Origin of the sequence: Formosa algae (genome assembly GCF_001439665.1) — a bacterium.
Lineage (GTDB): Bacteria > Bacteroidota > Bacteroidia > Flavobacteriales > Flavobacteriaceae > Formosa > Formosa algae.
The window spans coordinates 57672-173014 of the sequence record NZ_LMAK01000011.1 but is presented as its reverse complement, the minus strand read 5'-3'; the positions used below and the strand labels follow the sequence as shown (position 1 = coordinate 173014).

General features: G+C 32.5%; 105 protein-coding genes and 2 pseudogenes (2 of these 107 cut by a window edge). 56 read left to right on the top strand and 51 right to left on the bottom strand.

Annotated elements, in window-relative coordinates:
* Positions 1 to 113, top strand: partial view of an OmpA family protein gene (locus AST99_RS04340; protein WP_057779535.1) — the end only. 1099 nt of this gene lie to the left of the window's left edge; only the last 113 of its 1212 coding nucleotides appear in the window; its start codon lies off the left edge, out of view; its stop codon occupies positions 111 to 113.
* A 71-nt stretch (positions 114 to 184) separates the two neighbouring features.
* On the opposite strand, the gene AST99_RS04335 is transcribed toward AST99_RS04340, so the two are convergent.
* Positions 185 to 1357, bottom strand: a complete 1173-nt coding sequence (locus AST99_RS04335) for an MFS transporter (RefSeq protein WP_057779533.1) — start codon at positions 1355 to 1357, stop codon at positions 185 to 187.
* 382 nt (positions 1358 to 1739) lie between these two features.
* Here AST99_RS04335 and AST99_RS04330 point away from each other — a divergent pair, with 382 nt between their 5' ends.
* The 3 genes from AST99_RS04330 (at position 1740) to ettA (ending at position 5398) form a co-directional block, all read left to right on the top strand.
* Positions 1740 to 3188, top strand: coding sequence for an MFS transporter (locus AST99_RS04330; RefSeq protein ID WP_057779531.1), 1449 nt, complete (start codon positions 1740 to 1742; stop codon positions 3186 to 3188).
* Positions 3189 to 3521: 333 nt separating this feature from the next.
* The gene (locus tag AST99_RS04325) at positions 3522 to 3704 is read left to right on the top strand and encodes a CAL67264 family membrane protein (protein ID WP_057779529.1); all 183 of its coding nucleotides are present in this window, start codon (positions 3522 to 3524) and stop codon (positions 3702 to 3704) included.
* A 2-nt stretch (positions 3705 to 3706) separates the two neighbouring features.
* Complete coding sequence (ettA, locus tag AST99_RS04320; RefSeq protein ID WP_057779526.1) at positions 3707 to 5398, top strand: energy-dependent translational throttle protein EttA; 1692 nt, start codon at positions 3707 to 3709, stop codon at positions 5396 to 5398.
* An 82-nt stretch (positions 5399 to 5480) separates the two neighbouring features.
* On the opposite strand, the gene AST99_RS04315 is transcribed toward ettA, so the two are convergent.
* The 3 genes from AST99_RS04315 to AST99_RS04305 all read right to left on the bottom strand — a co-directional run bounded on the left by AST99_RS04315 (position 5481) and on the right by AST99_RS04305 (position 7635).
* On the bottom strand, positions 5481 to 5729 hold the full coding sequence (locus AST99_RS04315) for a hypothetical protein (protein ID WP_057779525.1): 249 nt from the start codon (positions 5727 to 5729) through the stop codon (positions 5481 to 5483).
* Between the two features lie 73 nt (positions 5730 to 5802).
* Positions 5803 to 6579, bottom strand: coding sequence for an MBL fold metallo-hydrolase (locus AST99_RS04310; RefSeq protein WP_057779523.1), 777 nt, complete (start codon positions 6577 to 6579; stop codon positions 5803 to 5805).
* Between the two features lie 36 nt (positions 6580 to 6615).
* The gene (locus AST99_RS04305) at positions 6616 to 7635 is read right to left on the bottom strand and encodes an arginase family protein (protein WP_057779522.1); all 1020 of its coding nucleotides are present in this window, start codon (positions 7633 to 7635) and stop codon (positions 6616 to 6618) included.
* A gap of 127 nt (positions 7636 to 7762) precedes the next feature.
* On the opposite strand from AST99_RS04305, the gene AST99_RS04300 reads away from it, so the two are divergent.
* Positions 7763 to 8647, top strand: coding sequence for a hypothetical protein (locus AST99_RS04300; protein WP_057779519.1), 885 nt, complete (start codon positions 7763 to 7765; stop codon positions 8645 to 8647).
* A gap of 73 nt (positions 8648 to 8720) precedes the next feature.
* On the opposite strand, the gene hutI is transcribed toward AST99_RS04300, so the two are convergent.
* Complete coding sequence (gene hutI, locus AST99_RS04295; protein ID WP_057779517.1) at positions 8721 to 9959, bottom strand: imidazolonepropionase; 1239 nt, start codon at positions 9957 to 9959, stop codon at positions 8721 to 8723.
* Positions 9960 to 10284: 325 nt separating this feature from the next.
* On the opposite strand from hutI, the gene AST99_RS04290 reads away from it, so the two are divergent.
* Positions 10285 to 10857: a Crp/Fnr family transcriptional regulator gene (locus tag AST99_RS04290; protein ID WP_057779515.1), complete on the top strand. Its 573-nt coding sequence runs from the start codon at positions 10285 to 10287 to the stop codon at positions 10855 to 10857.
* Between the two features lie 60 nt (positions 10858 to 10917).
* On the top strand, positions 10918 to 11676 hold the full coding sequence (locus AST99_RS04285) for an acyl-CoA desaturase (protein WP_057779513.1): 759 nt from the start codon (positions 10918 to 10920) through the stop codon (positions 11674 to 11676).
* Here AST99_RS04285 and AST99_RS04280 read toward each other — a convergent pair.
* Positions 11673 to 12314, bottom strand: a complete 642-nt coding sequence (locus tag AST99_RS04280; RefSeq protein WP_057779511.1) for a hypothetical protein — start codon at positions 12312 to 12314, stop codon at positions 11673 to 11675. The genes AST99_RS04285 and AST99_RS04280 overlap by 4 nt on opposite strands.
* Before the next feature lie 138 nt (positions 12315 to 12452).
* On the opposite strand from AST99_RS04280, the gene AST99_RS04275 reads away from it, so the two are divergent.
* On the top strand, positions 12453 to 13085 hold the full coding sequence (locus AST99_RS04275) for a MarC family NAAT transporter (RefSeq protein ID WP_057779509.1): 633 nt from the start codon (positions 12453 to 12455) through the stop codon (positions 13083 to 13085).
* Positions 13086 to 13172: 87 nt separating this feature from the next.
* On the opposite strand, the gene AST99_RS04270 is transcribed toward AST99_RS04275, so the two are convergent.
* Entirely contained in the window at positions 13173 to 14396 is a 1224-nt protein-coding gene (locus AST99_RS04270) for a multidrug effflux MFS transporter (RefSeq protein WP_057779507.1), read from the bottom strand.
* A 195-nt stretch (positions 14397 to 14591) separates the two neighbouring features.
* A complete protein-coding gene (locus tag AST99_RS04265; protein WP_057779506.1) occupies positions 14592 to 15587 on the bottom strand; it encodes an aldo/keto reductase in 996 nt (331 codons plus the stop codon).
* A gap of 142 nt (positions 15588 to 15729) precedes the next feature.
* Here AST99_RS04265 and AST99_RS04260 point away from each other — a divergent pair, with 142 nt between their 5' ends.
* The 3 genes from AST99_RS04260 to AST99_RS04250 all read left to right on the top strand — a co-directional run bounded on the left by AST99_RS04260 (position 15730) and on the right by AST99_RS04250 (position 21823).
* Positions 15730 to 17502 carry an ABC transporter ATP-binding protein gene (locus AST99_RS04260; RefSeq protein WP_057779503.1) on the top strand — a complete coding sequence of 591 codons (1773 nt, stop codon included), beginning with the start codon at positions 15730 to 15732 and terminating at the stop codon, positions 17500 to 17502.
* Between the two features lie 166 nt (positions 17503 to 17668).
* Complete coding sequence (locus tag AST99_RS04255) at positions 17669 to 20563, top strand: PEP/pyruvate-binding domain-containing protein (RefSeq protein ID WP_057779501.1); 2895 nt, start codon at positions 17669 to 17671, stop codon at positions 20561 to 20563.
* Positions 20564 to 21823, top strand: coding sequence for a serine hydrolase (locus tag AST99_RS04250; RefSeq protein WP_057779499.1), 1260 nt, complete (start codon positions 20564 to 20566; stop codon positions 21821 to 21823).
* Here the strand turns inward: AST99_RS04250 and AST99_RS04245 are convergent.
* Together AST99_RS04245 and AST99_RS04240 are read right to left on the bottom strand one after the other, a co-directional pair.
* The gene (locus AST99_RS04245) at positions 21813 to 24647 is read right to left on the bottom strand and encodes an Npt1/Npt2 family nucleotide transporter (RefSeq protein WP_057779498.1); all 2835 of its coding nucleotides are present in this window, start codon (positions 24645 to 24647) and stop codon (positions 21813 to 21815) included. The two genes, AST99_RS04250 and AST99_RS04245, sit on opposite strands and share 11 nt — an antisense overlap.
* A gap of 117 nt (positions 24648 to 24764) precedes the next feature.
* On the bottom strand, positions 24765 to 25685 hold the full coding sequence (locus tag AST99_RS04240) for a serine hydrolase (RefSeq protein WP_057779496.1): 921 nt from the start codon (positions 25683 to 25685) through the stop codon (positions 24765 to 24767).
* Between the two features lie 148 nt (positions 25686 to 25833).
* On the opposite strand from AST99_RS04240, the pseudogene AST99_RS04235 reads away from it, so the two are divergent.
* The 3 genes and pseudogenes from AST99_RS04235 to AST99_RS04225 form a co-directional block, all read left to right on the top strand.
* Positions 25834 to 26055, top strand: a pseudogene (locus tag AST99_RS04235) (hypothetical protein); the annotation flags it as partial.
* Between the two features lie 96 nt (positions 26056 to 26151).
* Positions 26152 to 26772: an ankyrin repeat domain-containing protein gene (locus AST99_RS04230; RefSeq protein WP_057779492.1), complete on the top strand. Its 621-nt coding sequence runs from the start codon at positions 26152 to 26154 to the stop codon at positions 26770 to 26772.
* Between the two features lie 51 nt (positions 26773 to 26823).
* Positions 26824 to 29025: an acylase gene (locus tag AST99_RS04225; RefSeq protein WP_057779490.1), complete on the top strand. Its 2202-nt coding sequence runs from the start codon at positions 26824 to 26826 to the stop codon at positions 29023 to 29025.
* Positions 29026 to 29127: 102 nt separating this feature from the next.
* Here AST99_RS04225 and AST99_RS04220 read toward each other — a convergent pair whose 3' ends face one another.
* The 7 genes and pseudogenes from AST99_RS04220 to AST99_RS04190 form a co-directional block, all read right to left on the bottom strand.
* Positions 29128 to 30669 carry an acyl-CoA carboxylase subunit beta gene (locus AST99_RS04220; RefSeq protein WP_057779488.1) on the bottom strand — a complete coding sequence of 514 codons (1542 nt, stop codon included), beginning with the start codon at positions 30667 to 30669 and terminating at the stop codon, positions 29128 to 29130.
* 11 nt (positions 30670 to 30680) lie between these two features.
* Positions 30681 to 32121 (bottom strand): annotated as a pseudogene (locus AST99_RS04215) (acetyl-CoA carboxylase biotin carboxylase subunit).
* 17 nt (positions 32122 to 32138) lie between these two features.
* Positions 32139 to 32624, bottom strand: coding sequence for an acyl-CoA carboxylase biotin carboxyl carrier protein subunit (locus AST99_RS04210; protein ID WP_057779485.1), 486 nt, complete (start codon positions 32622 to 32624; stop codon positions 32139 to 32141).
* Between the two features lie 64 nt (positions 32625 to 32688).
* A complete protein-coding gene (locus AST99_RS04205) occupies positions 32689 to 33354 on the bottom strand; it encodes a 3'-5' exonuclease (protein WP_057779483.1) in 666 nt (221 codons plus the stop codon).
* Positions 33354 to 35273, bottom strand: a complete 1920-nt coding sequence (locus tag AST99_RS04200; protein ID WP_307414973.1) for a DUF294 nucleotidyltransferase-like domain-containing protein — start codon at positions 35271 to 35273, stop codon at positions 33354 to 33356. The genes AST99_RS04205 and AST99_RS04200 overlap by 1 nt, the downstream gene beginning before the upstream one ends.
* 40 nt (positions 35274 to 35313) lie before the next feature.
* On the bottom strand, positions 35314 to 35982 hold the full coding sequence (locus AST99_RS04195) for a PrsW family intramembrane metalloprotease (protein WP_057779673.1): 669 nt from the start codon (positions 35980 to 35982) through the stop codon (positions 35314 to 35316).
* A gap of 13 nt (positions 35983 to 35995) precedes the next feature.
* A complete protein-coding gene (locus AST99_RS04190; RefSeq protein WP_057779479.1) occupies positions 35996 to 37249 on the bottom strand; it encodes an oligosaccharide flippase family protein in 1254 nt (417 codons plus the stop codon).
* Between the two features lie 90 nt (positions 37250 to 37339).
* Between AST99_RS04190 and AST99_RS04185 the strand changes: the two genes are divergently transcribed.
* Positions 37340 to 38323 (top strand): helix-turn-helix transcriptional regulator, encoded by a 984-nt coding sequence (locus AST99_RS04185; protein WP_057779477.1) that lies wholly within the window; start codon positions 37340 to 37342, stop codon positions 38321 to 38323.
* Between the two features lie 87 nt (positions 38324 to 38410).
* On the top strand, positions 38411 to 39091 hold the full coding sequence (locus AST99_RS04180; protein ID WP_057779476.1) for a hypothetical protein: 681 nt from the start codon (positions 38411 to 38413) through the stop codon (positions 39089 to 39091).
* Here the strand turns inward: AST99_RS04180 and AST99_RS04175 are convergent.
* Together AST99_RS04175 and AST99_RS04170 are read right to left on the bottom strand one after the other, a co-directional pair.
* Positions 39072 to 39620, bottom strand: coding sequence for an NUDIX hydrolase (locus tag AST99_RS04175; RefSeq protein WP_057779474.1), 549 nt, complete (start codon positions 39618 to 39620; stop codon positions 39072 to 39074). The two genes, AST99_RS04180 and AST99_RS04175, sit on opposite strands and share 20 nt — an antisense overlap.
* Before the next feature lie 48 nt (positions 39621 to 39668).
* Positions 39669 to 40757 (bottom strand): M42 family metallopeptidase, encoded by a 1089-nt coding sequence (locus tag AST99_RS04170; protein WP_057779471.1) that lies wholly within the window; start codon positions 40755 to 40757, stop codon positions 39669 to 39671.
* A gap of 101 nt (positions 40758 to 40858) precedes the next feature.
* On the opposite strand from AST99_RS04170, the gene AST99_RS04165 reads away from it, so the two are divergent.
* Both AST99_RS04165 and trhA read left to right on the top strand, forming a co-directional pair.
* A complete protein-coding gene (locus AST99_RS04165; RefSeq protein WP_057779470.1) occupies positions 40859 to 41542 on the top strand; it encodes a DUF4294 domain-containing protein in 684 nt (227 codons plus the stop codon).
* Complete coding sequence (gene trhA / locus AST99_RS04160; RefSeq protein WP_057779469.1) at positions 41539 to 42165, top strand: PAQR family membrane homeostasis protein TrhA; 627 nt, start codon at positions 41539 to 41541, stop codon at positions 42163 to 42165. The genes AST99_RS04165 and trhA overlap by 4 nt, the downstream gene beginning before the upstream one ends.
* Here the strand turns inward: trhA and AST99_RS04155 are convergent.
* The 3 genes from AST99_RS04155 to AST99_RS04145 are packed head-to-tail and all read right to left on the bottom strand — an operon-like array spanning position 42162 to position 43999.
* Entirely contained in the window at positions 42162 to 42590 is a 429-nt protein-coding gene (locus tag AST99_RS04155) for a DUF4268 domain-containing protein (protein WP_057779467.1), read from the bottom strand. The genes trhA and AST99_RS04155 overlap by 4 nt on opposite strands.
* A gap of 3 nt (positions 42591 to 42593) precedes the next feature.
* Positions 42594 to 43268, bottom strand: a complete 675-nt coding sequence (locus AST99_RS04150; protein WP_057779465.1) for a ZIP family metal transporter — start codon at positions 43266 to 43268, stop codon at positions 42594 to 42596.
* On the bottom strand, positions 43268 to 43999 hold the full coding sequence (locus AST99_RS04145) for a class I SAM-dependent methyltransferase (protein WP_057779463.1): 732 nt from the start codon (positions 43997 to 43999) through the stop codon (positions 43268 to 43270). Before AST99_RS04145 ends, AST99_RS04150 begins: the two co-directional genes overlap by 1 nt.
* 58 nt (positions 44000 to 44057) lie before the next feature.
* Between AST99_RS04145 and AST99_RS04140 the strand changes: the two genes are divergently transcribed.
* Positions 44058 to 45215 (top strand): THUMP domain-containing class I SAM-dependent RNA methyltransferase, encoded by a 1158-nt coding sequence (locus tag AST99_RS04140; protein ID WP_057779462.1) that lies wholly within the window; start codon positions 44058 to 44060, stop codon positions 45213 to 45215.
* Between the two features lie 41 nt (positions 45216 to 45256).
* On the opposite strand, the gene AST99_RS04135 is transcribed toward AST99_RS04140, so the two are convergent.
* From AST99_RS04135 to rlmD, 4 genes are all read right to left on the bottom strand, one after another.
* Positions 45257 to 45793: a lipid-binding SYLF domain-containing protein gene (locus AST99_RS04135; protein WP_057779458.1), complete on the bottom strand. Its 537-nt coding sequence runs from the start codon at positions 45791 to 45793 to the stop codon at positions 45257 to 45259.
* A gap of 137 nt (positions 45794 to 45930) precedes the next feature.
* Positions 45931 to 46662 carry a DUF6048 family protein gene (locus AST99_RS04130; protein ID WP_057779455.1) on the bottom strand — a complete coding sequence of 244 codons (732 nt, stop codon included), beginning with the start codon at positions 46660 to 46662 and terminating at the stop codon, positions 45931 to 45933.
* Positions 46628 to 47167, bottom strand: a complete 540-nt coding sequence (locus AST99_RS04125; RefSeq protein WP_057779453.1) for a DUF6452 family protein — start codon at positions 47165 to 47167, stop codon at positions 46628 to 46630. Before AST99_RS04125 ends, AST99_RS04130 begins: the two co-directional genes overlap by 35 nt.
* A gap of 7 nt (positions 47168 to 47174) precedes the next feature.
* Positions 47175 to 48584 carry a 23S rRNA (uracil(1939)-C(5))-methyltransferase RlmD gene (gene rlmD / locus AST99_RS04120; protein WP_057779451.1) on the bottom strand — a complete coding sequence of 470 codons (1410 nt, stop codon included), beginning with the start codon at positions 48582 to 48584 and terminating at the stop codon, positions 47175 to 47177.
* Between the two features lie 246 nt (positions 48585 to 48830).
* Between rlmD and rocD the strand changes: the two genes are divergently transcribed.
* The gene (rocD, locus tag AST99_RS04115) at positions 48831 to 50075 is read left to right on the top strand and encodes an ornithine--oxo-acid transaminase (protein WP_057779449.1); all 1245 of its coding nucleotides are present in this window, start codon (positions 48831 to 48833) and stop codon (positions 50073 to 50075) included.
* Between the two features lie 82 nt (positions 50076 to 50157).
* Here rocD and AST99_RS04110 read toward each other — a convergent pair whose 3' ends face one another.
* Both AST99_RS04110 and AST99_RS04105 read right to left on the bottom strand, forming a co-directional pair.
* A complete protein-coding gene (locus AST99_RS04110; RefSeq protein WP_057779447.1) occupies positions 50158 to 50481 on the bottom strand; it encodes a CCC motif membrane protein in 324 nt (107 codons plus the stop codon).
* Between the two features lie 7 nt (positions 50482 to 50488).
* Positions 50489 to 50782 (bottom strand): DUF2752 domain-containing protein, encoded by a 294-nt coding sequence (locus tag AST99_RS04105; protein WP_069727798.1) that lies wholly within the window; start codon positions 50780 to 50782, stop codon positions 50489 to 50491.
* Positions 50783 to 50898: 116 nt separating this feature from the next.
* Between AST99_RS04105 and AST99_RS04100 the strand changes: the two genes are divergently transcribed.
* Both AST99_RS04100 and AST99_RS04095 read left to right on the top strand, forming a co-directional pair.
* A complete protein-coding gene (locus AST99_RS04100) occupies positions 50899 to 51096 on the top strand; it encodes a hypothetical protein (RefSeq protein WP_057779444.1) in 198 nt (65 codons plus the stop codon).
* A 1-nt stretch (position 51097) separates the two neighbouring features.
* The gene (locus AST99_RS04095; protein WP_057779442.1) at positions 51098 to 51655 is read left to right on the top strand and encodes a Smr/MutS family protein; all 558 of its coding nucleotides are present in this window, start codon (positions 51098 to 51100) and stop codon (positions 51653 to 51655) included.
* A gap of 176 nt (positions 51656 to 51831) precedes the next feature.
* On the opposite strand, the gene AST99_RS04090 is transcribed toward AST99_RS04095, so the two are convergent.
* Positions 51832 to 53280: a hypothetical protein gene (locus AST99_RS04090; RefSeq protein WP_057779440.1), complete on the bottom strand. Its 1449-nt coding sequence runs from the start codon at positions 53278 to 53280 to the stop codon at positions 51832 to 51834.
* A gap of 101 nt (positions 53281 to 53381) precedes the next feature.
* Here AST99_RS04090 and AST99_RS04085 point away from each other — a divergent pair, with 101 nt between their 5' ends.
* Together AST99_RS04085 and AST99_RS04080 are read left to right on the top strand one after the other, a co-directional pair.
* Positions 53382 to 54143, top strand: coding sequence for an MBL fold metallo-hydrolase (locus AST99_RS04085; RefSeq protein WP_057779439.1), 762 nt, complete (start codon positions 53382 to 53384; stop codon positions 54141 to 54143).
* Entirely contained in the window at positions 54143 to 54640 is a 498-nt protein-coding gene (locus tag AST99_RS04080) for a hypothetical protein (RefSeq protein WP_057779436.1), read from the top strand. Before AST99_RS04085 ends, AST99_RS04080 begins: the two co-directional genes overlap by 1 nt.
* Before the next feature lie 91 nt (positions 54641 to 54731).
* On the opposite strand, the gene AST99_RS04075 is transcribed toward AST99_RS04080, so the two are convergent.
* The 4 genes from AST99_RS04075 to AST99_RS04060 are packed head-to-tail and all read right to left on the bottom strand — an operon-like array spanning position 54732 to position 58890.
* Complete coding sequence (locus tag AST99_RS04075; RefSeq protein WP_057779434.1) at positions 54732 to 55382, bottom strand: alpha/beta hydrolase; 651 nt, start codon at positions 55380 to 55382, stop codon at positions 54732 to 54734.
* Positions 55383 to 55706, bottom strand: a complete 324-nt coding sequence (locus AST99_RS04070; RefSeq protein WP_057779432.1) for a hypothetical protein — start codon at positions 55704 to 55706, stop codon at positions 55383 to 55385.
* 2 nt (positions 55707 to 55708) lie between these two features.
* Positions 55709 to 56968 carry a dihydroorotase gene (locus tag AST99_RS04065; protein WP_057779429.1) on the bottom strand — a complete coding sequence of 420 codons (1260 nt, stop codon included), beginning with the start codon at positions 56966 to 56968 and terminating at the stop codon, positions 55709 to 55711.
* Entirely contained in the window at positions 56965 to 58890 is a 1926-nt protein-coding gene (locus AST99_RS04060) for a BatA domain-containing protein (protein ID WP_057779427.1), read from the bottom strand. The genes AST99_RS04065 and AST99_RS04060 overlap by 4 nt, the downstream gene beginning before the upstream one ends.
* A 181-nt stretch (positions 58891 to 59071) precedes the next feature.
* Here AST99_RS04060 and AST99_RS04055 point away from each other — a divergent pair, with 181 nt between their 5' ends.
* The gene (locus AST99_RS04055; protein WP_057779425.1) at positions 59072 to 60967 is read left to right on the top strand and encodes a M61 family metallopeptidase; all 1896 of its coding nucleotides are present in this window, start codon (positions 59072 to 59074) and stop codon (positions 60965 to 60967) included.
* Between the two features lie 52 nt (positions 60968 to 61019).
* On the opposite strand, the gene AST99_RS04050 is transcribed toward AST99_RS04055, so the two are convergent.
* Complete coding sequence (locus AST99_RS04050) at positions 61020 to 62327, bottom strand: DUF2254 domain-containing protein (protein WP_057779423.1); 1308 nt, start codon at positions 62325 to 62327, stop codon at positions 61020 to 61022.
* A gap of 151 nt (positions 62328 to 62478) precedes the next feature.
* Complete coding sequence (gene xerD / locus AST99_RS04045) at positions 62479 to 63375, bottom strand: site-specific tyrosine recombinase XerD (protein ID WP_057779421.1); 897 nt, start codon at positions 63373 to 63375, stop codon at positions 62479 to 62481.
* 118 nt (positions 63376 to 63493) lie between these two features.
* Between xerD and AST99_RS04040 the strand changes: the two genes are divergently transcribed.
* From AST99_RS04040 to aroQ, 4 genes are all read left to right on the top strand, one after another.
* Entirely contained in the window at positions 63494 to 64084 is a 591-nt protein-coding gene (locus tag AST99_RS04040; protein WP_057779419.1) for a hypothetical protein, read from the top strand.
* 110 nt (positions 64085 to 64194) lie between these two features.
* Positions 64195 to 64770, top strand: coding sequence for a hypothetical protein (locus tag AST99_RS04035; protein WP_057779417.1), 576 nt, complete (start codon positions 64195 to 64197; stop codon positions 64768 to 64770).
* A 194-nt stretch (positions 64771 to 64964) separates the two neighbouring features.
* Positions 64965 to 66176, top strand: a complete 1212-nt coding sequence (locus AST99_RS04030) for a PorT family protein (protein WP_057779415.1) — start codon at positions 64965 to 64967, stop codon at positions 66174 to 66176.
* Positions 66177 to 66270: 94 nt separating this feature from the next.
* Positions 66271 to 66687 (top strand): type II 3-dehydroquinate dehydratase, encoded by a 417-nt coding sequence (gene aroQ, locus AST99_RS04025; protein WP_057779413.1) that lies wholly within the window; start codon positions 66271 to 66273, stop codon positions 66685 to 66687.
* A gap of 82 nt (positions 66688 to 66769) precedes the next feature.
* Here aroQ and AST99_RS04020 read toward each other — a convergent pair whose 3' ends face one another.
* Positions 66770 to 67324, bottom strand: coding sequence for a nitroreductase family protein (locus tag AST99_RS04020; RefSeq protein ID WP_057779411.1), 555 nt, complete (start codon positions 67322 to 67324; stop codon positions 66770 to 66772).
* Between the two features lie 360 nt (positions 67325 to 67684).
* On the opposite strand from AST99_RS04020, the gene AST99_RS04015 reads away from it, so the two are divergent.
* A complete protein-coding gene (locus AST99_RS04015) occupies positions 67685 to 68323 on the top strand; it encodes a porin family protein (RefSeq protein ID WP_057779408.1) in 639 nt (212 codons plus the stop codon).
* Positions 68324 to 68480: 157 nt separating this feature from the next.
* Here AST99_RS04015 and lpdA read toward each other — a convergent pair whose 3' ends face one another.
* Positions 68481 to 69857 carry a dihydrolipoyl dehydrogenase gene (gene lpdA / locus AST99_RS04010; protein WP_057779406.1) on the bottom strand — a complete coding sequence of 459 codons (1377 nt, stop codon included), beginning with the start codon at positions 69855 to 69857 and terminating at the stop codon, positions 68481 to 68483.
* Positions 69858 to 69972: 115 nt separating this feature from the next.
* Between lpdA and AST99_RS04005 the strand changes: the two genes are divergently transcribed.
* A complete protein-coding gene (locus AST99_RS04005; RefSeq protein ID WP_057779404.1) occupies positions 69973 to 71262 on the top strand; it encodes an NAD(P)/FAD-dependent oxidoreductase in 1290 nt (429 codons plus the stop codon).
* On the opposite strand, the gene msrB is transcribed toward AST99_RS04005, so the two are convergent.
* Positions 71263 to 71739, bottom strand: coding sequence for a peptide-methionine (R)-S-oxide reductase MsrB (gene msrB, locus AST99_RS04000; protein ID WP_057779403.1), 477 nt, complete (start codon positions 71737 to 71739; stop codon positions 71263 to 71265). It lies immediately after the preceding gene.
* A gap of 113 nt (positions 71740 to 71852) precedes the next feature.
* On the opposite strand from msrB, the gene AST99_RS03995 reads away from it, so the two are divergent.
* Positions 71853 to 72659 carry a M48 family metallopeptidase gene (locus AST99_RS03995; RefSeq protein ID WP_057779669.1) on the top strand — a complete coding sequence of 269 codons (807 nt, stop codon included), beginning with the start codon at positions 71853 to 71855 and terminating at the stop codon, positions 72657 to 72659.
* A gap of 56 nt (positions 72660 to 72715) precedes the next feature.
* Entirely contained in the window at positions 72716 to 74035 is a 1320-nt protein-coding gene (locus AST99_RS03990) for an MFS transporter (RefSeq protein WP_057779400.1), read from the top strand.
* Here the strand turns inward: AST99_RS03990 and AST99_RS03985 are convergent.
* From AST99_RS03985 to AST99_RS03950, 8 genes are all read right to left on the bottom strand, one after another.
* Positions 74032 to 74883 (bottom strand): SDR family oxidoreductase, encoded by an 852-nt coding sequence (locus tag AST99_RS03985; protein WP_057779398.1) that lies wholly within the window; start codon positions 74881 to 74883, stop codon positions 74032 to 74034. The two genes, AST99_RS03990 and AST99_RS03985, sit on opposite strands and share 4 nt — an antisense overlap.
* Positions 74884 to 75160: 277 nt before the next feature.
* Positions 75161 to 75358, bottom strand: coding sequence for a hypothetical protein (locus AST99_RS03980; RefSeq protein ID WP_057779396.1), 198 nt, complete (start codon positions 75356 to 75358; stop codon positions 75161 to 75163).
* A 2-nt stretch (positions 75359 to 75360) separates the two neighbouring features.
* Complete coding sequence (locus AST99_RS03975; protein WP_057779394.1) at positions 75361 to 75804, bottom strand: MoaF-related domain-containing protein; 444 nt, start codon at positions 75802 to 75804, stop codon at positions 75361 to 75363.
* A 171-nt stretch (positions 75805 to 75975) separates the two neighbouring features.
* Complete coding sequence (locus tag AST99_RS03970) at positions 75976 to 76845, bottom strand: AraC family transcriptional regulator (RefSeq protein ID WP_057779392.1); 870 nt, start codon at positions 76843 to 76845, stop codon at positions 75976 to 75978.
* Positions 76846 to 77080: 235 nt separating this feature from the next.
* Positions 77081 to 77815, bottom strand: a complete 735-nt coding sequence (locus AST99_RS03965; RefSeq protein WP_057779390.1) for a head GIN domain-containing protein — start codon at positions 77813 to 77815, stop codon at positions 77081 to 77083.
* Positions 77816 to 77834: 19 nt separating this feature from the next.
* On the bottom strand, positions 77835 to 78920 hold the full coding sequence (locus tag AST99_RS03960) for a hypothetical protein (RefSeq protein WP_057779389.1): 1086 nt from the start codon (positions 78918 to 78920) through the stop codon (positions 77835 to 77837).
* The gene (locus AST99_RS03955) at positions 78898 to 79467 is read right to left on the bottom strand and encodes a hypothetical protein (RefSeq protein ID WP_057779387.1); all 570 of its coding nucleotides are present in this window, start codon (positions 79465 to 79467) and stop codon (positions 78898 to 78900) included. The genes AST99_RS03960 and AST99_RS03955 overlap by 23 nt, the downstream gene beginning before the upstream one ends.
* Before the next feature lie 12 nt (positions 79468 to 79479).
* The gene (locus AST99_RS03950) at positions 79480 to 80034 is read right to left on the bottom strand and encodes an RNA polymerase sigma factor (RefSeq protein ID WP_057779385.1); all 555 of its coding nucleotides are present in this window, start codon (positions 80032 to 80034) and stop codon (positions 79480 to 79482) included.
* 247 nt (positions 80035 to 80281) lie between these two features.
* Here AST99_RS03950 and lon point away from each other — a divergent pair, with 247 nt between their 5' ends.
* From lon to cmk, 3 genes are all read left to right on the top strand, one after another.
* Positions 80282 to 82732, top strand: a complete 2451-nt coding sequence (lon, locus tag AST99_RS03945) for an endopeptidase La (RefSeq protein ID WP_057779384.1) — start codon at positions 80282 to 80284, stop codon at positions 82730 to 82732.
* Positions 82733 to 82923: 191 nt separating this feature from the next.
* Positions 82924 to 83943 carry a type IX secretion system protein PorQ gene (porQ, locus tag AST99_RS03940; protein ID WP_057779382.1) on the top strand — a complete coding sequence of 340 codons (1020 nt, stop codon included), beginning with the start codon at positions 82924 to 82926 and terminating at the stop codon, positions 83941 to 83943.
* Entirely contained in the window at positions 83943 to 84632 is a 690-nt protein-coding gene (gene cmk, locus AST99_RS03935) for a (d)CMP kinase (protein WP_057779380.1), read from the top strand. The genes porQ and cmk overlap by 1 nt, the downstream gene beginning before the upstream one ends.
* Before the next feature lie 56 nt (positions 84633 to 84688).
* Here the strand turns inward: cmk and AST99_RS03930 are convergent, their stop codons facing one another.
* On the bottom strand, positions 84689 to 85069 hold the full coding sequence (locus AST99_RS03930) for a LysM peptidoglycan-binding domain-containing protein (protein ID WP_057779378.1): 381 nt from the start codon (positions 85067 to 85069) through the stop codon (positions 84689 to 84691).
* 319 nt (positions 85070 to 85388) lie between these two features.
* On the opposite strand from AST99_RS03930, the gene rpsA reads away from it, so the two are divergent.
* The 7 genes from rpsA (at position 85389) to AST99_RS03895 (ending at position 92158) form a co-directional block, all read left to right on the top strand.
* Positions 85389 to 87218, top strand: a complete 1830-nt coding sequence (gene rpsA, locus AST99_RS03925) for a 30S ribosomal protein S1 (protein WP_057779376.1) — start codon at positions 85389 to 85391, stop codon at positions 87216 to 87218.
* 130 nt (positions 87219 to 87348) lie between these two features.
* Positions 87349 to 87888: a bifunctional pyr operon transcriptional regulator/uracil phosphoribosyltransferase PyrR gene (pyrR, locus tag AST99_RS03920; RefSeq protein ID WP_057779667.1), complete on the top strand. Its 540-nt coding sequence runs from the start codon at positions 87349 to 87351 to the stop codon at positions 87886 to 87888.
* A gap of 6 nt (positions 87889 to 87894) precedes the next feature.
* The gene (locus AST99_RS03915) at positions 87895 to 88824 is read left to right on the top strand and encodes an aspartate carbamoyltransferase catalytic subunit (protein ID WP_057779373.1); all 930 of its coding nucleotides are present in this window, start codon (positions 87895 to 87897) and stop codon (positions 88822 to 88824) included.
* Positions 88825 to 88826: 2 nt separating this feature from the next.
* A complete protein-coding gene (locus AST99_RS03910) occupies positions 88827 to 89159 on the top strand; it encodes a hypothetical protein (RefSeq protein ID WP_057779371.1) in 333 nt (110 codons plus the stop codon).
* 3 nt (positions 89160 to 89162) lie between these two features.
* Positions 89163 to 90068, top strand: coding sequence for a ribonuclease Z (locus tag AST99_RS03905; RefSeq protein WP_057779369.1), 906 nt, complete (start codon positions 89163 to 89165; stop codon positions 90066 to 90068).
* Positions 90069 to 90089: 21 nt separating this feature from the next.
* The gene (gene pdxH, locus AST99_RS03900; protein WP_057779367.1) at positions 90090 to 90740 is read left to right on the top strand and encodes a pyridoxamine 5'-phosphate oxidase; all 651 of its coding nucleotides are present in this window, start codon (positions 90090 to 90092) and stop codon (positions 90738 to 90740) included.
* Between the two features lie 167 nt (positions 90741 to 90907).
* Entirely contained in the window at positions 90908 to 92158 is a 1251-nt protein-coding gene (locus AST99_RS03895; protein ID WP_157486295.1) for a hypothetical protein, read from the top strand.
* A gap of 91 nt (positions 92159 to 92249) precedes the next feature.
* Here the strand turns inward: AST99_RS03895 and AST99_RS03890 are convergent, their stop codons facing one another.
* The 3 genes from AST99_RS03890 to AST99_RS03880 all read right to left on the bottom strand — a co-directional run bounded on the left by AST99_RS03890 (position 92250) and on the right by AST99_RS03880 (position 96529).
* Positions 92250 to 93290, bottom strand: a complete 1041-nt coding sequence (locus AST99_RS03890; protein WP_057779363.1) for a GMP reductase — start codon at positions 93288 to 93290, stop codon at positions 92250 to 92252.
* A 124-nt stretch (positions 93291 to 93414) separates the two neighbouring features.
* A complete protein-coding gene (locus AST99_RS03885) occupies positions 93415 to 93795 on the bottom strand; it encodes a Rid family detoxifying hydrolase (RefSeq protein ID WP_057779362.1) in 381 nt (126 codons plus the stop codon).
* Between the two features lie 10 nt (positions 93796 to 93805).
* The gene (locus tag AST99_RS03880) at positions 93806 to 96529 is read right to left on the bottom strand and encodes a putative LPS assembly protein LptD (protein ID WP_057779360.1); all 2724 of its coding nucleotides are present in this window, start codon (positions 96527 to 96529) and stop codon (positions 93806 to 93808) included.
* 132 nt (positions 96530 to 96661) lie between these two features.
* On the opposite strand from AST99_RS03880, the gene AST99_RS03875 reads away from it, so the two are divergent.
* From AST99_RS03875 to AST99_RS03830, 10 genes are all read left to right on the top strand, one after another.
* Complete coding sequence (locus AST99_RS03875) at positions 96662 to 97792, top strand: N-acetylmuramoyl-L-alanine amidase family protein (protein WP_057779358.1); 1131 nt, start codon at positions 96662 to 96664, stop codon at positions 97790 to 97792.
* 52 nt (positions 97793 to 97844) lie between these two features.
* Positions 97845 to 98831, top strand: coding sequence for an MlaD family protein (locus AST99_RS03870; RefSeq protein WP_057779357.1), 987 nt, complete (start codon positions 97845 to 97847; stop codon positions 98829 to 98831).
* A 3-nt stretch (positions 98832 to 98834) separates the two neighbouring features.
* Positions 98835 to 100145 (top strand): 4Fe-4S dicluster domain-containing protein, encoded by a 1311-nt coding sequence (locus AST99_RS03865; protein WP_057779356.1) that lies wholly within the window; start codon positions 98835 to 98837, stop codon positions 100143 to 100145.
* Positions 100146 to 100195: 50 nt separating this feature from the next.
* Positions 100196 to 100987 (top strand): (Fe-S)-binding protein, encoded by a 792-nt coding sequence (locus AST99_RS03860; protein ID WP_057779354.1) that lies wholly within the window; start codon positions 100196 to 100198, stop codon positions 100985 to 100987.
* On the top strand, positions 100988 to 101620 hold the full coding sequence (locus tag AST99_RS03855) for a hypothetical protein (protein WP_057779352.1): 633 nt from the start codon (positions 100988 to 100990) through the stop codon (positions 101618 to 101620). It abuts the gene before it with no gap.
* Positions 101621 to 102106, top strand: a complete 486-nt coding sequence (locus AST99_RS03850; protein ID WP_057779350.1) for a hypothetical protein — start codon at positions 101621 to 101623, stop codon at positions 102104 to 102106.
* A gap of 100 nt (positions 102107 to 102206) precedes the next feature.
* The gene (gene serB, locus AST99_RS03845) at positions 102207 to 103430 is read left to right on the top strand and encodes a phosphoserine phosphatase SerB (protein WP_057779348.1); all 1224 of its coding nucleotides are present in this window, start codon (positions 102207 to 102209) and stop codon (positions 103428 to 103430) included.
* Positions 103431 to 103662: 232 nt separating this feature from the next.
* A complete protein-coding gene (locus AST99_RS03840) occupies positions 103663 to 106584 on the top strand; it encodes a serine hydrolase domain-containing protein (protein WP_057779345.1) in 2922 nt (973 codons plus the stop codon).
* A gap of 1 nt (position 106585) precedes the next feature.
* Positions 106586 to 107728, top strand: coding sequence for an N-acetyl-alpha-D-glucosaminyl L-malate synthase BshA (gene bshA, locus AST99_RS03835; RefSeq protein ID WP_057779342.1), 1143 nt, complete (start codon positions 106586 to 106588; stop codon positions 107726 to 107728).
* 154 nt (positions 107729 to 107882) lie between these two features.
* The gene (locus AST99_RS03830) at positions 107883 to 110810 is read left to right on the top strand and encodes an FAD-binding and (Fe-S)-binding domain-containing protein (RefSeq protein ID WP_057779339.1); all 2928 of its coding nucleotides are present in this window, start codon (positions 107883 to 107885) and stop codon (positions 110808 to 110810) included.
* Here AST99_RS03830 and AST99_RS03825 read toward each other — a convergent pair.
* Complete coding sequence (locus tag AST99_RS03825; RefSeq protein WP_057779336.1) at positions 110802 to 111665, bottom strand: UDP-2,3-diacylglucosamine diphosphatase; 864 nt, start codon at positions 111663 to 111665, stop codon at positions 110802 to 110804. The two genes, AST99_RS03830 and AST99_RS03825, sit on opposite strands and share 9 nt — an antisense overlap.
* A 197-nt stretch (positions 111666 to 111862) precedes the next feature.
* Here AST99_RS03825 and aroC point away from each other — a divergent pair, with 197 nt between their 5' ends.
* From aroC to AST99_RS03810, 3 genes are all read left to right on the top strand, one after another.
* Positions 111863 to 112924, top strand: coding sequence for a chorismate synthase (gene aroC, locus AST99_RS03820; RefSeq protein WP_057779332.1), 1062 nt, complete (start codon positions 111863 to 111865; stop codon positions 112922 to 112924).
* A 145-nt stretch (positions 112925 to 113069) separates the two neighbouring features.
* A complete protein-coding gene (locus tag AST99_RS03815; protein ID WP_057779329.1) occupies positions 113070 to 114380 on the top strand; it encodes a dicarboxylate/amino acid:cation symporter in 1311 nt (436 codons plus the stop codon).
* Between the two features lie 366 nt (positions 114381 to 114746).
* Positions 114747 to 115343 carry the 5' portion of a DsbA family oxidoreductase gene (locus tag AST99_RS03810; protein WP_057779327.1) on the top strand. It continues 51 nt past the right edge of the window, so only the first 597 of its 648 coding nucleotides appear in the window; the start codon lies at positions 114747 to 114749; its stop codon lies off the right edge, out of view.

Below are 115343 nucleotides of genomic sequence, written 5' to 3'. Positions count from 1 at the left end.
GTGAAGCTTTTGGAGAATCTAAATTACTTAATAATTGTGATGATAGTACTAAATGTACAGAAGCCATGCACAAACAGAATAGAAGATCTGAAATTAATGTTATAGAATTTTAATTAATAAATATGTGTTAATCCAAAAAAAAAGCTGACTTGTAATGAGTCAGCTTTTTTATTTTGAAATGTTTTTAATTGTTGTATTTTAAATTTTTACGTTGATATTTTCTCAACATTATTATTAAAAACGCAATACATACACCACTCGCAGCCATAGCAGCTCCAACCCAATCTGCAGAAGTATACCCATATCCCATAGCAATAGGTAAACCAGCAAAATAAGCACCAGAAGCATTACCAATATTAAAAGCGCTTTGATTAAGTGACGACCCTAAAGTTTCAGAACCTTCTGAAGCATTTATAATGGCAACTTGTATTGGGGTTGATAGGCAAAAAGTGACAGCACCTATTATAAACGTCATCACTAAAACCATAATTTTGTCTGATGAGAATATGGTATTTAAAGATAAGCAAACCACCATTGCAGATAAAATAACGATTACCGCATAAATAGGGGAGAGTTTTTCGGCAAGTTTTGCACCTAAAAAATTTCCAATAACCATACCCAAACCTGCGAGAATCATGGCAAATGAAACCATTTCTTCTGGATGTTTTGCTACATCTGTTATTAAAGGGGCTATATAACTATACCAAGCAAAGAATCCGCCCGTTCCAATTGTTGTGAGTAGTATAATTAACCAAAGTTCTAAACGCTTAAAAATTTTTAAATCGTCAAGGATATGTGTTTCCGAAGATTGCTTTAATAAAGGCATCCAAAATTTTATGCTTAATACCACTAAAATACCCACAAAACCGACTAATAAAAAGGAGAGATTCCAGCTAAAATGTTTTCCTAAATAGGTCCCTAAAGGTACACCAAGTAAATTCGCAAAAGTAAGTCCGCTAAACATAATCGCTATGCCTTGAGCAGATTTACCAGCTTTAGACAGTTTGCCTGCAACAACAGCACCAATTCCAAAAAAGGCTCCATGAGGTAATCCAGATAAAAAACGCAAAACGATAAAAGAATTATAGCCGGTAGCAAAAGCAGATAGTGTATTGAATACAGTAAACCATAACATTAATGCCAATAACACGCGATTTGCAGCCCATTTATTCCCAATCGTTGTGAGTATGGGAGCACCAACAACAACACCTAAAGCATAAGCAGAAATAAAATGTCCTGCTTTAGGTATCGATATATCGAATGCCGTTGCAACTTCTGGTAATATTCCCATAATTACAAACTCAGTTAATCCAATTCCAAAACCGCCAATTGCTAAAGCTAAAAGTCCTTTATTCATATCATACAATCGTTAACGTAATAATCAGGCAAATGTAAGTTGACTTTTATATTCTGAAGATTTTTTTTAATAAAATTTAAGTTAAATTATACTTAAACGTTTACGTAAAATTTTCAAGTATATACTACATTCATAAGGCGGTTATTATATCATAAACAATTTTTTAAAAAGCTAATAAAAGTTTGTTTTTTGGGGGTTTAACTACATATTTCTCAAATATAAGATTGTAAACATGAAACATCTTCAATTTTATAAAAGACTATATATTTTGGTATTTATAATGTAATCGATAACATTTTTAACCAAACTATTAGTTATTGTCAGTAAACAACGTTATTTTTACTAATCAAATAAACTAAGAATAAATATTTAAAACTTTTTTATGAAAACAACCGACGTTACAGATAAAAAGTCCAAGTACCGGTGGACGATTGTAGCAATGCTGTTTATGGCCACCACCGTTAATTATTTAGACAGACAAGTCCTTTCTCTAACCTGGAAAGACTTTATCGCTCCAGAATTTCACTGGACAGATAGTGATTATGGTACAATAACAGCACTATTTTCACTTTTTTATGCCATTAGTTTACTCTTTGCAGGACGCTTAGTAGATTGGTTAGATACCAAAAAAGGGTTTATGTGGGCTATTGGTGTTTGGTCTTTAGGAGCCGTTTTACATGCTTTTTGTGGTATTGCTGCTTCAGGTATTTTAACAGGTCATTGGTTTGTTGGTTTTGAAGAGGCCAGTCATTACATTGCTCAAGTAGAAGACGTTTCTAGAGTATTAAACGTGAGTATTGTATTATTCATTTTTGCACGTTTAGTTTTGGCTATTGGAGAAGCAGGGAACTTTCCTGCCGCGATTAAAACAACAGCAGAATTCTTCCCTAAGAAAGATAGAGCTTACGCAACCAGTATATTTAATGCAGGTGCGACAGTAGGAGCATTGGCAGCCCCTTTAGTTATTCCAGTATTAGCTAAAAATTACGGATGGGAGTCTGCATTTATTGTTATTGGTGCCCTAGGTTTTGTTTGGATGGGTTGGTGGCAATTTGGTTATAGTAAACCACATGTTCACCCTAAAGTTAATGCTGCAGAGCTAGCATATATTAATCAGGATTCAGAACCTATTAAAAAAGATAATGAGATTGGTAAAAAGGTAACTTTTAAACAACTCTTTAAATACAAACAGACTTGGGCTTTTGCTTTTGGTAAGTTTATGACAGATGGTGTGTGGTGGTTTTATTTATTCTGGACACCGGCTTATTTAAGTTCTGTGTATGGTATGGAATCTTCAGATCCTATTGCACAATTTGCATTATTTGTTTTATATTCTATTACCTTATTATCAATAATTGGAGGATGGTTACCAACATATTTTGTGGAAAAGAAAGGGATGAATCCTTACGCTGGTCGTATGCGAGCAATGCTTATTTTTGCTTTCTTTCCTTTATTAGCAGTTGTAGCACAACCTTTGGGGCATGTGTCCTATTGGTTCCCTGTAATTATTATTGGTATCGCAGGAGCAGCTCACCAAGCTTGGTCTGCTAATATTTTTACTACAGTAGGAGATATGTTTCCTAAATCGGCTATAGCAACTGTAACAGGTATTGGAGGTTTAGCAGGTGGTATTGGATCTACTTTTATTAATAAAGGCTCTGGGATTTTATTTGATTATTCGGCAAAAACTAATATGAATTTCTTAGGATACGAAGGTATTGAAGCAGGATATTTTATTGTGTTCACGTTTTGTGCTGTTGCCTATTTAATTGGATGGATAGTAATGAAAACATTAGTACCAAAATACGAACCAATTACAGATTTAGAATAAAGTAGTCATTAATTATAATATCTATTGAAGAAGGAATGTTGTTAAAGACATTCCTTTTTTTATGAAGATTACTAACAGTTTGGAAAGGAAATGCCTTGTAAAATAATATTTTAAGGGTTTTCGACTTAAATTTCCTAATATTTATAATAATATAGTTATTGGAATTATTTATAATTAGTACTAAAAATGCGATATTTGTATTTGAATTTGCGCAAAGGATAGAAGTGGTATCCTTTTTTAATGCTAGCCATTAAAAAAGATGTAACGAATAGCCTGACAGTTTTTAGTGTTTTCTAAAAATTGATGCGCCCTTAAAAAAAAGATTTACAAATTATGGCAATGAATAAAAATACGGTTTTAGCTTGGGCAACAACCATAATGATTGTAGTAGGATTAGCTTTAATTGCTCTTGGAGCTTTTAGGTATGAAGATGTCGCTGGTTGGGGATTCGCAGCTGTTGGCATAGGTTTTTTTGCTATTGCTTGGGTATTTAACGCATTAAAAGGTAGAGTGTAATTATGAGTGACGATAAGAAAGTAATTTTTTCAATGTCTGGTTTAACCAAGACATTTCCGGGTGCTAACACACCGGTTTTAAAGAACATTTATTTAAGTTTTTTTTACGGAGCAAAAATTGGGATTTTAGGTCTTAATGGTTCTGGTAAATCTACTTTATTGAAAATTATTGCAGGTACCGATAAGAATTATCAAGGAGACGTTACGTTTCTTCAAGATTATTCTGTAGGGTATTTAGAGCAAGAACCACAGTTAGACGAGGATAAAACGGTAATGGAAATTGTACGTGAAGGTGCGGCCGAAACGGTTGCGATTCTTGATGAGTACAATAAAATTAACGACATGTTTGGATTGGAAGAAGTGTATTCTGATGCAGATAAAATGGATAAATTAATGGCGCGCCAGGCAGAGCTTCAAGATCAGATTGATGCTTCTAATGCTTGGGAGCTTGACACAAAATTAGAAATTGCTATGGATGCGCTTCGTACTCCAGATGGCGATAAAAAAATTAGTGTGCTTTCTGGTGGGGAGCGCAGACGTGTAGCTTTATGCCGTTTGCTATTACAAGAACCAGATGTTTTACTTTTAGATGAGCCTACCAACCACTTAGATGCAGAATCGGTACATTGGTTAGAGCATCATTTAGCACAATATAAAGGAACGGTAATTGCTGTAACGCACGATAGATATTTCTTAGATAATGTTGCTGGTTGGATTTTAGAGTTGGATAGAGGAGAGGGTATTCCATGGAAAGGAAACTACTCGTCTTGGTTAGATCAAAAATCTAAACGTATGGCACAAGAAAGCAAAACAGCTTCTAAACGTCAAAAAACATTAGAACGCGAATTAGATTGGGTACGTCAAGGTGCAAAAGGACGTCAGACTAAACAAAAGGCGCGTTTAAAGAATTACGATAAATTAATGAGTCAAGATCAAAAACAACTTGACGAAAAATTAGAAATCTACATTCCTAATGGTCCACGTTTAGGTACAAATGTTATTGAAGCTAAAGGCATAAGCAAAGGTTTTGATGATAAATTATTATATGAAGACTTAAACTTTAATTTACCACAAGCTGGAATTGTTGGAATTATTGGTCCGAATGGTGCTGGTAAAACAACTATTTTTAGAATGATTATGGGAGAGCAAGATCCTGATAAAGGTTCTTTTGAAGTTGGAGAAACTGCAAAAATCGCTTATGTAGATCAGAGTCATACCAACATTGATCCAGAAAAAACAATCTGGCAAAACTTTAGTGACGAGCAAGAATTGATTTTAATGGGCGGAAAAGAAGTCAATTCTAGAGCCTATTTAAGTCGTTTTAATTTCTCTGGAGGTGAGCAAAATAAGAAAGTGAAATTATTGTCAGGAGGGGAACGTAACCGTTTACATTTAGCCATGACTCTTAAAGAAGAAGGTAACGTGTTACTTTTGGATGAACCTACGAATGATTTAGATGTAAATACATTACGTGCTTTAGAGGAAGGTTTAGAAAACTTTGCAGGTTGTGCGGTAGTAATTAGTCACGACAGATGGTTTTTAGATAGAATTTGTACACATATTTTAGCTTTTGAAGGCGATAGTCAGGTGTATTTCTTTGAAGGTAGTTTTAGTGAATACGAAGAAAATAAGAAAAAACGTTTGGGTGGAGATTTGATGCCAAAACGTATTAAATATAAAAAATTAGTACGCTAATTAATTTATAGATTTAAGCATAAATAAAACAGCCTACATAATATTTGTAGGCTGTTTTTTTATGAGTAAAAAGTCTGTTAAACTAGTTGTTATTATACAAATGACCTTCTGTAAAATCTTTATACTTTTGTTCTTTCTCGTCAGATTCCAAATAATCTAAATTGGCAAGACGTTCGTTTTCTGCATTCAATTTATATGTTTTTCTCATACCTAAAATTAACAAAACAAGAAAAATAAAGATAGTTATTAATAATCCGATAATAATTTCTTCTTCTTGAATTAACAGTATTTCAGAATTGGACAGGTTGAATTGAAATAATACAATTGACATATTAAAGATATATTTGTTAGACTAATAGCATTCCAAATATAAAATAAATATCAGTATTTACATAATTACAATATTAATTTTTTGAATACCAATCAAGTAGCGTTACTTTTATCTTAGAATCTCCTGTGTTTACAATGCTTTTAAACAGATCTACATCACTTAATCCGTCGGTTCCACGATAGTGATATGGAATAACTTCTTTAGGTTTGAATTCTAAAACCGCATCTGCAGCACTTTTAACAGGCATAGTATATGGTAAATTCATACATACGAAAGCGATATCTATATTTTTTAAGTGTCGCATTTCTGGAATATCTTCGGTGTCTCCAGAGATATAAATACGCTCACCGTTATTATTTAATAGATACCCATTTCCTCTGCCTTTAGCATGAAATTTAAGTGCTTCAGGACGTAAATTATACATGGGGATGGCTTCAATTTTAATATGCTTATACGTTGTGTGTGCTCCATTGCTAATCACTTGGGTTTGTTTTTTAAGCGCATCTGTTAATTTATCTGCTACGGCCTGAGGTGCAATAATGGTTGTAGCACTTTTTGTTACAGCTTCTAAGGTTTCAATATTTAAATGATCGCCATGTATATCTGTAATTAAAATAAGATTTGGCTCCTTTTGGCCCTTAAAAGCTTCTGCTCCTCCTGTCGGATCTAAATAGATTACCACATCTTTAATCTCCATCACAAACGTAGCGTGAGAAATGGGAGTAATTTTGGTGTCTTTTTCAACAACTGTGGTATCTATTTTGGTGTTTTTATCAAATTCAAAATGAACATCAAAACTATATAAAGTTATTGATGTTATAAAAAGGGCAAATAAGAAAATATGTTTCATAATATATGATATTAAAATGATTAAAAAAATAAGTGTTTATTTTGTATGAGCTTGCATAAAATCGGTGATTAGATTTGTAATAAATAGTCCAGTTTGTTCTGCGTTATCTTCGGTAGTTTCTGCATCGCAAATGTGTAAATACTGCACATGGTCTCGTTTTCCGAAGTAATTTACAAATTGTCTGACTCTTTTTAGACTAAAACCATCAAGAGTTGTGGTGTTTGCATTAAAGTTTTCGATGGTATTGCAATCTATTTCCATTCCTATAGGCAAATCTTCAAGCATGGATAAGGCGTATTTTAATTCCTTTTTAAAGGTAGTCGTTTGTTTTATCGCAATACTTTCATAAGTACTAAAATGAATTTGTTTTAATTTATTAATAGTCTTTAAAATACTATTCGGAATAAAATTTTCTTGCATTCCAAATACATAATAATTTTTTAAGAAGCCTTCTGCATAGGCGTAGGTAAAACCGTTACCGCTATGTCTGCCTTCTTCAGGTTTAAAATTTGCAAAAGCATTTAAGTTTACAATATTTATAGGTGAATTTAAAGCCAATGCACAGCCTTTAATATTACCATAAGCGTTGTTTTGTCCGCCACCAATTACAATTGGAGTTTTACCCGCTTTTTTTATGGTATATATAATATGTGCCACGTCTTTATCTATTTTAGATACAATTTTTCTGGCTTTAACTAATTGCTTGTCAATAGTTAAATCTAAAGATTTAATTTTCTTTAATTCCTTTTCAAAATTTAAATAACCGAGAACTAAAACGTTTTCGGGATTAGTAAATTCGTTTTTTTGAATATTTAATAATGTTTTTAGTGTGGCTTCCCAAGTATAAGTTGTATTTTGGTTACCTAAATTAGCTAAGATTCCAATGTTTTCGGGGATACCTAATAAAATATAGTCGACATCTAAAGTATTAATATGTTCGTATATATTACAGAGTGGTGGAAGTATTTTTACGTGTTCACCAAATTTAGATTCTGAAGCACGAATATGTAGTAGTCTAGAAAGATCTGTATGGTTAAAAACAACAAGTTTATCCATTATTAATTTAGGTTTTTTAAAATTTAAAAATACTATTTTTTTTGTTTTATGAACTTAATTTTAATAATATTAGCTATATTAAAAAGTTAACAAATTCTAAACAAATTAGAGATTATTTAAATAAATTATGGAACAGAATACATCAAATAACGGCTTAAAAATAGCTTTAGGTGTCGCATTAGTATTATTTTTAGGAACAGCATTTTACACGTTCGATCTTATGAAAAAGAAGAACGAAACTGAAGCTCAGCTTAAAGAGGAAAAACAATTAGTTATGACCGATTTAAGTAATATGGCAAAACAATATGATGTAGCCATTAGCGAAAGTGAAATTGCAAATACCAATTTAATTGAAGCTAGAACACGTATCCAAGGTTTAATGGATTCGCTTCAAATTTCTGAAACTAACGTAAAAAGTTTGTGGAGATACAAACAAAAATATGTGAACTTACAGAAGGAGATGGATTTTCTGTTAGAAGAAAACGATAAATTAAAAACAGAAAACAATGCTTTAACGACTTCTTTAGATAGTACACGTACGCGATTAGAAGAACGTAATATGTTTACAGATTCGTTATTGGTACAAAATACAGCACTTGCAGAAGTTGTAGAAAATGCAGCAGTTTTAAATGCTGTAGGTTTAAAAGGTTTTGGAGTTATAGAACGTAGTTCTGGTAAATTGATACCAACAGAACGTGCAAGACGTGCAGATAAACTAAGAGTATGTTTTACTGTTGCCAAAAACACTTTAGTACAAAATGGAGATCAAGAATTATATATACAAGTTTTAGATCCTAATAACAACGTATTAGGTGTTAACGAGCAAGTTATTTTTGGAGAAAAAGCTTTAAACTACAGTTTAATTAGCCGTTTTAATTACGAAAACGCAAGTTTAAATGTTTGCGAATTTGTCGCTTCTAAAGGTGATAGTAAGTTTGAAGAAGGTAGATATGTTGTAAATGTTTATAATGAGAAAGACTTAGTTTCAACATCAGAGTTTACGCTTAAATAATAGAGAATAACATAAATAAAAAACCGGAATGATTTTATATCATTCCGGTTTTTTTGTTTTTTATAACATGTAATTATTCTATAACCTTACCGTGAATGATAACGGTATCTATATTATTATCTCCGAAGGCATAAGGTAAATAATTATAGCTTGGTATTTCTTCAGTAATAATGACGTTTCCTTTTTTCCCTCGCGTAATACTTCCGTACATATTACTTATTCCCATGGCATATGCACCATTAATGGTTGCTGCATTTATTGCTTCTTCTGGAGTCATCTTCATTTTTATGCAGGCTGTACTGACTACAAAATTCATATTTCCACTAGGGGTTGTTCCTGGATTATAATCACTGGCTAAGGCTAATGGTAAACCAGCATCAATTATAGCTCTTGCAGGCGCATAAGGAATACTTAAAAAATAAGAGCAAGATGGCAATGCTACTGGCATTGTACGACTTCCCTTTAAAACTTCAATATCTTTAGGCGTCATAATTTCTAAATGATCTACAGAAAGGGCATTGTGCTTTACACCTAAAGCTACACCACCAAGAGCGTCGAACTGGTTGACATGTATTTTAGGAGTCAAACCATGTTTAACACCGGCAGCTAATATTTTGTCGGTATCTTCTAAAGAAAAATAACCTTTTTCACAAAATACATCAATGTAATTAGCTAGTTGTTCTTTCTCTATTGTAGGAATCATTTGATTAATAATGTCGTCAATATAACCATCTTTATTATCCTTATACATTTTAGGGTTTGCATGTGCACCTAAAAATGTAGATTTCACTAGAATGTTATAATCGTGTTTTATTTTTTTTATAACGCGAAGAATTTTTAGTTCAGCTTCTGTAGATAGACCATAACCAGATTTAATTTCAATAGCTCCTGTACCTAATTTCATTAAGTTCTGTAATCTATTTATCGCCTGATTATAAAGTTCGTCTTCAGTAGTGTTTTGTAAATTTTCTGCGGAATTTAATATACCACCACCACGATTAGCAATTTCTTCATAACTTAATCCATTAATTCGGTCTATAAATTCTTGCACCCGATTTCCTGAATATACCAAGTGGGTGTGCGAATCGCACCACGCCGGTAAAACAACCTTATTTGTAGCATCAATGGTTTTCTCTGCTATGGTGTCTCCCATATCTTCCATTTTTCCAAATTCCACTATGGTATCGTGTTCAATCAGTAAATAGGCATTTTCAATAAAAGGTAAGTCTTTCATTTCTTTACCTGAAACCTTTAAAACATTATGGTTTCTAGTCTGCAATAATTGTTTTATGTTGGTAATAAGTATCGACATTCGTTAATGTATTTTAGTAGTATAAATTTATGAAAATAATTTTACTTAAAGATTACAATAGGTGCACGGTTTTTGTACGATTAATAATTATTTTAAACATTATATATTGATTTCGTAAATAAGACCAATACTAAAGTGAAATAGTATAATCTTTAGTGTGATTTTGATGCTAAACATGTTAATTTATTACGATTATTAAGACTGTAGTTATTTTCTTATAAATAATATTCAAGAGCTTTAATTATTTAAAGGTTCTGTCTTATATTACAATTTGAAATTCATAAATTTAAACTTTAATAAAACACGCTTTTTTAGTTGGTTATACATGATAGAAATAAGAGATTATATAGAATCTACAGTGTCCATAAGTGATGCCGATTGGAAATTATTTGCTTCAAAACTTAAAACACGTACTTTTAAGAAAAGAGAACGTATTCTAAATGTAGGGGAGACCGAACATTATATTTCATTTATAGCTTCTGGAATAGCTCGTTTTTTAATTCCACATGAAGACGAGGAAAAAGATGTGACTTTTGGGTTTTGTTTCGAAAATGAATTCATTAGTGCCTACGATTCTTTTCTAACTCAGGAACCTTCTTTATATGCTTTAGAAGCCTTAACCGATTTGACCATTTGGAGTGTGTCTTACACCGATCTACAAGAGGTTTATGAACATACAGAAGTCGGAAATTTAATAGGCAGATTATCTTCAGAACGTTTATTTTTAATAAAATCTAAGCGCGAACAATCCTTGTTAAACGAGACTGCAGAACAACGTTATGTTAATTTATTTACAGAACGTCCAAACCTTATAAAAGACATTCCTTTAAAATATATAGCATCTTATATTGGGGTTACAGCTCAAGCATTAAGTCGGATTAGAAAACGTATTTCTTAACCCATGTTCATTTTATAATTCTATTAAATATTGGTTCTTTGCTGTATAAATTTATAGCACATGGAAATAATAGTTTTTATGATATTGTTGTGGTATTCTGGGTTGTTTTTTCAAACCTTCTTTTTACATAGATACGCAGCACATCAAACATATAAAATGTCTCGATTTGGCGAGAAAGTTTGTTTTTTTCTCACTTGGGTATGCCAAGGTTCTAATTATTTAAGTGCCTATGGTTATGGTGTTATGCATAGAATGCATCATGCTTATGCCGATACCGAAAAAGATCCGCATTCTCCTAAATACGATAGTAACGTGTTTTCAATGATGTGGCGGACAAAAAACATCTATCAAGATATTAATAAGCAACGTATTGCTGTAGATGCTAAATTCACTAAGAATGTTCCGCAATGGAAACGTTTTGATGATTTTGCAAGTTCACGAATCTCGCGTTTGGTTTGGGCTGCTCTTTATACGGTGTTCTTTATTGTATTCGCATCAGCGTGGTGGCATTGGTTGTTTTTACCTGTTGCATTTTTTATGGCGCCTATTCATGGTGTTATTATTAATTGGTTTGCACATATTTATGGGTACGTAAACTTTAAAGTTAGCGATACCTCTAAAAATTTATTGCCTTTCGATTTTTTAATGATGGGAGAAGGGTATCATAATAATCATCATAAATATGGCGGTCGTGCAAACTTCGGTGGTGTACGTTGGTACGAGTTAGATGTCACTTATGGGATTATGAAAGTATTAAATGCTTTGGGATTAATACGTATTAAAAAAAGTGCATTAGCGCCTGTTAAACGCGAAGTTTAATTATACGTTATAGTCCGATATAACCGTATTAAACTATCAGAAACTGTGTAATGTTGTTCTAACGTTACACAGTTTTTGTTTGTATCTCGATTTAAACATTTAAACTGTATAGTATCTATGGTTGTGCCAGATTTGGTTTTAATCGCAATACTTTTAAGCACAGCTTCATCATAAAAATAATCGTAAGTATTAAAGGTGGTAAACTGATCTTTTCGCTTTAAAATACGTCCATCATTGCCGTAATACATTATCTTTTCATTTTGTTTGTGTTTCTTCTGCGAATAGCAACTTATACGTTCCCTCTGATTTGTTTTCCATCGTGTTTTACAATAATAATTAGGTAAATCCGGAAATATTTGCTTCTCAAAAAACAGTTTCTTTTCTGTGGTTTGTAACGTATCGTTATTGGCACTTGTTGTTACAGAGTGTTGTACTCTACCGGCTTTGGTAAATACTAAATCTTGTTTTTGTAGTAGCAACGAGTCTTTATCGTTCTGAAATACAAAAGAACGAACCTCCATACTTTTTATAGGCCCTTGCAAGTTGTGTTTACTAACATAAGGTACAGAGGCACAAGATTGCATAATCAGTAATATAACAGTGATTACACCTGTTATATGTAAGTGGTTTATCTTCATAGTTATAAAGATAATAGATTTTATACTATTAACAATTAATAGCAATTACAGTAACTAATTTCATTTTCAATTCACAATTACTTAAACCAATACTAACATCGGGTAGATTAAAATATAGTGTATTTGCAGAAAAAAACAATGGAGTTATTTTTAGCCACTTTTGGTGCTTTATTTTCAATTATGAATCCTTTAGGAACGGTACCTGTTTTTGTAGGTTTATCGTTAGAAAACACAAAAAAAGAACGTGCAGTTATTGCGTTTTGGACGTCGCTAAATGCTTGTATTATTTTGCTGCTGTCTTTCTTTGCAGGAAAATATATTTTATCGTTTTTCGGTATTAGTATTGATGCTTTAAAAATAGCTGGCGGACTAATAATTGCGTCTTCTGGATTTGCTTTATTAACTGGTAAATTTGCAGAACATAAGGGTATGAAACGAAAACGCGTAGAAGAAGATATTCGTTCCAGAAACGAAATTAGCCTAACGCCTTTAGCGATTCCTATGCTGGCCGGTCCTGGAACAATTTCTTTATTAATAACGTACAACCAGGAATTTCAAGAGCTTCAAGACAAAGGAATTATTATAGGAGCTTTACTTTTTACAACCATTTGTATTTATCTTATTCTTAAAAGTTCGTATTTAATAGTGAAATTTTTAGGTGCCTCTGGTATTAATGCCCTGTCACGTATTATTGGGTTTATTGTAATTGCTATAGGGATTGAGTATATTATTTCATCTGTAGTGAATATTATATCTCATCTTAACTTGTAGTAGGGAGTTCTTTTTTTTTAGAAAAAAGCCGGGCTTTACGCTATATCTTTTTATGAGAAAAACATAAAAAGGATGCCGCTGCAATCCCTAACTCCATTTTAAATTAAATTTTCGGTATAATCTGTGGCGTTTCATAAACAGAAAAATTAACAGCGCTAAAGTACCGCAAGTAGCAAAACCCATAAATAGAGGTAAAGCGCTATCTGTCATAAATCCACCAATAAATGTGGCGATAGGTATGGCAACTATAGTCGATATAAATCCAGTTAAAGCAGCACCAATACCGGCGATATGTCCGATAGGTTCCATAGCAATCGCTCTTAAATTACCAAACAGAAATCCTAAGGTAAAAAATTGTGCACCCAAAAAGAGTACTAAAATAAAAATACTAGGATTAGATGTGTTCCAAAATAAGGCCACATACGTTGATGAGATTACACTAAAGGCAGCTAAGGAGGTTAACGCTAATCGACGCATACCAAAACGCACCACTAGAGTTCCGTTTAATAATGTAGATACTCCAATAGAAATCGCTAATCCAGCAAATACATAAGGGAAATTGTCACCTATTTTATATTGGTCTATAAACACATGCTGCGCAGAGCTTAAATACACCATAAAAGATCCGGTTATAAATCCTGAAAGTACTGTAAAAACTAAAGCTTCTTTATAACGAATTAATTCACTAAAGCCATTTATAAACACATGTTTGTTAAACGGTATTTTATATTCGGGATGTAAAGTTTCTGGCTGTCGTTTCCAAAACCATATGGTAACTACAACAGCAAAAAACAGTTGAGTAAAGAAAATATATTCCCAATTAAAATGGTTTAAAATAAACTGACCTAAAGCAGGAGCAATAACGGGTACGAGGATAAAGAAAGCTGTAACAAAAGACATCATTCTAGCCATATAATTTCCTCTATGGGAATCTCTAATAATAGAAATGCAAATGGTTCTTGGTGCCGAAAGTCCGATACCTTGTAAAATTCTACCAACAAGCATCCATTCTAAAGACGTCGAGAATATACAGACAAAACTGGCCATAATAAAAATGCTGAAACCAATATACATAATGGGTTTGCGTCCAAAACTATCTGAAAGCGGACCTAATATTAATTGGCCAATACCAAAACCTAAAAAGATCATGGTAATTAATTGTTGTAAGTCTGTGCTGTCCTGATTGCCTATTGTTTTTCCTATATCTGGAATTGCAGGAAGTAATGCATCTATAGATAAAGCCACTATAGACATAAGTGATGCCATTAACGCTATAAACTCAAAATGGTTTTTCTTTTTGTCTTTTTGCATCACACAAAAATACTATTTCCTCATTTATATGTTGTGATTTTAACGTTATATATTACGTTATAATGAATCTATAATAATTACACCTTATTCACATTGAATAAGGTGTAATTATGCAAAAAAATAAGGTTTAAATTTTCAGATTCGAAATCCTAAATCTTTAATTAATCATTTTAAACTTTTAAGTTAAGACACATTTTATAAATCCAACTTTACTTGTTCTAATGCTTTACTAATAAACTGTAATTCTTCAGCAGTTAATTTTACATCTATCGCTTTTGCATTTTGAATAGATTGCTTTTCATTTCTAGCTCCAGCTAAAGCAATAGTAATTCCTGGTTGTTCAATAGTCCATCGTAATACCAATTGCGCTATTGTGGCATGTTTAGATTCTGCCAAGGGTTTTAGTTTATCCAAAAAAGTTACAGTTTGTGTAATATTTTCATCTTTAAAAAAGGCTAAACCTTGTCTGTGATCACCTTCAGAAAACACATGACCCGCTTGCATTTTTCCAGTTAGTAAGCCACGCTGCAGTGGGCTATACGCTAAAATAGACATGTTTTGCTTAATCACATATGGAACAAGATCCGTTTCAATTCCACGATTCACCATACTGTATGGCACCTGATTAGAAATAATATCTACATATGTATTCGCTTCTTCAAGTTGCTCTACGCTATAATTACAAACACCAGCATAGCGTACTTTACCGTCTTTAATTAATTGTGCTACGGCTTCCATAGTTTCTTGAATAGGTGTGGTTTTATCTGGCCAATGTATTTGGTATAAATCAATATAATCTGTACCTAAACGTTTTAAACTGTCTTCACATTCCTTTATGATACTCGCTTTGCTTGCATTTTTGTAAATCGCTATAGGATTTCTATCATTATCTTTTGTATTTGTATAAAAATCACCTTCAGTAGCGTCCCAACGTAAGCCGAATTTGGTTACCAGTTGTACTTGATCTCGGGCTAAATCTTTAATGGCAGTTCCCACAATTTTTTCACTATGACCCATACCGTAAATAGGAGCAGTGTCTATAGAAGTTACGCCGTAATCGAAGGCAGATTGTATGGCTTTAACAGCATCGTTTTGTTCGGTGCCACCCCACATCCATCCACCTGCGGCCCAAGCTCCAAATGTTATGGCTGATAGTTTTAAATCTGATTGTCCTAGTGTTCTAAATTCCATAATGTATAAGTTATAAAGTCTGATAAAGTTAAGAATTACTAGATAGAACATTGGGCTATTTAAAGTTCTATTAACAATATTTGTGGTTGTAAATCTAAATAGTTCCCTTGGTAGAATTATCTTTACACATAAATTCGAAAATATGAGACACTATAAACATGCAGCACCTGGACCTAAAAAGAAGGCTTCCAAAGTGAGTATGGCACAAGCATTTAAAACTATTATTTGGCCAAGACGAAAACTTGTGTTTATTGGGTTATTACTTATTGTGTTTAGCCGATTGGCAAGTTTAGTGTTGCCATGGCAAAGTAAGGTGTTACTTGATGATGTGATTCCGAATAAAGATTACGATCAATTATATAGTTTATTAATTATAGTGGGAAGTGCTATTTTGGTTCAAGCCGTGACATCGTTTTTACTTACCAAAATATTAAGTGTTCAAGCACAGTATTTAATTTCTGAATTACGAGCTAAAGTCCAGAAAAAAGTGTTGTCTTTACCCATTAGTTTTTTCGATAATACCAAATCTGGTGTTTTAGTTTCTCGAATTATGACGGATGTTGAAGGTGTTAGAAATTTAATAGGTACCGGTCTGGTCCAATTGGTTGGAGGTACATTTACGGCCATTATTTCATTGGTGTTATTGATTCGTATTAGTCCGTCTATGACCCTTTTTGTGTTAGTGCCAGTCGCTATTTTTGGAGTTCTTGCTTTAAAAGCTTTTAAATATATTAGACCGATTTTTAGAAAACGTGGTGTTATAAATGCCGAAGTTACGGGTAGATTAACAGAAACTCTTGCTGGTGTTCGTGTAATAAAAGCCTTTAATGCCGAAGACCAAGAGAATAAAACCTTTGAAGTTGGTGTCGATAAACTATTTCAAAATGTAAAGAAAAGTTTAACAGCGACGGCGTTTATGACGAGTTCTTCTACATTCTTGTTGGGAATTGCTTCTACAGGTATTATGGGGATTGGTGGTTATAAAATTATGCAAGGTGAATTAACCATTGGAGACTTTATGTTTTTCACCTTACTCCTTGGTTTTATGATTGCTCCTATCGTTCAGATGAGTAATATTGGAAGTCAGTTAACAGAGGCTTTAGCCGGTTTAGATCGTACAGAAGAACTGATGAATATGGAAGCGGAAGAGGATGACGAATACCGTACTATAGAAATAGAAAACATGAAAGGCGACTTAGCTTTTAACGATGTCACATTCGCTTACGAAGCTGGAAAAAATGTCCTACATAACATTAATTTTAATGCCGTTTCGGGCTCCGTAATTGCTCTTGTTGGAAGTTCAGGTTCTGGAAAATCCACCATTGCTGGATTGTCGGCTACCTTTCTAAATCCAAAATCTGGTAGTGTAACGGTTGATGGTTACGATTTGTCTAAAGTGAAGTTAAATAGTTTTAGAAAACATTTAGGAGTGGTTTTACAAGACGAATTTTTATTTGAAGGTACCATTAGACAAAACATATTATTCCCAAGGCCAGATGCTACAGAAGCACAATTACTAGAAGCAGTAGATTCTGCTTATGTGAGTGAATTTACAGATAGATTTGATGATGGTTTAGATACTTTAATAGGGGAACGTGGCGTAAAATTATCTGGTGGTCAGCGCCAGCGTATCGCTATTGCACGTGCTATATTAGCCGACCCGAAAGTGATTATTTTAGATGAAGCCACTTCTAATTTAGATACAGAAAGCGAAGGTTTTATTCAGAAAAGTTTAAACAAATTAACTAAAGATAGAACGACAATCGTTATTGCGCACCGTTTAAGTACTATCCGTAAAGCCGATCAAATCTTAGTGATTGAAGAAGGTAAAATTGCCGAACGTGGAACTCATGATGAACTGATTTCTGCTCAAGGGCGTTATTACGATTTGTATACTTATCAGGCAAAAATATAATGGGTTCAACATGTTAAAATTTCTATTTATTAGCACTTTACACATTAAAACGAGTTAGTTTTAATTTTTAAGACGTTATAAAATAAGGTTTCAGTTTTTATTAATAGATTAGTTTTTTACTACTATATTAGTAAGATAATATTTTATATAAAACGTTTTAAATAAAATGAAAAATAGACTTCTATTTTGCTTCAGTGTTTTTTTATGTTCATATTCTTTATTGGCTCAAAAAGTAGATGCCGAAAAGATTAAAGAACAAATCACTTTTTATAAAAACGATCTTAGAGGTCCTTACAAAGACATTCGTTGGTTTTGTTCAGATGGAAGTGTTAGACAACCAAAAGACCCGTGTCCAGATAATATTGGCCCAGGAAATCAGCATGCTAGATATAAAGATGAAGTTGAAAACTTAGGGGTAACTAATCACGTATATTTAGGTCAGATTTTAACCTACACTAAACACGACGCTTTTTGGGACGATGGTAATAATAACTCTAGGTTAAAACAGTATCAAATTGATAAGTATTTAAGAGCTGTTGATGATGGTTGGATTAATAGAAAAAGTCAATTTTATAGAGGATCAATTCAATCTGAAGATGAAGAAGCTTGGGGAATTAATTTTTATAAATGGTTACTTTCTAATGATGAATTATTAGAAAATAATTATTATTTAATTAGACAATCGTTAAAAGATATTCCACATAATGGCGACGATAATTTAGCACAATTAATGCGTAGTCAATCTAAAGTGTTGTCTGATTTGTATCCTGCTTTCATGGATTTACGGGTTAAAATTCATGCACAACCAGAAACAAAGGATATTGAAAAAGTAATAGCTTTTAAAACAAAGCATTCAGCCAGATTATCTAGTAATCAAACAAAAATATTAGATGAGTTAGTTGCAACTATGACTATCTTTTTTAAACCTGTCGATTTAGTGTCGTTACAACAAAAAGCCACTTTATTAAGTTCAACTCCTTTTGGTGAAACTTTTAAAGATTATGTTTTAGTTCATAATAAAGTAACAAATGCGTCAGATTTAATCCAAGATACAGCAGAATTACTAGTGAATTTAAGAGCGAATCTTTTAACAGAAAAAAGACCTGTAGCACGATTACAGATGCTAGATATTTCTATCAAATTGGAAGAAGTTATTTTTAAAAATGCACCGCAATGGCAACCGGATACAGTAGAACAATTAGTCGATAAAATTTGTTATTTAGGAATGGCAACGGCAGCTGCAGGTTATATTGAACAGTACGAATGGGAATCTTTAAGCTTAACCAAATCGGTTAATTTAAATAATGAATCGACATTAGGAGAACTAACTACAATCTTACAAAGTGGAAGACGTCTAGTGGAGTGGAGTTCCGGAATGGTTAAAGCGAACTATCAAAATGAAGTTGATGTGTATACCAATTTTGAACCACTAGCTTATGGCTTTATAGATGATAAAATTAGAGGATCTATTGCTTTACATTTAGGAAAGTCTGTAGGTGAATTGGGCGATTTTATAGCTAAAGAATCATCGTTAACTAATAAAGTGCTAAATATTCCAAACCAAAGTACCATTCGTGGTTTAAATCCTGGTTATGCATATGGTGAATTAGTAGTTGTAGGTGGGTCTCCAGATGCTATCGAAGTATCTTCTAATAAAATATATGTTTTTCAACGTCCACCAGCAGATTTAAAACCAATTGCAGGAATTGCAACTGTTTCTGAAGGGAATATGGTGTCTCATGTACAATTATTAGCCCGTAATTTAGGAATTCCTAATGCTGCATTATCCGATGAGAACTTAGAGGATTTAAAACAATTTAACGGACAAAACGTTTTTTATGCCGTGTCTAATAAAGGGAATGTAATTATAAAAGCAGAAAAAGATATGTCTGCAGAAGAAGTCGCTTTATTTGTAAAAAAAGAACGTAAAGAAGGAAAAATAGAGGTTCCTGTAGAACATATTGTGTTACATGAAACGAAGGTTTTAAACATGCGGGACGTAGATGCGAGTAATTCTGGTAAGATATGCGGACCAAAAGCTGCAAATTTAGGTCAACTTAAAAAAATGTTTCCTGAGCAAGTCGTAGAAGGTTTGGTAATTCCTTTCGGAATATTTAGAAATCATATGGATCAAGACATGCCAGAACAAAACCAATCGTATTGGTCGTTTTTAAGTGCTATGTTTAAAGAAGCTATAGCAATGGAAGAACAAGGTATTGCTGAAGAAGAAATTGAACATTATCAACTACGTCAGTTAGAAATTTTAAGAACGGCAATTAAAAAAATGCCTCTAAAAGCAGATTTTATTTCGCAAATGGAACATGATTTTAAATCTGTTTTAGGCCATGCTTTAGGTGAAATTCCGGTGTTTTTAAGAAGTGATACCAATATGGAAGATTTGAAAGAATTTACTGGAGCTGGATTAAATTTAACCTTATTTAATGTGGTAGATAAAGAGAAAATTTTTAATGGAATTAAAGATGTTTGGGCATCTCCATATACAGAACGTAGTTTTAAATGGAGACAAAAATATTTACTAAATCCTGAAAATGTTTTTCCTTCTATTTTAGTCATTCCGAGTGTAGATGTAGATTATTCTGGGGTTTTAATTACTAAAGGATTAACCTCCGGAGACGATAAAGATTTAACCATTGCGTTTAGTAGAGGAGCGGGTGGAGCAGTAGACGGGCAATCTGCAGAAACTTATTTATTAAAAGATGCAGGTGGTTATCAATTATTAGCGCCTTCAAGAGAACGTTTTTATAACAGTTTACCAATAACTGGAGGCACTCTAAAAAATACAGCGACTTTTGAAACCCCTATTTTAAACACACAAAATATTAAAGATATAAAGCAGTTAGCAAAAGAGATAAGACAAACCATGCCTAAAGAAACTAATGAAGCCTATGATGTAGAGTTAGGGTTTAAAGATAACCAATTGTGGTTGTTTCAAATTAGACCGTTTGTAGAGAATAAGAAGGCTTTGAGTTCATCATATTTAGAATCTATAACTCCAACAATTGATACGAATAAAGTGATTTCACTTTCCAAAAAAATATAAATGAAAAAAATAATGTTATTAATCGCTGTTGTATTTGTGTGTACTGCATTTACTACAATAATAGTTTATCCTATTGATGGATATGAGTATACTGGAATAAAACGTTTAAAACGATTAGAACTTATTAAAAGTGGAGAGATTGTTGAAAAACAAAGCTTGCCGGAAGGTGCATTTAAATCGTATAGAGATATTAAATTAAATTTAAAAGAGAAAGCTGCGGACAGTTTACATTGCTTTTTTACTGAAAGCCCTGAATTTCAAAAGGAAATTAGTGACTTGTTTAGGGGGTTAGATAAAAGCTATTCATTAACGGTTTTAGATATTTCAGATGTAAACCATATTAAATATGCGCATAGAAATGAAACCTCAGGATATCAACCAGGCAGTGTAGGAAAATTGGCCGTTTTACTAGGTTTGTTCGATCAGTTAGCAAAAATATACCCAGGAGATTTTGATAAACGTATTCAATTATTAAAGACTAAAGTGGTGAAATCAGGAGTTTGGGGATTAACAGATGAGCATACAATTCCTATTTATAATATTGAAACCAAAAAATTAGTAAAACGACAGGTGATTGCGAGCGATGAGTTTTCGTTATTTGAATGGGCAGATCACATGCTTTCTGTTAGTAATAATGGAGCAGCTAGTATTGTTTGGCGCGAAGTATTATTAATGCAAGCGTTTGGAGATAAATATCCTGAATTAACAGAAGCGGAAGCTCTGACTTATTTTAAATCTACCGAAAAAAAAGTATTGACAGATATAGGAAACGACGTGGTAAATTTACCTTTACGTGCATTAGGAATTACAGCTGATGAATGGCGTTTAGGAAGCTTTTTTACAAAAGGTGCAAATACGTATGTTGGAGATAAAGGTGGAAGTATAGGCACACCTTTAGGTGTAATGAAATTTTTAATACAATTAGAACAGGGGAATGTTGTAGATGAAAACTCAAGTTTAGAAATGAAACGCTTAATGTACATGACCGATAGACGAATTCGTTATGCACAAGCTCCTGCTTTAAAAGAAGCAGCTGTATATTTTAAATCTGGTAGTTTGTATAAGTGCGATAGGAGTAATGGGCAGGAATGTGGAAAATATATGGGAAATGTGCAGAACTTTATGAACTCGGTAGCCATTATAGAACATCCGGATAATACAACGTATATGGTGGTTTTAATGACTAATGTTTTAAGAAAAAACTCTGCAACAGATCATATGAATTTAGCGACTAATATTGATAAACTAATTAGAAAATAGTTTGCAATAGCAATTCTGTTTTTATTCTAATTTTTGTATTGGTTTCATTAATTAAAACCATTTCTAAAAGGGATTTATAATTTGCAGTATTCGATTTTTCAATAAGATATAATACTGCAAATTTTAATTTTACATCTTTCCTTTTTAATAATTCATTATAACATTCAACTTCACTCAACACCTTCAGGTTTAGTTTCTTTATTTTTTCCTCTGAATTACTGTCTAATAAAATCGATTCGGTTAAAGGAATTAATTCTTTTTTAAGTTGGCTATTTAGAATATTATCTAGAAATTCAATGGCATGAATGCGCTGCTCTTCCTTACCATTTATAATGGTGTTTAAAATTGGATCAACATCGTGTGGTGGATATTTTATGCCTAAAAATCTAAAAATACGTTGTAACTGTCTATCCAGCCGTTGTTCTAATAAATGTATTAATCCGTTTCTGGCTTCGTTTTCTTCTTTAGACTCTTGAGGTGCTAAGGCTTTCTTTTTGTATTGAAGCACAATTTGTGTGTGTAATACAGCTAAAGTATTTTGATAGAGCTGACATTCGTCTAAAATTTTATCGACAATAAAACGGTCTTTAATTTTTAATTGAGGATATTTCCATTTCAGTCGTTTTAAAGCTTCAATGGCTTCTACTTTTACAGAATGTTCTGTTTCATTTGTTAACAGAATTAAGGTGTTAATTGCTTTTTGAGATTTAAATTTCTCAATAGCCAAAATAATATAAGCTGCATCTTCAAAGTCAATAGTTTCTTTTATTATTTTATAATACAACACATCCATAATGGGTTCGCCATAAGAATGTAAAGCATCTACAGCAATAGGCCTTGTTTCTTTTACCGATAAATGAGTAATGATTAAGTCTATAAATTCTGGATCTAACGTTTTTGCAGCACTGCGTATTGCTGTTTTTACCACCTCTATATTTTTGGAAAGTAATTGCGTTTTAATAACATTATAACAAGAATTTATTTTAGCATTTCCTATACTCTCTAATATCGCTTTTATGGTATTACTTTTATAATCTTCATTTGGTAATTCTGAATATTTAGTAAGTGCAGTCCCTATCTTTTGCTCTAAATTGAATTTGTTTTGCAGCGATTGATTGTTTCTTAATTCTAAAGATAATCCTAGTAATGCCGCATTACTAATGGTATTATCATCACTATTTATATATTTTTCAAATAAAACGATAGTGTTTTGCTTATAGTTTTTTAATAAATATCGAAAAGCAGAAGTGGTAACATTTTGATCTGTGTCATGTACCATACGTTCTATTTGCATAGACAAGTTTTCTGTTTTAAGAAAGTATAAATTCTCAATGGCCAAGGCTTTTACTTTTGGAGAAGGATGGTGCAATAGGTTTTTAATACCTTTAAAAAAACGCTCGTCTTTTACTTCCAAAGTTTTGGTAAGCATATTAATAATTTGGTTTTCGGTCCCTGTACTAAATACTCTTTTAACAGAATCGATAATGGAAGTTACTTTAATTTCTTCCTTGACATGTTTGTCTTTTTTAATGCTAGATATTTCTAATAAATCTTTAAAGGCAATAATGTATTCTTGCCTTAAAAAATAGATAAGCGTTAACCAACCCACAATTAAAACAATAATAATAACACTTATATAAGTAGATGAAATATCTAATCCGTTAATAAAGAAAATTAAAATAAAACCTGCAATTCCTGTCGCAATACTATCCACCACAACGTCTGTAAAGGTTTTTGTTTTCTTCTTTATATCTATAGGAATAGGGATCGATAACAGTTCGGTAGACGCTTTATTAACAGATTGCTTTAAACTTCCATCCACAATTTTAATAAAGACAATAACCCATAATTGTGGAATTAAAAGTAACAGGAAAGAACCAATTAAGATACCTGTGGGCAACCATAGAAGCGATTTACCAACACCAAAAGTTCCAACTATACGTTTAGTTAAAAACAATTGAATAATTAATGAAATAACACTTAAAGTAGAAAACCAAAAGCCGAAAAATGAGGTTAAATCATCTTGGTCATTTATAAGTCGAAATGCATAATCACTGTATTGATAATCTACTAACTTCGCTACCAAAACACTAGTTCCAATAACTAATGCAATTAAACTTAAAAGTTTAGACTCTTTTATTAGTTTTAATGGCGAATCTCCCTTTAGATTATTTCTAAAGGCAACTTGAAAAGGGTTAAGCTTTATAACTTCAGTTTTCCAAATAAATCTAGTAATTACGATACAAATAAGGAGTAGTAAAGCAGCTACAAATAGCAAATCCTTTGTGTTTATAAAATTGGTAAGCAAAGAGGTTAAGTAACCACCAAAAATACCTCCAGCAATGGCTCCAGCTCCTATAAATCCAAAAACGCGTTTTGCTTCTCTAACATTATATACAAGATTAGCTAAAATCCAGAATTGTGAGGCTGTTAGTAAACCAAAAATAGCCACCCAAACATAAGGAATGTATAAAAAATAGCTGGTTATTAAGTTAAAATTTAAACCAATACCAAATACTATTAATGAAATAACAGAACCAATTAGAGTTCGATCCATTATAATATTTAAAGGGTACTTTTCTAAGGCTTTGTCGTAGAAAAAAGATCCTATTATTGCCAAAATGGCAGTAAATACATAACCTAATGGTAAAGCCTCTGAAGTTAACTCGGATAAGAAAAGCGAATTAATTGTAGGCTTAATGATTAATAGTGTGGTGATTAATATAAAAATATTAAACTGAAGTAGAAGTGTTTTGTTAAACTCTTCTTCCTTTAAATCAAAAACCTTTAAAATGTATCGCTTAAAAATATAAATTATGGGCATGAAAGGGTTTTATTGTATAAAATTATACCAATCAAAAATAGTTAATATATATTCAGGTTTACCTTGGTAAAGTAAAATTACTAGAATGTATATTAACTATAAGTATATTAAGCATTATTAGTTAGAAGCAATTTTAGTTATTTCTTTTTTCTTTAAAGCGTTTTCAATAGGATTTACTAGGCTTCTAATAATTTGTTCGCCATTAGCGTCATCTATAAGCGCTACCAGTATATAACGTCTGTTTGGATCGTTTCCCCAAACTAAAATAGAGTCGGAATGATATGTTTGCCAAGAGCCAGATTTTCTAAATAGTTGAGCTTGTGGTGCAATTTTTTCAATAGTATTAACAAATTTGTGATGTAAATCGGGATTTCCCATAATGTTAAGCATTTGTTTAGAACGCTTATTATTTACTAATTTTCCATATGCTAATAAATAATAATAGCGACAAACTTGATCCACTGTTGCTGCATGGCTTAAGTGTTTTAAAGGTTCTCTGTGAGTATCTCCACCACTTCCATAGCGTTTTCCTACCCATAAACCACCACCACAATCTTCGTCATAAAACATATATTTAGGATCTGTCATTACAGATTCTATCTTTTCATAACCAAGTCTATCAATCATTCTAGTAGATGCTGCGTTATTGGATTTACTAATCATTAAACGCATATCATTTTTAATTTCTGTAGTTTCTTTTAGTTCACCTTTATCAATGGCGTCCATAGCAGATAATAAAATAGCAATTTTAGGTAAACTTGCAGCATACATCATATATTCTCCATTTACACTCGCATAACGCACATGGTTAGGATTACTTAAATCTACAATACCAACAGACATTTTATTTTGAGCAATTAGCTTTTTCCAACTTGGATTTGCATTGAGCTGCTTTTCTAAATTATCTTGTAAATAAGTGCTTTTAAGGTCTGATAACGGCATTATTTTAGAATTATCTACCTGAATGGGTAACCCATTTTGTCCATTAATGAATAGGTTGAAACCTAGAAATAACACAATAAACAATTTTGTTTTCATTTGATTTTTATACGTTTAAAAAATATAGTCAAAAGTATTTAATTAACTCATTATTAAAATGTTAAAATTTTGAAATTATAAAATAAAACTTATTGATGTTTTACATTAGGTTGAATGCTGATTTAGAGGCAATAAGTCAAGGTCTTTTCAGAAAAGTTTAAACGAATTACTTAAAATTAGAATAACAATGGTAATTGCGCACCGTTTTAGTACTATCCGTAAAGCCGATCAAATTTTAGTGATTGAAGAAGGTAAAATTGCTGAACGTGGTACTCATGATGAACTGATTGTAGATCAAGGTCGTAATTGTAAACTTATCAGGCATAATATAATTGGTTTCAAACTCATAAGTATCGCATGTATGGTTTAGAATCTGTAGATTTAACAATCATTAAAATAAAATAGTCATCTCATTAGGGGAGCTAATCCCTTTTAAATACTTTAGCAATACATAAAATTAACACATATGAATTTCATTAAAACCTCGCTTTGTTTATTAACAGGCTTATCATTAATTGCATGTGGTAAGACCACAAATTCCGAAACAAAAACTCCAGAAACAACAATTGAAACACCAATAGCTCCAGCTGTAAAAGCGGAAACTTTTAATATGGCAATTCTGCTAGAAGCAGCACAAAACGGAAACTTGGAAGTCATTAATGGGGCTTTAAACAAAGGATTTGATCCCAATACAAGAGGTGTAGAGAATCGAACAGTTTTAATGTTAGCATCCTTTAACGGACATACAGAGGTGGTTAAAACATTACTTGATAGTGGCGCAACCATAGACTTAAAAGATACGACAGATCGTACTGCATTAATGTATTCTTGTACAGGACCATTTGCAGAAACAGTTAAAGTGTTACTTGAAGCTGGAGCACAAGTCAATTTAAAAGATAATCATGAACAATGGACGCCAATTATGTTTGCTGCTGGCGAAGGACAAATAGAAGTGATGCAACTCCTTTTAGATGCTGGAGCAGATGTGAATGCTCTTGATATTGATGGAGAATCTTCTTATGATTTTGCTATGTCTAACAATCATGAGCAAGCTGCAGCATTTCTTAAACCGATGATGAAACAATAGTATTCTTTATGCTTTTATTTTCATAATATTTAATCCATTAATCCATATAAAATGAATAAAATCGGTCTCCTTTTACTATTACTTGTGTTGAGTTGTGCTGACAAAAACTCTAAATCAAACACATTAACAGAGCAAGCGCGTTGGCAGCAACATTCTAAAGACACAGAAATTATTCGAGATGATTTTGGAGTGCCGCATATTTATGGCAAAACAGATGCCGATGCTGTTTTTGGCTTATTATATGCACAATGTGAAGACGATTTTAATCGTGTAGAACGTAATTATATTTGGGCTATTGGCCGTTTGGCAGAAGTAGAAGGCGAGTCTGCCTTATATAGCGATTTACGCGCCAATTTATATATGACAAAAGCTGAAGCGATTCATTATTATGACACTAGTCCGGAATGGTTACAAAAACTATGTATTGCTTTTGCAGATGGAATTAACTATTATCTTGAAACTCATCCAGAAGTCACTCCAAAACTGATAACACGTTTTGAACCGTGGATGCCTATGTATTTTAGTGAAGGCTCTATAGGTGGCGATATTGAACGCGTTTCTACCTCTAAAATTAAAGTATTTTATAATAAAAATACAGATCAAAGACTTGCTGCACATGATGGATTAATTCGTTTAAAAGATGATGAACCTCGAGGTTCTAATGGCTTTGCTATTTCTGGTAAGCGTACAAAATCAGGAAATGCTATGTTGCTTATAAATCCGCATACGTCATTCTTTTTTAGAGGAGAAGTGCATATGGTTAGTGAAGAAGGTTTAAATGCTTATGGCGCTGTAACTTGGGGGCAGTTTTTCGTTTATCAGGGATTTAATGATAAAACAGGGTGGATGCATACATCTACAGGAACAGATATTATCGATGAATTCGAAGAAGATATTGTAAAGACTGAAGGCAGCATGTCTTATAAATATGGAGAGACCTTACGACCGATAGATTCTTTACCAATTACGCTTCAATATAAAGATACAGATAGCTTAAAAGATAAAACCTTTATGATGTATCGTTCACATCACGGACCAATAACTCATAAAAATAATGATAAATGGGTGTCTACAGCTTTAATGTGGAGTCCCGTTAAAGCGTTGGAGCAATCCTTCACCAGAACAAAAAAATCTAATTACGATGGATTTTATGAGATGATGGATTTAAGAACCAATTCATCAAATAATACAGTCTATGCAGATGCAGATGGAACTATCGCGTATTTTCATGGGAATTTTATACCAAAACGTAATGTGAAATTCGATTATACACAACCTGTAGATGGGAGTAATCCTGAAACAGATTGGGATGGTGTTCACGATTTAAAAGATAATATTTTAGTGGTAAATCCTCCAAATGGATGGATTCAAAATTGTAATTCTACACCGTTTACAAGTGCAGCGGCTTATAGTCCTAAAAAGGAAAATTATCCTGTTTATATGAGTTCTTATCCAGAAAATTTTAGAGGTTTGCACGCCATTCCTTTACTTCAGCAAGCAGACAGTTTAACTTTAGATGGTTTGATTACTCTAGCTTACGATTCTTATTTGCCAGGAGCAGAGATGTTAATTACAGGATTGTTAGAAGCTACAGCGCATGCATCATTAACATCTGCAGAAGCTAAAGCCGCATTAAATCTTTTAAAAAAATGGGATTTTAGAGTGACTGAGCATTCTGTAGAAATGACGCTAGCTCAGTTTTATTTAAATACGTATTATGCATCAGGAAAAATTCCCAAAATGATTGGTAATAAACGGATTTCACGTTTAGGTAGATTTGAATATATGAGTCAAACCTCCAAATTTTCCGAACGTTTAGATATTTTTGAAAAGGCAGTACAACAACTTACTTCAGATTTTGGATCTTGGAACACGCCTTGGGGAGAATTTAATCGCTACCAAAGAAATGATGGCACTATTCAGCAAGATTTTGATGATGCTAAACCCAGTATTCCTATCGGTTTGGCTTCAGGGTCATGGGGTGCATTAGCTTCGTTTGGAACGCGATTTGGTGACGATACAAAACGTCAATACGGGACTTCTGGGAATAGTTTTGTGGCTGTTGTAGAATTTGGAGATCAGGTAAAAGCAAAGTCGATGTTAGCTGGCGGACAAAGTAGTAATCCTAATTCACCACATTTTGATGATCAGGCACAACCTTATGCCGATGCTATTTTTAAAGATGTAGCTTACTACAGAACAGATGTTGAAAAGCGTGCCGAAAAAACTTATCATCCTGGCGAAATCGATTAGAATATTCTAAATTAAATCGATCTTATTTGATATACATTAAACTAAAAAACACCTATAATTCATGAGACTGTAGGTGTTTTTTAGTTTATATTGACTTTAGCTTTATAACGGAATATTTCCATGTTTTCGTTTAGGTAAAGGCATCGTTTTCTCTTCTAACATACTAAAGGCTTTTAATAGCTTTCTGCGCGTGTCTTGAGGTAAAATAATTTCGTCTATAAACCCACGTTGTGCAGCACGATACGGATTGGCAAAAGCCTCAGCATATTCTGTTTCTTTTTCTGCGAGTTTAGCAATCGGATCTTCTGAAGCATTAATTTCGTGTTTAAAAATAATTTCACTTGCACCTTTAGCTCCCATAACAGCAATTTCGGCTGTGGGCCACGCAAAATTCATATCTGCTCCTATATGTTTAGAATTCATAACATCGTAAGCACCTCCATACGCTTTTCTTGTAATTACAGTTACACGTGGCACCGTAGCTTCACTTAGCGCATATAGTAATTTTGCGCCATTAGTAATAATGCCATTCCATTCTTGATCTGTGCCAGGTAAAAATCCAGGGACATCTACCAATACTAATAAAGGAATATTAAAGCTGTCGCAGAACCGCGTAAAACGTGCTGCTTTTTTTGAACTATTTACATCTAAAACCCCAGCTAAAAATAACGGTTGATTGGCTACAATACCAATACTTCTACCACCCAATCTGGCAAACCCTACAATCACATTTTCTGCATATTCTTTGTGAATTTCAAAAAAAGAATCATCATCTATAATTCCATAGATAACCCTACGCATATCGTAAGGTTTACTTGAATGTTCAGGAATTATTGTGGCTAATTGTTCGCGAGTTTCATCTTGTAATTCAAAAGGAATTTTGGTTGTCGTTTTCGTATTATTTTGTGGTAAATAGCTGAGTAAGGCTTTGATTTGATCTAAACATTCTACATCGTTTACAGCTGTGAGGTGTGCGACTCCAGATTTTGTAGCATGTGTATGCGCGCCTCCTAAATCTTCAGAACTCACTGTTTCATTAGTTACGGTTTTAACCACATTTGGTCCGGTAACGAACATATAACTACTGTGCTCTACCATCATTGTGAAATCGGTTATAGCTGGGGAATATACTGCTCCGCCAGCACATGGACCCATAATAGCCGAAATTTGCGGAATGATTCCTGAGGATTGCACGTTTTTATGAAATATATCGGCATACCCACCGAGTGAACGAACACCTTCTTGTATGCGTGCTCCTCCAGAATCGTTTAATCCAATTAAAGGAGCGCCCATATGTAAGGCAAGATCCATGACTTTACATATTTTTTCGGCATGGGTTTCTGATAACGATCCACCAAAAACCGTAAAATCTTGTGCGAATATATAAACCAAACGTCCGTTAATCGTTCCATAACCCGTAACAACTCCATCTCCAAAATAGATCTCTTTATCCATATTGAAATCTGTTGTACGATGGGTAACCAAAACACCTATTTCCTCAAAAGAAGCAGTGTCTAAAAGATAATCGACACGTTCTCTAGCCGTAAGCTTTTTTTTTGAGTGTTGTTGTTTTATACGATGCTCACCTCCGCCAAGATGTGCTTTTTCTATTTTATCTGTTAGTATTTTTGTTTGAGAATCCATATAAATACAATTTAACTATTAGGTAATCTGACTTGTTTAAGGTCTTTCTGGTATTGTTTTAAAGCAATTAATGCAGCTAATTTTGCTTCGCGTTCTGCTTTTTCCTGTAAGATTTTGGGTTCATAATAAATGTTCACAAAATTAGTATCGAAATTACCTTCTCTAAACGCCGCATTTTGAAACACAAACTTCCCAAAACCTAAAGTTGTACAAATGCCTTCAATTTTATAAGCGTTTATGGCATTTTGCATGTTCAGAATAGCATCTTCACGCGTGTCTCCATAAGCGATCAATTTTGATAATAGTGGATCGTAATAAATAGAAACTTCGGCACCTTCATTTACTCCATTATCTACACGAATGTTGTTCCTCTGGCATTTTATAGACTTTGAGTGTTCCTATACTCGGTAAAAAATCATTTAAAGGATCTTCTGCATACACACGTAATTCGAATGCATGACCTTTAATTTCGATATCGGCTTGAATTAAATTTAAAGATTCGCCTCGTGCTATTTTTATTTGGAGTTCTACAAGATCTAAACCCGTAATGTATTCTGTTACCGGATGTTCTACTTGTAATCGTGTATTCATTTCTAGAAAATAAAAGTTATTTGTATCATCTAAAAGGAATTCTACAGTTCCAGCACCAATATAATTACAGGCTTTGGCCACTTTTATTGCGGCTTCGCCCATTTTATCTCGTAAAGCAGGCGATAGCACCGCAGAAGGTGCTTCTTCAATAACTTTTTGATGACGACGTTGTATACTGCATTCACGTTCAAATAAATGAACAGTATGGCCTAAACTATCTGCCATAATCTGAATTTCTATGTGTCGGGGAGAAGCTATATATTTTTCTATAAACACAGATCCATCTCCAAAGGCATGAGTTGCTTCACTAATTGCTCTCGACATTTGTGCTTCAAACTCATGTTCGTTTTCAACAATACGCATCCCTTTTCCGCCACCTCCAGCAGACGCTTTAATAAGTACGGGGAATCCTATTTTATTGGCAATTTCTGTTGCTTCTTTAACATCTGTAATCGCCTCTTTTGTCCCAGGAACCATAGGGATATTATAATGCTTTACAGCTTCTTTTGCTGCTATTTTGCTTCCCATTATTAATATAGATTCCGATTTTGGACCAATAAAAATAATATTGTTAGCTTCAACTTGTTTAACGAATTCAGCATTTTCACTTAAAAAACCATATCCGGGATGTATAGCATCTACTTGAAGTTTTTTAGCAATTTTTATAATTTTATCTCCATTTAAATATGAAGCACTTGCTATGGGCTCGCCTATACAGACCGCTTCATCGGCATATGTTACATGCGGAGCTTCTCTATCAGCTGTAGAATAAATGGCTACGGTTTTAATCCCCATTTTTTTAACCGTTTTCATAATACGTAGGGCGATTTCGCCACGATTAGCAACTAGTATTTTTTTCATAATGATGGATTTAAAAATTATTCGAATTCAATTAAAACGTCACCTTTGTCTACAGTTATTCCTTCTGTAACAGCTATAGATTTAATAATGCCTTCTCGAGGAGATACAATACTATTTTCCATTTTCATGGCTTCTAAAACGAGTAGAGGATCGTTAATTTTAATATGATCACCTACTTTAATAGTAATATCTAAAATTAAACCTGGCATCGGAGCTTTTATGAGATCTATTGTTTTTGAACTCCCAACATGAAATCCCATATCTTCAATTAACACATCTAAATCGTTTGAAATTTGTACGAAAAATTCAGTGTTATTAATTTTTACAGCATAAGATTTATTTAGAAAATCGGATCTAGTCATTTCTGCATCATAGGAAATATGATCTTGAATAATGTGAAAGTGATTGTGTTTGGTTTGAACAGCATCGAGGTGCTCTACATCTTTTAAAGAGAGATTAAAATGATGCAAATCGTTAACGGTTACTTTGGAAGATTTACTCATGTGGTGTTTGTTTGTCTTATAAAGATAACAAATAACATGATGATTAAAAACGTTTTAAAAAGAGTTATTTACAATTAAACAAGTCTTTTAGGGTGTAGTTTTTGTTTTTTACAAGAAAGTGAACCGATCTTATAAAAGCAATAGCAGTGATTAGGGCATCTCCAGAAGCGTTGTGTCTATCGCTTAAATCAATATCGTAATGTTCTGCCAATTCATCTAAGGTATATTTTTTCTTAGATTCTAAACCAGTGGTATTTGGTCTTGTGGCTTTATAAATAAACATAGTGTCTAGCACTTGGTTTTTCAATTCAGGAAGCTCTAAACGTTCCATAGCTTTATTAATCATGGTAAGATCGTAAAAGGCATGGTGGGCGACTAAAATGGCATCTTCAATATAGTCTAAAAACAAAACAACTGCCTCTTCTTCAGAGACAGTTTGTATTCTTTCGTTTTTAATTAATCCGTGTATCTCAACAGTTTTTTCGTTAAAGTAGTCTTGCTTTATATAAATTTCAAAGGCTGTACTAATATCAATATATCCATCAATAATTTTTACAGCTCCAATACATAAGATTCTATCTTTGTCGTAATTAAATCCTGTAGTTTCGGTATCTAAAACAACGTAAGTAGACGAGTTTATATCTGTTAATTTAGGTTCTGAAAAATGAGCATTATACTGTAACCAGTAGTCTGGATAGTTTTTCTCATTTTTATTAAAGAGCCATTTCATTAAATGAAATTCTTTAAATTAAATTTAAGCTTAACGAGTTCTTGAACTTTAGCTACAGCTTTAAAACAACGTTTAAGTTTCATTTTTTCTTCTTTAGACAATTCTGCTAAAGCGATAAAACGTCCGCTGTTATGGTGACGTAATCCGTGTTTTGTTCTAAATTTCAACAATGCTTTTGAGGCATAAGCACAAGAGTAATATAGCTCTTGATCTTCTGGCATAAGTTCTGCTAGTTTTTCAAAACGTTCTGCCGTGTTGTTTATATTTATAATTTGATAATGTAATGCTAATAACCTACCAGCATCTGTAATAGGCATGATGGCACGTTTCTTTAAATCGAAATGGTCTTTATGTTCGCCATCTTGTTCTACTAAGAACTGTCTGAAAAATCCTAATGGTGAAGGATTACGTAACGAGCAAGCTCCTAATTTAGATTGAAAGATAAGATTACCTTTTGTAATTTCTATAATATGTTCTGTAAGCTGAGTTATTAAAGCCTGATCACCATACGTATTGTCGAAATCGAAAAAGGTAGAACATAACAGTAATTCTTCTTCTTCTGTTTCTCTAGTCCACGCAGAGAATTGATTTTCCCATTCGTCTATACTTAAACAATATTTAGGATTTTTTGCCATCATTTCGCTAGGGCAAAATTCGAATCCAATAATTTTTAGTCGTTTATTCACTTTCTTAGCTAGGCTTAAAAAGTAAGTTCTCACTTCTTCTAAATGGTCATCGTCTGTATTTTCAAAAACAATAGCATTATCTTGATCGGTATGTAAAAGTTGCTCTTTTCTACCTTGACTTCCAATAGACATCCATGCAAATTTTACAGGAGGTGCCTGATCCATTTTTTCTACACAACGCTCTATAACTCGTTTAATAGTGGCATCATTCAGTTCAAAAATAATATTGTTTATGTGTGTAAGCGGAATGTTTTGTTGAATATAACCTTCTAAAAGCATCATGATTTTTTCACGAATACGCTTTAATTCTTTGGTAGAATTAGAACGTTTTATGGCTTTCATTAGCACAGAAGGATTTGTTCCTTTCATTACAATAATATCATGCTCAGAAAATACGCCTAGTATTTTAGTATTTGGAGTACCATCTTTAGTCACCACAATCTGATTGATTTTATGCTTCATCATGGTGATTTGCGCTTGTGCAATGGTGATGTTTTTCTTGTAACACATCACAGGATGATTCATGATTTTAGACACATTATCACTTATAGAATAATTCCCAGTAGCAACATGTAAGCGTAAATCTTTATCGGTAATAATACCAATAGGACATTCTTTTTCTTCAATAATAATGGACCCGACGTTATTATCAGACATTAATTTTGCAGCATCCTTAATGGTAGAACTCTGCTTTGTTGTAATTACATTTTTTATAAGACGCACAGGTTGCATCTCGAACATGTCTTTTGTAAAATCTAGTTTTACATCGTCTTCAAGTAATTTTTTTTGAAATTCGTTAGAAAACGGATTTTCTGTATTTGAAGCAAAACTCTCGATTAAATATTGGCGTACATCTTTATTGTGATCAATAAACGGATGAAACATCTCTATAGGAATACAGTACAGTATTGTTTCTTCTTCTGTAATAGAGGTTATAGCATAATTTTCTTTTGCAAATAATGGACGCAATCCAAATACATCTCCTTCATCAAATTGATCGATAGTTTCTAACTTTTCATTGATGTATTTTTTTAGTTTAACAGCTCCTTTATAGATCATATAAAACTGATCGTGTAACGGGTCGTTAATGTTATATATAACATTTTCTTTGTCTAAATACTTGATTTTGACCTCTTTTGATATATCTAAAAGTTGGTCCTTATCGAGTAGGTCGAAAGGAGGGAAGTTTTTTATAAAGTCGGCAACGCGATCTGCAATTGTGTTCTTCATCATGTTCATCTAATGAGATTTTCGGGAAATAAAGATAATACTATTATTTAAAATATGATTTCTCTTGGTGGTTTTTTATTGCTTTTATTGATAACCAAAAGCCCAATATTAGAGAAATAAAGGCACCAGCCCAAATCCCTGGTATAAAATCTATAAATAGAAAAAAATCGTAACTTCCATGAAAGCACATTGCCAAACATAAACCTATTAAATTATACCTTATTTTATGTTTAGAAAATTTAGCTTTTCCCATAAAATAACCCATTAAAATTCCGAACATGGCATGGGCTGGAACCGCTGTAAATGCACGTGTTATTCCCGATGTTATTCCTCCTTGGAAGACATAAAACAAGTTTTCTGTAGCGGCAAATCCCATAGACACCATTACGGCATACATAATACCATCGAAAGGTTCATTAAAGGCTTTATTGGGTTGTGCAAAATATCTTACAATAACATATTTACTAAATTCTTCTGTTAAGCCCACCACTAAAAAAGCTCTAATAAATTGGTGTAAAACACTACCATCGTTTAAAACAAGAATATAATTATAAATTATCGAGATTATGGTTGTAATAATAACACTCACAAATGCACCTAAAATGAAATTATAAAATAATAGAATTTTAGGTTCTTTTTCGTAAATATCTTTATTGTAAATATAAACGATAACCACTACAATAGGAGCGAGGGCCAAAAGGAGAAGATTCATGTTTATTATAGTTTTAGGGTAAGCATTTTTTGTTCTGACAATAAATTTGTAAAGTTGGGTATACAATATTTGTTATAAAATGACTAATTAATACAGCTAAAGCCGCACCGTTTAAATAGTATAAAGGGATTAAAATATAACAAAGAATAAGATTGATAATACAACCTAAAGTAAAGCGATATACTTCGTGTTGTAATTGATTTATGTTGAGTAAATGTTTTTCGTAAATCATCCCTAAAAACACAAATAAAGGCGCCCAACAAAAGATAAAAAGTGGAGTTTTTGCTTCACTATATTGTTCGGAAAAATATAAACTCAATATTTTACCTCCAAGGAATGAATATAAAAGTCCGATGCAAATTCCTAAAATAATCATGGAAATTATTAATTGTTTCAGTTTTATATAATATGTCTTTGTATTGGTTTTAAAAGAGTCTGCTAAAGAAGGATACAGTGCATTAATGATAGCAAAACCAATAGTCCAACTTAGGCCAATAACTAAATATTGTACGCTTCCAAATACACCATTGGCATGATCGTTATAAAAGTATTTTAAAAACATTTCATCAATACCAATGTAAAGCATAACCAAGGCATTTGATATCATAAGAGGAAAACCCATTTTTAGTAATTGTTTGCCGAGTGGTATTGAAATGGAGAGTTTTTTAAAAGAAAATTTAGGGTTAAATAGTAATGCAATCGTGTAAATAACACCTTGAATAAGGAAATCTAAAGCAATAATTTTTGCAAAAAATGTAACATTTTTTTGATGTGTAACACCGTAATATTGTAATACTAAAACAATAGCAAGACTCGTTATTTTACTGATAAATATAAATTTTGCTTGTTTTATAGCCAAGTAGTAAAATTCTAAAACATCTGTTAAACGGAATAAATAACTACAGAGTAAAATAAAATATAATTGAATTAATGCGGTGTTATCTGTAAGTAACAAATAAGTAATACAGCCCATACTAAGCAACAACCAAGTTATAAAACGCATAAAAAACGCAGTTGCTATAAGTGTTTCACTGTTTTTAGGCTGTAACACAATTTCTCTAATGCATATAGCAGCAAGTCCAAGAAAAAAAACAGGAGTACATAAACCCAAAACCGCTTGAACTAAATTCAATTTACCCATATCTACAGTGCCTAAGGCATTGAATATTTTAGGTACAATAAATACTCCCGCAAATAGTTGAATAAGCTTCTCTAAAGAAAACCAAGTGGTAGAATTAAGATCTTTTTTGCTGAATGCAATTTGCATATATAAAATAAAAATATCAAATATATAAAATACACTTATGTAAAGAACTTTGATTCTAATTTATTATTTTGCTAAAGTTAATTATCTATTATGACCTCAGAATTTCTTCGACGCTATTATGTTTTACGCATTATTAAAAATCCTGAATTATACGACCTAAGTAAACCTTATGTGACTTACGAGGAATTAAGAAATGCTTTAGAAACTATTGTAGAGCGCAACCAAGATGATAGTCTATATGAAAAATTAGAATTTAATAGCAGAAAAACAATTACTCGCGATATAAAAGACATCAGAGCTTTTAATAAAGTACACATAAAACATAAGCGCTTTCATGGCTATTATGTAGAGGAGAAAGATTTTGAAGTTAGTGAACATTTAAAAGAGATTTTTGAAAAAACAGAATTGTATTTACTGCAACATCATGCACATGCTTGGAAAGATTATGTAACAACATCTCGTACTTCTTTAAGTCCGTATGTAGATATGGTAGCGTTAATTAATGCCATAGAATGTAAATATTTAATTGAGGTTGATTATAAGGGATGGTATGATGATAATCGGTTTCAGAAGATAAAAAACATATTTCAGCCGTTACACATTAAAGAGATTAATAATGCATGGTATTTAATTGCACATAATTCTGAAATAGGAATTTATGCCTTGTGTTTAGATAGTAGAATTAACGGATTGTCTATTACAACTCGAGTGTGTAAAAATCCTATTTCATTTAATGAAGCAGAATATTTTAAGTATTCCATTGGCATTTTAAAAACAGATTTAAAACCTGAATGGCTTCATATAAAAGTTGCCAACCATCATTTTAAATATTTAGAAAGTAATCCGTTACATCATTCTCAAGTTATTCTTTCTAGACCTAAAGATTTAGATACCCAATTTTTAGATTATAATAATGAACGTATTTGGGGTGAGTTAAAAATTTATGTAGAACCCAATTATGAGTTTTATATGCAAATCTTAAAGTATAATTTATGGGTTAAATTAGTTTCACCCAAACATGTTGTAGCAGATTTAAAAGCGCATATCAAGTGTATTTCAGATTATTATAATTAAAAAACTTAAGGATTATTTTAAAATGGACACAATATGTCTGTTTGGGAATTAAATTTGAAGTGTTATTAACCTCTCAAACCATCCCAAATGAAACATATAATAGTCTATATTGTCTGTTTTTTAACGCTACAATTAGGTTTCGCTAACCCAATTTTAATCGAAATTGAACCTCCAACAATAAGCAAAGATTTTGGGAACAATCAATTAACACCTTTACATTTAAACAGAGACTATTTATCTGAGCAAAGCAGACAATTTATAAATCAAGAAATTAGTTTTATAAGAGTATTTGAAGAAGCCACAAAATTTTGGCAGTCAGATAAAACACGTGCAAAACGTTGGGAGCCACGTGTTAAAAAATACTTTAATAAAAACACTTATTCGACTTTTAAAGACGTACAAACGTCAAAAACATTAGAACCTGAAATGCTTCAAACGGATCTAGATAAAATGGTCGATTTTATTACCATAGAGAGTATAAACGAATATTCTAAAGAGTTAGCGTTATTAATGTTTTTATGGTTCTTTATAAGTATTGCTGCCTTATATAAAAAAGGAAATTTTGTTATGAGTGATATAGTATTAACGAGTTTAATATGCATTTGGTTTAGTGTTAAAAACCAAATGATAAAAGATAACATGGAAGATTTACTGGTGTTTAAAAACAATCGCTTAACGGAATTCGTTTCAGGTGTACATAAACAGCAAAACCATCAAAAAACGCCACATTTTTCTAAGTATTTAAATGCTATATTCTTTCTTGAATAGCATCGAGTACGTTTAAATAATACGCTCTGTTTGTAGGTACAAAGTAATCGTTATTTTCGCTTTGCTCTAAAAGTGTCTTAAATTGACGAACACTGACTAATTGTAACGCTTCAACTTCTTCTTCTTGAGGTTTCAAAGTCTCAATATCTTGTGTGAGTTTAGCAATATAGGTATGATGGAATTCATTGTCTTGAATACCAGAATCGTAACTCTGAAAACATTCAAATACACCAATTTTAATTAAATCAGATTCTTGTAACTCTAAACTTAATTCTTCTTGAGTTTCTCGTAATGCAGCTGCTTCAATAGTTTCGCCAGCATCTACATGTCCAGCTACAGAGACATCCCACATACCAGGACAAATGGCTTTTTTATAACTACGCTGTGCTAATAAAATTTCACCTTTAGTTGTAAATAACCAAATATGGGCAGTGTTATGGTAAAGTCCTTTAGCGTGAATTTCAGATTTTAAAGCCGTTGTATGCGTTGGTAAGCCGTCTTTAGTTACAATATCAATACGTTCGTCCATAAGTTTAAAGCAATAAAAGCCTCAGTTAAACTGAGGCTTTAAAAAGGTTTATTTAAAATAACTGAATGTTTCTCCAGCTTCAATTTTAAGAAGCGTTTCGTAAATTAATTTAATTACATTTTCTACATCATCTCTATGTACCATTTCTACAGTGGTGTGCATATAACGAAGTGGTAATGAAATTAGGGCAGAAGCAACACCTCCATTACTGTATGCAAAAGCATCTGTATCTGTTCCTGTAGCTCTAGATAATGCCGAACGTTGAAAAGGAATGTTTTCAGCTTCAGCAGTCTCTGTAATTAAATCTCTAAGTTTTTGTTGTACAGCGGGCGCATATGCGATAACCGGACCTAAGCCTAACTCTAAATGACCTTCTTTTTTTCTGTCAATCATCGGAGTCGTAGTATCGTGAGTTACATCGGTTACTATAGCGACGTTAGGTTTAATGGTTTGTGTAATCATTTCTGCACCACGTAAACCAATTTCTTCTTGTACCGAATTGGTAATGTATAATCCAAAAGGAAGCTCTTTTTTATTCTCTTTTAATAAACGTGCGACTTCAGCAATCATAAATCCGCCCATTCTATTATCTAATGCACGACATACAAATTTATCGCCGTTTAAAATATGGAATTCATCAGGATATGTAATCACACAACCAACATGTACCCCCATTTTTTCAACTTCCTCTTTGTCTTTTGCTCCAACATCAATAGTAATGTTATCCGGTTTTGGAGTTTCTTCTTTAGATTTATCTCTGGTATGAATTGCTGGCCATCCAAAAACACCTTTTACAATTCCTTTTTTAGTATGGATATTTACCAATTTACTTGGAGCAATTTGATGATCACTACCACCGTTTCTAACTACATAAATTAAACCGTTATCAGAAATATAATTTACATACCATGAAATTTCATCTGCATGTCCTTCTATAACAACCTTGTATGGCGCGTCTGGATTTATAACGCCAACTGCGGTACCATAAGTATCCGTAATAAACTCGTCTACATAAGGTTTTAAATAATCCATCCACAGCTTTTGCCCAGTCCATTCGTAGCCTGTTGGCGCTGCATTGTTTAAATATGATTCTAAAAAGTCTAACGATTTTTTATTTAATATACTCTTATCTGCCATTTGAAATAGTTTTGCATAAAAATAATAATATTAATGCGATTTTGATGTTTAAAGCCATGTAAATTATTAATTTTGGAATAGTTTTTGGCTTCCATATTTCTATGAAAAACCTAGTATATATTCTACTTCTATGTCCTTATTTTGCTTGGACTCAAATCTATGAGACCAAACAAGATAGCCTTGATGAGACTTATGTTAAAATTGAAGGAGATTCTGTTTTTAGAAAAAGTATCGATTTAGATGAAGTTTTAATCCTTAATAAAATAGATTTTATTGATAAAAAGGAACACATACAATATCTAATTCTACGCAGAAAAACCATAAAAGTGTATCCTTATGCTAAACTGGCAGCAGATCGGTTGCAAGAATTAAAATCGCGATTAGATGTATTAGACCGGAAACGCGACCAAAAACGGTACATTAAACAAGTGCAACATTATTTAGAAGACGAGTTTACTGCTGAATTAAAAAAAATGACCAAAACGGAAGGTCAAATTTTGGTTAAACTGGTACACAGACAAACCGGTATAACGACTTTCGATTTAATTAAAGATTTGCGCAGTGGTTGGCGAGCATTTTGGTTTAACAATACTGCAAAATTATTCGATATTTCTTTAAAAGAAGCGTTTGATCCCATGCTATCTAAAGAAGATTATTTTATTGAAGATATTTTACAACGTTGCTTTCAGAACGGAAAATTAGAGCGTCAGAATTCTGTATTAGATTTTGATTTTTATGAAGCCGAAAAAAAATGGTCCGAACGTTTAAAACCCGCTAAAGAATGAACATACAATCGCCTTTAGAAGAAAAACTAAATACGATTACACATGCCTTTGGTGCCTTTTTAGGATTAATAGGGTTGGGGCTGTTATTGTATTATAATACACAAAATACGGGTTGGACAATTTTTAGTGTTGTTATTTATGGTATTTCTGTAATTGTTTTATTTACAGCATCCGCATTGTACCATTCTGTGACTAAAACAACGCATAAACATTACTTACGCGTTTTAGACCATATTAGTATTTATATCTTAATTGCCGGAACGTATTCGCCCATATTATTAATAGCTTTAAAAGATAGTTTAGGCTGGAATTTGTTTTGGGTAGTTTGGGGAATAGCAGCTTTTGGACTTATTTTAAAGCTGTTTTTTACAGGAAGATTTGAAATGTTTTCTACGCTACTGTATTTAATTATGGGGTGGCTTATTATATTCGACTTTAGTCACCTAGAAGCTGCTATTGGTAGTCAAGGTGTATATTGGCTTATTGCCGGAGGGATATTTTACACCGTTGGAATTATCTTTTTTGTATTTGAAAAAATTCCTTACAATCATGTAATTTGGCACTTGTTTGTGTTAGCCGGAGCTATCAGTCATTTTTTTATGATCTTTTTATACGTTATTTAATCTTTTAGAATGTCTTCGTAGTCTTCAAAAAAGGATTCAAATTTAGACATGTTTTCGTTGAAAAACTCCATAACTGTTTGCCAAGAGTTTTTGTTATGAATGGATACTTTTTCATCTAAAGGCACATAAATTCTAGAGATTTCTTTACCATTATCTAAGAGAAATTCTTCTTCAAAAATAGCATTGGCTAAATAATCATCTTTTAAAATGGATTTTAAAGATTCTAATCGGCCCCAATATTTAATTCTATGTTCTAAATCTTCTTCAACATCTAAGGCTACAAATGCTGTTTTAGTATCAAAATGAAATTTAAAACTAAAGCCTTTAATTTTTGTATCATACAGTAACCACTTTCTTGGAAATGATTTTCCGAAACTGGTCCAAAATAATTCTCTTAATTGTCTTGATTCTTCTTTACTAAACATAATTTATAAGGCGTAAGCAATGGCAACTCCTGCTAAAATAGAAATTAATTTTGTTAAATTGAATTTGTGATCTTCATTGCTTTCAAACAATATGGTTGTAGAAATGTGAAAAAAGATTCCAATAACAATGGCATTTATAAAATAGATATATCCTTCAATTAAAGTTACGTGATTGGATATAAATGTCCCTAACGGCGTCATAATAGTGAAGATTGTTAGGAAGATAACCAATTGTGTTTTACTAAAATGCGACTGAATTAAATAGGTTGTAATTAAGGCTGCAATAGGAATTTTGTGTATTAAAACTCCATACACCATATCGCTGTGATGATGAATGGGGAAGCCTTCTAAAAAACTATGAATACATAAACTAATAAACAACAACCACGGAAAAGCCGAGTCGTTTTTATGTATGTGTACATGACCATGTTCTGCGCCTTTGGAAAAGAATTCTAGCACAATTTGTAGCAAAATCCCCAACATGATGAATAAACCTGTTTGCTTAGATTCTAAATGATGATAGACCTCAGGAAGTAACTCAAACAAGGTTAGCGCTAATAAAAACGCCCCACTAAACGATAATAAAAGTTTAGTATTTATAGCAGGTTTTGTTTTACCAATTATGGCAAGCACAATCCCTAAAATAACTGCAATTATAGGAAGTAAATACGAATTCATTATTTAAAAAGCATGACTAAACGTTCTGATGTGTTAACATCAAATTTCTGTAATTTATAATTTCCAAAGACTTCGATAAGATGAGCATCGGCAGCTTCAAATAAAGCTTCAAAATCTTTTAAAGTAAACGCTCTAACACGTTCTTGATAGTTATAATCTTCACCTTCAAATGTAAAAGAGATGTCTTTTATAATATGTCCATCTTCCACATAACGTTTTAAATTAAAGGTTATATCATCTACAATTTTAGTTTCTTCGGGAACTAAATTTGCGATCACATAGTCTGAGTTCATAAAATCGATCACACCAATACCATATTCATTTAAATCGCTTTTAATCGCTTTAATGGTATTAAGGTTGTCTTCGTCTTTATCAAAATATCCAAAACTTGTAAAGAGATTAAACACAGCATCAAAAGTTTCAGGAAATGGCTTACACATATCGTGAACTTCGAATTTAAGTGTATCGTTTTCAAATTGTTTAGCGTATTGAATACTGTTTTCAGATAAATCTGCACCAATAACCTGATAGCCTAGCGAATTTAAATAAATAGAATGTCGTCCTTTACCACAAGCCAGATCTAAAATTTTACCTTCTTCATCTATATTTAAATACTGGGTTAGATTATCCATGAAAACTTGTGCTTCACGATCGTCTCTATTTTTATATAATATGTGGTAAAAAGGGGTATCGAACCACGATACATACCAGGTTGTGTTATCTTTTATCATGTCTAAACTATGTAGGGTGCAAAAATACTGTATTTTTGTCTTCTATTTAAAGTAAATAATGGAGAATAATTTTAAAATGGTTGCCAAAACCTTATTTGGCTTTGAAGAACTATTAGCTAAAGAGTTAACACAACTTGGTGCTCAAGAAGTTGAAATAGGGGTAAGGAACGTTAGTTTTGTTGGTGATAAGGGGTTTATGTATAAAGCAAATTTGGCTTTAAGAACCGCTATTAAAATCTTAAAACCTATACGGACATTTCGAGTAGTTACAGAGCAAGATATTTACGACAATATCTATAAAATGCAATGGGATGAGTATTTAAAGCCTACAGGTACACTAGCTGTAGATGCTACAATTAACTCAACCGTATTTACGCATTCCTTATATATTGCTCAGAAAACTAAAGATGCTATTGTAGATAAGTTTAGAAATACAACGGGTGTAAGACCTAGTGTAGATTTAAAATTTCCTGATTTAAAAATAAACATCCATATAGATAGACAAAAGTGTACCGTTTCTTTAGATACTTCTGGAGACTCTTTACATAAGCGTGGTTATAAAACAGCAACCAATATTGCACCTATAAATGAAGTTTTAGCAGCGGGTTTAATTATGCTTTCTGGTTGGGATGGACAAAGTGATTTTATGGATCCGATGTGTGGTTCTGGTACCATTTTAGCAGAAGCCGCCATGATTGCATGTAATATACCGCCAAATTTAATGCGTAAAGAATTTGCTTTTGAACGTTGGGACGATTGGGATGTGGATTTATTTGAAAAAATTGAAGAATCTCTGTTATCTAAAACACGTGATTTTCATCACCGTATTATTGGTTACGATAAATCGCCTTCTGCAGTAACCAAAGCCACTGAGAATGTGAAAAATGCTCATTTAGATGAGTTTGTAACCATTAAGCACGAAGATTTCTTTAAAACTCAAAAAGGAGGACATGAGAAATTACACATGTTATTTAATCCACCGTATGGTGAACGATTGAATATTGAAATGGAAGATTTTTATAAAAGTATAGGAGATACGTTGAAGCAAAATTACCCAGGAACAGATGCTTGGCTAATTACGTCTAATTTAGAAGCTTTAAAGTGTGTAGGCTTAAGACCTTCTAGAAAAATAAAACTTTTTAATGCCAAATTAGAATCACGATTTGTAAAATATGTGATGTATGAAGGTAGTAAGAAAGCAAAAAAGCAAGTGTAACCACTTGCTTTTTTTTTGAATTATTATAACAATACGTTCAATTAAAACGCTTCGTATTTAAATTTTTGTCCGCCTACAGACACATCGGCCATTAAACCACCTTTAGTTTGTGTAAAGACAGCAACACCTTCAGAATATTTAGCGTTAAAAGATTCTCCAGATTTTATTGCTGTTGCAGATGCTCCAGCATCAAACTTAAATTTTCCTTTTTGGAATTCATCTAACTCTGTTTTGGTTTCAAAGAAAATCACTTCAATAATAGCTTCTCCACCAGCTTGTAGTCCTACATTTAATTTTTTAAGACTAGCCATTCCTAATTCAGTACCTCCTTTTTTGTATAACACACCGTTTCCTGAAGCACCACCTACAATAAATCCTCCTTTTCCAACATTCGGAAAAATAACATATCCAGCGGCATTATAGAAAAAGTCTTTTAATCCTGCATTACTATCTATTAATGTTTGTTTAGCCATTGCTGCATCCTTAATAATTTCTTTATCCTTATCAGTTTGTGCAGTTACAGACCAAGCCATAAGCCCAATGGTAAATACCATTACTATTTTTTTCAAGTTGTTCATAATTTAATTTTTTTAGATTATTTCTACAATTAATTATAACAACAAAACTAGGTAATATTCAATTGCATTTTTTGTTCAATCCACGCTCGTTTTAACTCGAATACGAAATTTCAAGTGTCTACACCTATAATTAAAAATTATTTGTCCTTTTTATAAAGGGGTATCAAATATGTAATAGAGTATCCGTATCCAAAACCAATATCTAAACTATCGTAAGTTTTATAAAACCCAGGGATATAAAGGTTCTCGAAATTATCAGGTTCTTTTTGAGAGACAAGCGTTTTAAGTTCTACATGTGCACCAATATATAAATTGTTTACAATCTCGACTTTAAAACCAGCAATAAGCTCAAGCCATACAGCAGTTAACCCATCAAAGTCTTGCGATTCTGATGATGTAAACTGTGGAGCCCAATATTGATCTTCAGTATAAATGGTATAGCTATTTATGGTATGATCAAAAGTACTTGCACCAACACGAAACCCACTATAAATCATGTTTTTCATGTCTAACCAGTTTTGGTAGGCATTGTAATCTATACCGGCTTTAAAATAAGTACCTTTAGTTGTAACGTCATAATAATCGGTGTTCGTGTTATTATTTTCTGCACCAAATGCTCCTGCGATGTATAAGTTTTTAGAAATTCTATAGTCTCCCATAACTTCAAAACCTTCATAATCGTCTTCAAACGCCGTTCTTGCAAGTTTACTTAATTCTAAACCCACACGAAGTCCATATTTTTCTTTAATTTTTATGGAATCTATAGTGGCTTGCTTAATGCTATCTTTTTGTGCAGTAAGTGTTGTGCTAAACAGAAAAAAGCAAAAACTAGTACTAATGATAAAATTTAAAATGTTGTTCAGTTTCATCTTCTACAGATTGGTTATCATCTACAGATCGTATTAATTGTATCCAATTATCACTATCTGCTTCTAAATTTATACTTACATTTCTATACACCGTTTTATAACCACAAGCCCGAGAAACATAAACTTCTTCTAACTCGTATGTAATTGTAATAATGTCTTCGTTACCGGTTACATAATCATCACTATCATCGTCTGGTGTATCATTATCATTTAAAACATACTCCTCGTAAAGTGAATATTGTGTCGTGTTATCTGTTGTTTTTAAAGGAATAGCAATAGAATCTGTAGCTACAATATCGTAGTCTGATAAAACGTCGTCGTTATCTACACCTTGCACCACTAAATTGGTTACGTCTAAAGATTCATCTGTGTTCGGATTCGTAACATCGTAAAACTTAATGATTAACTTTGGTGTGGTTTCTGTATCATTAGAACAGATATCGTCTCTTTCACACCCTAGAAAACTTAGGGCTAGTAAAAGAATAATTATAAATGAATATCTCATAAATGATTTATCTTTTTTCTAAAAGTACAACATTTTCTACGTGATGTGTTTGTGGAAACATATCTACGGCCTGTGTTTTAGTTACTTTATATACAGCATCCATTAAAGCTAAATCACGAGCTTGAGTGGCGCTATTACAACTAACATAAACAATTTTTTCTGGCGATACATTTAATAACATCTGTACCACATCTTTATGCATACCATCTCTTGGCGGATCTGTAATTATAACATCTGGATGTCCGTGTGTATTAATAAATGCAGTGTTAAATACATTTTTCATATCACCGACATAAAAATCTACATTCTCTATATTATTGGCTTTAGCATTTTCTTTAGCCGCTAAAATAGCATCTGGAACTGCTTCTACACCAATGACTTTTTTCGCTTGTTTGGCAACAAATTGAGCAATGGTTCCTGTACCTGTATACAAATCGTACACTAATTCTTCTCCTGTTAAACCTGCAAAATTGCGAGTGACTTTATATAATTCGTAAGCTTGATCGGAATTGGTTTGATAGAATGATTTCGCGTTAATCTTAAATTTTAAACCTTCCATATCTTCAAAAATATGATCACGTCCGCTAAAGCATACAATCTCCTGATCGTAAATGGTGTCGTTTGCTTTGGGGTTAATGACGTATAATAACGAGGTGATTTCTGGAAACGTTTCAGCAAGATAATTAAGTAACAATTCACGTTTAGCTTTATCTTCTTTAAAGAATTGTATCAGAATCATTAATTCTCCGGTAGATGCTGTACGTATCATTAAAGTACGTAATAATCCAGTTTGGTTTCTGGTATTAAAGAATTCTAGATCGTTTTCTATTGCAAATGCTCTTACAGCATTTCTAATAGCGTTTGAAGGATCTGCTTGTAAATGACATTTTTTAATGTCTAAGATTTTATCCCACATACCAGGAATATGAAATCCTAAAGCATTTTTATCTCCTAACTGTTCATCAGATTGTATTTCATCTAGGGTTAACCATCGGCTATCACTAAATGAAAATTCCATTTTATTTCTATAAAAATACTGCTCTGCAGAACCTAAAATAGGAGTAACCTCTGGCAATTCTATATGACCTAAACGGCGTAAGTTGTTTTCAACCTCTTTTTGCTTGTAAAATAACTGCCATTTATAATCCATATCCTGCCATTTGCATCCGCCACACACACCAAAATGCTCGCAAGCCGGTGTTGTACGTTTATCAGACAATTTATGAAAAACCGTTGCCTTACCTTCAAAGTAGGCTTTACGCTTTTTATAGGTTTGTATATCTACCACATCGCCAGGTACTGCATTTGGTAAAAAAATAACTGCTCCCTCTGGAGTTTTTGCGATGGTTTTCCCTTTTGCTCCTGCATCAAGGACTTCTATATTTGTAAAAACTTGTTTTCTATTTCTTCTAGACATGCGGCAAAAATAAGGTGTTTTTAGGTTTTGTTTATACGACTTCACATATTTTTTAGAAAGGAATTGTATTTTTTAAGACTTATAATCTCGATTCAATTCAAATATCTATCATATTATTTCAATCCAGTTTTTATATTTAGTAATTTGCAAGCGATTCTATGGATGATTTCTCTCCATCTCAAAAAAAGTATATTTAATTAAGAGACAACGTAGGAATAGCAAATTATCAATTTAAAATATATTAAAATGGCTGTTTTAAACCAATTAACTTCGCAGCAAGCAATTGACTTAGAAAACCAATACGGTGCACACAATTATCACCCACTTCCTGTAGTTTTAACTAAAGGTGAAGGTGTTTTTGTTTGGGATGTTGAAGGAAAAAAGTATTACGATTTCTTATCTGCGTATTCTGCAGTAAACCAAGGTCATTGTCATCCAAAAATTGTGGGTGCCATGATGGAGCAAGCACAACAATTAACCTTAACCTCTCGTGCATTCTATAACGATATGTTAGGGAAATACGAGAAATTTGCATGCGAATATTTCGGTTTCGATAAATTATTACCCATGAATACTGGTGCAGAAGCTGTAGAAACAGCTTTAAAGTTATGTAGAAAATGGGCTTATGAAGTAAAAGGACTAAAAGAAAATGAAGCTGAAATTATTGTGTGCGAAAACAACTTCCATGGGCGTACAACCACTATTATTTCATTTTCTAACGATCCGATTGCTCGTGAAAACTTCGGACCGTTTACAAATGGCTTTATAAAAATAGCATACGATAATTTAGATGCATTAGAAACGGCTTTAAAAAACAATCCAAATGTTGCTGGCTTCTTAGTAGAACCTATTCAGGGTGAAGCAGGAGTTTATGTGCCAAGTGAAGGTTATCTTTCTAAAGCAAAAGCCTTGTGTGAAGAATACAATGTTTTATTTATAGCAGACGAAGTACAAACAGGAATTGCTAGAACAGGACAATTATTGGCTGTAAATCATGAAGATGTTAAACCAGATTTATTAATTCTTGGTAAAGCCTTAAGTGGTGGCGCATATCCAGTAAGTGCCGTGTTAGCAGATAATGTTGTTATGGATGTTATAAAACCAGGAAACCACGGAAGTACTTTTGGAGGAAATCCAATTGCAGCAGCAGTGGCTATAGCCGCTTTAAATGTGGTAGAAGATGAAAAATTAGCAGAAAATGCTGAAGTTTTAGGACAATTATTTAGAAGTGAGTTAAACACTTATATTGAAAACAGTTCTATTGCTACTTTAGTAAGAGGTAAAGGGTTACTAAACGCCATTGTTATTGATGAAGATGAAAATAGTGATACCGCTTGGAACATATGTTTAGCGCTTCGTGATAATGGTTTATTGGCAAAACCTACTCATGGTAACATTATACGTTTTGCACCACCATTAGTAATGAATAGAGAACAGTTATTAGACTGTGTATCTATTATTATTAAGACGTTAAAAGAATTTGAAAAGTAGATTTTCAAAGCAATTATAAAAGTAAAAACGCGATTCTTAAATTAAAGAATCGCTTTTTTTATAGATTGAATTTTAAATCGGTTTAGATTTCATATCCACCTTCACGCATCCCTTTTTGAAATTGCTCTATCGCAACATCCCAGTCGGCAGTAGCAATGCTATAAATAGAGTATACAAGATATAATCCATTAATAATTAACATTACCATAGCAATGGTTTTAGCCGTATTCATCCCTTCAATATTTTCATAATTTTCAGGATTTAATTCTACGTCTTTTAAACTATTATTTGCCATGTAAAAAGCAATTCCAGAGGGAATAACTCCTATACCAGCAATGCAACAGCATAAAAGTCCTAGAGCAGATAGGATGTAAATAGGTGTGGTTTTTAAATAAGTTCTTTCCATAATTGTATTAAAGGTTAGTGGTCGAAAGTTTTATAAAATAACTAATTACAATAATAACGATATTAATAATAAAAAGCCATCTTTTAATAGATTCTTGGTGTTTAAACGACCTGAAAGCATTTATTAAAAGAAAAATAGCTAATATAATTATTGTGTAAATTGCGGGATACATTTTAAATGCAAGAATAAAATCGCCATGTAAAATTAAAGCCACAGAACGTTGTAAACCACAGCCTAAACAATCAAAGCCTAAGTATTTTTTTGTTAAACAAGGGAGCATGTAATCTTCTATAGAAAACATAAAAGTTGGGTTTAGTCTTACAAATATAGTGTTATAGCCTAACAATTTATATAGAAGAATTTGAAACTACTTTATTTAAAATTGTAATTTTGGTTTTTAATTTTGAAATTAAACTCATGAAATCGTCCCAAACCTTAAGTTATATATTAATTATTTTCGGAATACTTGTTGCTATGTACGCCAAAGTTGATGATGCAGAACATACATACCTATTAATATTAGGCATTTGTAGTTTACTTTTTGGTGTGTTTAAAATTTCTCAAACGATTCCAAGTAAACATAATCAAGACGATAATCTTAATAACAAAAATTAATATGAGTTTTAAAAAGGGAGATGTGGTGTCGGTTTTAGATGAAGATATTTCTGGAACTGTTTTAAAGGTAGAAGGACAAACGGTTTCTGTTGAAACTGAAGATGGCTTTATATTGAATTTTGAAGCTCAAGAACTCATTAAAATTAAGTCGGATAAACATATAGATTCAGAACTATTTAGAGCCAGTTCTTTAAGTCAGGTGATTTCTGAAAAAGAAGAATATAAGCCTAAAAAATCTGTTAGAATAAAACCCAAGGAACGTTTTGAACCTACTATGGAAGTCGATTTACACATTCATAATTTAACAAAGTCGACAAAAAACATGGAAAATTACGATATGTTGACTTTACAATTGGACACAGCAAAACATAAATTGGAGTTTGCTATGAAGAATAGAATACAAAAGGTGGTGTTTATTCATGGCGTTGGCGAAGGTGTTCTTAAAATGGAGCTGGAATACTTATTTAATCATTACGATAATTTAAAATATTACGATGCTAACTATCAAAAGTATGGGGTAGGAGCTACTGAAGTTTATATTTTTCAGAATGTGAAATAAATAAATTTTAGAAGAAGTAAAGATTAGTTTTACACTCTAACTTATTAAACGCCATTCATTCTTTAATAAAGAAATAAGAATGCATTGTTTTGGGAAATTGATTTGAAAAAGATAAAAACATAAAAAGCGACCACATTAATACTAATTTGGTCGCTTTTTTTAATATGTAAAAGATTTTATTTTTTATCTATAACTGTAGGATCACAACTAAATAAACGTTTTTGCTTAATTAAGTTTGCAATACCTTCTGGTAACATGGTTTCCCAACCCGGTTCGTTAGTCGCAATTTTCTTAAGTACTTCTCTAGAAAATACAGACAAAATTGTAGGATCGTAATCTGTAATGTCAACCACTTTTCCGTTGTATTTAAAGAATTTATATAATTCTTTCATACGTGGATGCACTTTTAAGTTTTCACTATCTGTAATTTTTCCATTTTCATCTGTCATTGGGTACAGATACACACGTAAGTCTTTAAAGAATAATTTATCAAAGGCTTCTAAGATTCCTCCACTTAAATGGCGGTAGTATTTCTCATCAAAAATATCGACTAAGTTATTTACACCCATGGCTAATCCCATACGGTTTTTAGAATATTGAGAGAAGTATTCAACCAATTTATAATACTCTTGGAAATTAGAGATTAACACCGTTTGTCCTAAAGAACACAATAGTTTAGCACGATCTAAGAAATCTTGTTCATCAATTTCACCTTCTGCACGTAAATTAGATAAGGTAATTTCAAAAATAACTTTTGTATTATTTTCATTGACCTTATTCTCTTTAATAAACATGTCGTACGACTTATGAAACAAATCCATGTTTACTTTAGTTACGGGTCTATAACTACCACGTAAAGCTAAAATGTTTTTTTTGTATAATACTCGAGCAGGTAAAACGTTGTTTCCATCTGGATCGAACATTACGGCATCTGTCATCCCGTTCTTTACCAATTGTAAACTCATTAATCGGTTATCTACATTTTCAAAGATCGGTCCAGAGAAGTTTATGGTATCAATTTCAATCTGATCTTTATCTAAGTGATCGTATAAATAACGCAGTAATTTTTTAGGTTCGTTATACTTATAGAATGCCCCATAAATAAGGTTTGTTCCTAATACACCAAGCGTTTCTTGTTGTAGTCTGGCGTCTGTTTCTTTAAATCTAAGATGTAAAGTAATTTCATTATAATCTTGATCCGGCTCTACTTGATAACGTAAGCCTACCCAACCATGACCTTTAAATTGCTTTGCAAAATCGATTGTAGTTACCGTATTAGCAAACGAGAAGAACATTTTATTAGGGTGTTTATCACGCGTAATACGTTCTTCAATAAGTCTAATTTCGTGATCAAGCATTTTCATTAAACGCGCCTCGGTAACATATCTACCATCTTTTTCGACACCGTAAACCGCATCACTAAAAGATTTATCATAAGCAGACATGGCTTTTGCTATGGTTCCTGAAGCACCTCCAGCTCTAAAAAAATGTCGAACGGTTTCTTGACCGGCCCCGATTTCAGCAAACGTACCATAAATGTTCTCATTTAAATTGATTCGAAGCGCTTTCGTTTTTAACGATGGGATGTCTTCAATCTTTTTGTCTCCTATCAGGGTGATTTCCATGTATAATTGTAGATTAGAATATATGTATCTCTTACAAAGGTATTAAATTAGCCTACTAAACAAAAAAATAAGTCTATTTTTGTAGTAAATCTTTAACAGTTTTGAAAATCACTTTTTTAGGCACCGGAACGTCTCAAGGTGTCCCCATTATTGGTAGTAATCACCCCGTTTGTTTAAGTCAAGATACTAAAGATAAACGCCTTCGTGTGTCCGTTTTAATTGAATGGGACAACTTTTGTTATGTGATAGATTGCGGTCCAGATTTTAGACAGCAAATGCTAACAAATGCTGTGCATAAAATTGACGGAATCTTATTTACGCACGAGCATGCAGATCATACTGCTGGTCTAGACGATATTAGACCTTTCTTTTTTCGTCAGGGCGATATTAGTATTTACGGTCACCAACGCGTCATAGAATCGTTAGCCATCCGTTTTGATTATATTTTTACAACAAAAAACAAATATCCGGGTGCGCCAAATGTCGATTCTCATATTATTACAAATACTCCGTTTAAACTTCAAAATTTAGAAGTTCTGCCCATTAATGGGATGCATAATACATTACAAGTATTTGGGTTCAGATTTAAAGATTTTGCCTATTTAACCGATATGAAAACGGTAGACGATGCCGAAATTGAAAAATTAAAAGGTGTCAAAGTTTTAGTGGTAAATGCGTTAAGGGTAGAACCACATATTTCTCATTTTAATTTAGAAGAAGCATTAGATTTTATAAAAAAAGTACAACCAGAAAAAGCCTATTTAACACACATAAGTCATTTACTCGGTTTCCATGAAGCAGTAGAAAAAGATTTACCAAAACATGTGTTTTTAGCTTACGATAACCTACAAATAACTATATAATGAAGCAGAAAATTTTTATGTACCTATTTATTTTTTCATTACTTCTTATCTTATTTCAATATGTAAATTCTAAGAATGTTTTTGAAGATGATATTCGAACTATTGAAAAAAGTAAAGCAAAAGTTGAAACACTAACAGATTCGATAGCCGTTTTACATGATAAAATCTTTGATTTGTCGCATTTTAATATTGAGCAGAATGAAGATGCGATTACCTATTTTGAAAATAAAGGTTTGAATGTAGAATCTTTAATCCCTTTTGTAAAAGATGCTATATATGAAAACAATGTAAAAGGAGGAAACCCTTTAATTCCATATGCTGCAAATGAAGGTCATACTATGCTAATTAATTCTATAAAAGTTTTAAATCATAAATGGATCATTACCGATTTTTCTGATGGTATATTCTGGGGAGAACTTTTAATTAAATATGAAGTTATCAATCAAAACGAAGTGTCTTTTGAAGTTATTGATTCTTTATTATACCCACTTCGTTAATTACTCTATACTTAAGAAAATAGACATAAAAAAAGTGTCGAGAATCTAATATTTAGATTTTCGACACTTTTTTTTATAATGTACATTTAGATTATATTAACTTGGCTAACCAAGTTTTAAAATCGTGAAAATTTTGTGGCGCTACTCCATGTCCTACAGGATATTCGTGGTATACGTGTTTAATACCTAGTTTTTCTAAAATTCCAGGTGTTTTTCTTGCCCAATCTACAGGAATAACCTGATCTACACTACCATGAGAACAGAAAAAGTTTAAGTGTTTGTAATCTTCAGTATTAGAATTTACGGGTATAATTTCTGAATTCACATAGCCACTTAACGCGATAATGTTATTTACTTTTTCTGGATAGGTTAGAGCCACAGCGTAACTTAAAATACTACCTTGGCTAAATCCTAAAAGAGTAATACTGTCTTTATTTACTGGATAATTAGCTACCGCTTCATCTATAAAAGTTGCAATTAAGTCGCGAGAAGTTTTGGCTTGTTCATCATCACTCCATTTTCCATTTTCCTCATCAAAATTAATAGCATACCAAGCATTTCCATAAGGTTGCATGGCAAAAGGCGCACGTACTGAAATAATAAACAGCTCTTCTGGTAATTCTGAAGCAAAAGAAAACAAGTCGTTTTCGTCGCTACCATACCCATGAAACATGATTAAAAGTGGAGCATTTTCCTTCAGAGTTGAAGGGCGTGTAATATGATATAAGCTTAAGTCTTTCATTTATCTAACGTTTCTAAACCATTCTTGAAAATATTCACCGATGTATGGAATAACTTTCTTTTGCCCAATAATAACATGGTAAAATGCATATAACCAACATGCAAAAGTAATAAACCAGCAGAGCGTCCCTAACCAACTATTTAAGTATTTTTCTATAAGCTGAGACACTGAAAGCATAATTACTAAGCCTAACATTTGTCTGATATGGAAAGAGGTAAACGGGTTTCTTTTTTCAAGGTTCATTATAATGGCAATAATTAACCCTACAAAAGTTAAATAACTAATTACGGCTAAATTTTTACCTTCATTAATGGTTTGTTTCATTTTTATTTTAAGTTTAATACTAATTGATTGTTATTAAGAATACCATAAGATTTTCCCTTTAACGATTCACCTTCAAAAATAGCATTTTTAGATTTAGATACGATATCTTGGGTTGTGAATGTATATTTTGCGTCTGGGTTAAATAGTGTGAAATTTGCAGCATTTCCTACTTGGATAGGTGTATTTTCTGTACCAAAACGTTGTTTACCTCTGGTTAAAATTTCAACAGATTTCTTTAAAGAAAAGAGGGTTTGTAAGGCACCGAAAGCACTTTCTAGTCCGATAGTACCATATGTAGCATAATCGAATTCAACTTTCTTTTCTTCGATATTTAACGGATTGTGGTCGCTAGTTACCATATCTATTGTGCCGTCTTTTACGCCAGCAACTAGAGCGTCTACATCACTTTGTGTGCGTAAAGGCGGTAATACTTTATAATGGGTGTTAAAATCGTTTAACACACTATCGTCAAAAAATAAATTATGAATGGCTACACTACAACTAACGTCTAGTTTCTTCGCTTTAGCCTCACGAACAAGTTCAACAGATTTTGCTGTAGATATGGTAGGAATATGAAGTTTACCACCTGTATATTCTAATAAAAATAAATCGCGAGCCACTTGTAATTCTTCTGCTAAAGCAGGTATACCTTTTAAACCTAAGGTTGTACTTGTAATATGCTCGTTCATAACTCCTTTACCAGCAATACCATTGTCTTGCGGAAATGAGCAAACCAGTCCGTTAAAATTACTTGCATATTGCAACGCAATTTTCATAAGATTAGCATTCGTGATGGGTTTTTGGTAGTCGTAATACGCCACAGCTCCAGCTGTTTTCATATCGTATAATTCGGCTAAATCTACACCTTTGCTTTCTTTTGTTAAGGCGCCAATTGGCAATACCTTTACAGCATGGTTTAACGCTCTGCTTGTAATAAAAGTGATATCACTATTTGTATCGATTACAGGATGACTGTTAGCGTTAATAGCCACAGTAGAAAAACCTGAATATGCTGCTGTTTTAAGTCCGTTTACTATGGTTTCTCTTTCCTCTAAACCTGGTTCTCCAAAACTTACACTACAATCAAACCAACCTTGAGAGATATGTAGGTTTTCAAGTTCTAAAATGTTGTAGTGATTAGGATTTTCTAAAGCTGTTCCAATTTTGGAAATACGGCCTGCTTCAACTAAAATATCGAGAGTTTGATTATGAAACTCACTTTTAGTATCAATAATAGTCGCAGATTTTATAAGTACGTTCATTTAAAATATTTTAAGAAGAGCATTTCAATTATCAAAAAGGCCAGTGCAAAAATAGTAAACCATTTCCATAGCTCATTAATTTTTGTATTACTTTTTAATGTATCAAAAAGACTCGGTATTGAATTGCTAATAGTCACGTTTTTAAGTGTAGAAATATCTTGATATTCCAATTTACTTTCTTCGCGATTGTAATTAAAACTGATGTTTTTAAGCGTGTTTAATTTGTTTTTTATGTTGTAAATACCTGAAATTTCAGGACGTTCTTGGGTGGTTACACTAACTTTATTATTATAGTATTGTTGTTGTGGAATAAATTGAGTCTGCGCATTCTCTATAGAAATTATGTCGTCTTGATTTAACGCGACTTCTACATCAAATTGGTTCTGTTCTCCAATCGTATAATACAGTTTAGGATGTTGCAAACTACTCACGGCCATTTTATAAAAAGAAGGTACAATTAATGCCCAACTTTTAAAATTAGAAACCTCTGTATTTAAAGGAGACGTAAAGAGATATAAATTTGAAAATTGACTTAAAAACGGACTATCATCTTCAAAACTTAGTGCGGTACTTCCGGATGTATCATCTAAATCGTAAAATTGATTGACCTTAGGATATTGAAAATTCTGAACTTGCTTTTCGAACACATCATCTTTATAAATAGGATGCGAATAATTAATAGATGTGATGTTTTTTTCGGAATGGAATAAGGTTTTTAAACGCGTATTATAATGATTTAATAAACTATTATATGCATTACGATTTAATTGTGCTGCGGGAATAACAATAAGATTTCCACCTTGATCTGTAAAGGATTTTAAAATGGTAGACAAACTATTTGGAATGTCTTTTAACTCATTTAAAATAATGGTATGCTGCTCTTGAATGGCATTATAATCTAATTGGTTTGCAGATACAGAAGTAAAAGTAAACTCATCAGCAGTAAATATTTTACTTAAAAAAGTATCATCACTTTCGGTTACACTCATCACATTTACTTTTGATGGTGTATTAATATTAAAGTATAAAGTATTATCAAATTGCAAGCCTGAATCTTCAATACTAAACGTCCCGTTAATAATATCTTTATTAGACAAGGTAAACTGCGTTTCAGCTTGATCTGTTATAGAGACAGCAGATTTCGATATTAACATTTCATCGTTATGTAAAGCCACAGAAAGATTGTCTACAGCATCTCCGTAATTTTTTAAGGTAACAGTTAGTTCTGTCTGTAAAGGTGTGCTTTTAGAAATGTAAACACTATCTATAGCGACATTATTTGTGTTTATTGGTTTTAGTTTAACTAAATTTACCTGAATTAAAGAATCATAAGCAACAGAAAATGGCTGGTTTTGTTGCTGAAAATCTGAGATATAAATAAGTTGTTTTTTTGCTTTAGATGTATGGTTAAACAACGATTTACTCTTTAAAATAGCAGCTTGATAAGACAGCGGATTAACCGAATAAGGTAATTGTAGCAGATGATTTTGTAGTGCTTTTATAGTGGTGTTTTTATAAACAGCGTCATGAGTAACTAAAGTAATGGTTTTATCGAAATCGCCTTCAGAAATTAAGTCTTGCACAGCACGTTTTAAGAGACTTCCTTGAGCTCCTTTTTGCTCTAAACTAAAAGAATTATCTAAGAAAATAACAGTTTCTTTTGGTGCGTCTGTAATGTTGTTATTGGTTGTAAAAGGCTGAGCAAAAGCTAGAATAATACTTGCTAAAAGCAATAATCTTGTAAGTAAAACAAGCCATTTTTTTAATTGAGAACTTTTACGAGTTTGTTGAGAAACTGTTTTTAAAATAGCGACATTCGTAAAGGCTTCAGTTTTAAATCTCCGGAGCTGAAATAAGTGAATTATAATAGGAATTAGTAATAAAAAAAGCGCGTAAAGAAGTTCGGGGTGTTTAAACTGCATTCCTAAATTATGTTTGTCAAAGATACTAATTGCATATATAATTAATAAGAAAATTTTAAAATTCGGTTAAAAACTTAAATTTGCTAAAAATGTAATGTATTTCTTTTAACAAAAAGTTATATTCATTTTTTGTAACAGATTGTAATTTTGAATTACAAATAGAGAAATTAAAAGAAAATTCATGAAAAATCAATTTTTGGCTTTGGCCTTGGCAAGTGTTGTGCTTGTTGGTTGTGGCTCTACTAAAACGGTATCTAAAAACGATGCAGCATTATCAACACCAATTGCGACGTCTATAAATTTAACAAAAGTTGTAAACGATAAAGCACCAGTAACTATTAATCCAGGTCGTTTTTCCCAAGACACTGTTATTTATAGGTTACCACGAGTGGTACAAGGGACGTATTCTGTAAGTGATTTCGGAAAATATATAGACGATTTTAAAGCGTTTAATTATGAAGGTGTTGAAATTCCGACTAAAAAAACCGATGTAAATTCATGGACTATAGCAAATGCTGAAAACCTAGATTATATTACCTATTACGTAAACGATACTTTCGATATTGAAGAACAAGGAGGTATAGGGGAAGAGCAACCATTTTCACCTTCTGGAACAAATATAGAGCCAGATAATTATGTATTAAATTTACATGGATTTATCGGGTATTTTGATTCTTTAAAGAATAACCAATACACTTTAGATGTTACCGCACCAGAATCTTTTAAACGAACTTCTGCATTACAAAATGTTAAGGAAACTCTTAGCGAAGATGGTAAAGTAATCACTACAAGTTATGCTGCCCCTAGATATTTTGATATTACAGATAACCCCATGATGTATGGAAATTTAGATGTAGAAGAATTTCAGGTTGGTGATATTAAAATTGTATTAAGCGTGTATTCGCCTACAAAGGCACACAATGCGAAGAAATTGCGCGCTACAATGGAAAAAATGATGCAAGCTCAAAAAGCATTTTTAGGCGATATTAATTCAACACCACGTTACGATATTTATTTATACTTAGCAGGTGAAGGAGACGATCAACCTAAAGGTTTTGGAGCTTTAGAACATAACACATCTACTGTAGTGGTCTTACAAGAAGCGGAGTCTGAAGAGGCTTTAGATGAAAGTATGATAGATGTTGTGTCTCACGAGTTTTTTCATATAGTTACGCCTTTAAGTGTACACTCTGCAGATGTACATTACTTCGATTATAATGAACCTACATTTTCAAAACATTTATGGATGTATGAAGGGGTTACAGAATATTTCGCAACCTTATTTCAAGTCAATCAAGATTTAGTAGACGAGACTGCTTTTTACTCTAAATTAATAGATAAAATTAATATGTCGTTACGTATGGACGATACAATGAGTTTTACTAAAATGAGTGAAAATGTATTAAACGAACCTTATGCATCTAACTACTATAATGTATACCAAAAAGGGGCGTTAATAGGAATGTGTATTGATATTATTATGCGTGAAGAAAGTAACGGACAACGCGGTATATTATCTTTAATGAAAGAATTATCTATGAAATACGGTCAGAACAAACCGTTTGATGATGATACCATTATTGATGAAATTACAACTATTACTTATCCGGCAGTTGGCGAATTTTTAAAATCTCATGTAGTAGGCACAACACCTATTAATTATGATACCTATTTTGAAAAAGTAGGTTTAATTAAAGGAGAAGGTAAAATAGAAACTAACTTTTTACTTAATAACGGCGATTTAATTTTAGGAGGAGATCCTATTAATAGAACCATTTTCTTTAGTGAATTAGTAGCAGATAATAGTTTTTGGCATGACCAAGGTGTTTTACCAAACGATATTATTAAAAGTATTAATGGTGAAGAGATGACTATTGTGAATGCTAACGAAATCCTTCAGAAAACAATTTCTATGCAACCGGGAGAAGATATTGAAGTGGTTTTAGATAGAAACGGAGAGCAGGTAGTTGTTAAAACAAAACTGACAAAATCGTATACTACTGGAAAAGTGTTACAACCAAATCCAGATGCTACAGCAAAACAAACCGAACTACGTAAAGCGTGGTTAAAAGGATAATACCTTAAAGGTAATTTAGATTAAAAGGTTCAGATTTTATCTGGACCTTTTTTTATGCCGTAATTTGTTTATGCTTTTCAATTAATAGTTTAAGGTCTTGCTCTTCGTTTAAAGATGTTTTTCCAACATTTAAAACCATTTTTGCATGCTTTAAAAGGGCGTTTTTATAATCTTCTGTATTTACAAACTGATTAATGGTTAAAAGGGCATCCATAAGTTTAACAATTACAGCTGTACTTCCTGCAGAATATTGTCGGATTTGATTAAAAGACGAGTCTAATAAATCCTCAAATTTTAAGGTAACTGCAATAATTCTTAATTGTTTTTCTTCATCCATTCTGTATTTAGAAGGAAATTGAACTTGGGCAAGTTTACAAAGGGTTGCCGTTAAATTATCTATACAAGTTATAGCTGTAAACGGATCGTTAACACCAGGCGATAGCGCACGTGATGCAATTTCTACCATTTGAAAAATAGAAAATTCAAGGTCTTGTTGTGCATTTTTAGTTTCTCCTATAACAAATTGACTAGTGATTTGTTCTAATTCATCATCAGCTATAGTCTCTTTTTTATATATTTTACCTAAAACAATACCTTCTACTAAATGATCTCCAGGTTTAAAATAAAGCTCTACTAAACCATTAAATTCTGTAACTGTTGTTAATAAAGTTTCATTATCTATATATTGAAAATATCCATTTTTGGGAGAGGTAATTGTTTTAATCTCACTATAATTCGATTTTATATAATCTATATTTAGCGTGTTTTCGTAGCGAAGTTCATTGCCCATATGTTCTGGGAACAAAGATTTTATTTGCTTGGAAATGATAATAGATATATCGGAAATGACATTGTCTGCTTGTATACTCGTCGCAATCTGATGAATAAAAACAATAAGTAGTAAAATATTAATACAAGCCGCAATAATGGCTACCAAAATAGAGAGTGATGGCATAAAAGTGTATTGATCACTTTCCTTAATAGCATTTAAAATTAATAAGCAATAAATGTAGGTTGCCACATAAGATCCTAATACCACTTGATTAAGCCTTACGTACATAAAATTTCTAATTAATCTTGGACCAAACTGAGAAGAAGCTAGGGTTAAAGCCACCAAAGTGATTGAAAAAACAGTTCCTGCAACACCAATCATAGCACCAGAAATGGTACTTAATATACTACGTGCAGAATCTGCACTGTTTACAAAAAAGAAACGGCCTAAACCATCTTGAGGTAAATTAATAACCTGGTCTAAAGAAACCAAACCAATTGAAAGTCCGATGGCTAGTAAAATAATTAAAACAGGAATAAACCAAAATGTAGCTTTCAATTTTTTTAGTAAGAAGACTATTTTTTTCATGCGTTTTAAATGTTTCTTTTATATGGATTCCCGATACATTTGAATCCTCAAGTATATAATATAGCTTATTTTTTACCCCTAAACTAAAAGTTAAGAAGAGATTTTTTGTTTATAAAATATCAGTTGATGTAATTTAAACGCTAATTAGTCATTATTTTCTAGGGTGAAATTTTTTGACCACTTCGGTTAAGTGTTTTTTATCTAAATGCACATAAATTTCTGTAGTGGTAATACTTTCATGCCCTAATAGCAATTGAATGGATCTTAAATCGGCATTATTTTGTAGTAAATGTGTTGCGAAAGAATGTCTGAAAGTGTGCGGAGATATTTTTTTGTTTAAATCTATTTTAACAGCTAACTGCTTTATGATAGTAAAAATCATAGCTCGCGTTAGTTGTCGTCCTCGTCGGTTTAAAAATACAGTATCTTCATGTCCAGGTTGAATATTTAAATGTGGCCTAACCTGTTCAATATATATTGTAATGTATTTTATAGTTGATGACACGATGGGTACAAATCGCTGTTTATCACCTTTTCCTGTTACATTTATAAAACCTTCATCAAAATATAAATCAGAGAGTTTTAAGTGTGTTAATTCACTAACACGTAAACCACAACTATATAATGTTTCTAGCATAGCACGGTTGCGTTCACCTTCATTTGTAGACAAATCTATAGCGCCTATTAAATCATCTATATCTTCCTCGCTTAAAGTGTCTGGCAACTTACGTCCAATTTTAGGGGATTCTATTAATTCTAGTGGGTTTTCTGATCGGTAATCTTCAAAAATTAAGTAATCAAAAAAGCTACGAAGTCCAGAAATAAGTCTGGCCTGAGATCGGGCATTTAATGAATTTGCAGATGCGTATATAAACTCTTGTATGGTAACTGTAGATATCAGAGTAGGACATAGATTAATGTTATTAACATCTAGAAAAGTGACTAATTTTTTAACATCTAAGACATAGCTACTTACAGAGTTGGTTGATAATCCACGTTCTATATTTAAAAATAAAGCGTAATCTTTTAATGCATTTTCCCATTTCATGAGTTAAAAGTAGAATATTAATTCAAATTGTTAATTATTAATTTATCAAAATTTGTGCAGTTTAACGATTATTTCGTACTTTAATCGTCCCAAATATATTAATTAACATCTACTTATTATGAAACGAGGAATTGTAACTACAATTATTCTTTTACTTTTTGTGTGCAAAAGTTTTGCGCAACCTTCAGTATATGAAAACCCAGAATTTAATTTTGATCGTTGGAAATCTTCAACAATAACCGCTGTATTTACCGGAGTAAACGTACAAGAAGGTTTAAATATAGGAGCAAGTGCTGCTTTACCTTTAAATTCTGCTAGTAATATTATTTCTACAGGTGTATTGTTGGACGTGAATTTCTTATACCAAGCTCAAAGAACCATTGGTATTGGTCTTGCTTCCGGTTATGGTATTTATTTTGGAAAAGATAATGAAGGTAGCTGGGGACCCATAAACAATAAAAAAGATTTCAGATACATTCCAGTTGCTGCGGCGACTCGAGTTGCACTTTATAATGGTATTATTATAGGTACAGACTTAGGTTATGCTTTCGGACTTAGTGAAAATTGGGATGGTGGTTTTTATTTTAGGCCAATGCTTGGATATAACATAAACGAAGCTTTACAGTTAAACTTGTCATATTCTGGTATTTCTAATAATTGGACATGGTCTGCGGCCAGTTTAGGGTTCACTATTAACCTAGGTAATTAAGAAAAAGTTTTTCATAAAATAGCTATTTAATAATAAAATAGTAATTTTGATGCGTTATAAACATTTATTAAACCATCAAATGTTTTATTATTAATCAATAACTATTAATTATGAAAAACAATTACTTTGCCTTAATTTTTGTTGTATTTATCTCTTTAAGTTTAAATGCACAAACGGTAGTTAGAAGAACCACGACTACAACCACAACACAACCTCAAACAACTTACAGAGCATTACCAACAGGACATGCTGGTGTAAACATAGGGGCTAGTTTTATGTTACCGGTTTACGAATTGAACGATTATGCCTCTGCAGGATTTTCAGCAGATATTAATTATTTAACTCCAGTTGCCCCTTTATTAAATATGGGTATTGCTACGGGTTATGGTGTGGTATATAATGATACCGATTATTTGTTTGATTACTATGTTAAAGAAGATGCTCAATTTATTCCAATTGCATTAGCGACACGTTATGTGCCTTCCAATCAGATTGAATTTGGAGGAGATTTTGGATATGCTATTGGTGTAAGTGATCAGTTTAACGGAGGGTTTTATTACAGACCAATGCTTGGTTTTAATTTAAATGAAAAAATTCAATTAAACTTGTCTTATACAGGTGTTAGTAATAATAGTTGGATTACTTGGTCTACACTTAACTTTGGTTTTATGTTTAATTTAAACTAAAACCCAATACAAAATATTAAAAAAAGGCGAAATTAAATTTTCGCCTTTTTTTATGCCGTAATCTCTTTTATAGATAGGAGTATAGCTGTAAAATTTTATAACATTTTAGGGGTTAAATTTGAACTTTGTAAGATCTAACAGCTCAATCTTTTTATTTAAAGACCGTATATTTGTTTTACCAAATTTACATGAAAATGAAAAAAATTCTACTTGTCATTATTGCTTGTTTACAATTCGTAAATATCTTTGCACAAATTAAATATGAAAAAGGCTACTTTGTAGACACTTCCGGAAATACAATAGAATGTTATCTAAAAAATAATAGTAACATTCAAAATTCTACAGACCCAATTAATTATAAATTAGAACAAGATTCTGAAGTTAAAACCATAAATTATAATCTAATAAAAGAAATAAGTATATACAATACTTATAAATTTGTTAAACAATCTGTTGAAATTGGACGAGAAGATCCATTGCATGAAAATGCTAAAGATTTTGCATTTAAAACAGAATCACTCTTTTTAAGAGTTATAATTGAAGGTAAAGCTAATCTATATTCTTATAAAGAAAAAGGTGTAGAGATTTTCTTTTTCTCTACAGATATTTTAGCTCCCCAACAATTAATTTTTAAATCGTATAGAGATGAAAATTATAAGGCCAAACAAGAAAATAGAACTTATAGAAAGCAATTATTCGAAAACTTAACCTGTGAAGGTATTGATTTTTATGATACTATTAATTTAAAGTATGATGAGAATGATTTGTCAGGTTTTTTTATAACCTACAATACGTGTGAAAATTCACAGCATGTAGTGTACCTAAAAAAACATAAAGTATTTTACATTAATATTCGTCCTAGAATAAATAGTAATTCCTTGACATTAACGGAAATTGGAGATCGAGTTAATTTAGATTCTTACGATTTTGAGAATAAAATTACATTTGGAATTGGTCTTGAGGCTGAAATAATTCTTCCTTTTCTAAACAATAAACTAGCTATTTCTATAGAACCGACTTACCGAAAATATAATTCTAAAATATATACACCAAGAGTAGGTGACTTTACAGGCTCATTTGATTTAAATTATTCGTCAATAGAAATACCCTTAAGTTTAAGGCATTATTCGTATTTAAACGACAATTCAAAAATTTTCCTGAATGCGTCTATGGTTTTAGATTTCGTATCTGATGCATCAATAGAGAAAAAGTTTGATGATATACTTATTAATAAGCTTGATATTGAACCAGCATTAAACTTCGCATTTGGCGCAGGTTATAAATTCAAAGATAAATACAGTGCCGAAATTAGATTGTATTCAAAAAGAGATATAGTAAATCAATTAGGTGGTTGGACATCGTCTTACAACGCAGCATCGTTAATTTTAGGTTATACTTTATTTTAATTCTTATATTGACACGAATTACAAACCAAAATTTTAAAAGGCGAAATTAAATTTTCGCCTTTTTTTATGCCGTAATCTTTTATACTTTTACTTTATGAAAAAAATTTTAATATTAAACGGCCCAAATTTAAATTTATTAGGTAAACGCGAACCGGCAATTTATGGTAGCTTAACGTTTACAGATTTTTTTGAAACCATTAAAGAAAAATACAATACTGTAGAATTAACATACTTTCAATCTAATACAGAAGGAGATCTTATAGATAAAATGCATGAAGTAGGTTTTAGTTTTGATGGTATCGTTTTAAATGCTGCCGCTTATACTCATACTTCTGTTGCATTAGGAGATGCAGTTAAAGCCATTGAAACTCCTGTTGTAGAAGTGCATATTTCTAATACGTTTGCTAGAGAAGCTTTTAGACATCAGTCTTATATTTCTCCGAATGCCAAAGGTGTCATTCTTGGTTTTGGTTTACAGAGTTATGAATTAGCTATTCAAAGCTTTTTATGACAAAGTAAATTGTTTTAAGTACAATACGTTTAATTATTTGATATAAAAAAAGAAGCTTCTGATATACATCAGAAGCTTTATATTATAACCATTCTATTTTATCTTCAATAGGTTTTGGTGTACGTTCTGGAACAGGACCATCATAATAGCCTACATATAAAAAACCGAGACACTTTTCATTAGGTTTTAAGCTAAAGAATTCATGCATTGTAGTAATTAATCCTGGAGAACTCCAATAGGCGCCAAGTCCTAAGTCTGTAGCAGTAAGCCACATATTTTGTACCGCCATAGCAGTAGCGGCAACTTCTTCCCATTCTGGTATACTATCTTCCACATCTCTATCCATACAGATAGCTAGTATGGCTCCTGCATTTTTAGCATTTCTTTGAATTTTATTGTATTTAAATTCAGAAAATTTTTCTGCGGTGGCTTTAAATTTTTCTGCTAAAAACACACCTAACTCAGCTTTCTTCTCACCTTGTAAAACTTTAAAACGCCAAGGTTCTGTCCGTTTATGTGTTGGTGCCCAATTAGCGGCTTCTAACAGCTCTAAAATAACTGCATTAGAAACAGGTTTGTCGTTATATTGATCTGGAAAAACAGAACGTCTGTTTTGTATAAGGTCTTTTAATGCCATGTAATATGTTTTATTCAAATGTAATAATAGCAAATGCAATAGAATAATGGTTTAAGAAATTTTTGTGTCATTCACTTTTTAATTATAAATGAAGATGGTAACATAGGACCATAAAAGAAAAATTTAAGCTGTTTTAGCAACATCTATATTTTCCCTTATCGCAGATTCATTTTTCTGAAAATTGGATTTAAAATCACAAAAGAGTTAATCATTAAATCAATAGAGTTTACAAGGAATTTAAACATTTACGATTGATTTTTAGTCAAAATAACTTTCTTGTTAATTTGCTGTTAAGCCGTATTGCTAGTAGGTTTATGACCTATAGTTTTGTTCTTATAACTCAATAAAACAACAGAAAAAATGAAAAAATTAATTGTATTTACAGGAGCATTTTTATTTGCATTAACATCAATTCATGCACAATCAGATTCTAGAGAATTTCAAATAGGAGCCAAAGCTGGAGTTAATTTTTCAGATGTTAGCGGGGATGATATTGGTGATGTAGATTCAAGAACAAGTTTTAATGCTGGTTTAGTTGCAGAAGTTCCAATTTCAGAACGTTTCTCATTTCAACCAGAGGTATTTTATTCGGGGCAAGGTTTTGATCTTAAAGAAATAGATCAAGATAATGTATTTGATACTGATGAAAATGTAGAATATCAATTAGACTACATTCAAGTTCCTCTGTTATTAAAAGCTTATTTAATAGAAGGATTAAGTGTTGAAGTAGGACCACAGTTTGGATTTAAAGTTCATGAAGAAATTGATAGTAAACCAAATGATGATGGTGGAGACATTGAAATAGATAGTGATGATTCTAATATTAAAGACTTCGATACGAGTTTAGCATTTGGTACATCTTATAAATTTCATAATGGTGTGTTTATAAGTGCACGCTATACTGTTGGATTAACAAACATAATTGAAGATAATGCTTATCTTGGAGATGTAGACGCTAAAAACAATGTTTGGCAGTTTGGTTTAGGCTATATGTTCTAAACACTATTGATAACATTTATAAAAAGGTCTCAGAATAATCTGAGACCTTTTTGTTTTATGAATACCTAATATGTTTCAGTCTCAGACCTAATACATAAAAAAAGGTGATTTGAATATACTCAAATCACCTTTTAAAAATTTTATAACAATATTAAGCTTATATATGAATGACTTCATCATAAGCATCAGCAACAGCTTCCATTACCGCTTCACTCATAGTTGGGTGAGGGTGAATTGTTTTTAATACTTCATGACCTGTAGTCTCTAATTTACGACCTAAAACAGCTTCAGCAATCATGTCTGTAACACCTGCACCAATCATGTGGCATCCTAACCATTCACCATATTTAGCATCAAAAATCACTTTTACAAAACCATCTTTGTTTCCAGAAGCACTTGCTTTACCTGAAGCAGAGAACGGGAATTTACCAATTTTTAAATCGTAACCTTTTTCTTTTGCTTGTTTTTCAGTTAAACCAACACTAGCAATTTCTGGAGATGCATAAGTACATCCAGGAATGTTTCCGTAGTCAATTGGCTCTACATGCATACCAGCTATTTTTTCCACACATAAAATACCTTCAGCAGAAGCAACGTGAGCTAAAGCTTGTCCGGGAGTAATATCTCCAATGGCATAATATCCAGGAACATTTGTTTGGTAGAAATCGTTTACTAAAACCTTATCACGGTCTACAGCAATACCAACATCTTCTAAACCAATATTTTCAATATTTGTTTTAATACCTACTGCAGAAAGAATAATATCAGCTTCAAGAACTTCTTCGCCTTTAGCTGTTTTCACAGTAGCTTTAACACCATCTCCAGACGTATCAACAGTAGTTACTTCTGCAGATGTCATAACTTTAATTCCGATTTTCTTAAAAGAACGTTCTAATTGTTTAGAAACGTCTTCATCTTCAACAGGAACAATGTTTGGTAAATATTCAACTACAGTTACTTCTGTACCCATAGAATTATAGAAATACGCAAATTCAATTCCGATAGCTCCAGAACCTACAACAATCATTTTCTTTGGTTGTTCTGGTAATGTCATAGCTTGACGGTATCCGATTACTTTTTTACCGTCTTGTGGTAAATTAGGTAATTCACGAGAACGTGCACCTGTAGCCACTATAATGTGATCTGCGCTGTACTCAGTTCCGTCAACATCAACCTTTTTACCTGGTTTTAATGTTCCGTATCCTTCAATGACATCAATTTTATTTTTTTTCATTAAAAATTGAATTCCCTTACTCATGCCTTCAGCAACACCTCGACTACGTTTTACAACGGCACCAAAATCTTTGTCGTATTCTTTAACAGATAAACCGTAGTCTTCTGCATGTTTTAAATATTCGAATACTTGAGCTGACTTTAAAAGGGCTTTTGTAGGAATACATCCCCAATTTAGGCATACACCACCTAAGTTTTCTTTTTCTACTATGGCAGTTTTAAAACCTAATTGAGACGCTCTAATAGCGGTTACGTAGCCTCCAGGACCACTTCCAAGAACAATAATATCGTATTTACTCATGATTAATTCATTAAATCGTTTAATGCTACGAATTTACGAAACCTAATCCGAATAATGAATTTAGATAGGTAAAAAAATAGATCTTTTATTACCTTTGTTTAGTAAGTAACTATATATGAATATAAACAGAACAAGTAATCCGCGTATTGTAATTATTGGCGGAGGTTTTGCTGGTGTATCTTTGGCAAAAGTATTATCTAAACAAGATGTACAAGTTGTACTTTTAGACAAGCATAATTATCATAATTTTCAACCCTTATTATATCAAGTTTCAACTGGAGGATTAGAGCCAGATTCTATAGCGTACCCTATCAGGAAGATTCTTCAAGATTATTCTAATTTTCAGTTTAGATTGGCTAATGTTTTAGAAATTGAGCCAGACAACAATACGATTCTTACAGATATTGGCACTTTAAAATATGATTATTTAGTTATTGCTTCAGGTTCTGAAACTAATTATTTTGGAAATACATCTATTGAAAACAATAGCATGTCCATGAAAACCATTCCGCAGGCTTTAAATTTAAGAAGTTTAATTTTAGAAAATTTTGAAGAAGCCTTGTTAACATCTAATTTACAAGAGCGCAACGCATTAATGAATTTTGTAATTGTTGGAGCTGGACCAACAGGAGTTGAACTTGCTGGGGCTTTAGCAGAGATTAAAAAAGGAATTTTACCTAAAGATTATCCGGATTTAGATACCCGTTTGGCTCAAATTAATTTAGTACAATCAGGAGATCGTATTTTAAAAGAAATGAGTGAAGAGGCTTCAGAAAAGGCAGGAATGTTTTTAGAAGATTTAGGTGTTAACGTTTGGAAAAACACTCGCGTATCTAATTATGATGGGAAAGTGGTTACAACAAATACCGATGTTGTTTTTGAAACAGCAACCCTAATTTGGGCTGCTGGTGTTAAAGGTGCTACAGTAAAAGGTTTAGATGCTGATCATTTAATTTCTAGAAGTAGTAGAATTATTGTAAACGAATTTAATCAGTTAAAGTCTTATCCAAACTTATTTGCAATAGGAGATGTAGCTCAAGTAGAAACTGAAGCTACACCTTATGGTTATCCCATGATGGCCCAACCGGCAATCCAACAAGGTAAACAATTAGGACACAATTTAAAGCGCTTATTAGAGGGCTTACCATTAGAACCTTTTATTTATAAAGATAAAGGCGCAATGGCTACTGTAGGGAGAAATAAAGCAGTGGTAGATATGCCAAAGTTTAAATTTCAGGGAATTTTTGCTTGGTTTGTATGGATGTTTGTACACCTTTTCTTTTTAATTGGATTTAGAAACAGAATGATTGTTTTTGTAAATTGGGTATATAACTATATCAGGTTTGATAGAGAAGCCCGATTAATTATTCGTCCGTATAAAAAGAAATTGAAATCGGACGAATAACTATGCTTTTGGTACAAAGGTGATAGCAGCACCATTAATACAATGTCTTTTTCCTGTAGTTTTTCTTGGTCCGTCATTAAAAACATGTCCTAAATGTCCGCCACAAGTTGCGCAATGTTCCTCTGTACCGTACATTCCGCCTCCACCTTTAGAGAAGAGTACATTACCTTTTATATAGTTGTCAAAACTTGGCCATCCTGTTCCAGAATCAAATTTATCTTCACTTTTAAATAAAGGCGTTTCGCAAGCGGCACATACATAAGTCCCGTCTTCATAAATTTTATTAATCGGACTAGTAAAGGGTTGCTCGGTGCCTTCTTGTCTCAATACACGGTATTGTAAAGGGGTAAGTTGGGCTTTCCATTCAGCTTCTGTTTTTACCACGTCGTAAGTTGTGCCTTTGTCAACTTTTTTTTGTGAGAATCCGTTACACGAAAATAAACTAAAGGCTAGGCATAATATTAAAATAGGTTTCATAATACATTTGTTTTTTTTAATTGTCGTTTTATATGTTTATACTTACGAAATATTTTCACTTTAAGTTTTAACTTAACAAACTTTTAGGTATTAATCAATTAGAAAAAATGTTTATGAAATTAACATCGCGTATTTGTCTTTTGGTAAGCCTGTTTGTTTTCGCATCTTGCGCAACAAATCCATTTACAGGGAAACAAACCATGGCTTTAGTTAATAACGATAACTTATTTGCCTCATCATTTAAACAATATGATACCTTTTTAAAAGAAAATAAAATTGTTCAAGGTACCGAAGATGCTGCTCGAATTACAAGAATTGGTCAGCGTATAGCAAAAGCAGCAGAACGTTATTTAAATGCTAATGGTTATGTTGGCTATTTAGATGGTTATAAATGGGAATATAATTTAGTAGAAGACGACACTAAAAATGCTTGGTGTATGCCAGGTGGAAAGATTGTGTTTTATACTGGTATTTTACCGGTTGCACAAACAGATGCAGGCATAGCTGCTATAATGGGACACGAAGTTGCACATGCTTTAGCGAATCACGGACAGCAACGTATGAGTGCCGCTTATATACAACAAGGTATTGCCTTAACGGGGAATATTGCTCTTACAGATCAAGAAAGTAGAGATATGTTTAATACGTATTATGGTGTCGGATCAACAGTGTTAGGGACTTTACCTTTTAGTAGAAGTCATGAAGCAGAAGCCGATAGAATTGGGATTGTGTTAATGGCCATTGCGGGGTATAACCCTGAAGCAGCTCCAAAACTTTGGACACGTATGGAAACTAGTAATACACCAGAATTTTTAAGTACACACCCTGCAAATGAAAGTAGAATTTCTTCATTAGCAGCCTTAGTGCCAAGTGCCAAAGCAGAGGCTGAAAAGTTTGGGGTTACATCGTTCACAGATTAAGTTGGTAAACTATTTTTAATTCAATTCTATATCACTAGAATTTTTATTTTTCTACAATGAAAACATATCCAAAGGGGAGTAAGAAACTTTTAAATGCTTGGGCTTTTTACGATTGGGCAAATTCGGTTTACACCTTAACTATTGCATCTACAATATTTCCTATTTTTTATGGAGCCCTATTTACAACAACAGATAAACAAGTCCATATTTTTGGAACCGATATAAAAAACACGGCTTTAATTTCCTTTATAACAGCTTTTGCTTTTTTAGTTATTGCATTTTTATCGCCTATACTTTCTGGTATCGCCGATTTCATTGGTAATAAAAAAGTATTTATGAAATTTTTCTGTTACACCGGCGGTATAGCTTGTATTGGTTTAAATTGGTTCAGTCTGGATTACATTTATATCAGTTTAGTATTTTACTTTTTGGGTTTAATTGGATATTGGGGAAGTTTAGTGTTTTATAATTCATACTTACCAGATATTGCATTTCCAGAACAACAAGATAAAATTAGTGCCAAAGGTTTTTCTTTAGGTTATATAGGGAGTGTCTTATTACTGCTATTTAATTTAGCTATGGTTATGAAACCTGATCTGTTTGGTATTACAGGTACAGAAGGTGAAGCCGCTATGAAAGCCATGCGTTATTCTTTTATAACTGTTGGAATTTGGTGGATTGTTTTTAGTCAGTACACCTATTATATTTTACCTAAAGGAGCAAAAACAGGACATAAAGTAACTAAAGCTGTCTTGTTTAATGGGTTTAAAGAACTAAAACTTGTATTTGCTGATATTAAAGAAAACTTAAGACTGAAGCGTTATTTAAGAGCTTTTTTTGTTTATAGTATGGCTGTACAAACCATTATGCTTGTGGCTACATATTTTGGAGAACAAGAAGTAGATTGGGGAGGAGATCAAGAAAAAACCATGGGACTTATTGTTAGTATTTTGGTTATACAGATTGTCGCTATATTAGGAGCAGTTTTAACTTCTAAAGCATCTGCTAAGTTTGGAAACATACAAACACTTATTGTGATTAATTTTATTTGGATGTGTTTATGCTTTTACGGTTATTTTGTAGAAACACCTACGCAATTTTATATTACAGCTATGTTTGTTGGATTGGTTATGGGCGGAATACAAGCTTTATCTAGATCGACATATTCCAAATTTTTACCAGAAACAAATGATACAACATCGTATTTTAGTTTCTTTGATGTTGCAGAAAAAATAGGAATTGTAATTGGAATGGTAATATATGGAAGTATTGACCAATTAACAGGAAGCATGCGAAATGCAATTTTATTCTTATTTATATTCTTTTTAATTGGGATAATACTGTTATATAGAGTTCCTAAACATGAAACATCTTAGTTTTTATTTTTATACGCTTTAATCATTTTTAATGCAGTTGTGTGTGTGCTTCCAGTTGCTTTTTCATAATCAGAAGGAACATCATTGGCACCATTTTTAATCCCTTGATAAATTCCAGCAATTATCGTCCCGATAAAATCACCTAATGCGGCTTGTCGTTCAGCTAAATAATCTTCTTCTGAAACAGATTTAAAAGTTAATTTAGTTCCATACACTTCATTGATGTAATCTGCCAATTGGGTTTGTGTAATAGCTTCGCCCACCAGATTATAAGTTTGTCCGTTGTGTTTTTCTTCTGTTAACATTTTTGTGTATGCATAGCCTAACTCTTGCCGACTGGTGTAAGTACATTTTCCTTCTCCAGCGCAGTTTCTTATTTCGCCGTCTTCAATATAAGTCTCTAAATATTCTAAATCGGGTTCAATGTATATTCCATTTCTACCAATTACATAATCCAATCCTGAAGCAATGACGTCTTCTTCGGTTTGTTTATTAGTCTGTACAATGGGACTAAAGGCATTTCCCTTTTCAGCTCCTACAATACTGGTGTAAACTATTTTTTTCACGCCATTTATTTTTGCCGCTTCAATTACATTTCTGTGTTGGATAATGCGTTTTTGTGGTTCGTCCATCCCCGAAACTAAAAGTAACGTATCTATGCCTTGAAGTGCCTCTTCAAAATCTTCACGATTATTATAATCGCCTTTTCTAATTTCGACGCCCAAGTGCTCGGCTCTTGCTGGTGTTCTTGCAATGCCAATTACATTTTCTTTTCCTATGTCTTGAATTAAATGCTGTACGATGGATGCACCTAATTTTCCGCTTGCTGATGTTACTGCTATTTTCATGTTTTAAATTTTGTTTTCAGTTAGTATTTTAATGGCTTTTTCGTTCTGAATGCACACTATTTCAAATACCTACAAATTTATAATTCTAAAAGGAATAAAAACGGAGTGTAGTTTAGTACTATTGTCATCATTCTAATGGCAAATCTTCAGAAATATGATTGAGCATATCTATATTCACGGTGCCACTTTGTAATCTCGTTTTTAAAATAGGAATTAATGCAAAGTTTGCGATTTTCATTACTATAAGTTTCTCGTAATTTTTCTTTAAAAACGTCTTTTACATTGTGCTTTTTAAGGCTTCTAATTCTTTTTCTAAAGTTTCAGCTTTCTCTTGAATTTTTTGCATGGCATTTTTTAATTGCCCTACTTTTTTAATTAATTCATCGTCTTGCAGGGCTTGGTAACTCACTTTGCCATGTGTTTCTTTAATTTTACATTTGCCGCCACATGTTGGGCATTCTGCTACTTTACTCATTTTTAGTCTTGTTTTAAATGGTCAATAATTCCTGTTAAAAATACCGTTTTTAAAGGCCGTTCTGGTTGGTTTTCATACCCTACGATAATCGAACTATGCACAATCATCTTTTCGAAATCTACCACTAGGGTTAAATAATCTTTTTTACCGGTTTCATGCCAATTTATTAAATAGGAATGTTCACTAAGTTTACGCGAGCGATACGGTATGTTGGTATTACCATTACCTTTTTTAGGCCCCAGAATCCATTCGTATTCAGCTTTACCATCACTAAATGACATATGTAATGCTTTTCCGTCTTGATACTGGAAGTTAAACGAATAGCCATCTAAAAAGTGTTCTGCTTCTCCAAATTTGAAAGCAGTATGTTCTGTTTGATTTTGAGCAAAAACCTGTCCTAAACCTAATACGGCTAAACACATAAGTGTTATAAATTTTGTCTTCATTGCAATTAATTTTAAAGTGATACTTAAAAGTTGAATGTATCGTTCTCACTATTATTTCTTATCCAGCTACTAATTTGTTAAAAAGGTAGTTGCAGTAATTCCATACAAAATTGCGCCGATTTAATTAAAAACAGCTGATACAAGTGAAGCTAAAAATGGTAAATGTGGGAATTATTGGTTGACTTCAGATTTAAAAACCTTCGGACTTACGCCAGTATTTTTTTTAAAAAACTTTGTGAAGTTGGTCACTTCGTCAAATCCCATTTCGAAAGCAATCTCTTTAATACTTTGCTTAGTTGTAATGATGTTGCGCTTGGCTTCTAACACTACATAATTATCAATATACACTTTGGCAGTATTTAAGGTGATATTTTTAACCAATTGATTAAGAAGTTTACGCGAAATAGATAACATTTCGGAGTAATCTTGGACATTTCGAGTGGTCGTGAAATGGTTTTCTACTAGGTTTTTAAAAGCAATAAATACATCTAAATGCTTCGGATTGTAATTTTCGAACACTTTAGTTTTAGCATGTCTTTCTAGTTGAAGCAGATAGATGTTAATTACAGACGCGATGATGTTTTTCTGGGTCACCGAGTTGTCTTCTTGTATTTCACTTTTTAATTGACTTAGAAAGGTTTCGTTTAGAGAAATTTCATTTGAAATAGGAGAGAAGAGGTAGTGGTTGTATAAGTGTGAAATGAGATTAATAGACGATTTTGAAAAATAATGAAGCACAAAACTTTCGGTAAATAAGATTAAATAGCCTTGGTAATTTGGATTCTTTTGAAAAGCATGCACTTGACCTTTAGCAATTTTTAAAACGGTTCCTGACTTTATTTCATAATCTATTAAATCTATTTGATGGCTGCCTGTACCTTGGGTAACAACCAATAAGGCAAAAAACGAAATTCTATGAGGTTGCGTTGGATTATGGTCTTCTACGTGTGATAATTTGTCAAATAAGGTTGTAAGGTTGATGAACTCAAAATCTGTAGTGTTTTCGTCTTTTTGAAATGTTATGTTAGGTATGTTTTTCAAGGTATTAATATTTTGAAAACAGGGTGTTTTATAGCTAATTTAAATTAATAATGAAAAAATTTCATTTAATTAGAACGGTTTAAGTTACTGTTTTTAATTCTCTTGCTGCTAGCGGCAAGAGAATTAATTTTTACAGACCTAAATGGAGATAGCTATATTACCATTTCGATTTTAGCCCAAAATATAATCTAATTCCGGCTTTAATATTTAGTATTAAAGTGAGTTATGTTAGTTTTTACTCCATTTCTATGCTCCCAGAACCAGACACTTTAGTATCTTCTTGTTTAGGATTTCCTCTATATACAATATCACCAGAACCAGATACTCGAGCTTTAATATGCTCTGTAGATACAACAGCAGCATCTCCAGAACCTGTAACCGTAACCTCGGTGTTTTGTGAGTCTAAATCAAAGCCGTGAAAATCTCCTGATCCCGTAACACTAACATCTAACTTTTCTGTTTTACCTTTTAAAGTTAAATCCCCTGAACCCGTAACACTTCCTTTGATTTCGCTCGTCATGACATCTAAAATAACATCTCCAGAACCCGTGATACTGGCTTTTAAATTATCTGTTTCTATCGTATCCTGATTGTATAAATCTCCAGAGCCGGTTAATGATACTTTAGAAATTTTTTCGAATGGAATGGTAATAATAATATCATTATTTATGGTTCTAATATTTACGCCATCTTGAATCTTTACAACCAACACATCGTTATGGACTTCCGTTATAACATACTCTAACAAATTAGATTCTCCTTGTAGAGTAATGTCACCTTCTGTACCTTTTACAAGTATAAAATCCATAGAGCCAGAACATGAAATATCGTCGTATGTATCTGTCGTTCTTTTAGTCGTAACAACATCTCCGTTGCCACTTATACTGTTAGTGCTGTATTGCGCACAAGAGGTTAATGATAAGGCTAGTACACCAAGTATACTTACGCTTTTTAAAATAACTGTTTTCATTTTTAGATTGATTTGATGATTAGTTTTTTATGAATGATACGCTTCCGTAATCTGAATTAATTTTTACAGTGTTTCCTGAGTTTGCACGACCGTAATACCCTTTATAATATTTGTCGCTAGATTCAATACGTTTTGAGCTAAATTCGAATCCGTCTTGATCTCTTAAATCGGCATACTCTAAATCCAATTCAAAGTCGAAAACATACTTAGGATCGTAACCAATTTTTATACCGACATAATCTGAGTCTATGCGTACATTATTGGCATTAGCTGTCATGTTTTTAATTTTTATAGAGCCATAATCGGCATCAATGTGAACCGATTTATAAACATCGCCAATAACCACGGTTAAATAATCGCCTTCACCTTTAAAATTGTTAACCATATCTATGGTCATACTTCCGTAATCACAATTATAGGTTACGTTTTCACCTATTTCAACTTTACTATTAGTATAATCGGCTTCAATAAGTAGGTCTTTGGTTTTGGCAACTGTAAAGCCACTATAATCTGCATTAATGGTACCGCTTTTAATGTATTCAAAATAGGAGTTAGAGGTGTAATCAAATTCTATTTCATTATTATCTGCCATTAATTCTTTGGTTGTAATTTTACCATAATCGCAATTAATTTTTGCACGACCTTCAAGTTTATCTAAATTAATTGCGCCATAGTCGTTACTTAAATTTACACTGTTAGTAATGGGGATCTTGACAATGTAATTAATTTTCATATTCACATTACTCGAACCAGTCCAATCCCACCATTTAGATTTTGTTTTACTAAACAGAGTTTTGGCAGATACAAAACTTGGTGTAGCATTAAACTCTACAGTAATATCTTCTAATTTATTCTGAACTTTTTCAGAGTCGTTTCCGTTAGTTGTAATGGTAATTTCAAAAACAATACGATTTTCATTCCATGTAATAACATCTACATTTCCGTAACTATTATCTATACTTAAAGTCGCATTACTATTAACATTAAACTCTTTTTTTATTACTTTTTTCCTTGTGTGTTTTGCTTTAACTGGTGTGTTTGCCAATGCCATAAAAGGTATGAGTAAGAGTAAAAAGATGATGTTATATGGTGTTCTTGTTTTCATTTGATATATTTTTTAATTGTTTTACAGTATCTATAGTTTCTAAAACAGTCTCTAAGATTTCAATCCGGTTTTGAAAATTTGCAATCATGGCATAAATCACGCGTTTATCATGACCACTCTTGTTTAAATCTTGTTTTAGGTTATTATAATCGGTTTCAAGAATATTTAATTGTTTTAAAGCATCTTGTATTAATGGTTGTACTTCTGGAGCATTTTCTTTTTCTAATTCTTTTAATTCCTGAGCAATTGTAGCGTTAAAAAAACTTTGTGTTTTTGCCATTTCTGGAGATACACTTGCTAAATCTGTGGGATTGTCTTCTGTTTGAAAGGCAAAGGTTAACGTTAATAACAGTATTACTGTTGCTGCTACTTCCATTATGGGTTTAATGAAGGAGTAGCTATTTTTAATTGCAGTAGGTTGTTTTACGGTATTCTGATGTTTTAATTTAGCTAAAAACCGATCTTCATGATGGGCATTAGGTTCTTCAACATCAAAATCGTGTTGTAACGTCTTAAAAAGATCATCTAATTTATCTTCTGGTATCATAATCTTTATCTTTTAAACTACCTGTTGTAATTTTTGTCTTAAACTTTCTTTAGCTCTAGAAACTGTCGTTCTACAATTGGCATAACTCACATTCATAATACTAGACATTTCTTCGTAATCGTAACCTTCAATCAAATGTAAGGTTAGTGCTATTCTGTAATTATCTTTCAGCGTATTCATGGTTTGCATGACTTGCTTGGCTTGTGCTTTAGCATCATTATCCTGATTTAAATCGACTGTTGTGTCTTCAACTTTATACATTACCGTATCAAAAGGCACATCTTCATACGTATGGTTTTTATTAAAGTGCTGTATACTATTATTCACAACAATGCGCTTTAACCAAGCTCCGAATGTTTTTATATCTTTTAAAGTCTCTAACTTAGTAAAGGCCTTTAAAAAAGATTCTTGCATAATATCTTCGGCTTCAAAACTGTTTTTTACAATTCTAAAAGACGTATTATACATGGCTTTATAATATCTGTTATAAACCTCCAATTGTGCCGATTGGTCTCCAGATTTACAACGTGTTATAAGTGTATCGATATGTGGATTGGTTGGTAACAACTACAAAAATTTCATTTGGTTTAATATATAGATGAAGGTATTCATTAATTGTTACAGTTTTAGAAATAAAAGTTTTTCAATTTCATATTAGCTTGGCATATTAATTGAAAAATAGATACTGATTATTTTTAGGAACATAGCGTTAATAGGCTAATATTAAAGCATGTAATTAAATATTAAAAGCATTATAAACATAAAACAATCTGTAATACGTGTTATTGTATGACAGATTGACTTAAATATATATATGAAAAAATCTAATTTTTTAAGTCTTGACAGTTTGTCATTTCAAGAGTTTGATGAGAATTCAGAATTAATACCTTTAATGACTCCAGAAGATGAAGAAGCCATAAATAAAGAAGAACTTCCAGAAGTTTTACCAATATTGTCTTTACGTAATACTGTGTTATTTCCTGGTGTTGTCATTCCTATTACTGCTGGCAGAGATAAATCTATTAAACTTATAAACGATGCCAATAAAAATGGTAAAGTAATAGGTGTTGTGTCTCAGAAAGACGAAAATGTAGAAGACCCAGAAGCTAAAGATATCTACGAAACTGGAACTGTAGCTCGTATTTTAAGAGTTCTAAAAATGCCTGACGGTAATACAACGGTTATTATACAAGGTAAAAAACGCTTTAAGATTAAAGAAGTGACTTCTGAAGAGCCTTACTTAACAGCTACTATTTCTGAAGTTCCTGAGGTAAGACCGGAAAAGAAAAACAAAGAGTTTGATGCTATTATAGATTCTATTAAAGAATTATCACTTCAAATTATTAAAGAAAGCCCGAGTATTCCAACAGAGGCCTCTTTTGCTATTAAGAATATTGAAAGCAATTCGTTTTTAATCAACTTTGTAGCTTCTAATATGAACTTAACCGTAAAGGAAAAGCAAAGTCTTCTTGAGGCAAACGACCTTAAAGAACGTGCTTTAGAAACTTTACGTTATATGAATGTTGAGTTTCAAAAATTAGAGCTTAAAAACGACATACAGTTAAAGGTTCAAAGCGATATGAACCAACAACAACGCGAATATTTCTTACATCAACAAATGAAAACCATTCAAGAAGAATTGGGTGGCGTGAGTTATGAAGAAGAAGTTGAAGAGATGCGCGCGCGTTCTAAAAAGAAAAAATGGAACGAAACCATCTCTAAACATTTTGAAAAGGAATTAGCTAAAATGCAACGTATGAATCCGCAAGTTGCGGAATATTCTATACAACGTAATTATTTAGATTTATTTTTAGATTTACCTTGGGAGCAATTTAGTAAAGATAAATTTGATTTAAAACGTGCACAACGTATTTTAGATCGCGATCACTATGGTTTAGAAGATGTTAAGCGTCGTATTATTGAATATCTTGCCGTTCTAAAATTACGTAACGATATGAAATCTCCTATTTTATGTCTGTACGGACCTCCAGGTGTTGGTAAAACATCTTTAGGAAAATCTATAGCAGAAGCTTTAGGTCGCGAATATGTTCGTGTATCTTTAGGGGGTTTACGTGATGAAGCAGAAATACGCGGACATAGAAAAACATACATTGGTGCTATGCCAGGACGTATTTTACAAAGTCTTAAAAAAGCAGGAACCTCTAATCCTGTGTTTGTTTTAGATGAGATTGATAAACTATCTAACTCGCACCAAGGCGATCCATCTTCAGCATTATTAGAAGTTTTAGATCCAGAACAAAACAGTGCTTTTCATGATAATTTCTTAGAATTAGGTTACGATTTGTCTAAAGTAATGTTTGTGGCAACCTCTAACAGCCTTAATTCTATTCAGCCGGCTTTATTAGACCGTATGGAAATTATAAACGTTACAGGTTATACTATAGAAGAAAAAGTAGAAATTGCTAAGCGTCACTTACTACCTAAGCAAATTAAAGAACACGGGTTAACAGACAAAGATGTTAAAATAGGGAAGCCGCAATTAGAAAAAATAGTTGAAGGGTATACTAGAGAATCTGGAGTACGTGGACTAGAAAAACAAATTGCAAAAATGGTGCGTTATGTTGCAAAAAACATTGCTTTAGAAGAAGAATACAATGTAAAAATCTCTAATGAAGATATTATTGAAGTTTTAGGCGGACCAAAATTAGAACGCGATAAATACGAAAACAATAATGTAGCTGGTGTGGTTACAGGTTTGGCCTGGACACGTGTTGGTGGAGATATTTTATTTATAGAATCTATTTTATCTAAAGGAAAAGGAAACTTAAGCATTACGGGTAATTTAGGTAAAGTCATGAAAGAATCGGCTACCATTGCTATGGAATATATTAAAGCCAATGCTGAAGAATTAGACTTAAACCCAGATGTTTTCGATAAATATAATGTACACATTCACGTGCCAGAAGGTGCAACGCCTAAAGATGGTCCAAGTGCAGGTGTAACCATGTTAACCTCTTTAGTCTCTTTATTTACACAGCGTAAAGTAAAAAGTAGTTTAGCCATGACAGGAGAAATTACATTACGTGGTAAAGTGTTACCTGTTGGCGGAATAAAAGAAAAAATTCTTGCTGCAAAACGTGCTAAGATTAAAGAAATCATGTTATGTGAAGATAACAGACGCGATATTGAAGAAATAAAGCAAGAGTATTTAAAAGGACTAACATTCCATTATGTCACAGATATGAGTGATGTTTTAAAGTTCGCTTTAACAGAAGAGAAAGTGAAAAATGCCAAAACTTTATAGTTTTAAAATAAAGCAGTTACCTTAATATATAAGTAAAAAGCATCCAAAGCAATATACGCTTGGATGCTTTTTTTTAGAGTGAAGTCAATGTATATACATGGTATCACGGTTTCGACATCAATTTTGGAGTCTGAAAAATATAATTGATAAATCGACGTTTTAAACTTAAGATTTATTTAATTTGCATCTGTATGAGGCGAAAATTAGCATTATTTTTTATGGGTTGTTGTAGTTATGTCGCATCCGCACAATTGGGTGGTGAGTCAACTTATCAATTTCTAAATTTAGTGTCTTCCCCACGCCAAGCGGCTTTAGGTGGTAAAGTGCTTACCAATGTCGACTACGATGTCACTCAAGCACTATACAATCCAGCAACCATTAATGTTGAAATGGATAATCAGCTCGCTTTAAATTACACCAGTCATTTAGGAGCCGTTAGTTATGGTACTGCAGCATATGCTTATACTTACGACAGGCGTACACAAACCATACATGGAGGTATTACCTATGTAAATTATGGTGAGTTTCAAGGATACGATGAAGACGGAAATGAAACCGGAACATTTAGTGGAAATGAAGCAGCGCTATCTTTAGGTTATGCAACACGTGTAGGTGGTTCAGATTTTTATGTAGGTGCCAATGTAAAATTTATCTCTTCATCTTTAGAGCAATATTCGTCTATAGGAGCCGCCATGGATTTTGGTATTCTTTATATGGATAAAAAATTAAACTTTAATGCCGCTTTAGTTGTTCGAAACTTTGGAACACAAATTACAACTTATGCAGGTTTAAATGAACCTTTACCATTTGAAGTGGATTTAGGGTTTTCTCAAAAGTTAGAAAATGTGCCTATTCGTTGGCATGTCACTTTCGAGAATTTACAAGAATGGCCCATTGCTGTGTCAAATCCATCGCGTGTAGAAAGTGATTTAGAAGGAAATCAAACCGAAGAAGACGTTACGTTTTTACAAAACATAACACGTCGTACAATTTTAGGTGCAGAATTATTTCCGGACAGTGGTTTTAATATCAGATTGGGGTATAGTTTTAGAAGAGGCGAGGAGTTAAGAATAGTTGATGAGCGTAATTTCTCAGGTCTATCTGCAGGAATCGCAATTAAAATGAATAAAATGCGATTTAGTTATACCTATGCCAAATATTCAAGTGCGGCAAGTTCTAGCTATTTCGGAATTAATATAGATTTACAATAATGAAACAAATTACAATTGCTATTGACGGATTTTCGTCAACAGGAAAAAGTACTATCGCTAAGTTAATAGCAAAATCTTTAGGATATATATATGTAGATTCAGGAGCCATGTATCGTGCCATTACTTTTTTTGCCATGAAAAACGGGTTAATTTCTACAGAACATTTTAATCGGGAAACTTTAATTTCAGAATTACCAAATGCAAAAGTCTCATTTACGTTTAACGATGCATTAGGTTTTGCAGAAGTATATTTAAATAATGAAAATATAGAAAAAGACATTCGTACACTAGAAGTCTCTAATTTAGTAAGTATTGTTGCTGCAGTTCCAGAAGTTAGAGCGCAGTTAGTAAAGATCCAGAAAGCAATAGGAAAACATAAAGCTGTTGTAATGGATGGGCGAGATATTGGAACCGTTGTGTTTCCAGATGCCGAACTTAAAATATTCATGACTGCATCTGCAGAAACTCGTGCTTTACGACGTTATAATGAATTAAAAAATAATGGCGAAAACATTACGTTTGAAGCTGTATTTGAAAATGTTCAAAAACGCGATCATTTAGATAGTACAAGAGAAGACTCGCCTTTAATTCAAGCAGAAGATGCTATAGCCATAGATAATTCTAACGCGACTATTGAAGAGCAATATCAAAACATTTTAAAATTAGCTAACACCATTATAGCGAGCTAATAAAAAAAGAGCAATCGAATAGATTGCTCTTTTTTTATTTAATAATACGCTCTTAATTATAAGTTAGGTATAATTAATTCCTGATCAGGATGAATTAAATCTGGATTTTTAAGGATATCAGAATTAGCTTTAAAGATCGCTTGGTATTTAGAAGCATCTCCATAATATTGTTTTGCTATTTTTCCTAAAGTCTCTCCGCTTTTTACAGTATGTCTATGGAAAACACTGGTGTCTTCAACAGTAATATTAGCCATAATGTCTGTAGGATTTTCTCCTCCAATAGCTTTAATTTTATCCCATATTAAATTTTTCTCATACTGAGTTTTAGCGGTACCTTTTACTTTTAAAACTCCATTATCTTCAGAAACATCTCCGTTTTGAATATTTAAAGTTTCTCCTAGATCAAGTACGTCTTGATATTTTGCTTTTACTGCCATAATTTGATTAATTTTAAGATTACAAGATATTAAATTTCTATTAAAGATAATGTTATTATTTTAACATTTAAAGGTTGTCAATAATACACTTGTTTTCAGTAGTTTAATTTAAATTACAAAAATTAGGCTATATTAAAAAATATAATTAATTTTGCACTCCTTTTAGCGACAGTTGGAAAGATAAAAGGAACTGAAAAATTTATATATAACACTTCTATGTGTTTGTCGCTTAATTCTTCCAAAAACATATAGGATACAAGATGTAATGTATTTAGTTTACGCGAAAGCAAAGAACACTACATTATTAATTTATTATTAAATGGCTGAAAAAGCAAACCAAGCTGAAGTTGAAGCAACTGAAGCACAATCTGTAGAAGCTCCAAAAGTATCTGAAGCTCAAGCAAACCCTGAAAAATTCTTAGCAGACTTTAACTGGCACAATTACCAAGAAGGTATTGATGAAGTTGAAGATTCTCAATTAAAAGAATTTGAAAAATTAGTAGCTGAAAATTTCGTTGACACATTAAACGACGAAGTAGTAGAAGGAACTGTAGTACACATTTCTGACCGTGATGCTATTATTGACATTAACGCTAAATCTGAAGGTGTAATTTCGTTAAACGAATTCCGTTACAACCCTAACTTAGCAGTTGGTGATAAAGTAGAAGTATTAATTGACGTTCGTGAAGACGCAACTGGACAATTAGTATTATCTCACAGAAAAGCTCGTGTAATTAAAGCATGGGATCGCGTAAATAACGCTCATGATACTGGTGAAATCGTTAACGGTTTTGTTAAGTGTAGAACTAAAGGTGGTATGATCGTAGATGTATTTGGTATTGAAGCATTCTTACCAGGTTCTCAAATCGATGTGAAACCAATTAGAGATTACGATCAGTATGTAAACAAAACAATGGAATTCAAAGTTGTGAAAATCAACCACGAATTTAAAAACGTTGTTGTGTCTCATAAAGCGCTTATTGAAGCTGATATTGAAGAACAGAAAAAAGAAATTATTGGTCAATTAGAAAAAGGTCAAGTATTAGAAGGTGTTGTTAAAAACATTACTTCTTACGGTGTATTCATCGACCTTGGTGGCGTAGACGGATTAATTCACATTACAGATCTTTCTTGGTCTAGAATTAATCACCCTAACGAAATCGTTGAATTAGATCAAAAATTAAACGTTGTTATTCTTGACTTCGATGAAGACAAATCAAGAATCCAATTAGGTCTTAAGCAATTATCTAAGCACCCATGGGATGCTTTAGGTGAAGAAGTTAAGGTTGGAGACAAAGTAAAAGGTAAAGTTGTTGTAATCGCAGATTACGGTGCATTTATCGAAGTTGCAGAAGGTGTTGAAGGTTTAGTTCACGTTTCTGAAATGTCTTGGTCTACACACTTACGTTCAGCTCAAGATTTCGTATCTGTTGGAGACGAAGTTGAAGCAGTTATCTTAACTCTAGATAGAGAAGAGCGTAAAATGTCTCTTGGTATTAAGCAATTAACTCCAGATCCATGGACAGATATTACTACTAAATACCCTTTAAGCTCTAAGCATACAGGTATTGTACGTAACTTCACAAACTTTGGTGTTTTTGTTGAATTAGAAGAAGGAATTGACGGATTAATTTATATCTCTGATTTATCTTGGACTAAGAAAATCAAACACCCATCAGAATTCTGTGCTGTTGGAGATAAATTAGAAGTTGTTGTACTTGAGTTAGATGTTGAAGGACGTAAATTATCTTTAGGTCACAAACAAACTACTGCTAATCCTTGGGATAAATATGAAACTGAATTCGCAGTAGGTACTGTACATACAGCTGCTATCGCAGATGTTGTAGATAAAGGTGCTACTATCGACTTTAACGAAGATATCGTTGCTTTCGTTCCTTCTCGTCACTTAGAGAAAGAAGATGGTTCTAAATTAGGAAAAGGAGATTCTGCTGAATTTAAAATCATTGAATTCAACAAAGAATTTAAAAGAGTAGTTGCTTCGCATACTGCTATCTTTAAAGAAGAAGAGATTGCAAATGTAAAAGCTGCTGTTAAAAAACAAACAGCTGCTGCTGCGGAAGCTAAACCAACTTTAGGTGATGCTAATGACGCTTTACAAGCTCTTAAAGATAAAATGGAAGGAAAATAATTTTTCTAACTGTTTATAATTTAAAAGCCTTCCAATTTTTTGGAAGGCTTTTTTATGTTTTATAGGCTAGGCAATCCCAAGTATTAAATATTTACATTACCTTTGTTTAGCAAATATGTTTAAAAACAATATGAGTCAAAAAGTGTTACTTAATGCTACAGAGGTAAACATCATTCTTCATCGATTGGCTTGTCAACTTATTGAAAAACATAACGATTTTTCCAATACCGTGTTAGTCGGATTACAACCTCGCGGAAAGTTTTTAGCAAAACGATTGGCAAAAATTCTAAAAGAAGAATACAAGATTAAAGATCTTAAATTAGGCCTTTTAGATATTACTTTTTATCGTGATGATTTTAGAAGAAGTGACAAACCTCTTGAAGCCAATACCACAGAAATAAGCTTTGTAGTAGAAAACAAAAATGTAGTCTTTATAGACGATGTTTTATATACAGGTCGTAGTATACGTGCTGCGCTAACTGCAATACAATCTTTTGGAAGACCAGAAGAGATCGAATTATTAACGTTAATAGATAGACGTTTTAGTAGACATTTACCAATTCAGCCCAATTATCGTGGCCGACAAGTAGATGCAATAAACAAGGAAAAAGTAATAGTACAGTGGCAAGAGCAAGGAGATGAAGATGCTGTGTACTTAATAAATAATTAGACTAAGATGAGCGAATTAAGTGTAAACCACTTACTAGGTATTAAATATCTTAATAAAGAAGATATTCAGTTAATTTTTGAAACTGCCGATCATTTTAAAGAAGTTATTAATAGGCCCATTAAAAAAGTGCCTTCACTTCGAGATATTACTATTGCCAATCTGTTTTTCGAAAATTCAACCCGTACTAAATTATCTTTTGAACTGGCAGAAAAACGATTATCTGCAGATGTTATCAATTTCTCAGCATCACAATCTTCAGTTAAAAAAGGAGAAACCTTAATAGATACGGTAAACAACATTTTATCTATGAAAGTAGATATGGTTGTTATGCGTCATCCAAATCCTGGTGCTGGTGTATTTCTGTCTAAACATGTCAATGCAAGTATTGTAAATGCTGGAGATGGTGCCCACGAACATCCAACACAGGCCTTATTAGATTCGTATTCTATACGCGAACGTTTAGGCGAAGTTAAAGGAAAAAATGTAGTTATTGTAGGCGATATTTTGCATAGTAGAGTCGCGCTTTCTAACATATATGCTCTACAACTACAAGGTGCTAAAGTGATGGTCTGCGGACCAAAAACATTAATTCCAAAGTATATAGATAAGCTTGGTGTAAAGGTTGAAACAGATTTACGAAAGGCCTTAGAATGGTGTGATGTTGCAAATATGCTTCGTGTGCAAAACGAACGCATGGATATTAGTTATTTCCCTTCAACAAGAGAATATACACAGCAATTTGGTGTAGATAAAGCCTTGCTAGATAGTCTAAATAAAGAGATTACCATTATGCATCCAGGTCCTATAAATCGTGGGGTAGAAATCACGAGTGATGTAGCCGATTCTAAACAAGCGATTATTTTAGATCAGGTACAAAATGGGGTAGCAATTAGGATGGCTGTAATATATTTATTAGCTTCAAAAATAAAACAGTAATTATGATTTTAAATACAGAAGGTAACCTTACAATAGTTACTCAAGAAAATGCGACTCCAGCACAATTAGTCAAAAAAATGGAGGATTCGTATTCAAAATTTAAAAACGACAATGTTATTGTAAACCTATCGTCTTTAGAGCAACTGACTTTAGAGCAAATTTTAGTATTTCTTCAACTTTCAAATACTCACAGAAAAGCAAAACATTCCTTTGTATTGGTGTCAGATAGCGTGACAATCGATCAGTCTATAGAAGAGATTGTTATTGTGCCTACTTTACAGGAAGCTTATGATATTATTGAGATGGAAGATATGGAACGCGATTTAGGATTTTAAGTTATGCAATTAACAATCTTAGGTTGTCATAGTGCAACACCTCGTATTTCTGCGCACCAAACGTCTCAAGTTTTAGAGATTAAAAACAATGTGTTCCTCATAGATTGTGGTGAAGGTACACAAGTACAATTAAGAAAGTATAAGGTTAAATTTAACCGCATTAAGCATATTTTTATATCTCACCTTCATGGCGATCATTATTTTGGTCTGGTAGGATTAGTATCTACATTCAGACTTTTAACGCGTGAAACCGATTTGCATATTTATGGACCGAAAGGTTTAGAAGAAGTTATTACGTTACAAATGAAATTAGGTGGATCTTGGACAAATTTCAATCTTATTTTTCACGAATTATCTTCAAAAGAATCTGAGTTAATCTATGAAGATGATGCTGTAGAAGTGCATACTATTCCATTAATACATCGTGTATATACCAACGGTTTCTTATTTAAAGAAAAAGAGGGAGAACGTAAATTAGACATGAACGCCATTTTAAACGATAATATTGACGTTGCGTATTATAGAAAACTTAAGCAAGGTGCAGATGTTATAAATGAAGACGGTGAATTAATTAAAAATGAAACGGTAACGAATGCGCCAAATAAGCCAAAAAGTTACGCGTTTTGTAGCGATACTGTTTATACAGAATCTATTGTACCTATAATTAAAGATGTGGATTTACTATATCATGAATCTACCTTTTTAGAAAAACACGAACATAATGCATTCCCTACAAAGCATTGTACCGCCAAACAAGCAGCAAGTATTGCTAAACTAGCGAATGCCAAACAATTAGTTTTAGGTCATTTTTCGACACGTTACGACGATTTAAATGAATTTATAACCGAAGCTCAAGAAGTTTACGAACCTGTAGATATTGCAGCTGCAGGAAAAGTTTTTACAGTTTAGCCTTTAATTATTTTTATGACTATGGAAGAACAAGATTTAAGTAATTATAGAAAAGTATACGATAAAAAAGAACTTCTCATAGAAGATACACCTGAGAACCCTTTAGAGCTATTTAGAACGTGGTTTTTAGAAGTAGATCAGCATTTCTTAGAAGATGAAACGAATGCGATGACGGTGTCTACTTTAGGCCTTGACGGATTTCCTAAGAGTAGAGTAGTGCTATTAAAGCGTTATACTTACGAAGGCTTTATTTTTTATACCAACTACAATAGCGAAAAAGGAAAAGCCATTTTAGCTAATCCAAATGTATGTTTATCTTTTTTTTGGCCAAAAGCCGAACGTCAAATTATTATAAAAGGTATTGCTGAAAAGATTGCTGAGAATATGAGCGATGGCTATTTTGAATCTCGTCCTAGAGGAAGCCAATTAGGTGCCATAGTTTCTCATCAAAGCGACGTTATTGAGAGTCGTGAGTATTTAGATGCTAAATTAAAAGATTTAGAAAACAGTTTTGAAGGTAAAGAAATTACAAGACCAGAATATTGGGGCGGATTTATTGTAAAGCCTGTAGAACTTGAGTTTTGGCAAGGTAGACCAAATCGATTACACGACCGCATTCGTTATAAATTAGAGGAGAATTACGATTGGAAAAAAGAACGATTATCGCCTTGATATTTCAGTTTATAAAATATTTTTATTGTAACTCATATATTTTTATTAACATGTTAAGGTTAGATTATTTTTATTAAATCTAAGTGAAAATATCATGTGTTTTTATGTTAATTATTTAAATTTTATTTAAATTTACTACTTATTAACTGGTTATAAAACAGTAAATTATGATACATTATAACACAATATATTCTTATATAAGTATCGTTTTAATTACAATGAGCTTACTGTCTTGTAAACAGGAAAATAGCAATGAAATGGTGTATTCCAAGTTTGCTGAAATACACTCTTCAACCATATACATTTCAAAAGACAAACAGCAAGAGTTTGCAGTTTTTGTACATCCTGAAAATGATAATGGATACATTACGGTTCATGACGTTAAAGCCAATACAGATTTTATTCTTAAACGTATTGCAAGTTCTGATGGTATCACATATAAAAGTGAAGACGACTATACTTTATGGACCAAGGGAAGCGAATTTTCATGGAGTAAAGACGGAAATCTTATCACTAGTGGACATCTAAAAACAGCTGAAATAGAAATTGAGAAGACGGAGGAAATATCTAAATTTAACAGCGCTAATTATGGTAATTATGTGTCAAGTGATTACGATAAAAAAGATGATGGTTACGATTGGACTGCCGTGATGGTAAAACCTATAGACGATTTTAAATCTAAAATAACCATACGTTCTAGAGCTGATAAAAAAAGTGGAACTTGTACATTTGATGCTATTGTAAATGTGATGAATAGCAACACTTTAAAAGTGACAGAAAATAACACTATTATATTATTTTCTTTTAACAATCAAAGTGTAACGATTTCAACAGATCCTGAAACAGAAAGCGATGCCTTAATGTATTTCTGTTCTGGCGGAGCTAATTTAGTTGGAAATTACAATAAACTTCAAGGAGATTTAGATACCATCCAAATGGATAAAACAGGATATTTTAAATCTTTAACTTACAATGATATCATATACAATATTGAAGAAAAAGAAGGTCTTCTTAGTGTACACCCCATAGGATTAGATTTTGAATATTCAGATGTATATCCTGTACATGGAGAAATTATAAATGTGGAAATAGACGATTTAAATAATGATATGTTTCCAGAAATATTAGTGTATACCACATCTGGTACAGATAAAAGAGGAGACGTTTTTGGTTTTTCTGTAAATAACGAAAAGTCTATAAGTAAGATAACAGTAGCTAAAACGTCTGAGCTTAAAGAAGCTAATTCAGGATATTATGGTCACGATGAATATGCTATGGTTGAAGGGACTTTTATTCAGCGCTTTCCTATATATGAAAACAATCAATATACAGGAAAAACAAGACAAATTCAGTATAAACTAGAAGACACAGAAACGCTTTTAAAACATTTAGTATTAGATAAAGTTGTGGAGTATTAATTTATAATACTTATTATAAAAACATAAAAAATCTCGAGTTATACACTCGAGATTTATTTATTTTAAATAGCATGTCATCTATACTTACACTTTATTTCGTGTACACTTGATTTTCTTGTTCAGCCACGCGAATAAAGGTTGTACGTTTAGTCAATTCTTTTAAACGTGCAGCGCCCACATAGGTACAAGTACTTCTTATACCTCCTAAAATGTCTTGTAATGTATGTTCTACAGGGCCCTTAAAAGGGACTTCAACAGTTTTTCCTTCACTGGCTCTATATTCTGCAACACCACCAACATATTTATCCATAGCAGTTTCGCTACTCATACCATAAAATTGCTTGTACTGTTTTCCGTCACGTTGAATTAATTGTCCGCCACTTTCATCATGTCCTGCAAGCATTCCGCCAAGCATTACAAAATCAGCTCCAGCACCAAAGGCTTTAGAAACATCGCCTGGAACGGCACAACCACCATCACTAATAATTTGCCCGCCTAAACCATGTGCAGCATCGGCACATTCTATAATTGCGGATAGTTGCGGGTAACCAACACCTGTTTTAACACGTGTAGTACACACAGAACCTGGACCAATACCTACTTTTACAATGTCGGCTCCAGATAATAACAATTCTTCAACCATTTCTCCAGTAACCACATTACCTGCAATAATGACTTTATCAGGAAATTGAGCTCTAGTTTTCTCAACAAATTTTACAAAATGTTCAGAATATCCATTAGCCACATCAATACATATAAAACGTAATTGAGGATGGTTTTCAAAAATAGCTTTTAATTTATCGCTATCTGCGGCATTTGTTCCTGTACTTACTGCAATATAATTTTGAATATCTTCTGGAGCTTGTTCCATAAACGCGGTCCAATCGCTAAGATTATAATGTTTATGAATGGCTGTAAATAAATTGTGTTTTGCTAACGCTAAGGCTAACGAGAACGTCCCAACCGTATCCATGTTTGCTGCCATAATAGGAATACCTGTCCATGTGGTTTGACTGTGTAAAAATGTAATTTCACGATTTAAATTTACTTGAGAGCGGCTTTTTAATGTTGATCGTTTTGGACGAAACATAACATCTTTAAAACCTAATTTTATTTCATTTTCAATACGCATTCTAAAAGGGTTTTATTACTGTATTAAATAATTAAAGTTTAGAGGAAAGTGTGAGCAAAATAATAGCCCAAACTAATTTCAAAACTGAAAAAAGATTTGGGCTATAATATAGTCTATTATTCTTTTATTTTGAAGCTAAAAAACTAATTTCAACATTTACAAATTTAGGTAAGTTAGCAACTTCTACAGTTTCTCTTGCAGGTGCATTAGCTTCATCAAAATACGTTCCGTATACTTCATTTATTTGTGCAAAATTATGCATGTCACTAATGAAAATAGACGTTTTTATAATATCATCAAACGTCATATCTGCAGCCTTTAAAATAGCTTTTATATTTTCCATAACTTGAGTTGTTTCCGTTTTAATATCATCTAAAACCAATTCGCTAGTTACTGGATTAATTGCAATTTGTCCTGAAGCATATAACATACCGTTTTTTAATACCGCTTGGTTATAAGGTCCGATAGGAGCAGGAGCATCTGGAGTTGTAATTATTGTTTTCATATATATTATTTTATAAACTTTTATCTGATTGTAAACGCTTGTCGTATTTAAGATCACTCAAGATACTAGATTTTATTCCAATAAAGAAATACCACGATTTACTAGTTCCAAAAGGCACCCAGCTAAAATTCATTCTCCAACTTAATAAATCACGTTCTAAACGCAATTGGGTGTATGTAAAGCCCATGTCTTTAAAGTCGTAACCAGAAGATACACCTACGCTCCATCTTGGGGAAAGCGAAACATCTCCGGAAAACATTAGTGAGTTTGACGAAATTTCGTTGTTACGTGTAGTGTTTGAATAATTAACCGCATACGCTAAATTTAATGTCCAAGGTATTTTATACCTATAAAACTCGTTATCGTTTTTCTTATCTTCTTCGTCTTCCTCATCTTCATCACTATCGAAAAAACTATTGTTGGTAAAATCCTGAGAGACTCCAAAGAGATCATCATCTCGTCCACCACCACGTAGGTTTTCTTGAATACCTTTGTCATCTTCTTTAGATTCTCCGCTAAACAATTCGTTAGATAAAGAATAACTTAAAGTTAAGTTGGCACTTGTTAATCTAAATAGACTTCCGTTATTATTAATGTTGTAAACATCTACTTTAGTATTGGTATTATCTAAAGCATAAGGGTCTAGAGTGGCACCAAAATTAATATTCATTTTACTATCTAGAATAGATGTTCCACCACTTATTCTTAGTGGGCTCCATTGTAAAGAATCTCCTGCAAAATTATATGATGTCGAAAAGGTTAAACTGTTTAATAGGGTAATCTTTTTTGCTTCTGTAGCCGTACTATCACTATCTGTAACTTTAGCCTCTAAATTGTTGGCTAATGACAGACCTAGTGAAGATGAAAAATTCTCGTTTGGCGCACCATAAATAGATTCTTCAAAACGCGAATAGGTTTCTAATGCTGTACCTTCTGTAGAAATTACTTCATACGTTTCATAATACTGATCAAAAGAAGGTGTTATACTGTAGCTAATAGACGGACGCATAACGTGTCTTATGGCTTGAATTTTACGATCTTTTCCTTCCTTCTCAAAATCGAACATTCCATAAATTGTAGTTCCTAAACTGGTACTAAAATTATACGTTCTATAAGCATCAAATCCATTTATAGTCTCGGTAACAGTTTCGTCTAAATCTTGATCGTAATATCTATTAATGGTTTTAAACGTCCAATTTTCTTCAAACGATGTTCCAGCACTTAAACTTAAATACTTAAACAATTTAAAGTTTGTACTTATTGGTACACTATGTTGTACACCTGCTTCAGCATCTTTAAACATTTGTGGTTTAAAGAATAAAGAATCGGTAGTTTCTATTTGATTTTCAGCATCAACAGTGTATTGAAAATTAATATTATCAATAATACCACTTTTTGTACCTGTTTTAGGAGCAAAAGGGTAAACACGTTCTACACTACCAGATATATTTGGAAGCGACATATTAATAACTTCAGTGGTCGTATTCTGCGAATGTGTTGCTGCAACACTAAGGTTAACTTGTGGCGATCCGGTAAATGATTTTGAATACGCTACAGATGATGATAAGGTATTATTTAAATAACTCCCAGTGTTTAATTGGTTAACCGAAGTCTGATAATAAGAACTACTTCCTAAGTTTACAGAAGCAGAAAAACTTGAATTTGGATTCGATTTAGAATCTTGACTATGCGACCAACGAATGTTATAAATAGTAGATTTAGAATAGTCAGGAAATCCTTTTTCACTATCTATCAAACTCTCATACCTAAAAGACATACTACCCGAAAACTTATATTTTAAGGCATAGTTACTTTCTATATTTAAACCATAACTACCATTGGTGTAATAATCTCCTAAAATGGTTAAATCTGCATAATCACTCATAGCAAAATAATATCCACCATTTTGAAGAAAGTAACCACGATCACTATCTTCTCCAAAACTAGGAATAATTATACCAGAAGTTTGTTTATCTGTTAAAGGAAAAAATCCAAATGGCACAGCAATAGGTGTTGGTACATCTGCAATAACCATATTGGTTGGACCCACAACAACTTTTTTGTCCGGAACATATTTAATTTTACTAGCTTTAAAATAGTATTCTGGGTTCTCTACATCGTCTGAAGTTGTAAACTTTGCTTTGGCCATATAAATAACAGAATCACTTTCTTTTTTTACTATAGGCGCAAGTATATTAAAACCGCTTTGTTCGGTTTTTGAATTAAAAATTAAAGCTTTCTGGGTATCAAAATTAAATCGAATAGAGTCAGGCTCGACCACACTTTGCCCTTGAGTAAATACAGGTTTTTGAGTATAAGCACCAGTAGAGTCTTTTATGCGTCCAGCATAGACTTCATTTTTACTGTAATCTATAACAATTACACCAGCTTTAATGTTCATATCCTGATAATCTACTTCAGCTTCATTATAAAGGTATAGTTTTTGTTCTAGTCTATTAAAGGAAGTATAATCTACAGCAGAATACGTGACAATATCTGTTAAAAATTCATCTTTTGGCTTTACACTATCATGCAAAACACTATCTTGAGCACGTTCATTTATTTGACTAACAGCCAGACTGTCTACGCTAATAATTGGTGTAAAAAGAGGAGGGTCTTGAGTGGTTGCTTTAACTACTTTTACAGGTCTAGGCAAGTCTTGAGAAAAGACATAAGTGTTGATAAGCACTGTAAAACTTAAAGCTAAAAGTATTTGAAAGTAGTTTGAACGCAATGCTTTTAAATGTATTTTTGTAAAGTTTAATTTAGTATTTTAAAAAATCAAAATTACATATATATTTTTTGAGAACTATTAATATTCACTAAATTTTAATAATAATCAAATACGATCAGAGTTATAGTCTATATGAAAACAAAATCTATATTTTTTATATTACCCTTAATATGTTTTTTAGTATTAACGTCTTTTAAAAGTGATAACGCACTCAACTCCAACAAATTCGTTGTTGTTTTAGATGCGGGACATGGCGGACATGATCCTGGAAAACCAACAAAATACGGCTTTACAGAGAAAGAAGTCGCTTTAAAAATAGTTTTAAAAATAGGAGCAGAATTAGAGAAAAACCCAGATATAAAGGTCATTTATACTCGAAAAACAGATGTTTTCGTCACTTTAAGAGGGCGTGCAAAAATTGCTAATGAAGCAGATGCAGATCTTTTTGTCTCTGTCCATTGTAACGCACACAACAGTCAGGCCTTTGGAACAGAAACTTATGTTGTTGGTGTAGCGAATACCAAACGTAATTTTGATGTAGCCAAATTAGAGAATGAAGTAATTCTTTTAGAGGACGATTATGAAACGCATTATGATGGTTTTAATCCGAATGCTCCAGAATCTTTAATTGGGTTAACTTTAATGCAAGAAGATTATATAGACCATAGTATTTTATTGGCGGGTATGATTGAAGATAATTTCACTAATAAATTAAAACGTAAGAGTAGAGGAGTAAAACAAGCGAGTTTATGGGTTATGCATAATACCTATATGCCAAGTGTACTTATAGAAACTGGTTTTATTACCAATAACGAAGAAGGCCATTATTTAAATTCTAGTAAAGGACAAGCTCAAATTTCTACTGCAATTAAAGATGCCATTTTAGAATACAAAAAAACGTTAGATTTAAATGTTGGTGAATACTTAGGAACGCCTAGAAAACAACCTGTAATTAATGATGAAGTTGAGCTAGAAACCATTGAAACAAATCCCAGTACTACCATAGAATTTAAAGTACAAATTGCAGCAAGTTCTAAAAAACTAGAGACTAAAGCTTATAATTTTAGCGGATTGAGTCCGATTTCTAGAGACCAAGTGGGTAAAATGTATAAATATTATTATGGCACAACGTCTACCTATTCTGAAAGTAAACAGTTATTATCTAAAGCTAAAGCAAAAGGATTTAATACAAGTTTTATAGTAGCTTTTAAGAATGGAGAACAAGTACTTTTAGACGAAGTGCTAAAAACAACTTCAAATTAGGTAATTCTAATTTAATTATTTCTAATTTTGTTTATAAACTAAAAACATTGCTTTGAAGATATCTAAAGAAATCAAAATTGCAGTTCTGGTAATTGCTGGAATTATATTTTTAATATTCGGAATTAATTTTTTAAAAGGTGAAAATTTATTCTCTTCTTCTCGAACTTTCTATGTAAACTATAAAAATGTTGAAGGTTTAACTTTATCTACTCCTGTCACCATTAGTGGACTTCATGTTGGTAACGTTAAAGATATAAAACTTAAAGAAGACGCGACTTTAGTAGTAACGCTAATTATAGATAACGATTATACATTTTCTAAAAACAGTACAGCAGAATTATACGACACCAGCTTAATCGGAGGAAAGTCTATTGCCATTATGCCGGCTTTAGATAATGCTGAATTAGCCGAAAGTGGAGATTATTTAGTGGCTTCTAGAAAATCTGGCTTAACAGACATCGTTGGTGAAAGATTAGCTCCGTTACAAGAGAAAATAGAATCCTTAACTCAAAATGCAGATTCATTATTATATAGTTTCAATGGTATTTTTGATGAGAAAACTACCACTAATCTTAAAAACTCTATTGCTGGCTTAGAACAAACTATAGCATCTTTTAATGCTACATCTAAATCTATAAATAGTATTCTGACTTCAAATAAAGACAACATAAACAATACCTTAACGAATTTAAACCACACGTCTGATAATTTTTCCAAACTATCAGATTCTTTAGCTGCTACTAATATTTCTGGAATTGTAAATAATTTAGAACAATCTCTAGCGTCATTTAACGGTGTTTTAAACGATGTGAATAACGGAAAAGGATCTTTAGGAAAGTTATTAAAAGACGATCAGTTATACGAAAACATCGAAGGGGCATCACTACAGTTAGAACAATTGCTACAGGATATGAAACTAAATCCGAAGCGTTATGTTCATTTTTCTGTGTTCGGAAAAAAACCAAAAGATTTTGATGCTGAAGAAAATCAAGTAGATGATAATGGTACCGCTGTAGATGTTGAGACAACAAACAACTAATATATGAGCATAATTCCTAACATACTATTTGCGATTATTTTAATTGCAGGAATTGGTTACTTTGCAACCAACGTCAAGAAATTAGTCCGTAACATTAAATTAGGCCGAGATGTAGATGTTAGCGATAATACCTCCCTACGTTGGAAAAACATGAGCATGATTGCGCTTGGTCAAAGTAAAATGGTACGCCGTCCTATTGCAGGATTTCTTCACATAATTGTATATGTAGGTTTTGTTATTATAAATATTGAAGTTGTAGAAATTATTATTGATGGTCTTTTTGGCACACATCGTATTTTTTCTGGAATGGGCTCTTTATACGGAGTTTTAATTGGTGCTTTTGAAATATTAGCACTTTTAGTTTTTGTTTCGGTAATTCTATTTTGGACTAGAAGAAATGTTATAAAATTAAAACGTTTCTGGAAATCGGAAATGAAAGGTTGGCCTAAAAGTGATGGAAATATCATTTTATATTTTGAAATGGTTTTAATGACATTGTTTTTAGTGATGAATGCAACCGACGTTCATTTTCAAGCTATAGATAACGGAAACGTAATCAGTCAATATATTGCACCTTTGTTTAGCGGTTTAACAGAAAGCACGTTACATATTATAGAACGTGGTGCCTGGTGGTTGCATATTGTAGGTATTTTAATCTTCCTGAATTACTTATACTTTTCTAAGCATTTACATATCCTTTTAGCGTTTCCAAACACCTATTATGGTAGTGTAAAACCTAAAGGAGAATTAGATAATCTTAAAGCGGTAACCAAAGAAGTACAAATGATGATGGATCCTAATGTCGATCCGTTTGCTGCTCCTGCTGAAGGTGATTCTACGGAAGAAGAAGTAGCTAAATTCGGTGCTAGCGATGTTCAGGATTTAAATTGGGTTCAATTATTAAACGCATATACTTGTACAGAATGCGGACGTTGTACTAGTGAATGTCCAGCAAATCAAACCGGAAAAAAATTATCACCTCGTAAAATCATGATGGATACTAGAGATCGTCTGGAAGAGGTTGGTAAAAATATAGATGCCAATAATGGAGTCTTTAACGATGATGGGAAACAGTTATTAGGCGATTATATTACTAACGAAGAGCTTTGGGCATGTACATCTTGTAATGCTTGTGTAGAAGCTTGTCCGGTAAGTATAAATCCCTTATCCATTATTATAGATATGAGACGTTATTTAGTTATGGAAGAGTCGGCAGCGCCTACAGAATTAAATAACATGATGACTAATATAGAAAACAACGGTGCACCTTGGCCTTATAACCAAATGGATCGTTTAAATTGGAAAGACGAATAAGTTTAAATATGCTTAAAGTTTATACATACAACAAATCAAAATAGAGAGACATGAGCGAATTAATAAAAGTGCCAACCATGGCAGAATATATGGCTCAAGGCAAGCAACCCGATGTATTATTTTGGGTAGGTTGTGCTGGAAGTTTTGATGATAGAGCAAAAAAAATCACTAAAGCATTTGTAAAATTACTACACAAAGCACAAGTCGATTTTGCAGTGTTAGGTACAGAAGAAAGTTGTACTGGCGATCCTGCCAAACGTGCTGGAAATGAGTTTTTATTTCAAATGCAAGCCGTAACTAATATTGAAGTTTTAAATGCTTACGAAGTTAAAAAAATTGTAACTGCATGTCCGCATTGTTTCAACACTATAAAAAATGAATATCCAGAATTAGGCGGAAACTATGAGGTGATGCACCACACTCAATTTTTAAAATCATTACTAGAAGAGGGTAAATTAACTATTGAAGGTGGTAAATTTAAAGGTAAGCGTATTACTTTTCATGATCCTTGTTATTTAGGACGTGCCAATAATGTTTACGAAGCTCCTCGAGATTTAATTCGGAAGTTAGAAGCCGAATTAGTTGAAATGAAAAACTGCAAAAGCAAAGGTTTATGCTGTGGAGCAGGAGGCGCACAAATGTTTAAAGATGCCGAAAAAGGCGATAAAGAAGTGAATGTAGAGCGTACTGAGCAAGCCATAGAGGTAAAACCAGATATTATTGCTGCAGGTTGTCCGTTTTGTAATACCATGATGACAGACGGTGTGAAAGCAAAAGATAAAGAGTCCGAAGTAGACGTTATGGATATCGCAGAACTTATTGCAAATGCACAAGATTTATAGATGAAAAAGACTATTACAACAGCACTTTTATGTTTAGTTTCTGGTTTTCTTTTTGCACAAGAACTAACTAAAGACGAATTGGTTGAAATTATTTCTAATGAATCTTGCGAGTGTATAAACGGTAAAGGGCTAGATTTTGAAGCTATAGATAAACAGAAGCTAGAATTAAATTTTGGTTTATGTATTATTGAAAGTTACACTAAACATCCAGAAGCCAGTGAACTACTAAATGTATCTTTTAATGATGATAAATCTTTAGAAGCTTTAGGAGAAGTAGTGGCTTTAAAAATGATGACTAGCTGTCCAGATATTATGTCTTTAATGGTGGGGAATTATTTAGAAGATGATTCTATTGCAACTGAAGCACCTCAGAATAACACCCTTAATGGACTTGCTTTTTTAAGTCTAAAATCCAATCAACAATTTAATACATTGTCTTTTAAAGATACATCTAACGGCAGAACGTACAGTTTTTTATGGTTAGAGTATTTTGATGGTTCTCAATTATTTGAAAACGAGAAAAAACTTAAAAAGCAAGTATTTAATATTCAATATAAAGAACAAGACTTCTACGATCCAAAAATCAATGATTATAGAAATTTTAAAATAATAACAAAATTAACAGTACAATAAATGTTAGTAGATTTTAATACATTACCAGAAACTTCTAAGGTTTGGATCTATCAAGCCAATCGTTCGTTTACAGATCAAGAATTAGAAGAGATTAAATCTAAAATAGATGTCTTTTTAGAAAATTGGACCGCTCATGGGGCTGACTTAAACGCAGGTTACGAGATTAAATACAAGCGTTTTTTAGTACTGGGTTTAAATCAAGAAGTTAATAATGCTACTGGCTGTTCTGTAGATGCATCTGTGCATTTTATTCAACAATTAGAAAAAGAATATCAGGTAGATTTATTAGACAAAATGAATGTGTCTTATAAACAAGGGGAGTTTGTGGCGTATAAAACGTTAACCGATTTCAGAAAAATGGCTAAAGATAAAGCGGTGTCTAAAAACACCATAGTCTTTAATAATTTAGTGACTAATATTGCTGAATACAAAGAAAATTGGGAAGTACCTGCTAGCGATAGTTGGCACAACAGATTCCTTAAATAATCTTCATTTACCAAAATAGTAAAGCCATTAATCTTTATAAACGTGTTGTAAAACCATTGACACACTAATTTTTTCAACTTTAAAAACCTAAAACTATATTATGAGTAATGAGATTATCTTATTAAACATTTCAGGACAAGATAGGCCAGGATTAACATCAACATTAACAGGTGTTTTAGCACAATACGGAGCTAAAGTTCTTGATATTGGACAAGCAAATATTCATGACACATTATCTTTAGGTATCTTATTTAAGATAAAGTCTAAAAAAAAATCAGCTGCAGTTTTAAAGGATTTATTATTTAAAGCCTACGAACTCGGTATTACCGCTAAGTTTACACCTATTACTCTAGACGAGTACGAAAAATGGGTAACGCTTCAAGGAAAAGACCGTTACATTGTAACACTTTTAGGAGAGAGACTATCTGCAAAACAAATCTCTGAAGTCACTAAAATTGTGTCAGAAAAAAACTTAAACATCGATGCTATTAAGCGTCTTACAGGACGTTTATCTTTAGTTAAAGATGAAGAATATCCAAGAGCATCTATACAATTGTCTATTAGAGGACATATTGATGATAAAGCAGATATTACTGAAAAGTTCATGGATATTTCTCGTAAATTAAATGTTGATATTGCTTTCCAGGAAGATAATATTTACAGACGAAACAGACGTTTAGTGTGTTTTGATATGGATTCTACTTTAATTCAAACAGAAGTTATTGATGAACTTGCAGAATTAGCCGGTGTTGGCGCTCAAGTTAAAGCCATTACAGAATCTGCCATGCAGGGGGAAATAGACTTTAATGAAAGTTTTGAAAGACGCATGAAACTGTTAAAAGGTTTGAGTGAAGATGTGCTTCAGGAAGTTGCAGTAAACTTACCAATTACAAAAGGCGCTAGACGTTTAATAGATACTTTAAAAAGTTATGGTTTTAAAACGGCTATTTTATCGGGTGGATTTACGTATTTCGGCCATTATTTACAAAAAGAATTGGGCATAGATTACGTATACGCCAACCAGCTAGAAATTAAAGATGGTGCCCTTACAGGTGGTTATCTTGGTGAAATTGTAGATGGAAATAAGAAAGCAGAATACTTGCAAGAAATTGCCAAGCGTGAAGGTATAAATATTAGTCAGACTATTGCAGTAGGAGATGGTGCTAACGATTTACCAATGCTTAATTTAGCAGGATTAGGAATTGCGTTTCATGCCAAACCAAAAGTAAAAGACAATGCTCAAAGCTCAATTTCTAGTATTGGTTTAGACGGTGTACTTTATTTATTAGGATACCACGACAGATATATAGATTTAGTAGATTAACTGCATTATAATACATAATACTAAAAACTTCACTGCATGATATATGGGGTGAAGTTTTTTTGTTTTACCCTTACAAATTAACAGCATCATCATTATAAATTCAGCACAACGGAATTGCTGTTAACTAATTCTGTATAAATCTATCATAAAGTCTTTTTAACTTCATTTTAAATATGGTATTTTGCTTTTAATTTGCAACACATATTGTATTGACAATCAAATTAATTTTTACATGCGTAATATTTTATTTCTCTCAATTATATTTTTCAGTATTCACTTATCATTTAGTCAAAATTCAGCGAATCCGTTGGTGACAAAAGATGCTATTGCTCAACAAAAATGGGTAGATAGTGTGTATAATAAACTGTCACTTCAAGAAAAAATCGGACAGTTGTTTATGGTACGTGCCATGACTTCTGCAAATACCCGAGATGTTACGAGTATTAAAAATTTAATACAGAATAATCATATTGGAGGTATCATTTATTCTAAAGGAGGACCTGTAAAATTAGCGAAGCTTAACAATACCTATCAGGGCATGTCTAAAGTTCCAATGCTTATTGGAATGGATGCAGAATGGGGATTAAGTATGCGATTAGATTCTACTTATGCTTTTCCTTGGAATATGACTTTAGGCGCTGTTAAGAACAAACAATTGGTAGAGCAAGCAGGAAAACATATTGGTGAACATTGTAAACGTCTCGGGATTCATTTTAATTTTGGTCCAGATGTAGATATTAATACCAACCCAAAAAATCCAATTATTGGAAACCGCTCTTTTGGCGAAGATCGTGAAACTGTGACCGAGCATGCCGTTGCCTTTATGAAGGGGTTACAAAGTGCTGGAGTTATGGCTACTGGTAAACATTTTCCAGGCCATGGCGACACCGAAACAGATTCGCATAAAGCATTACCAACCATAAATTTTTCTGAGAAACGCATTGATTCAATCGAGTTATATCCGTATAAACAGATGATTAAAAATGGTATGGAAAGTGTTATGGTGGCGCATTTAAATGTACCTAGTTTAGAGGCTAGACCAGATTTCCCATCGTCTTTATCTAAAACAATTATCACCGATTTATTAAAAGACAAAATGGGATTCCAAGGCTTAATCTTTACAGATGCTTTAGAAATGAAAGGCGTTGCTAATTTTAGTAGTCCAGGCGATATCGATTTGGCTGCATTTTTAGCTGGTAACGACATTTTGTTAATTTCTGAAGATGTGCCTAAAGCCATGGAAAAAATCACAGAAGCATATAATGATCAGACCATAACTGAAGCACGTTTAGCATATTCTGTAAAGAAAATTTTAATGTCTAAATATAAAGTAGGTCTAAACCATTACAAACCTATAGACACAGAAAATCTCGTTGAAGATTTAAATCGATTAGAAGACGATATTTTAAATGAAGAGCTGTTTGAGAATGCAATTACTGTAGTTAAAAATGAAGATGATATTTTGCCACTTCGGGATTTGGATCAAAAATCAATAGCTTATATAAAATTAGGTGACGATAGCGGTAGTACGTTTTTAGATGAATTGAAAAAATATACTAAAGTGCACGAAATTTTATCGGACTCTTATGAATATATTAAAACCCGATTAGACAATTATAATACTGTAATTTTTGGTTTGCACCGCTCCAATGCCAATCCATGGAAGAGTTATGAATTTACTACTGAAGAAGTTCAGTTATTAGACAGTATCTCAAAAACGCATCATGTCATTTTAGATGTGTTTGTAAAACCTTACGCTTTACTAGATTTATCTTCTGTAGACCATATTGAAGGTCTTGTCGTGAGTTATCAAAACAGTGAAGTCGCACAAAAAAAATCGGCACAAATAATTTTTGGAGCTTTAGAAGCTAAAGGTCAGCTTCCTGTATCTGTGGGTAATGGCTTTCATGCAGGCGATGGTATCTCTATCAATTCCATTTCCCGTTTAGGCTATTCTATTCCAGAACGTGTTGGTATCGATTCAAAAAAACTTCATAAAATTGATGCTGTTGCACAACGTGCGGTAGATGAACATATGACACCTGGAGTTCAGCTTTTGGTAGCGCGAAGAGGACAAGTTATTTATAGTCAGAACTTCGGAAAACATACTTACGATGCAGATTCCGAACCTGTTAAAGACAACGATTTATACGATATTGCTTCCATCACTAAAATAGTTGCGTCTTTGCCTTTAATAATGGAAATTGTAGAACAAGACGATGAAATTTCAATAAATTCTACGCTTTCAGACTTAATTCCTACGTATGTAGGTTCTAATAAAGCGAACATTACTCTTAAGCAAATGTTATCGCATTATGCACGATTAAAACCCTGGATTCCTTTTTATGTGGCCACATTAGATTCTACTAAAATGCCTAGTAATTCGTATTATAGTAATGCACCAAGTGAACTTTTTAATATTAAAGTATCAAATAATCTATACTTAAAGAGAGATTATCCAGAGACTATGCAGCAAATTATTATGGATACAGATTTGTTAAAAACGTTAAAATATCGCTATAGCGACTTACCTTATTATATTTTAAAGAAATTTATAGAGACTTATTACGACAGAACATTAGATCATTTAGTGCAAACTCACTTTTATGAATCGTTAGGAATGAATGTAACAACTTATAATCCGTATTTAAAATTTCCGATGAAAGATATTGTTCCGACGGAAAACGACACCTATTATCGTCATCAAGTGGTTCAAGGCTATGTACATGATATGGGAGCAGCAATGCAAAATGGAGTAGGTGGTCATGCCGGTGTATTTAGTAATGCTAACGATATCGCTAAAATCATGCAAATGTATTTACAAAAAGGATTTTATGGTGATAAACGCTATCTTAAACCAGAAACTATAGATATGTTTAATACAACATATTATTCTAGTAAAGGTAACAGACGTGGTATAGGTTTCGATAAGCCCCAATTAGGAACTAGTGGCCCAACATGTGGCTGTGTGTCTATGAAAAGTTTTGGGCACTCCGGATTTACAGGGACTTATACTTGGGCAGATCCAGATGAAGAGTTAGTGTATGTATTTATGGCAAATAGAACGTATCCATCTGCAGAAATTAATATGTTATTAAGAGAAAACATTAGAACAGATATTCAAGAACTTATTTACGAAGCAATAATAAATTAAGATGCGCATAGGAATTAATTGTTATCCTACATTTGGAGGAAGCGGCGTAGTAGCCACAGAATTGGGTTTAGAGTTAGCGAAACGCGGACACGAAATCCACTTTATTACTTATAATCAGCCAGTAAGGTTAGATTTGTTAAGCAATAAAGTTCATTTCCATGAAGTTAAAGTTCCAGAATATCCATTATTTCATTATCAACCTTATGAGTTGGCTTTATCTAGCAAAATGGTAGATATGGTGAAACTTCATAAAATTGAAATTCTACACGTGCATTACGCTATTCCCCATGCTTATGCTGCATTCATGGCAAAAAAAATGCTCGAACAAGAAGGTATTTATATTCCTGTGGTCACTACGCTTCACGGGACAGATATCACATTAGTAGGAAGTCATCCGTTTTATAAACCAGCAGTCTCTTTTAGTATCAATATGTCTGATGCTGTAACCTCTGTTTCAGAAAGTTTAAAAGAAGATACCTTTAGATTATTCGATATTAAAAAGGATATCAACGTCATTACTAATTTTATTGATATTGAAAAATATAAACATTCTTTCACCGACTGTCAGCGTGGTATGATGGCTCCAGATGATGAAAAAATTATAACTCACATTAGTAATTTAAGGCCCGTAAAGCGCATTTTAGATGTCATTAAGGTGTTTTATAACATTCAAAAAGAAATCCCCGCTAAACTCATGTTAATTGGAGATGGGCCGGATAAAGAAGATGCTGAAAACCTATGTGATGAATTAGGAATCACAGAAAAAGTAGTCTTTTTTGGGAGAAGTAATGAGATTGATAAAATTTTATGTTTTAGTGATTTATTTTTATTACCATCAGAAACAGAAAGTTTTGGTTTGGCAGCCTTAGAAGCTATGGCTTCAGGAGTGCCGGTAATCTCAAGTAATACCGGTGGAATACCAGAAGTAAACGTCAATGGTATTACAGGGTTTTTAAGTGATGTTGGCGATGTGGAAGATATGAGTAAAAATGCAATATATATTTTAAGTGATCCAGCACGTTTAAAACAATTTAAACAGAATGCTAAAGAGCGATCTTATATTTTCGATATTCATAACATCGTGCCACAATACGAAAAGCTATACGAGGAAACATTAGAAAAAAGTTTACAATTACTACCTTAATCGCATATTACATCACATACAACGCTTCAGTTTTTAATTAATCTGAAGCGTTTTTTTATGTATAAACTGTTTTTAAGAGAATTAGGTTGCTTGTTCTACTTACAATTTCTACATTTATTACCCCTTAACATAAGCACACTGACTTTACACTAATATGACTACAGCTGTTTCCTTCGATTTAAATACACTAAGCCAAGCCTTAGATGGTGAATTATTTTACGACGATTTAATGAAATCTATCTATGCTACAGATGCTTCGGTGTATAGACGATTGCCGTTGGCTATTGCTTACCCTAAACATGAACCAGATTTAAAGGTTTTAATCGCATTTGCTAACACGAATAAGGTAACATTAATACCAAGAACCGCAGGGACTTCTTTAGCAGGACAATGTGTTGGAGAAGGTATAGTTGTAGATGTATCTAAACATTTCACAAATATTATTTCGGTTAATAAAGCAGCACGTACTGTTACCGTACAACCTGGAATTGTAAAAGACTTTTTAAACTTACAATTAAAACCCTATGGTTTATTTTTCTCTCCAGACACATCTACATCTAACCGGTGTATGATAGGTGGTATGGTAGGAAATAACTCGTCTGGAACAACATCTATTCAATATGGTGTAACTCGGGATAAAGTATTGCAATTAAAAACCATTTTAAGTGATGGAAGTGAAGCTGTTTTCGGAAATCTAACACCAGAACAATTTCATAAAAAAACACTCTTAGATAATTTGGAAGGTGATATTTATAAAACAATTTATAATGAATTAAAACCTGAAGATGTTCGCACACATATTCATAAAGAGTTTCCTAAACCGGAAATTCATCGTAGAAATACAGGATATGCTATCGATAAATTGATTGATTCTGAAGTGTTTCACGAATCGTCTAAACCATTTAACATGTGTAATTTGTTATCTGGGAGCGAAGGGACTTTAGCGTTTTCAACAGAAATCACATTGCATTTAGATGTTTTGCCACCAACAGAGCGTATTATGGTTGCTGCACATTTTAAAAGTGTTGAAGATGCTTTAATTGCAACGACAACATGTATGCAACATCATTTATATATGTGTGAAATGATGGATAAGACTATTTTAGATTGTACTAAAAACAATTTAAAACAACAGGAAAACAGACAATTTGTGGTGGGCGATCCTGAAGCCATTTTAATGTGTGAACTAAAAAGTAATGACATAGACGATGTAAAGTTACAAGCAGAAGCATTAGTTAATGCATTACAAATAGAAGGTTTAAGTTACGCTAATGTGGTTTTAGAACTAGAGGATATCGATAAAGCTATTGAGTTGCGTAAAGCGGGCTTAGGTTTATTAGGTAATATTATTGGCGATAAAAAATCGGCTGCTTGTATAGAAGATACAGCTGTAGCTTTACCTGATTTTGCTAACTATATTAATGAGTTTACAGCCTTAATGAAAGGCTACAATCAGAAAGCCATTTATTATGCACATGCTGGTGCAGGCGAACTGCATTTACGTCCGGTTTTAAATTTAAAGTTAAGTGAAGATGTTGCTTTGTTTAGAAAAATAACCACCGATGTTGCACATTTAGTGAAGAAATACGGCGGATCAATGTCAGGAGAACATGGCGATGGAATTGTACGTGCAGAATTTATTCCGTTAATGATTGGTGAGGATAATTATACTATTGTTAAGCGTATTAAAACGGTTTTCGATCCGAATAACATCTTTAACGCGGGAAAAATTGTAGATGCATTTCCTATGGATGAGGCTTTACGTTATGTTCCAGATCGTAAAGAACCAGACATTAAAACATTGATGGATTTCTCTGCATCTGAAGGGATTTTAAGACAAGCAGAAAAATGTAATGGGAGCGGAGATTGTAGAAAACCAGCAGAATTAGGAGGTACCATGTGCCCAAGTTATCGCGCTACAAAAAATGAAAAAGACGTTACTCGCGCTCGAGCAAATGCATTACGCGAATTTTTAACACATACAGAACCTGGTAAAAATCCGTTTAATCATGAAGAACTAAAAGATATTTTAGATTTATGTTTAAGCTGTAAAGCCTGCTTTAATGAATGTCCGAGTACTGTAGATATTTCTACTATGAAATCGGAATTTTTATACCAATATCAGAAAGAAAACGGATTTAGTTTACGTTCTAAAATCTTTGCTTATAACAATAAAGCCAACCAATTGTCGACTCATGTTTCTGGATTGACAAATTTCTTTTTTAAGACGAAATTTACTTCTGATGTCATTAAAAAAGCTTTTGGTATTGCTGAAGAGCGAAGCATGCCGTTAGTCTCTTCTAAAAGTTTAAACAAACATATTAAATCTATTGAAAATAAGTTAGTTAAAAATAAAATTAAAACAATTCATTTCTTTGTAGATGAGTTCACAAACCTTTTAGATACTGAAATTGGTTTAGATGCTATTGCCTTATTACAAGGTTTAAATTATGAGTTAAAGTTTGTGAAACATGAAGAATCTGGACGAGCATTTATATCTAAAGGCTTTTTAGAGCAAGCTAAAGAATGTGCTACTAAAAATGTAAATACTTACAAAGATTTAATATCTGAAAACACTCCATTGGTAGGAATAGAACCTTCAGCAATATTTACGTTTAAAGATGAATATATTATGTTGGCGGAAGATAAAATCGCTGCAAAGCACATTGCAAAACACACTTTTTTAATTGAAGATTTTTTGTATGCTGAAATAGAAAAAGGAAACATTACAGCAGAACAATTTCATGCAGAAGAAAAAGTGATAAAAATTCATTCACACTGCCACCAGAAAGCCATGAGTAATCAATTATCTACATTCAAATTATTAAATCTACCTAAAGGATATAGAGCAACTATTATTCCTAGTGGTTGTTGTGGTATGGCTGGAAGTTTTGGGTACGAGAAAGAACATTATAAAGTAAGTATGGCTGTTGGAGAGCAAACGTTGTTTCCTGCCGTTAGAAAAGCAAAACCAGATGTGATTATCGCCGCAAACGGAACGAGTTGCCGTCATCAAATTAAAGATGGCACAGCTAAAGTAGCTCTACACCCTGTAACAATTTTAAGACGTGCTTTAATCTGATTTTTTCTTTTTAGCTTTCTTTTTCTTTTTATCTACTATAGTAATGGCAGCTATTAAATCTTGCATATCCATGTCTTTCAATGCTTCATCGACAAAAAAAGGGGATAATTTATCATGATTATAGTTGTAAATTTTCCAACGTTTAAATTGATATTCTAAAGCTGTAAAATTTTCAACCCAATCTCCTGAATTCAAATACATTGTCTTGCCGTACTTGTTTTCTTTGATTAACATTTTTGGTTGATGAATATGTCCGCAAATTACATAGTCATAACCTTGTTCTATGGCTAGATCTGTGGCTACAGCTTCGAAATCATTAATATATTTTATAGCGCCTTTCACACCATTTTTAATACGTTTAGATATTGAATATTTTTCTCGCCCCATTTTCTTTAATCCCCAATTGACAACCTGATTTATTAGAATTAAAAAATCGTAGCCATAGCCTCCAAGTTTGGCTAACCATTTTGCATTTTGAATAGAAACGTCGAAAATATCGCCATGAAAAAACCAAGCACTTTTTCCGTTTAGTTCAGTAATATATTTATCGACTATAGAAAAATTACCAATAGTAGAGTCGCTAAATCGTCTTAACATTTCGTCGTGATTTCCTGTAATATATATTACTTCTACACCATCTGAAGCCATATCCATAATTTTCTTGATGACTTGCATATGTGATTTTGGAAAATAGCGTTTGTTAAATTGCCAAACATCTATAATGTCTCCATTAAGAATGAGTTTGGTTGGATCAATACTATTTAAATACGCATACAGTTCTTTAGCATGACAACCAAATGTGCCTAAATGCACATCTGATATAACGGCGACTTCAATTTTTCGTTTAATTTTCAATAAAATAGGGGGTTACAGATTATTTTATACAAAATACCTAAACAAATGTTACTTAAACTTAAAGACCTAATTAATTAATAAATAGTTTTTTGTAAAGTTATTGTTACCATCTCTGTTCATTTTATTTAGCGATTCATCACATTCTATTTTATTTTTCGTAATAATAAATTTAAATTAGCAAAAAAATAGTATTTGTTATGGCTGGAAATTCCTTTGGAAAATTATTTAAACTGACCACTTTTGGTGAATCTCATGGTGTTGCGTTAGGAGGAATTCTAGACGGATGTCCTGCAGGAATCACTATAGATTTAGACGCTATACAAACTGAAATGAACCGTAGAAAACCTGGTCAATCTGCAATTGTAACACAACGAAAAGAACCAGACGAAGTAAAATTCTTATCAGGTATTTTTGAAGGTAAAACAACAGGAACTTCTATCGGATTTATTATTGAAAATTCTAATCAGAAATCCCACGATTATTCACATATAAAAGATTCGTTCCGTCCATCGCATGCAGATTATGTATACGAAAAGAAATATGGCGTTCGCGATTACAGAGGTGGAGGTCGTAGTTCTGCAAGAGAAACAGCTTGTCGTGTTGTGGCAGGTGCCGTTGCTAAACAAGTCTTAAAAGGTATAGAGTTTCATGCATTTACATCGTCTGTAGGCGATATCTTCATGGAAAAACCATACCAAGACATCGATTTTAAAAATATTGAAAGTAATATAGTGCGTTGTCCAGATGCAGATACTGCTGAAAAAATGATTTCTAGGATTAAAGAGATTAGAAAGGCAGGAGATACTATTGGAGGTACTGTAACTTGTGTGATAAAAAATGTTCCGCTTGGATTAGGAGAACCCGTATTCGATAAGTTACATGCCGAACTAGGAAAAGCCATGTTATCTATTAATGCGGTTAAAGGTTTTGAATATGGTAGTGGATTTTGTGGTGCTAAAATGAAAGGTAGCGATCATAACGACCTATATAATACAGACGGTACTACAAAAACAAACCTCTCTGGAGGTATACAAGGTGGTATTAGTAATGGTATGGATATTTATTTTAGAGTAGCCTTTAAACCAGTAGCAACCATAATGCAAACACAGGATACTATTGATAAAGACGGTAACATTGTTAAAATGGATGGAAAAGGAAGACATGATCCATGTGTTGTTCCAAGAGCCGTGCCTATAGTAGAAGCCATGGCTGCATTAGTAATCGCAGATTATTTATTGTTAGATAAAGTCTATCAATAAATTTATATATTTAAATCATCATTTTTTTAAGATTGAATACACTTGTTTGGTCGCTTAATTGCCGACATGACATTATATTTTCAATCTTTTGTTAAACTTATAAGTTCACTAAATTAATAATATTAAAACACACTAAAATTACACTATGAAGAAACTCGCATTACATTGGCAAATTTTATTAGGAATGGTTTTAGGGGTTGTTTTCGCCTTATTAATGAATCAATTTGAATGGGGAGCAACATTTATTGCACATTGGGTTAAGCCTTTTGGAAACATGTTTATAAATGCCTTAAAACTTATAGCAGTACCATTAATTTTAGCCTCTTTAATAAAAGGAGTTTCAGATTTAAAGGATATTTCTAAACTCTCTAAAATGGGAGGAAAAACCATTGGAACTTATATTATTACTACTGTAATTGCAGTCTGTATTGGTTTAGCTATTGTAAATATTATTAAACCAGGTCATTCAATCACTGAGGAAACAAGAGCTCAACTTGTAGAAAATTATAAAAGTGATGCAGATTCTAGAATAGAACAAGCTCAGAAACAAAAACAAGCAGGACCATTACAAGCTTTAGAAGATATTGTACCAAGTAATATTTTTCAAGCCGCATCTGATAATGGAAATATGCTTCAGGTGATTTTCTTTGCTATTTTCTTTGGTATTGGATTAATACTTATTCCTGAAGAACAAGCTAAACCTGTAAAAGAATTCTTTGATGGCTTCAACGAAGTCATTTTAAAACTGATTGACATTATTATGTTAGCCGCGCCTTATGGTGTATTCGCTTTACTAGCGGCCCTGGTTGTGGAAGCGCCTAGTGCCGATTTATTTAAAGCCTTAGGATGGTATGCATTTAGTGTTGTTTTAGGTTTAATGATTATGATGATTGCCTATTCCATAATTGTATACATTTTTACTAAACGTACTCCTAAATTCTTTTTTAATGGGATTTCGCCAGCACAATTACTTGCCTTTTCAACCAGTAGTAGTGCTGCCACTTTACCCTTAACCATGGAACGTGTAGAAGAACATCTAGGAGTAGAAGAAGAAGTAGCGAGTTTTGTGTTACCTATTGGAGCAACTATTAATATGGATGGTACCAGTTTATACCAAGCCATTGCAGCCGTATTTATCGCACAAGCTTTTGGTATAGAATTAAGTTTAGCTGCTCAATTGGGAATTATTGTTACAGCCACTTTATCGTCTATAGGTAGTGCAGCTGTCCCTGGAGCAGGTATGGTTATGTTAGTGATTGTTCTTGCACAAGCAGGAATTCCTGAAGCTGGTTTAGCACTAATTTTTGCGGTAGACAGACCTTTAGATATGTGTCGTACAACTGTAAATATCACTGGCGATGCAGCCGTGTCTATGCTTGTTGCACATTCAGAAGGCAGATTAGGCGAACCAAAAGTTAAAGATTGGGACGATAATTATAAAAAATCCAAACAATAAGAATCTTAATTCTTTTTATTCTTACAAAACATACAAACAGCTTTATGTCAAACTCTTACATGAAGCTGTTTTAAGTTTTAATTTAATATTTTAAAAATCTAACGTCAGCTTGTAAATTCTAAAACACTTAACAAAACGTTAAAAATAATATTATAACTAACCGATTGTTTAGTTTTGTGCTATGTTTAAGACTTTTATCAAGTAATACTAATAATACGCGTAATCCCCTTTACAACTAAATTAATGTCACTAAACCTTCTGCTCAACCGCAGAAGGTTTATTTATTTTATAACATAGTGTAATTTTTGGATCTAAATATAGACTACTTTATAAAGATGTAATTCAACACATATAAGACTTTAAAAAATGACTAAAAAATTAAAAATAGATATCGTTTCAGATGTGGTTTGTCCTTGGTGTACTATAGGTTATAAACGTCTTGAAAAAGCCATTTCAGAATTAGGCGTTGAAGATCAAATAGAAATTGAATGGCAACCATTTGAGTTAAACCCTAAAATGCCAGCAGAAGGTCAGAATGTTCAAGAACATATTGAGGAAAAATATGGTGCTTCTATAGAACAACAGAAAGCGTCTCAGGAACAAATGGCAGATGCTGGTGAAGCGCTTGGTTTCACTTTTGATTATTACGATGACATGCGTATGGTAAATACGTTTGAAGCTCATATTTTACTTGACTATGCTAAACAATTTGGTAAACAAACCGAATTAAAGATGCGATTAACAGCGTCTTTCTTTAGTGAAAGAAAAGATGTATCGGACAGAGCTATACTCAAACAAGCCTTATTAGACGTAGGTTTGAATGCGGAAGATGGTTTGGCTTTATTAGATAATGAAAACGCGCGTAACACGGTTAGAACAGAAGAAGCTTATTGGCAAAATATGGGGGTAACTTCTGTACCCACAATTGTATTTAATAGAACAAGTGCTGTAACTGGGGCACAG

Excerpts from the sequence above, each read along its gene's own strand:
- AST99_RS04335 (WP_057779533.1), bottom strand. The coding sequence starts at position 1,357 with ATGAATAAAGGACTTTTAGCTTTAGCAATTGGCGGTTTTGGAATTGGA.
- AST99_RS04330 (WP_057779531.1), top strand. The coding sequence starts at position 1,740 with ATGAAAACAACCGACGTTACAGATAAAAAGTCCAAGTACCGGTGGACG.
- AST99_RS04325 (WP_057779529.1), top strand. The coding sequence starts at position 3,522 with ATGGCAATGAATAAAAATACGGTTTTAGCTTGGGCAACAACCATAATG.
- ettA (WP_057779526.1), top strand. The coding sequence starts at position 3,707 with ATGAGTGACGATAAGAAAGTAATTTTTTCAATGTCTGGTTTAACCAAG.
- AST99_RS04315 (WP_057779525.1), bottom strand. The coding sequence starts at position 5,729 with ATGTCAATTGTATTATTTCAATTCAACCTGTCCAATTCTGAAATACTG.
- AST99_RS04310 (WP_057779523.1), bottom strand. The coding sequence starts at position 6,579 with ATGAAACATATTTTCTTATTTGCCCTTTTTATAACATCAATAACTTTA.
- AST99_RS04305 (WP_057779522.1), bottom strand. The coding sequence starts at position 7,635 with ATGGATAAACTTGTTGTTTTTAACCATACAGATCTTTCTAGACTACTA.
- AST99_RS04300 (WP_057779519.1), top strand. The coding sequence starts at position 7,763 with ATGGAACAGAATACATCAAATAACGGCTTAAAAATAGCTTTAGGTGTC.
- hutI (WP_057779517.1), bottom strand. The coding sequence starts at position 9,959 with ATGTCGATACTTATTACCAACATAAAACAATTATTGCAGACTAGAAAC.
- AST99_RS04290 (WP_057779515.1), top strand. The coding sequence starts at position 10,285 with ATGATAGAAATAAGAGATTATATAGAATCTACAGTGTCCATAAGTGAT.
- AST99_RS04285 (WP_057779513.1), top strand. The coding sequence starts at position 10,918 with ATGGAAATAATAGTTTTTATGATATTGTTGTGGTATTCTGGGTTGTTT.
- AST99_RS04280 (WP_057779511.1), bottom strand. The coding sequence starts at position 12,314 with ATGAAGATAAACCACTTACATATAACAGGTGTAATCACTGTTATATTA.
- AST99_RS04275 (WP_057779509.1), top strand. The coding sequence starts at position 12,453 with ATGGAGTTATTTTTAGCCACTTTTGGTGCTTTATTTTCAATTATGAAT.
- AST99_RS04270 (WP_057779507.1), bottom strand. The coding sequence starts at position 14,396 with ATGCAAAAAGACAAAAAGAAAAACCATTTTGAGTTTATAGCGTTAATG.
- AST99_RS04265 (WP_057779506.1), bottom strand. The coding sequence starts at position 15,587 with ATGGAATTTAGAACACTAGGACAATCAGATTTAAAACTATCAGCCATA.
- AST99_RS04260 (WP_057779503.1), top strand. The coding sequence starts at position 15,730 with ATGAGACACTATAAACATGCAGCACCTGGACCTAAAAAGAAGGCTTCC.
- AST99_RS04255 (WP_057779501.1), top strand. The coding sequence starts at position 17,669 with ATGAAAAATAGACTTCTATTTTGCTTCAGTGTTTTTTTATGTTCATAT.
- AST99_RS04250 (WP_057779499.1), top strand. The coding sequence starts at position 20,564 with ATGAAAAAAATAATGTTATTAATCGCTGTTGTATTTGTGTGTACTGCA.
- AST99_RS04245 (WP_057779498.1), bottom strand. The coding sequence starts at position 24,647 with ATGCCCATAATTTATATTTTTAAGCGATACATTTTAAAGGTTTTTGAT.
- AST99_RS04240 (WP_057779496.1), bottom strand. The coding sequence starts at position 25,685 with ATGAAAACAAAATTGTTTATTGTGTTATTTCTAGGTTTCAACCTATTC.
- AST99_RS04230 (WP_057779492.1), top strand. The coding sequence starts at position 26,152 with ATGAATTTCATTAAAACCTCGCTTTGTTTATTAACAGGCTTATCATTA.
- AST99_RS04225 (WP_057779490.1), top strand. The coding sequence starts at position 26,824 with ATGAATAAAATCGGTCTCCTTTTACTATTACTTGTGTTGAGTTGTGCT.
- AST99_RS04220 (WP_057779488.1), bottom strand. The coding sequence starts at position 30,669 with ATGGATTCTCAAACAAAAATACTAACAGATAAAATAGAAAAAGCACAT.
- AST99_RS04210 (WP_057779485.1), bottom strand. The coding sequence starts at position 32,624 with ATGAGTAAATCTTCCAAAGTAACCGTTAACGATTTGCATCATTTTAAT.
- AST99_RS04205 (WP_057779483.1), bottom strand. The coding sequence starts at position 33,354 with ATGAAATGGCTCTTTAATAAAAATGAGAAAAACTATCCAGACTACTGG.
- AST99_RS04200 (WP_307414973.1), bottom strand. The coding sequence starts at position 35,273 with ATGATGAAGAACACAATTGCAGATCGCGTTGCCGACTTTATAAAAAAC.
- AST99_RS04195 (WP_057779673.1), bottom strand. The coding sequence starts at position 35,982 with ATGAATCTTCTCCTTTTGGCCCTCGCTCCTATTGTAGTGGTTATCGTT.
- AST99_RS04190 (WP_057779479.1), bottom strand. The coding sequence starts at position 37,249 with ATGCAAATTGCATTCAGCAAAAAAGATCTTAATTCTACCACTTGGTTT.
- AST99_RS04185 (WP_057779477.1), top strand. The coding sequence starts at position 37,340 with ATGACCTCAGAATTTCTTCGACGCTATTATGTTTTACGCATTATTAAA.
- AST99_RS04180 (WP_057779476.1), top strand. The coding sequence starts at position 38,411 with ATGAAACATATAATAGTCTATATTGTCTGTTTTTTAACGCTACAATTA.
- AST99_RS04175 (WP_057779474.1), bottom strand. The coding sequence starts at position 39,620 with ATGGACGAACGTATTGATATTGTAACTAAAGACGGCTTACCAACGCAT.
- AST99_RS04170 (WP_057779471.1), bottom strand. The coding sequence starts at position 40,757 with ATGGCAGATAAGAGTATATTAAATAAAAAATCGTTAGACTTTTTAGAA.
- AST99_RS04165 (WP_057779470.1), top strand. The coding sequence starts at position 40,859 with ATGAAAAACCTAGTATATATTCTACTTCTATGTCCTTATTTTGCTTGG.
- trhA (WP_057779469.1), top strand. The coding sequence starts at position 41,539 with ATGAACATACAATCGCCTTTAGAAGAAAAACTAAATACGATTACACAT.
- AST99_RS04155 (WP_057779467.1), bottom strand. The coding sequence starts at position 42,590 with ATGTTTAGTAAAGAAGAATCAAGACAATTAAGAGAATTATTTTGGACC.
- AST99_RS04150 (WP_057779465.1), bottom strand. The coding sequence starts at position 43,268 with ATGAATTCGTATTTACTTCCTATAATTGCAGTTATTTTAGGGATTGTG.
- AST99_RS04145 (WP_057779463.1), bottom strand. The coding sequence starts at position 43,999 with ATGATAAAAGATAACACAACCTGGTATGTATCGTGGTTCGATACCCCT.
- AST99_RS04140 (WP_057779462.1), top strand. The coding sequence starts at position 44,058 with ATGGAGAATAATTTTAAAATGGTTGCCAAAACCTTATTTGGCTTTGAA.
- AST99_RS04135 (WP_057779458.1), bottom strand. The coding sequence starts at position 45,793 with ATGAACAACTTGAAAAAAATAGTAATGGTATTTACCATTGGGCTTATG.
- AST99_RS04130 (WP_057779455.1), bottom strand. The coding sequence starts at position 46,662 with ATGAAACTGAACAACATTTTAAATTTTATCATTAGTACTAGTTTTTGC.
- AST99_RS04125 (WP_057779453.1), bottom strand. The coding sequence starts at position 47,167 with ATGAGATATTCATTTATAATTATTCTTTTACTAGCCCTAAGTTTTCTA.
- rlmD (WP_057779451.1), bottom strand. The coding sequence starts at position 48,584 with ATGTCTAGAAGAAATAGAAAACAAGTTTTTACAAATATAGAAGTCCTT.
- rocD (WP_057779449.1), top strand. The coding sequence starts at position 48,831 with ATGGCTGTTTTAAACCAATTAACTTCGCAGCAAGCAATTGACTTAGAA.
- AST99_RS04110 (WP_057779447.1), bottom strand. The coding sequence starts at position 50,481 with ATGGAAAGAACTTATTTAAAAACCACACCTATTTACATCCTATCTGCT.
- AST99_RS04105 (WP_069727798.1), bottom strand. The coding sequence starts at position 50,782 with ATGTTTTCTATAGAAGATTACATGCTCCCTTGTTTAACAAAAAAATAC.
- AST99_RS04100 (WP_057779444.1), top strand. The coding sequence starts at position 50,899 with ATGAAATCGTCCCAAACCTTAAGTTATATATTAATTATTTTCGGAATA.
- AST99_RS04095 (WP_057779442.1), top strand. The coding sequence starts at position 51,098 with ATGAGTTTTAAAAAGGGAGATGTGGTGTCGGTTTTAGATGAAGATATT.
- AST99_RS04090 (WP_057779440.1), bottom strand. The coding sequence starts at position 53,280 with ATGGAAATCACCCTGATAGGAGACAAAAAGATTGAAGACATCCCATCG.
- AST99_RS04080 (WP_057779436.1), top strand. The coding sequence starts at position 54,143 with ATGAAGCAGAAAATTTTTATGTACCTATTTATTTTTTCATTACTTCTT.
- AST99_RS04075 (WP_057779434.1), bottom strand. The coding sequence starts at position 55,382 with ATGAAAGACTTAAGCTTATATCATATTACACGCCCTTCAACTCTGAAG.
- AST99_RS04070 (WP_057779432.1), bottom strand. The coding sequence starts at position 55,706 with ATGAAACAAACCATTAATGAAGGTAAAAATTTAGCCGTAATTAGTTAT.
- AST99_RS04065 (WP_057779429.1), bottom strand. The coding sequence starts at position 56,968 with ATGAACGTACTTATAAAATCTGCGACTATTATTGATACTAAAAGTGAG.
- AST99_RS04060 (WP_057779427.1), bottom strand. The coding sequence starts at position 58,890 with ATGCAGTTTAAACACCCCGAACTTCTTTACGCGCTTTTTTTATTACTA.
- AST99_RS04055 (WP_057779425.1), top strand. The coding sequence starts at position 59,072 with ATGAAAAATCAATTTTTGGCTTTGGCCTTGGCAAGTGTTGTGCTTGTT.
- AST99_RS04050 (WP_057779423.1), bottom strand. The coding sequence starts at position 62,327 with ATGAAAAAAATAGTCTTCTTACTAAAAAAATTGAAAGCTACATTTTGG.
- xerD (WP_057779421.1), bottom strand. The coding sequence starts at position 63,375 with ATGAAATGGGAAAATGCATTAAAAGATTACGCTTTATTTTTAAATATA.
- AST99_RS04040 (WP_057779419.1), top strand. The coding sequence starts at position 63,494 with ATGAAACGAGGAATTGTAACTACAATTATTCTTTTACTTTTTGTGTGC.
- AST99_RS04035 (WP_057779417.1), top strand. The coding sequence starts at position 64,195 with ATGAAAAACAATTACTTTGCCTTAATTTTTGTTGTATTTATCTCTTTA.
- AST99_RS04030 (WP_057779415.1), top strand. The coding sequence starts at position 64,965 with ATGAAAAAAATTCTACTTGTCATTATTGCTTGTTTACAATTCGTAAAT.
- aroQ (WP_057779413.1), top strand. The coding sequence starts at position 66,271 with ATGAAAAAAATTTTAATATTAAACGGCCCAAATTTAAATTTATTAGGT.
- AST99_RS04020 (WP_057779411.1), bottom strand. The coding sequence starts at position 67,324 with ATGGCATTAAAAGACCTTATACAAAACAGACGTTCTGTTTTTCCAGAT.
- AST99_RS04015 (WP_057779408.1), top strand. The coding sequence starts at position 67,685 with ATGAAAAAATTAATTGTATTTACAGGAGCATTTTTATTTGCATTAACA.
- lpdA (WP_057779406.1), bottom strand. The coding sequence starts at position 69,857 with ATGAGTAAATACGATATTATTGTTCTTGGAAGTGGTCCTGGAGGCTAC.
- AST99_RS04005 (WP_057779404.1), top strand. The coding sequence starts at position 69,973 with ATGAATATAAACAGAACAAGTAATCCGCGTATTGTAATTATTGGCGGA.
- msrB (WP_057779403.1), bottom strand. The coding sequence starts at position 71,739 with ATGAAACCTATTTTAATATTATGCCTAGCCTTTAGTTTATTTTCGTGT.
- AST99_RS03995 (WP_057779669.1), top strand. The coding sequence starts at position 71,853 with ATGAAATTAACATCGCGTATTTGTCTTTTGGTAAGCCTGTTTGTTTTC.
- AST99_RS03990 (WP_057779400.1), top strand. The coding sequence starts at position 72,716 with ATGAAAACATATCCAAAGGGGAGTAAGAAACTTTTAAATGCTTGGGCT.
- AST99_RS03985 (WP_057779398.1), bottom strand. The coding sequence starts at position 74,883 with ATGAAAATAGCAGTAACATCAGCAAGCGGAAAATTAGGTGCATCCATC.
- AST99_RS03980 (WP_057779396.1), bottom strand. The coding sequence starts at position 75,358 with ATGAGTAAAGTAGCAGAATGCCCAACATGTGGCGGCAAATGTAAAATT.
- AST99_RS03975 (WP_057779394.1), bottom strand. The coding sequence starts at position 75,804 with ATGAAGACAAAATTTATAACACTTATGTGTTTAGCCGTATTAGGTTTA.
- AST99_RS03965 (WP_057779390.1), bottom strand. The coding sequence starts at position 77,815 with ATGAAAACAGTTATTTTAAAAAGCGTAAGTATACTTGGTGTACTAGCC.
- AST99_RS03960 (WP_057779389.1), bottom strand. The coding sequence starts at position 78,920 with ATGAAAACAAGAACACCATATAACATCATCTTTTTACTCTTACTCATA.
- AST99_RS03955 (WP_057779387.1), bottom strand. The coding sequence starts at position 79,467 with ATGATACCAGAAGATAAATTAGATGATCTTTTTAAGACGTTACAACAC.
- lon (WP_057779384.1), top strand. The coding sequence starts at position 80,282 with ATGAAAAAATCTAATTTTTTAAGTCTTGACAGTTTGTCATTTCAAGAG.
- porQ (WP_057779382.1), top strand. The coding sequence starts at position 82,924 with ATGAGGCGAAAATTAGCATTATTTTTTATGGGTTGTTGTAGTTATGTC.
- cmk (WP_057779380.1), top strand. The coding sequence starts at position 83,943 with ATGAAACAAATTACAATTGCTATTGACGGATTTTCGTCAACAGGAAAA.
- AST99_RS03930 (WP_057779378.1), bottom strand. The coding sequence starts at position 85,069 with ATGGCAGTAAAAGCAAAATATCAAGACGTACTTGATCTAGGAGAAACT.
- rpsA (WP_057779376.1), top strand. The coding sequence starts at position 85,389 with ATGGCTGAAAAAGCAAACCAAGCTGAAGTTGAAGCAACTGAAGCACAA.
- pyrR (WP_057779667.1), top strand. The coding sequence starts at position 87,349 with ATGAGTCAAAAAGTGTTACTTAATGCTACAGAGGTAAACATCATTCTT.
- AST99_RS03915 (WP_057779373.1), top strand. The coding sequence starts at position 87,895 with ATGAGCGAATTAAGTGTAAACCACTTACTAGGTATTAAATATCTTAAT.
- AST99_RS03910 (WP_057779371.1), top strand. The coding sequence starts at position 88,827 with ATGATTTTAAATACAGAAGGTAACCTTACAATAGTTACTCAAGAAAAT.
- AST99_RS03905 (WP_057779369.1), top strand. The coding sequence starts at position 89,163 with ATGCAATTAACAATCTTAGGTTGTCATAGTGCAACACCTCGTATTTCT.
- pdxH (WP_057779367.1), top strand. The coding sequence starts at position 90,090 with ATGGAAGAACAAGATTTAAGTAATTATAGAAAAGTATACGATAAAAAA.
- AST99_RS03895 (WP_157486295.1), top strand. The coding sequence starts at position 90,908 with ATGATACATTATAACACAATATATTCTTATATAAGTATCGTTTTAATT.
- AST99_RS03890 (WP_057779363.1), bottom strand. The coding sequence starts at position 93,290 with ATGCGTATTGAAAATGAAATAAAATTAGGTTTTAAAGATGTTATGTTT.
- AST99_RS03885 (WP_057779362.1), bottom strand. The coding sequence starts at position 93,795 with ATGAAAACAATAATTACAACTCCAGATGCTCCTGCTCCTATCGGACCT.
- AST99_RS03875 (WP_057779358.1), top strand. The coding sequence starts at position 96,662 with ATGAAAACAAAATCTATATTTTTTATATTACCCTTAATATGTTTTTTA.
- AST99_RS03865 (WP_057779356.1), top strand. The coding sequence starts at position 98,835 with ATGAGCATAATTCCTAACATACTATTTGCGATTATTTTAATTGCAGGA.
- AST99_RS03860 (WP_057779354.1), top strand. The coding sequence starts at position 100,196 with ATGAGCGAATTAATAAAAGTGCCAACCATGGCAGAATATATGGCTCAA.
- AST99_RS03855 (WP_057779352.1), top strand. The coding sequence starts at position 100,988 with ATGAAAAAGACTATTACAACAGCACTTTTATGTTTAGTTTCTGGTTTT.
- AST99_RS03850 (WP_057779350.1), top strand. The coding sequence starts at position 101,621 with ATGTTAGTAGATTTTAATACATTACCAGAAACTTCTAAGGTTTGGATC.
- serB (WP_057779348.1), top strand. The coding sequence starts at position 102,207 with ATGAGTAATGAGATTATCTTATTAAACATTTCAGGACAAGATAGGCCA.
- AST99_RS03840 (WP_057779345.1), top strand. The coding sequence starts at position 103,663 with ATGCGTAATATTTTATTTCTCTCAATTATATTTTTCAGTATTCACTTA.
- bshA (WP_057779342.1), top strand. The coding sequence starts at position 106,586 with ATGCGCATAGGAATTAATTGTTATCCTACATTTGGAGGAAGCGGCGTA.
- AST99_RS03830 (WP_057779339.1), top strand. The coding sequence starts at position 107,883 with ATGACTACAGCTGTTTCCTTCGATTTAAATACACTAAGCCAAGCCTTA.
- aroC (WP_057779332.1), top strand. The coding sequence starts at position 111,863 with ATGGCTGGAAATTCCTTTGGAAAATTATTTAAACTGACCACTTTTGGT.
- AST99_RS03815 (WP_057779329.1), top strand. The coding sequence starts at position 113,070 with ATGAAGAAACTCGCATTACATTGGCAAATTTTATTAGGAATGGTTTTA.